Origin of the sequence: Paenibacillus solani (assembly GCF_001277345.1) — a bacterium.
GTDB lineage: Bacteria > Bacillota > Bacilli > Paenibacillales > Paenibacillaceae > Paenibacillus_AQ > Paenibacillus_AQ solani.
The window spans coordinates 283,932-399,274 of record NZ_LIUT01000001.1 but is presented as its reverse complement, the minus strand read 5'-3'; the positions used below and the strand labels follow the sequence as shown (position 1 = coordinate 399,274).

Sequence of the window (115,343 nt, the reverse complement as noted above, 5' to 3'; positions counted from 1 at the left end):
AAGCTTTGCTTTCACCTAACGGAAACGAACGCGTGCTTGCTTTCTATTCCTATTATACCCTGTCCTGTTATACCCTGACCGCTGCCATTAACTTGATTTATTCACCTTGTACGCGCGGACGTGGGCCCGCCATTTTTTTCTCGGCTTTTGCCATGACCACCGTTTCCTGTGGTCTACGAAGCGATTGACGTGCATCTTTAAACGTGACGAATACCTTCTTCTCTTCATCCCATAAGCGGAAGCGAATGGATTTCAAACTTGTCTTTAACGTAATCGTTGTTGCCTTTTGCAGCGGAGGAGCGGCTTCATGCGCCTTCTCCAGATTATAATTAGGAACCTTCGGGCTAAGATGATGAACGTGGTGGAAGCCAATGTTGCCCGTGATCCATTGCAGGACCTTCGGAAGCTTATAATAAGAGCTGCCTTCTACGGCTGCATTGATATAGCTCCACTCTTCATCATGCTCGTAATACGTTTCTTCGAATTGATGTTGAACGTAGAACAACCAAATGCCCAGCATCCCCGATACCATGAATATAGGAGCTTGAACGAGCAGGAATGCCTGCCATCCAATCGCCCAGCACAGCAATGCATACAGCGCAACAATCGAAATATTCGTTATATAGTTACTGATCTTCTCCTTGCGTCTCGCACCTTTACGGTTAAAACGGTAGGTTATCAGAAAAATAGCAATAGGACCCAGTCCAAACATCACAATCGGATTACGGTAAACCCGGTAGTATAGACGCTGCCAAAAAGAAGCCGCCCCATACTCTTCAACGGTCAATACCCACATATCGCCGATTCCCCGCTTATCGAGGTTGCTGCTCGTCGCGTGATGAATCGCGTGCGTGTTCTTCCATTGTTCGTAAGGACACAAAGTAATTACGCCAGTAATCGTGCCGAGAATTTTGTTCGCCTTGCGGCTTTTGAAGAAAGATCCGTGACAGCAGTCATGGAATATGATAAACGTCCGGACAACAAACCCCGATGCAATAACCGCTATGGGAATGGTAAGCCAGTACGATACGGACAGGCTTAAATAGGCTGCATACCATAGCAATATCAAGGGAACCAGTGTATTGAAAAGCTGACCTATACTCGCCTTTGTGTCAATTTCTTCATAAGGGGCAACGTTCTTTTTCAAGCTGGATAGTTTGTTATCGGGTTTAGCCATAGTTGTCTTCCTCCTCGAAATGGCGCAAGGACGTTATACATGTATCACGCACTTGTCTAACTTAATTATAGATAGAATGTCACGCGTGTCGTAGTCATAAACGTCATTTCGGGAGTATGACAAATATCATATATCGGTGCGGGAATCCGCCGGGAAGGCAAGTCCGATCTGGCGTCTGGCTTCCTCCATAATCTCAGCGGTAGTGAGCGTATTGGCGTATGTATTGACTGCGCTCTCCCGCTCGCCACAGCGGATTAAATCGATAAATTCCTGTGCTTCATAATACATCGATTCATGTGTCTGCAGCTGGGTTACATTCTCGATGGTTCCGTCACGATAGCGGATCTTCACATCATAGGGCTGATTGATCTTGTCAATGATCATTGTGCCGTTCTCGCCCTGGATTTCGGTCGGCGCATAGGAATCGCTAATCTTGGAATGCATAATAACCGCATCCATCTCGGGATAGGACAACAAGAGACTGCCTTCGCCATCCACACCGGAGGATAACATATAACCCGAAGCCTTCACAGCGTCCGGTTTACCGAAGAGGGTCACCATCGGATACAGGCAATAAATTCCCAGATCCATGAGTGAGCCATTGGAGTATTCAGGATTAAATGCATTGAGAACCGTTCCTTGCTTGAAAGAATCGTACCGGGAGGAATATTGGCAATAGCTAGCAAAATAGCGCCGGATCGGGCCGAGCTTGTACAGATTGTCCCTGACGGTCTTGAAATTCGGCATCAAGGTGGACTTCATAGCTTCCATCAGCAGAACATTGTTCTTCTTTGCAGCTTTGATCATGGCAGACACCTCGGCTGCATTGGAGGCCATTGGCTTCTCGCACAGGACATGCTTTCCATGATTCATGCATAGTATCGCCTGGTCTACATGATACGAATTGGGACTCGCGATATATACCGCGTCAATCTCATCATCCTGCAGCATTGCCGCAAGGTCCGTGTACACTTTCGGGTCTGCATACTTGGCCGCGAAGGCCTTACCCTTGTCCTCCGTTCGGGAATATACCGCAGCAAGAATAAACTCTTCCGTCTCCAGAGCGGCTTGAAGAAACCGCTCGGTAATCCAGTTTGTGCCGATAATGGCAAAACGGATATTCATCCCTAATCCCTTCCCTTCTCATTTTCGATTTATATGCCCACAATCATTGCGCCCATCCTTCAAAAGAAGAAATTTGTTCGCGGGCCGAATCCGGGATACGCGTGCTCTTGCCTGTTGCCGTATCGATCAATACGATCGTCCCGCGTCCGGCAGCCTTTAAGGCGCCGTCCACCACAATCGCATACTGGACGTCCATGGAGGAACGCCCGATCTCAGCCACCCGAACATGAAGTCTAAGCGGATCCTTGAGATACAATTGTGCAAGATACTGGCATTCCAGATCTGCAACGACCGACACCTGCTTATCGCTGAACAAATCCTCCGTTAATCCCAAATTCTCGAAATATTCAATGCGTCCCTGTTCAAAATACATAAAGTAGCTCACGTTATTGACATGGCCCAGCATGTCTGTTTCGCAATACCTGATCTTGATCGGAATTTCAAAGTGAAACTTGTCCAGCCAGGCCTTGGGGTCTGGTTGTATGAAGGTTGTTTTTTTCATGATGAGTCCCCTTTCTCTTTATAAGAGGAATTTATTGTGAGTTAATTTAATGATTAGCCTTATACAAGGATAATGAATCCAAGTTGAGTACGTCAACTAATTATCCAAATCATGGAATGCTATACAGGATAACCTCAATTATGTATGAAAAAAGACCATCCGCTCCAGCAGCATGCTCACTGGAGGGACAGTCCTTATAGAATTGTAGCTGAGTTCCTAATCTACTGCTAGACAGCCACCGTAAGTATACTTTAGTGTCTCTTCTTATAATAGGTCAGAGCAAGCGCCAGTGCCAGCACAGAACCCTTCACGATATCCATCGCATAATACGGCACCGACAGCATGATCAGACCATTTTGCAAAATACCGATCAACACCGCGCCGACGAAGGTTCCCAGTGCATTCGGCTTGCCGGCACCGAACACGGAGTATCCGATGAACGTCGCGGCCACTGCATCCATGAGGTAAGGCCCGCCGGCATTGACTTCGGCAGTCATCACCCGTGCCCCAAGAATAATTCCGCCGATGGCAGCAAACAGTGCGGAGACCAAATAGGCAATCAAACGATATCTGCTTACCGGAATGCCGGACAACGCCGCAGCTTCACGATTGCCTCCGATCATATACATATACCGACCGTGCTTCGTATAGGTCAAGAACAGATGGACCACGATGACCACCAGCACCATGATGACGATGATCCACGGCACTTGTCCGATCTTCTCGAACATGGCAGGAATTTTCCCTGTGGCAAAGTCCCCGCCGGGCATGATCATATTTTGGGAAACGGTGGCGCCGCGGGTATAGGTAAGTGCAACGCCCTGGAATATGAACATCGTGGCCAGAGTCATCAGCATATCGTCAATCTTGAAATTGATGACCAGAAAGGCATTAATCAATCCAACGGCCAGACAGAACAGGAGCGTGAGGCCAATGCCGATGCCGATATTTTGCCCATGCCAGACGAACATCGAAATGACCAGCGCATTCGCCAACGAGGCTGTGGAACCGACAGACAGATCAAAACCGCCAACAGCCAGCGATACGGTCAATCCAACCGCAATAATGGTCACAATTGAGATCGAACGGAGGATGTTAATGATGTTGCTTGTATTCAAAAAGTTGTCGGCGACACTCCCAAATACAGCTATAAGAACAAGAACCGTCATCAACGTGCCATATTTATACAGAAAATCAAAAGCGAAATTAGCCGCCGGCTTTTCCTTAACAGGTCTTGCTGTATTCATGTCAACCCGCCTCCTGTGCAATAAAGCAATATTTCCTCTTCGTTGGATGTCCGTGTCGTGAGCTCCTTCGCAATGCGGCCGTCATACATCACATACACCCGATCGGTGATGCCTACAATCTCAGACAGCTCGCTTGAGGCGTACAGCACGCATTTCCCCCGCTCGGCCAGCTCGGCCACCAACCGGAATATATCCCGCTTCGCACCAACGTCAACTCCCTTGGTCGGCTCATCGAATATGTATACATCCGCATCCACCAGCAGCCATTTGCCGATCGCTACTTTCTGCTGGTTCCCCCCGGACAAATTCTTCACTCTTGCTCTTTCATTCGGAGTCTTGACTCCAAGTGACTCGATGATCTCTCTAGCCGCCTGTTTCTCTTTGCCAAAGTTAAGCCAAGTTCCCCATTTGGAAAAACGGGACAGCACCGCGGCCGTTACGTTCACGGACACCGGTTCATCCACGAACACGCCTTGGCGACGGCGTTCCTCAGGGACCAATGCAATGCCGTGTGAAACGGCATCGTACGGCGAACGGATGCGCAGCTTCTTCCCTTTCAGCGTAATCTCGCCGGTCGAAGTTTCGGATGCTCCGAATATGGCCCGGCACAGCTCGGTTTTCCCGGCTCCGACAAGACCGGCCAGTCCAACGATCTCCCCTTGACGAATATGGAGGTTAACGTCATTGATTTTGCCTGGATCCTGCATGTTCTTCACTTCGAACCAAACGTCGCCGATGTCTCGCTTTGCGTGAGGGAACTGCTGCTCCATCTTGGAGCCCAGCATGTATTCCACTACCTTCGGCTGATCGATATTTGTGATGCGGTCACTTTTGACCAGCAATCCGTCCCGCATGATCGTAATGTCATCGCAGATGGCATACAGCTCCGGCAGACGATGTGATATAAAAATAATACCGACCCCATCCTGCTTCAGCTTAATCACCAGCTTGAACAGCTGCTCCGTTTCACTGTGGCTGAGCGGAGCGGTCGGTTCGTCCAGCACGAGAATTCGGCACTGTTTGGAGACGGCTCTGGCAATGAGCACCATCTGCTTCTCTGCCAGCGTCAGCTCCGATACCAGCTTCCTGCTCGGAACCTGGATGTTCATCCGTGCAAGAATCGATTCGGCTTCCTGATGAAGCTCCTTCCAGCGGATCAATTGCCGTTTACCCATATCATGAACGGTCCGGTCAAGCATGATGTTCTCTCCAACCGTCAGATTCGGAATAAGTGCCGTATCCACTTCTTGATAAACGATCTGAATGCCGAGGTCCTTCGCTTCCTTCGGTGAACGAATGTCCACTTTATCCCCATTCATCCAAATCTCGCCCTCGTAGTGGTTGTATGCCCCCGACAGAATCTTCATTAATGTTGATTTTCCTGCGCCATTCGCGCCGATCAGCGCATGGGCCGTTCCTGCCGTCGTACGAAAATCCACGTCGGTTAATGCCTTCACACCTGGAAAAGAGATCGATATACGCTTCATTTCAAGTAAGGGTGCCGCACATGACAAGTCGCTCACTGCGGCCGTTGTTGGCTCAATAACGCTTTGCAAGTGTATTCTTCCCTTCAAATAGGATGGGCGCTCTTATCGATGACTGATAAGAGCGCCTGTATGGATATTGCTGTTTATTTGCCGCCCGCTTCCTTCAGCGCCTTCATCCAGTCTTCTTCGAACTCGGTGCTAATTCCCCAGTTAGGGATAATATCAGCCAGATTGACCATATTGACCGCTTCGGCTGCTCCCTCTAGGCTGGAGCGCTCAATCAATACAGGCTCCAGATTATGTACCGCAGGTGTTTCCTCACCGGCAATCTTCTTGGCCAACAAACGGACATTGATCGCGCCAATCATCTTCGGATCAACCGCAGCCGTAGCCACCCATGGACTGTCTTGCTTCTGAATCAGTTCAAGATCAGCATTGGATACATCAATGCCGTAAATTTTGATCTCCGTGCGTCCCGCTTCCTCCAAGGCTCTTGCCGCGCCGATGGCGAATGCATCCCAGGTTGCGAAGATTGCATCGATTTCGCCTTTTGGATATTTTGTCAGAATAGCGGAGACCGCATTTTGCGTATCCAGCGAGGTCTGATCGCTTGCCACGCCAAAACGCTCCACTTCCTTAATGCCAGGGTTATTCTTCAGAGTTTCCTGATATACGGTATTGCGGCGAACCATCGGTGGGAATCCGTCAACCCAGAGATATATAATGTTGGCGTCTGGTCCCTGCTCTTCTACCAGCTTATCGAGCGCGAGCTTCGCAAGCTGCTCGTCATCCTGCGATGTCTGGGTTACCCCTGCAATGTCACCAATTTCCGGCAAAGAGTCGAAGGTGACAACGGGAATACCTTTATCCGTAATATTCTTCACGTCTTGAACCGATGCAGGGTCGTCTCCGTGAGATATGATGAATCCATCGTAATCACTGTTAATGGCTTGTGCAATCGCATCATGAAATTTGGCTGAATCGCCGTTTGCCGAGAAGGTATCTACCTTAAACCCCAGCGCCTCGCCTTCTTGTTTCGCCCCAGCCAGGAATTGGGCCGTATGATCATCCCCGCCGATCTTTCGAACGACCATCAGCTTTACCGGATCTTTCTCTGCAATGCCTGCTGGCAGGTTCTCAACCTTGTCCGCCAGTTTTCCGGATGCTTTACCACCGCTGCCCGACTCAGTGCAGCCAGTCAAGACGATCATAAATGCAAGCACCAGCGTCGTTAATTTCCTTACATGTTTAAAGCCTCTCATGTCTCTCTCCCCCTGTTATCCGTAAAAAATGAATATTAATACAAGTAATCCTATAGGATTTAACGGAGGACGTCAACCATTATTTTCTTGCTTTACTGTGCTGCATTAAACAAGCAAAAAAAATAAAAGTTATTTCTAACTCTCATCAGCCCTTCATCTATTCCAGTTTTAGACTTAATCTCTTTCATTTATATATGTATCGGTAGCTGCGAGCCCATGTTTCATACCCACATTCAATTCCTATACAAAAAGAGCTGCGGGCAGCATCAAAACCATGCCCGAGCTCTTTCTATTCCATTACATTATATAAGCTATTAGCCACATCATGCCCAGCGATGATTGACCTCCAATGTACTAGCCCAGAGAGACTCCCATCGTTTCAAGCCAGGCCTTGGCAATCAGACCATGTCCAGCTGGTGACGGATGCACACCATCGGGCGCCCAGAACGCAGCTTCACGGCGCACCGACGCGGCCGCAAACAATCCATCAAGCGGCACCAGCAGCGCTCCGTATTCAACCGCCAATTCGCGGGCCGCCGTGATTTTTGGATCGAGATCCTCGCGCCACGCTCTGCGATCCTCCGGGTGCGGCAGCACGAACGGTTCAACCATAATCAGCTTGGCATCCAGCGCCTCTTTGGTCCGTTCAATCAATTTCCGGTACCCGTCTTTAAAAGCCTGGGTGCTTGTCGGGTCCCCGCTATCATATCGGCGCCATGTATCGTTGATTCCAATATAGATGGATAGCCAGTCCGGTTTCAGATCCAGGCAATCCTCCTGCCATCTCTCATTCAAATCTACGACCCGGTTACCGCTAATCCCTTTGTTCAAAAAGGTCACGTTCAATTCTGGGTATTGCATACCGAACAACGAGTCGATCAGGAGCGGATAACCATTCCCCAAGCTGCCGGAATAGTTCCGGTCACGACCGCAATCCGTAATGCTGTCCCCTTGAAATAATACGACATCCCCTTGCTGCAAAAGATTCATTCCATTCCCTCCTCATCTGTATGCTGCTAATGTACGTACAATTGGAAATTCGTAAGCTCATTCTCGTGAGAACGCTTCCTAACATTAGATATTTGCCATGGGGTGCTCAATTCCTCTTAAAAAACATGCCAAACGTCAAAAAAGATCATGTATGGCTTGTCCGCTCTACTTCGAACAAAAAAAACCTGTCCCATGACGGGACAGGTTTATGATTGATCGATTAGGCTCCGGTTGGCATGGCTACCCAGTGGCCTTCCGATATTTCCACAAGCTCCGAATGCTCGAGATTATATTTGTCCTCTCCGGTGCGCTCTTCCAGCAACACCCGTTTTTTCTTGGCTTCAATCTTCGGGTCGGGCACGGGGATTGCAGCGAGCAGGGACTTCGTATACTCATGCTGCGGATTGGAATAGAGCTCCTCGCTTTCCGCGAGTTCGACGATTTTGCCCATATACATTACGGCAACGCGGTCACTGATATGCTTGACCATCGACAAGTCATGCGCAATAAACAGATAGGTCAGGCCCAGACGATGCTGCAGCTCCTCCAGCAGCTTCACGATCTGCGATTGGATCGACACATCAAGCGCAGACAGCGGCTCATCGCACACGATAAATTTCGGTTCCACTGCAAGCGCACGGGCTATCCCGATCCGTTGGCGTTGTCCGCCCGAGAACTCATGCGGATAGCGGGTAGCAAAAGCAGGATCCAATCCCACCATATCCAGCAGCTCCTCGACCCGTTTCTTCCGCTCTTGCTTACTGCCTGTAAGTTTATGAACGTCCAGGGCCTCCCCGATAATGTCCACAACCTTCAATCTCGGATTTAGTGAAGCATACGGATCCTGGAAGATCATCTGCATATGTCGCCGCATCGTCTTCATCTCTGAAGGCGTAAGGCGATTGACGGACATTCCCTGATACAGCACTTCCCCACCTGTCGGCTGATGAAGGCGGAGGATCGCTCGCCCCGTCGTTGACTTTCCGCTGCCGGACTCCCCAACGACTCCGAGGGTCTCCCCAGCCTGAATGTGAAAGCTGATATCATTCACCGCTTTGAGCACATTACCTTTGCCCATATCAAAATACTGCTTCAAGGATTTCACTTCTAATAGTGGTCCTTGGTAATCCGTGCTTGGCACGATGATCGGAGCAGGCTTCGCCTTCTTCTTCTCGTCCAAACGCGGCAATGCGTTTAACAACTTCAAGGTATAGGGATGCTGGGGATTTTCGAAAATTTCCTCTGTCGTCCCCGTTTCCACAATAACGCCGTCCTTCATCACCGCCACGCGGTCGCACATGCCCGCTACGACGCCAAGATCATGAGTAATTAATATAATGGAAGAGCCGAAGCGCTCCTGCATATTTTTCATCAAGTTAAGAATCTGGGCCTGAATGGTAACATCAAGCGCCGTTGTAGGTTCGTCCGCAATCAGCAGCGCAGGTCTGCACGCCAACGCGATAGCAATCATAACACGCTGCCTCATGCCGCCTGAGAACTCATGCGGGTATTGATTATAACGCGCTTCACTGTTCGGAATACCAACCAGCTTCAGCATCTCTAATGCCTGTTTCTTCGCTTCCTGCTTGGATAGCTTCTGGTGTTTAGCCAGTCCTTCTGCTATTTGCTCTCCGATCCGAATGGTCGGGTTAAGAGAAGTCATAGGATCCTGAAAAATCATCCCGATATCGCGTCCCCGAATACTCTCCATCTCTTTCTCTGATTTCTCAGCCAGATTCTGGCCAAGGAACAGGATCTCCCCATCCTTCATATAAGAAGGCGGAGACGGCAGCAGCCGCATGATCGAGCGTGCGGTGACGCTTTTGCCACTCCCGGATTCCCCAACGATTCCCAGGGTCTCCCCCTTCCTGACTTCAAAGCTGACCCCGCGAACTGCATGAAACTCCGAATCTCGGGATTGAAAAGCTACACTCAAATTTTTAACCTGCAATATCGGTTCCAATTCTGCTCACCTGCCATTATGCGTATATGTCATTAGTGTAATAGCTATTACTCTCATAATCTATTGACTTTTAAAATATCCTAAAATAAAATATACTATATCACTCGGAATAATGCAATTTGACACAAGGAGGAAAGGCATCTTATGGGGGGGACAGAAGCAGCAAGACCAAACAGACTCATAAATTCGATAAGCAGCACATACCGCAAGATTCTGCTCAATCCTTCTTATAAATACTTACTATTAATATTGGGGGCACCCGTGAATCTGGTGGTCTTCCTATTTTATTTGGTTCACAGACAGAAGGATGATTACACGGCGGCTGAGAACCGCATACGCAGCGAGATGCTTGCTGCCGGGTATCTGGAAGCACTTCGTTCCGAGCTCTTGGCGCAGCAGAAACGCAAGCATGACTTTTTCAAACAGAGGATCAATGAAGGCCAGCTTCGGCAAGAAGTCGACAAGATTGCAGAAGCAAAGTTCCAGGAAGTCCTTAAAGAACGGACCGCCAGGGAACTGAAGCTGAACAATCAGAAACGGTTGACGATGGCCGATACATTCGAATCTCTTATTGAGAATCCATTGTTTTTTATTATATCACTTATCCCGGGCCTGCTTATGTACATCCTTATTTTTTTGTACAGCAATCCCTATCTAAAATATATTTTAGAGCGGCTCGTTATGACGATCTTCGTTATCTTCGGTGTCGCGGTGCTTGTCTTTACGATTCTGCACTTATCGCCGTTCAATCCCGCAGCCAACATACTCGGTGAGACGGCAACGCCGGAGCAAATCGCTGCTTTTAACAAAATGCACGGGCTTGATCATGGCTATCTAACGCAGCTATGGAACAATATCAAGGGAATCGCCTATTTCGATCTCGGCAAATCGTTCTCGGGTAATGAGGAGATTACCTCAAGCATCGCAAGAAAGTTCCCGATTACGCTGACGCTCACGGTCATCTCCCTGATCATCGCAATTGCAATCGCATTGCCGATCGGAATTATTTCGGCTACGAGACCGAATTCGTTCTTTGACTATACCTTTATGTTTGTTGCGCTGCTGGGACTGTCCATTCCAAGCTTTTGGCAGGGTTTGATCTTTATTCTGAACTTCTCCATTAAACTGCATTGGCTGCCTGCTACCTTTAATCCGGACAACTGGTTGTCCATGATTATGCCGGTGATCGTGCTCGGGACAGGGCTTACGGCTTCGGTAGCCAGAATGACGCGTTCCTCAACGCTGGAAGTTATTCATGAAGATTATATGATCACTGCCAGAGCCAAGGGACTCAGCAAGGGTACCATTCTGATGAAGCATGCGGTCCGCAATGCCATCATCCCGATTATTACCGTTATCGGTCTTCAATTCGGCGGGATGCTAGGCGGTTCTGCCGTTACGGAGAAGGTATTCAACATTAGCGGGATCGGAAGTTATATCGTAGACAAACAATTCATTCCGGACATCCCGGCCATTATGGGCGGCGTCGTTTATACAGCCATTACTATATCGCTCGTGAATGTCATCATCGATATCTTGTACGCGTTCTTCGATCCAAGGATCAGGTCCAAGATGAAACAATACTAAAGCAGGTGTGCTCATGATCAAGAAGCTTCTTTCCAAACAAGAAACCAAGCACCAGCTGAAATCCTCACACGAGTACAGTCAAGCCAGCTTCACATGGGTTATCTCTTTGACCTTAACGGTGATCCTGCTTCTGAACAGCTTTGATTTCACTGGGGGAACCATAAAACCATGGGTGTTCACCGTCTTTGCGGTCTACGCCGTCTTTACTGTCATTCAGATTATCCTTACGCTGCTCATCCGCCGGGATCTTCTCAGCCAGGGAGAAATCCGGCGATCAACGAGGATGCTGGGCTGTATCCAGCTGCTCAGCATCGTTACAGGAAATCTGTTTACCGTTGCTTTCGGATTCAATCTCATCAAGAAACAAAAACCGCCTGAATATTCGATTGCCGTTTATATGCTGTTGACTCAGCTGTTTGTAATCGCCGTATCGGCGCTGAACTTGTTCAAGCCTTACGTCTCAAATACATTCCTGCCAGCGATGGCTGTGCTCCTGATAATCGCAGTCATTCACCTGGTCGCCCTCATTCTCGTTGCCAGATATGTAAAAGCGGACTACGCACATCCGGGATTGACCTGGCTTGCCTTTCCGCTCATTCTGACTGCGATTACGGGTAATATATTTGCCCTGGTCCTTGGCATCAACCTGCTTGCGAAGATACGCAAGAACGGCAATCCGGCGATGACCCGCTGGGGCGACGTGTGGGTGAAGCTTACTGCTAACTCTACAGCCATGTCCGGATTGTTCTTTGTCATCTTTCTATTCTGTCTATCGGTGAGCAGTCTGTTCACCTTCGACTACAGCATGGCTATTGATAATAACTACAGCGCCATTCTGCAGCGGCCAAGCCTTGCATACCCATTCGGTACGGACAACTTCGGACGGGATTTGTTCTCGCGAATCGTATTCGGAGCCCGGATCTCACTCATTGTCGGATTTGCCTCTACGGCGATCCCCGTTGTCATCGGGGGCGTGCTTGGTGCCATTTCCGGATACTATGGCCGTCATACCGATAACATCATCATGCGTTTGCTTGATGTATTGTACGCTATTCCGGGCATCTTGCTCGCCATTGCGATCATTGCTGCTTTTGGCGCCAATACGGTCAACCTCATCCTGGCACTCAGCGTAGGCGCTATACCTACTTACGCCAGAACGATGAGGGCGAATGTGCTCCTGGTCTCTACCTTTGAATATATCGATGCAGCCAGAGCATTTGGTTCCAGCAATTTTTCAATTATATTCAAGCATATTGTCCCGAACTCACTCGCACCCATGATCGTCAAATCAACGTTAACCATCGGTGCAGCTGTCATCTCAACGAGCAGCTTGAGTTATTTGGGTCTTGGCGTTGAGCCGCATATTCCCGAATGGGGGAATATCCTCAAGATTGGAAGCACATACCTAGAGACGCATTCCTATCTTGCCATTTATCCGGGACTAGCCATTATCGCGCTTGTTCTATCCTTTAACTTCCTAGGGGACGGCCTGCGAGATGCGCTTGATCCTAAACTGGATTAAAACTCCAGTGCAACACTGACTTTGGTTTCAAAACATTTTATATACATCTCAGGAGGGTATCACCAATGAAAAAAAGTTCTTTGCTGTTCCTGTTCCTCTCGCTAGTCATTGTACTGGCTGGATGCAACGTAAAGACCAAAGATGATGCGCAGCAAAATCAGCAAGAACCATCGGATACAGCCACTGATACGTCCGGTGTGACGATTGAACTGCTTGGCATGAGCGCAAACGAATCGGATGTCAACATCATTCGCGACCAGCTCACAAAGAACGGCTTCAACGTGAAGCTGAACCTGCAGCCGGACTACGGCAGCTACAAGGCCCAGCAGGATGCGGGCAATTACGATGTCGCACTGTCCAGCTGGACAACCGTTACAGGTAATCCTGACTATGCGGTACGTTCCCTCTTCAAAACCGGCGGCGACTACAGCATCATGTCGGATGAAGAAGTGGATAAACTGATCGACCAGGCAGCTACACAAACGCCTGAAGACGCAGTTAACACCTATAAACAGCTCGAACAACGTCTCGTTGCAGACAAAGCTTACATCGCACCATTGTACATCTCTCTGAAGAGCCAAGCGTTCAACAAGGATGTACTGGACGAGAATTCAGTCCGTCTCTCGAAATCCCGTTCCCTGCCTTGGGAAGATGTTGATTTCAAAGACCAGTCCAAGCGTGCATCGCAGCCGCTGATTCTGTCCCAGTCCATCTCCGAATTGACTTCTCTTGACCCGATCAAGGGGAATGACGGTTCCATTAATATCATTAACACGAACATGAACGTACGCCTGATCAACCTGACCGATGACGATAAGATCACATCCGAAGGATCACTGTCTTACAACCATGCTATTGGCGAAGGCAACTCGGAGTACTATTTCATTCTTAGAGATGATATCGACTTTGCTAAAATCACAAACAAAAAAGCAGAAGATTCCGGCGAGCGCGTAGGCGCGGACGATGTCATCTTCTCCCTGAACAGAGCCAAAGACAAGAACTCGGTACCGGATCATCGTACCTATACGCTTCACGAGCACATTAACACCGTTGAAGCCGTAACGGACCTGAGCCCACTGGAAAACACCAAAGTTTCCGGTGGCAGTGAAAGCGTCAAGGAAGCGCTGGAAGCTGGCCTTGATACCAAGATCACTTCCCTCGTGGACGATAAGAATCAAGCAAGCACGAAAGACGGCAAATACCAAGTCATTAAGTTGACAACAACTGAACCGTTCCCGCAAGTATTGAACTACCTGGCTCACCAATCGGCCGGTATCGTATCGAAGAAACAAGTGGAATCTATTAATACGTATGATGTAGAGAAATTCGATGTGAACAAAGACATCCCTTACGGTGACCAAAACACGGTAACCGAAGGTGATAAATACAACAACACACTGTATGCCAGCGGTCCGTACATCCTGTCTTCCAAGAATGACTATGAAGCGACCTTCTACAAAAACCCTGGCTACATGAAGGGCACCAAGCACGAACCAAAGATTGAGGAGGTGAAAGTCCGCTTTATCAAAGATGCGGACAGCACGCTCTCCGCTCTGCGCAGCGGTGAAATTCACCTGTACTACGGCGTGCCTGAAACGAAGTACGATGTGGTTAAAGGCGACAGCAAGCTGAAGCTGCAAACCATCGAGAGCAATGCCGTCTCCTACTTGCTGTTCAACACGAAGAATCGTGATGTGGCAACAAGCGATGATTTAAGAAAAGCCGTCCTCTACTCCATCAATCAGGATGAGATTTTGGCTTACTACAACAACAACAAAATCAAAGCCTACTCCACCCTCAGCCCGATTGTTAAAACCGGCAACGAGCTGACCGCCGATCCGGCGAAGGTGAAGGAATTCTTGGGAGCTTATAAAGCGAGCAAGTAATAATCGAAGACGACATTAGCGAAAAAGCTGATGTCGTCTTTTTTGATGCGAGGTTTATAAGGGCCTCTTACTTCTTGCTCCCATAGCATCGCTATGTCCGCCTGTAGTTTTTTTGCATCGCTCCGCATGCGGATGATTCTTCCGATCTCTGTTGCCCCCAGATTTCCATGAATGAATAGGCATCGTAGAAATCCGGGGGCAAAGGAGAACGCTGCCGCTTCTCCAGAATCATTCCGCCTTCTCCGCTGGAGCACTATCTTTAGGTAGACATTCATTGTTGGCATTTCTTCGATGCACTTCAAGTAACCCTAAAAAAACGAACGTTTAAAAAGACGAACGATTGGCGGCGGCGCAGCTATTCTCGCTCTTTTTTGGAGGGGGAGTGAGAGGGGAAGTCGTTCTCTACTAGGTATATAAGAGTTATTGACCAAAGATTAAAACATTAATTACTGGCGCTTGATACTGTCTACAGCTCGAGCAATCCTTCGTGGAACTAGTGATAACCACCCTGTATGCCCGGGAATGCGTTTATCCCGAATCTCTTCTATACCACAACCTCCGCCATGTAAACAAGCCGCTCCTTCACCAGAAATGGTAAAGGAGCGGCTCTTTTTCAGGGGATTTATTATGTTCTTTAAATCGTCAGTACCATCGCCGGGTCGATGCAGTCCGCCATGGAACGAACTTCGACTTTACCTGGCTTGTCAGATACGAATGCCTGCTCTCCGTTATCTCGGCGGCTGAAGGAAACCGTCATGGGAATGCTTGGAATCAGATCGAAGAAATTGTCGCTGTAGAAGCCCTCCTTCTCAGCGGATAGCCAGACATGGCGGGCAACCACATTGCTCTCCAGTACAAACGTTGTTCCTTGGCTCCCCTCGACCTCTTTCACACTGATGGTCGGGTTGTGCAAACGAAGATGCTTGTCGTTTACGAAATAGAATGTTTTGCTGTCGGCCACATCTCCATCCTGGAGCAATTGAGCCAGAAGCACGACCTGGGATGGATCATGTCCGTCAAGCAGCTCATCGGCCAAGGCACGGAATACTATGAGTGACGCTTGCTCTTCCGCATGGATTGACTGCTCGGATACATGGAGCTCTTTGCCGCTAAAATCGAATAGCTGAATCTTCAGCGTGCCCTGAATTGCCTCCGAAATATCGGATACAAGGTGAACCCGAATCACTTGATCCTTAGATTCGATCGATAGGCTGACATCCCGGAAGCTGCGCTTGGCCACATACTGCAGAGCTTTCCATCTGCCGAGGTAATCCATACCCGCCCATGAAGCGACCGGCCAGCAGTCATTCATCTGCCAATACAGTGTGCCCATACAGTACGGTTTGTTGCGACGATGGGCTTCAATCGCCATCTTCATCGCTTCAGCCTGCTGAATTTGGCTCATATGCAGGAAAGCTTCGAAATCTTTTGGCTCATTATAGTATTGATCCATGTAAGTCTTGATCAAGCGGTTACCAGCACCGTTCTTCTGATGCGCCAGCATGACTTTCGACTCCAGTTCCATATCGCTGTCTTCCGCATACGTGCGCACCGTTTTCGGTTCCGGAAAGGACTGGAACCCGTATTCGCTCATGAACCGGCCGACATACATATTGTAGTTATCAAACGGCTCCGTGTTATGCCACACGCCCCAGTAATGAATATCTCCGCTCGTTGTAGACGGATTGGCATGCTGTTCCTTGTCATGACTGAGCGATACGAGCGGAGAGGATGGCCAATATTCCGCTCCCGGCGCATAACCAGTTACGGCCTCAGGAAGAATCTCATGGAATACCGCTTCGTAGTCGCTCCAAATTTTCTCACGAAGTTCCTCAGTATAGTCCTGCTTCCAGCCCCAGCCGCCATTCTCTTCATAGTGCGACCATGCGCTATCAATCTCATTGTTGCCGCACCAGAGTACAATGCTCGGATGATTACGCAGCCTCACCAGATTCTCCTCGGCTTCCAAACGGACATTCTCCAAAAATGCTTCATCGCCCGGATACATGCTGCAAGCGAACATGAAATCCTGCCATACCATAATTCCGTATTCATCACACAGTTCGTAAAATACGTCCTGTTCATAAATACCGCCACCCCATATGCGCAGCATGTTCATGTTGGACTCCGCAGCGGACGCGATTTCATGGCGATAACGTTCGGCCGTGACTTCCGTTATGAAGCTGTCGTTAGGAATATGATTTGCTCCCTTGGCAAATACAGGCGTGCCGTTGAGTTCAAAATAAAAGGAAGTGCCTCGCTCATCCTTCTCCCGCACTAGCTTGACGGTGCGCACGCCTGTCCTAACCTTTTTCTCCGCAATCAACCGCTCTGCCTTCACAAGTTCCGCCTGGAAATCATACAGATTAGCCTCGCCAAGCCCGCGGCTCCACCACAGCTTCGGCTTAGCAATCGCAAGTTCCAGTTCAACCGTATGACACCCCTCTGAAAGATTTACTTCCTTTTCCCATACCTGACCGTCTGCCTTCACACGCAGCATCCCTTGCCAAGCCTGCACCGCTTCTATAGTAGCTGCAGCCGTAACCCTTGCCATTTCAGTCGTAACCTCGTCCTGACGGATGAACAAATCATCTAGACGGACTTCCGACCAGGCTTCAATGCGGACTTCCCGCCAGATGCCACTGGTCACAAACCGCGGCCCCCAATCCCAGCCGTAATGATAAGGTGCTTTACGTGCAAAAATACTTACTTTCTGATCACCTAGACCTCCAAGCTCAGACTGATCATTCGAAGCTGGCAGCGGATACCCGAGCTTCTCAAGCTTCGGTAGATCCTCCTGTATAGGGGATCGGAAGCGAATGTTCATCACGTTACCGGTAGCCTTAAGATGCGATTTCACGTCGATCCGCCATGTACGAAACATATTACCCGCGGAAAGCACCTTCGTTCCGTTCACGAAAACATCCGCATAGGTGTCCAAGCCATCAAACACGAGATCAATGCGGGATTGAGCACTCAGATTCGGGTCCAGATCAAACGTCGTCTCATATTCCCAATCCTTCTTGTCGATCCACTGCAGATCATGCTCGTTCGTCCCGTAGAAGGGATCGGGGATCTTGCCGTTCTTCAGCAGGTCAGTATGAACGCAGCCCGGCACCTGAGCCGGAAGCCACTCGGTTTCGTCACACGCTTTGAATTTCCATTGGTTTAAAATCATAATGTTATTATTCATGATGGTCTCTCCATCTCCTTTTCGTTATTAATGTTTTAATAAAAATAACACCCGGGTATATAATCGTCAATATCAATTATCATAATAATAACAATTTAAATAACAAATGTATTATAAACAAAATATCTAGATTGGGTTCCTTATCTGCGATAAGTAGCTATATATCAAGTAAATTAATAAGTTCATATCTTTATATCTCCACTCAAATTCAACTCCTGTGTTATTTTGTTATGAAAAACCCCGATGTCATAAACGACATCGGGGTCCACACAAAACAGGATATAGAGCTTATTATTGATCTGTATTGCGCATTACGTTAGTGAATTCCCTAACAAGAACATCAGCCTGGATTAGCAGTCTCTCATAGTTCGTATCGGGATTCAATATACGCCAAAGTAATTGATCTACGGCACGCATCCCGAGCAATTCCTTATCTACATTTACGGTTGCCATAATCGGCAGGTGATCATAAGTGTTATCAAATCCGGTCACTTGTACCTGGCCGGGTACATCAATGCCTTGTTCCTTGAGTGCGTCCATAACGAGTACTGCTGTCATATCATTCGCGCATACAAACACTTCCGGCAACTCTATGCCGGCCAGCGCTTTCGACAGCGTTTCGGATATATTCTCAACCTCGGGACTAATCAGAGAAGGTTCCTGCTGATGCTCTATTCTATATTCCGCCAATGCGAATGAGAAGCCGATCCAGCGCTCATAGAAGCTTTGGGCATCTTCTATATTACCTATAAATTGGAATTTATTATAACCTCTACTGATGAGCTTGGTCATAATTTGCTTCATGCTGTGCATATTGTCAGTGAATACGGTGTCCGATTGGAATGCAGGGTCCATATGGTCCACCATCACTACAGGGATGTTGAGTTTCTTGATTTCCATTAAATTTTGCGTGGATACTGAGCCTACCGTCACGATCCCGAGGATTCCTTGCGGGTTAAGAAGACTGAACATATGGTCATTAGAAGGCTCCGTCAATGTCAGAATATCAAGCCCCTTTTGATTGAGCCGTACAGATATTCCGTCAAACACCGGTCCCCAATACAGCGATTCGCGATTTTGATAACGAACATTCGGAAACAGGACAAGGACGGCTCCCGCCCATTTTCTGTTCTCCGGCTCCTGGAGCTGCTGACTTCTTCCCGTTGATGGATTGGGCTGATCTTTGAAATATCCCAGCTGCCCAGCAGCCTTCAGAATCATTTCCCTCGTCTGCGGGCTGACACCCGACTTCCCTGATAAAGCGCGAGACACCGCAAATTTAGACAGGCCTGTGAAATCGGCAATTTCTTGAATTGTCACTTTCGTTTTCATTATTATCAACCTACTTAAGTAAGAATTTGTGTTTCTATTTGGCTGTTATTTGTGTTATCTTTTGTTAGGTTATAGACATAATAGTATTTGAAAAGACAGCCGAAGTCAAAGAATTCTCCTGTATTTTCCTATTTTCATTTTTACAAAAATAAAAGCCGTCCGTGTTGGCCTCTTCAGACCTTTCCCGGACAGCTCTCTATCTTAAGTGCACATATTATATAATATTACGGTTTCTCTACAAGCAGCGCTTCCCACTGCAAGCCCTCTCCAGTGATTTCGATCCGCAGGTCAGATATGCTCTGAAGCGTCTCCTCCCGGCGTGTCTCGAGGGCAAGTACGGTATCTTTATATAGCTGATCTATTGATTTCTGTGCCTCTTTCTCCATACTCGCTATTTCGGACTTTCTGTCCGCATTGCTCTCGGACAGTTCTGCCGTGTATGCCTTAAACAGTTTACTGTACTGATTCTTGGCTGTCGCCTTACTGATTTTGCCCCGCGCATATTTCCACATTGGGCTGTTTAGATAAGAGGAACTGGACGCATTCTTGAGTTTCCACATCGAACTGTTTAGATAAGACTCACTGACCGTATTTTTCATTCTCCACGCTGGGCTGTTCAGATAATGAGGGTCAATCGCCTTCTTGTATCTCCACATCCAGCTGTTCAAGTAGTGTTCATCTACTTGCTTGCTGAGCCTCCAAAGCGTGCTATTTAGATAGTGACGGTCTGCAGCGTTCTTGTACTTCCACATTGGACTGTTTAAATAATGAGGATTGATATACCGTTCATATTGTGTCAGCTTATTATTCAAATCGCGGTTTCCTTCGTATCTCAACTTCAGCTGGGACAGATCGGCCTGCAGCGTCTCATTCCACTGTTTTTGATCATCCAGCACTTTTTTCTCCAGCTGGTTCAGGGACGCTTGACTTGCATCATAAAACTGCTTGTACTTCTTATCTACTTGCTTCTGATAAGCGTTATACGCATTTACCGTCTTTTTATTATAGGATTTATACTCGCTCCATATTTGATTAATCCATTGCTGATCGGCTGCATGAACTGCTGAAAGCGGCATTAATACTGAAACGGCCAGCAACAAACTGCAAATGATCAAACATGACTTTCGAAACAATCTCATCGAATACCTCGCTCCTCTTCTCAAGATAGTAGAAAACCGTCTATCGACGCTCTCTCTCCGTAGACTAACTACATATACGATGTGTTAGCTAAGCGGGATAAGAATGACATCCCTCAGCTGCTTATGCTTCTTATCTCATGGTCAAGGGATATTTTACCTAAAGATATGACATCTTCCAATAGGAATTCTGGACCCCTAACTTTGTTACTACATTCTCCATGGCTCATGATCGCTTTCTAATGAGATGGAAAGAGCATCTTATCCCCATGACTATTCCAAAAACCCGGGTATATTTAAGGATACTCCTTACCTTAACTTCTACATGCAGGCACACCCTTAGTCCTGTAGTCCCTAAGTATCGACAAAGTTAGTTAGCTAGTTACAACAGCTCATCTTTTGTCAGATCTGCTTCTAGAGGCTTGACCACCTGAAAATCACACTTATACAATGTATTTTGTAGTATTTTACAAATTGTAGATGGAGGATGAAGATGTTGAAGTTCAGGACACTTTGTGTGCCTATACTCCTGGCTGTCTCTTTGTTCGTGGGAGCTGGCAGCGCTTTCGCAGGGGTTACTTTTCGGGATATGGAAAACCACTGGGCAAAAACGACCATTGAATGGGGCGTCGACAAGGGGATTGTCAATGGCTATGCCAACGGAATGTTTATGCCCAATCAGAATGTGACCGAGGCTGAATTCATTCGCATGCTGGTTGTCGGCATCACGGGCAAGGACCTGCAGGAGAACTATTTGACCGAACTTTGGTCGGATAAATATTATAATTTTCTGCATTTCAAGAACTACCCTGTACACGGATTCGCTGACAAATCCAAGCGCAGCCAATACATAACACGGGCCCATGTGGCCGAGCTGATATCCAGCGCCGATGGCGTGAATTACGACGGAAATCAGGCTATTCAGTACGTCTTGGGTAAAAAGTATGCACAAGGCCGCATCAAGGGCGAGAATACGATTGAAGGCTATGTGGGCAGCGGCACCATTACGCGAGCCGAAGTGCTTCAGCTGATCAAAAATCTGACCGACCGCGGAATGTCTAACCTGTATGATCGCCCTACTGCTCTGAGTGCGGACGCCATGCTTCCGAAGCTGCCAACGCCATGGGATATATACCGGGACGAGATGTACCTCGTGATTCGTCAGAAGGTATTCTCGAAATACAGTGGTTACCGCATCTATGACGACGGATTGAATAAAATCATCATGACCAGCACGAAGCAAACCAGTGAAACGGATTATGCCGTATCCGTCCAATTCGAGCCGCAGATTATGCAGTTCAGCGGGATTGCGCTATCCAACGCTGCCGATAAAACACAGCGTAGCATGCTGACCGAGCTCCTTCATCTGTATGGCTTCCCGGTCGATTCCTCTTTCCTAGCGAAGGTAGACTCTGCCGAGAAGAGCAAGAAGGTGATCGATCCGCTTGTGGCAAGCCCTGCCGGGCATGTCCAAATCTACTATAAGTGGTGGGATGAGTCCCGGGCTTAGATTAGGAACTCCATTTAGCTCTAACCCAAAAAATGCCCTGACCGCAAATGGTCAGGACATTTTTTTTATTAAGCCAGCAAGAGTGGCATCTGCTTTCTACGCTTCAACTTCGGTCGAGATATTCCAGTTTACTCCGTATTTATCCTCTAGAATTCCGTAGGCAGGACTCCAGAACGTTTCCTGCAGCGGCATAACCACCTTGCCGCCTTCGCTCAAAGCTTCATATATCTGCTTGGCATGCTTGGCATCATCCGTCATGATACAGATCTGGACCTGATTGCTGGATTGGACCGGTTGACCGGGAAAGGTATCCGATAACATCAACACCGTCTCACCGACCTTAAGATTTGCATGAGATACACGGTCCCTCGCGCTCTCCGGCAGCGGAAAATCCGAGTTCGCGGGCATTTCGCCAAAGGTTTGAACCATGACGACTTGGGCATTCAAAGCTTTTTCATAGAATTGGATCGCTTCCTTAGCGTCTCCATCCATGATCAAATACGGATTCATTCGAAGTGTCATGCGTTAGGCAACCACCTTTTTTTCATATTTACACGGTACTCCTATTATCCCCTAACAGGTTTAATTTAGCAAAATATAACGGTGTTTTTCGGCAAAAAGACCATACGTTATCCCTCATTCCGTCCATACAAAAGCATGAAGTCCGCCGTGACCTCCGTCTCTTCACCAAGTATTTGTCCAATAGCTTCAGGTGAAGCGTCCCAGGATAACGGCGTCATGCGAATTAGCTGTTTCATCTGGTCGGCATCCAGGACGACACAATACTGTACCCGCTCAGCATCCACTTGCTCAAAGTGACGGCTGAACAGTTCAATTGTGCTGTCATTAGAGTAAACTTCCTTGCCTGTCCCTGTATACAACAAGGTTCTAAGCTCCTGTAAATACAAGCTATTCGGGATTATCTTCACCAAGGCTCCGCCTCTCGCAAGCACCCGTCTAAACTCCGCATAATTGGAAGGCGACAGAATATTCAAAATGTAATCAAACTGCCTGTCAGCAAACGGACTTTGGGATAAATCGGCCACGCACCATATCAAATCCGAGGATGTCTTGGAGGCCATAACAATGCCTTCTTTAGCAATATCCATGCCCACACCAACAATATCAGGCATACTGGAGTGCTCGGCAAGCTTTCGTTTAATGGCGGATAGATGGGAGCCCTCCCCGCAGCCTGCATCAAGCAGCCTTATAGGTTTCTTTGCTTCCCTCGAATTTAGTTCCCGAATCAGGCGATTTGTTACCGCTTTTACCAAGGGGTCAAAGAAACCGCTGCCGCTGATCGCTTTGCGGGCCTCAAACAGTGCCTTGTCATATCTGGTTCTGGATGAATGGTTCAGCAGATTTACATACCCCTGCCTGGATAAATCATAGCAATGCCCATTCTCGCATTCCAGGCTGGCCGCTTGTTTTACCTTCATGGGACCGCCGCAAATCGGACATCTAAAGATCTTCTCATGTATCGATAGCAGTTGTGCTTTTTTTAACATTCTTTCATTATTGGACACAGCAAAATCACCCTTTCATTCGATCGTACGAAATGAAAAAGGCACAGAAAAATAAACTCTGGCCGCAGTTATCAAAAAAAGGGCCGAGCCTACTTGGATCTGTACCTCACATTATCGTAAGCGAATGAAATGGATCACGGAAGAACACGCTCCTGTTATCAATTCAGGCACAAAAGTGGCCCTGCCCAATTTTAACACGCGGGTACGTAATGTACATCCTTGAGCTAGAAAGTCCGATTCAGAAAATATATCAGAATCAGCTCCGTCCTGGGTGGAACTTTGAAATAAAAATTCCTGAGGACAAGTCCACCGCTCGATCAAAAAGAAAAATATTAAAATCTAAATGACATATATATATTGCAAAAAGACGTAAATACTATTACAATGCATGTATCCAGAAAATCTCAGTAACGTATCTCTAACCAAAAGAAAGGAATGATGAGCTTGAATTGGTTTAAGAAAAACTCGGTGGTTGAGGATGAGCGTATCGTCAATCTGAAGAACAAGCTATACAAAGAGGTTTACGTCTTGATCATGGTCATTTGCAGCATTTCCGTCATCATTAAATCTTTTATGCAGCCCGAAGCGGAATCGGTCTGGCTGGAAATGCTGATCATTGTGGGAGGAAGCTTATATTTCGGAATCCGCAGTGTTGGATTGGGCATTTACTCGGATGAAGTGGAGGTTCATGACCAGCGAAGCAAAATTTCGTTCAGCAAACGTACGGCGATCTGGGGGCTTATTATCGGGGTTATCCTCGCACTCTATTTCGGAATTCGCAGCGCGGTTTTGTATGGTAACGGCAACAGTGCGACCGAGATCAAGTATTTCTTGAGCGTATTCATTTTTTCGTTGATTATCTACATCCCGCTCTTTGTGGGCGTCAATATAGTAACTCACTATGGTGCAAACAAAATGAGCCAGAAAATGTCGAAAGACGACGATTTGGATGCTTAGAAAGGGATAACAAGGTGACTTCCGCATGAAAAATATCAAATTGAAAATGGCCCGGGTCGAGAAGGATTTATCGCAAGAAGAACTGGCCCAAATTGTCGGTGTCTCCAGACAGACCATCGGTCTGATCGAGCTGGGGAAATATAACCCTTCCCTCAGTCTGTGCGTTGCCATATGCAAAGCACTATCCCGTACTCTCAATGATCTGTTCTGGGAGGAGGACTAAGGCTAGTGCAGCAGTACTGTTCTCTAACCCACGCACTGTAATTATTTTTTATGTTAGGGGGGTGATGCCGCGTTCCAGGCAAGGAAGCTTAATGATGATCTTTTTGCAAGTACGTTCTTTCCATTAGAAATAAACAAATTATATTAAAAGGAGTGATCCAGTATGATGCTGCGTAACACCAAGAGAGCATTCACGATATTTCTGCTCACCGCCTCCCTTGTGGGAGTCTCCCTATTCCCTGCCGGAAATATATACGCTTCCACCCCTGATACCATACAAGGACAGGTTACCGAGGTAACCATGGCCCGAACCTCTGATGAAAAGATTGCCGAATGGGAGAACTGGGCTAAAGACCATGTATACCGATTGGATACGATTCAGCCTGCCAACACGGCCAATGGCACAAACCAATATAAGGATCTGGCTATGCTAAAGCCGCTCTTGCATGACAAACGCATCGTGTTTTTGGGGGAAAGCTCCCACGGTGTTGCGGAGTTCAATCTGGCGAAAACCCGGTTGATCCAGTTCCTGCATCAAGAAATGGGGTACAATGTGCTGGCCTTCGAGAGCGGACTTGGAAACAGCTCGTTGTCTTACAGCCTCTCCGGGCAGCGAAGCGCGGAACAAACGATGAAGGATTCTATCTTTGGTGTCTGGTGGTCCAAGGAGATTTTACCGTTGTTCGACTACATTAAAAAGGCACGAACCAGTGAGAGCCCGCTCATACTAACCGGTTTTGACATGCAGCTACAGTACCCGCTGTTTGACGGACAATGGCTGAAGGATGAGGATGTGGCCAAGCGCCTTGCGGAAGCTGAACAAAAATTGTCCGATTACTCTCTCGGTACGGATCTTGCCGCTTACCGTAAAGAGAAGAATCAGCTGATTCAAGTATATAATGACGCCATTAAATCCTTGAAAACAAAGGCAAACGAGACTCATTTGAAGCAGTTATATCCGGATAATCCTAAGCTGTCTATGCTGCTGGAACGAAGCCTGAACGACCGGATTCGGGTAGCCAAAGAGTATGTAGAGCTCTCCATCGAATCGACTCTTGGTATGGAGAGCGGGGATTATGCACCTTTCCTCGAATCGATGGAATGGCGGGATCAGGCGATGCATGATAATCTCATGTGGCTGGCTACCGAGGTCTATCCAACGGAGAAATTTATCGTCTGGGGACACAACGACCACATCCGCAAAGCTCAAACTGAAGTCATGGGTACACCTTATCCAATTTCCTTAATGGGAGAGAAACTCTCGGAGGAAATGAAGAAATACAGCTACGTACTCGGCTTGTATCCCGCCAGTGGGCAAACCGCCGATAATCTGGGTAATGTGCATGATGTTTTACCTGCAGAGCCAGGGTCCATAGAATCGATCCTGTCGGCAGCGGGCTCGCCATATACCTTCGTTGACCTGCGGTACCAAAAACGTGAGGCGGGTAATTCATGGATGTTCGAGCCGCGTTATGCCTACAGCTGGGGCATGATTCCCGAGAGCTTAATCGCTCGTGATCAATACGATGGTATTCTGCTTATTGATGACGTAAACCCGCCGCAATATATGAGATCTTCCTCTGCGTCATCCAAGGCTTCTGTGCCTGCCGAAGAATAAGATGCTATCATTCTATTTTTCCATCTAAGAAATTTTCATAGGTCAAGATGATAAGCATCCCCAGAAGGTCTGCTTCTAGAGCACATAAGCTGTGAACTCTAGGATAAGGACTTGTATGGGGATGCTTGTTTTTTCTTACGCTCTGTTGATTTATGCGTTATTTGATCGAAATGTTTCCCGAAGAGGTTTTGAGCTTAACCTCATGCCGGCCATCACCTGAGCGCCCTTCCGTCTTCCGGTTGCTCTGCCTTCTATCCTCCAGCGGAACAGCAATAGACCGGCGTCCGCTTCCTGATTGCAGCATCCAAGTTGCATGAGGCGTTTCTTCATCGAGCTGGATGTTAACGTTTCCGCTTGTCGCTGATACCTCGACGTCATTATTCAAACGAATGAACGCTAGGGATATACTCCCGCTTTTGCCCTTCACCTGGAAGCTGTGATTTTGCAATTCGGTTCCTGTTACACTGCCGGAAGACCCTTCAATCACGACCTTCCCTTCATAATTCGCAGGAATTTTCACGCTAAGCTGGGGCATCTTACCGATATTCAACATCCGAGTGATATCGTTATCTAAATGAATTTTTACCCGATCGCCCTTCTTATCAACAACAGCCCCTGCGGACTTGCTGTTTCTGAGCAGCGATACTTCCAAAGCGTCTACGTCCGCTGTCTCGACGAACAAAGTCGTACTGCCATGGTCGATCTCCAGCACTTCTACCTCCTCAAGCGTTACGCGCTGGAGATCCCCATCTTCGTCCGTGGAATTGCATGCACTAAGCAAGAACAGGGTAAGGGTCCATAGTATTGCAGCAGCGGTATATCGTTTCATAACTTTCTTTCACCCCTTTCAGCATTTCAGCTATTGTACAGGATGACGCTGCGTCACTTTCAAGCTAATATCTATGGTAAAAATAAAAAGAAGGATGGCGGTCGCCATCCTTTAATCATCGAATCGTATTTTTTTAATGAACAATTATATTATTATGATCAACTTGGATTACTTGCGTATTGGAGATCGGCACAAGATTTAATCTGGAATTGTAGTGAGCTATTAAATCATTAGCAGCGTCTGTAAAAGGTTCGTTGTTATAATGCGGAACAGGATAAAAATCGATAAAGTTTAAACCCTCATACGATTTCAATGTTGTTGCTTTACCTATATCATCCATGAATTTTACATACTCTATATTGGGAGATGTTATGATAGATCCTGCTGATTCTCCAATATATAATTTCCCCGAGTTAACTTGATCTGTTATGATCTTGTCTGCCCCTGATTTTCACAGTTCTTGTAATAAGTAGAATGTATTTCCACCAGATACGTAAATAAGATCGTTTCGTTCGAGCTTTTCTTTGATCTCCTCCAGTGGTGCTATTGAAATATCAAGCTTTTCAACGACGACTCCCAACTTTTCAAATGCTTCTATAGCTGTACGTATATAGTGGGTGATTTCCTCGGATTTACTCGCAGTGGGAATAAACGTTACCGTCTTCCCTTTCAGGTCCTCGCCAGCGAATTCTCTAAAGAGATCAACAACATCTTTAAATGAAGACGTCAAAAACATATTCAGCATCTTTAGTTCTCCTTATATTTATTACTCGGGAAATATTGGTGTTCCCCTTAATATAAATCAAACATATTCACTTCATAGCCCTGGACTTTCAGATAATTGAATAATTGTGCACGATGATGCTGGGCATGTGTGACAATTTCGATCAGCCACTTGGCTTGCGTTGAACCGTGCTCCAGGTAGAAGGGCTTTGTCTTTTTGTGCAAAAACTCTTCATCTGTAAGATCGCTCATGTAAGATTTAAGATCCGCAAGCCCCGTTGTCATCCAAGCGGTCAATTTGTCCTTGTCCACGCTGTCTGCGGCAATGCTCGCCTCCAGCTCGCGGATCTCTGCTTCGCTCTTCTCTTGCAAAATCAGCAGGTCCGTTGCAGGCACCAAAACCAGATGGTGCACCAGCTCCTGAAGCGACCTCATATTGTGGGCTGGTCTATAATCCCAATGCTCTGCCGAAATTTTGCCGATCAGATTCGAGCTGGTCCTAACGATAAGCTCCAGCTCCTCGAACAACAGCTGCTTCATTTCCTTCAATTGACTCACATTCCATCACTCCATTTTTATTTTATTAGGGGTATCTAGGTTCTACGTTCAGTATAGCCTATAATAGTGACAACTATTGTCATAGTCATCAAACGATTCGGAGCTGATTCTATGTCCAAATCCAAACGTCTCATCGAGCTGATGATGACCGTTAACCGAATGCGGAAATTCACTGTAAGAGAACTGGCCGATCAGTTCGGCGTATCCCCTCGCACGATTCTAAGGGACCTGCAAGAGCTAAGCGAGCTGGGGGTTCCGCTCTATTCCGAAGTAGGACCACATGGCGGATATCAGGTTCTGAAGGAACGAATTCTCCCGCCAATCGCTTTTAGCGAGGAAGAAGCGGTCGCGATGTTTTTTGCCAGCCATGCCCTGCGTCACTATCTATTTCTTCCCTTTGAAGCCGAGTCTTCTACAGCCCTGCAAAAATTTTATTATTACATGCCAGGTGATGTCCGTGACCGGATTGATCAGATGAAGAACCGGGTGGATTTTCATACGCACACCAGACAGCAAAAAGCCGAATTTCTTGAGATTCTGCTGGATGCCGCTGTTGAGCAGCGAGTCGTTACGATGGAATACGAAACCATAGAAGGCTGCGCGGAACGGAGTATCCAACCTGTCGGTGTCTATGCAAGCAACGGCTTCTGGTATTGTGCCGCTTATTGTTTTCTGCGCGATGGCTTTCGCCTGTTCCGTTGTGACCGCATGCAGTCTGCGGCCTACGATATAACCGGAATCGAACCACGGGATCACCGCCATATCCATCTGGGCAACTGGAGAGAATACGGCGAAGAGTTATCGGCCTCTATTCGAATGGTCGTTGATCTGAGCCGGGAAGGCGTTCAGCGCTGTGAATCGGAGTTATGGCCGGTGCCCCATATTGATATGCAGCCCGATGGAAGCGGACGGCTTGATCAGAGCGTCCCCGCTGGCGAAATGATGTATTTTGCTAAATTTTTTATCGGCTTAGGGAACGATGCCACTGTGAAGGAACCCCGTGAGATGGTGGATCGTATGAAGGAAATTCTGACGGAGATGGTAGCAAAATACGATTAGGGATGGATTACCCCGCCAAAAGCTTCTGAAAATACTATTTGAGCGCTTTTACTCCCTTGGTTGCATCTTATTCCAGAATTAACAGCGTGGAAGAATATCACACACCCTCTTCTTTTTTTACTGCCATATGTAATTTAATGAACAGACTTCACGCGATAATAATAGACGCTAACTACCGACATATTGTCAATCGACATATGACGTTTTATTTTCAAAGAATCTATTTATACAAGAAGCCTGTATAGTCTGGAGTTTGACGAAAAGATCATACTTTTGTTACAATCTCACCAACACATAGGAAAAGGATGAGGACGATGGTTCGTCGTTTGATAAGGTTTAAGAATGTCGCTACTGTATTAAGCTTCTAAGTAAAAACATATATTCTACTTAGAAGCGAGGAAATAGAAAATGAAACAGAATAGGTTCGAACACTGGTCAGAAATTAAGTATCTAAAGGATATTGTCACTAATCCAATGATTACAGTAGGAGAATACTCTTACTATTCCGGTTATTACGATGATCATGATTTTGAAGATGGTTGTGTTAGATACATGTGGGGGGATGAAAAATCCAGACAGTTATTTAACCCCATCGAAGATTATGGTTGGCATATAGATAAATTGATTATTGGAAATTACGTATGCATTGCAAGTGGTGTTATTATTCTAATGGGTGGAAATCACAATCATCATTCTGATTGGATAACCGTGTACCCGTTTGTAGATCAGATTGAAACTTCCTACGCACCAAAAGGTGATACCATCATCGAAAGTGATGCCTGGATTGGAATGAATGCCATGATTATGCCAGGTGTGACGATAGGTGAAGGCGCCATTGTGGCAGCTGGTTCGGTTGTTGCCAAAGATGTCGCACCGTATACGATCGTAGGCGGTAACCCTGCAAAAGTAATAAAGAAACGCTTTACGGACGCAGAAATTGAAAAGTTAATGGAAATGCGATGGTTCGATTGGGAACGTGAGAAAATTGAACAAGCCAGTCATATTTTATCAAGTTCTTCTATAAATCGATTATATGAATTTTATCAAAAAGAAATATTGCCGCACGTTTAGATTCAGATTTCTTAAAATAAAAACTAATGTAAATACCCCTTCTTGAATTCAAGAGGGGTATTTTTATATCTCGATCTGTTGATCTACTAATCTTCATCCATAAGATATTCAAGATATCGATGGATGATGATTGATATTTCTAGCATCTAACGATCCATCCGATATACAGAACATCCACCTTTGACGGTCTCCAAAATGCGTAGCTCCCCCTTGCGCTTCTCGACCAGCACGAAGTCGGCCTGTGCGCCTCTCTTCAGCCCATATCGGTCCGCTTGCCCCATCGCCTGCGCTGGAAATGTCGAAGCCATCTCCCAGGCATCAGCGAAGGAACATAGTTCCGATTCCGCTAATCGACATACCGCATCGACAAGCATCATGGCTGAACCGGCCAGCAGTTCAGGCTTCCGGGCCAGGTGCAATCTACCCGCCGGCGTTAGGACGACATTCCCGCCGATATGAGTCTCGTACTCCCCAGGCGGCATTCCGCTTAAGTATACGGCATCACTGACGAGCAGCGCCTTGGACAACTTGGCGCGAAGGATCACCTTGATAACCGAATCCGGCAAATGATTCCCGTCCGCGATCATCCCTGCCCACAGCCCATCTTGCGCAAGCTGCTCCCATATATAATTCGGATGGCGCGGAAGCATCAGATGTGCGCCATTGCCAAGATGCGTGGACATCGTGGCTCCAGCGTTCACCGCTTCCCGAATCTGCTCGGGGGTGGCAGCGGTATGCCCGATCGATACAACGATTCCCGCCTCTGCACACGCTTGAATGAATCCCGCTGCTTCCGGCCACTCCGGCGACAAGGTTACGATCCGGATCCGGTTTTCCGATGCTGCCTGCCATCTCATGAACAGCTCCCAATCCGGTGCCTTGATGTACCGCGAATCATGCGCCCCCTTCGGCCCTTCCTCCGGAGAAATAAAAGGGCCTTCCAGATGAATCCCGCCTATGGTTGAACCGACCAACTCATCCTCCCGGCAAGCCGCGTCAATAACACGCAATAATTGTTCTATCTCTTCATCGCCGTTCGTAATGACAGTGGGATAATACAGGGTTATGCCTTTTTCCCATAAACGCCTTGTTGCCTGGATTACCGTATCGACAGTAAGGGGCAGCGAATTGAAATCATGGCCGTAGCCGCCATTAATCTGAAGATCGATTAATCCTGGAGCGATCCATGTCTCACCATCGCCATGTCCAGGAACTACTCGCTCTATTCGACCGTCAGGATTCCATGCGAGCTGAGTCCACTCACCTGTAACATAATGCCGGCCTGCACGAACCCTTTCGTTGCTATTCATTCCTGATCTCCCCGTAAGATTCCCGATCCACGTACAGCGTGCAATCCGGATGCCGTCTAAGAATACTTGCAGGGCAGGCCTCGCTTATATCACCATACAACGTTTTCTGCACGGCTGACCGCTTGCTTGCGCCCGGAACGATACAGAATAGATGGGCACCCGACATTAGGGCCGGAATCGTGAGGGTTAGCGCATATTCCGGAACCTCCTCCAGACTCGCAAAGCAGCCGTCATTCACCTGCTGATGGCGGCAGTCCTCATCCAACTTGACCTGCTTCACCCATAGCGGATCGGTAAAATTGGCAACAGGCGGATCATTAAAGGCGATATGTCCATTCTCGCCAATGCCGAGGACAACCATATCAATCGGCGCAGCGGTGATTAAGCGGCTGTATCGATCACATTCTGCCTCAGGATCATTCATGCCATCGATCAGATGCAACTCGCCAGGGGATACCTGATCGAACAACCGCTGGGATAAAAAGTTCCCGAACCGCTGCGGCGCCGACGAGGGCAGGCCGATGTATTCATCCATATGAAAAGCCGTTACCCGGCTCCAGTCCAATCCTTTCATTTGAACCAGTGCCGTCAGGCATTCATTCTGCGACGGGGCGGCTGCAAACACGATGCGAATGCGCTCCTTCGTAGCCAGAAGACGCTGCATCGCTGCGCAAATATCGTCAGCTGCCGCCTTTCCCATCGCTTCACGCCCAGCATGGACGCGAATCTTCAGTTTATCCTGAACCTCTTCAAGAACAGGCTTCAAGCTGTAGCCGGACATGATAGGCTCACCTCCATATTCTAGGATACTGCTGTTCCGGTTTGCAGTTCGATTTCTTGGCGCTGCCTCGAAGCCTCATAAGTGCCGAGAATAATCTCCAGGGAATGTCTGCCTTCCTCCCCGGTGATCACAGGTCTGCGGCCTTCACGCACGGCAAGCGCCATATCCCGGATCTGCAGACGGTGACCGTCCGGGATCACTTTAAACGGTTCGAATTCTGGCAGCTTTAATTGCACGCCATCGATTTCAAGGGATACGATGGTATCTTCTTCAATAATGAGCACGCCTTTATCCCCGTGGATGACCAGGCGCTGCCCTTTGCCGTCGCAGGCTGTAGTCGTGATCTCAAGAACGCCGAGCGCCCCGTTTACGAATTCAAGCGCAGCGATTACCGTGTCTTCAACTTCGATGTTGCGCAGTACGGCTTTGGCCTTCGCCGACAGGGAGGCGACGGGTCCAACAAGCCATTGCAGCATATCCACGGTGTGAATTCCCTGGTTCATCATTGCGCCGCCGCCATCCATCTCCCAGGTTCCACGCCAGCCGGCGCTGTCATAATAGGATTGATCCCGGTACAGCATGACATACGCCGAGCATAAGCTAAGTTGTCCCAGTCGGCCTTCCTGAATGACCTGCCGGGCAAACTTGGCCTGCGGGGACATGCGCCGAGGAAAGACGGTGGCAAGCAGCACCCCGTTCTCGGCACAGACCGCAATCATACGCTCGACATCTTCAAGCCGGATCGCCATCGGTTTCTCCACCAGTACATGCTTGCCCGCCCGGGCCACCATGGCTGTCTGCTCTCCATGCATGCCGCTTGGTGTGCAGATGCAGACCACTTCCACATCCTCGCGTGCCAACAGCTCCTCCATCGTGCTGCAAATGTCGCCTCCGTACGTTTCAGTCAGCTTGGCCGCCGCTTCGCGTTTCGGATCGAATACAGCGACAAGCTCAGCCTCCTCCGTATTCATGATACCTTGCGCATGAATGTTTGCAATAATTCCGCAGCCGATGATTCCGAACCGGACCGGCAGCTGTTTCTCCGTCATGTTCTCCACGCCTCCCCTATGCATTGTTTGCTGTACGATCTTATCCATCTTTTTACTCCCGCGATAGAATCTGTGCTCCTTCATCGGCCTTTACCGTGGCCTCCGAAGCTTTATAAATATCGTCAAACGAAATCATGCTGTCTTTTCCCTCGATTCGATTCAGAAAATCCTGGGTGAGCGACAATGGAGGGGAGGCCAATGGCATTGAACGAAGTTCCTCTTCATTGATAACAAGCAGAACCTCATCGCTTGATAGTAAGGGATCGCCTTCCAGCCGTATTTCCGCAATACCAAGCGTCCCCGTAATGAATATCCGGCCATCTCCCCAAGTCCAGCTTCCTGCAGGTGTATGCCAGTCCGCATAGAGCTGAGCCGTTATTCCCCCGTTCATGATGACCTGCACACCGGCAGCATCATAGAAGGTCGGGTATTCAGGCAAAATATGCTTTCCCATATAACTGGATACCGACTTCACTTCCCGCCTTGTCAGCCATCTCAACAAATCAAAATCATGAACGAGCAGGTCATTCAGAATCCCCCCGGATTGCACTCTATCAAAATGCCAGGCCGGGCGGGTATCCGGATTCAGCCGATGCGGCTTGCGCATCGCAATATGAACAATGTCGCCCAAATCTCCGGATTCGATCAACTGATGAACCGTATGAAGCGAAGGACGAAAACGTTCAGTCAGCATCATGCCTACCTCGATTTTTCCCCGCTCCATAACTCCTCGCAGCCGGAGCAGCCCGGCCCGATCCGTTATCGCAGGCTTGTCGATCATGATGGGCTTGCCGTGCAGCTCGCACAGCTCGATGACATCCATCTTCTCGCTGTTAATCGCCGCACACCCAATAACAGCCAACTGTTCATCGTTCAGCAAGGATTCTCGATCCCCGATCAGTTCCAAACCATAACGGTCGGCGAGTGAAAGAGCTAACCGCTTATTATCTGGTTCGTATACTCCTGCACATTCGTAACCCAGTGCCTGCATCTCCTCAATGAATATGCCGATGTGAGCATGCTGGCAGCCGATGATTCCAAATTTCCGTCCCTGCCCGATTCCGATCATTCTAATACCTCCACATTCTGCAGCCATTCCTTGATAACCAGCAGATCGTATGCGAGGCGTTCTTTCGGTGGATAGGGAGCAGCGCACTCCAGCGTCAGCCAGCCCTGATACTGCTGCTGCCGAAGTCCTCTAAGCAGCCCGCTATGGTCCACCTCTCCTTCACCAAGGCGGCATTGCAGAAAGAACTCTTCCCCGTGACGGGTCAAATTCTTGAATGTTCCGGGCGCCCCCACCTGCCCGATTCGCTGTTCATCCTTGATATGCACATGAAACAGCCGACTTCCGAGCTGCCGAACAGACTCATCCCCATAGTCTGTGTCCGTGATATACATATTGCCTGCATCATGAATCACGCCGACATGATCCTCACCAATTAAATCCAGCAAACGAAGGGCGCTGTCCGTCGTTTCCACCAGACTCTGGTTATGAATCTCCAGTACAATTCGCTTTCCCGCAGCCCGGGCTTCCTCCGCACATTTTCGAATCCAGTGGGCAGCCTTGGTATAGTGATAGTCCTCTGCCAGGAAGGCGTTCGGCCCTCCCTGAAAGATGCGCAGCATCTCTGCGTCCAGCATGACTGCCCGCTCCAGCAACTCCATAAATTGATCGTAGGCAACGGCGCAATCATCGTCTCCGCTTGTCGAGAAATGTCCCATATATCCTGCCAGTGCCGGAATCGCCAGACCGTGCTCATCCGCAAGCGTCTTCATCTCACGCACGCGTGCAAGTGAGGTCTCTGGACTTAAATGCGGTTCTCGACACGCGATCTCAATGCCATTAAATCCGAGCTCGGCGCAAATCCCCATCGCTTCGTGGATGCTGTAATCCATCAAAGATCCACTGAATGCGGCTAACTTCATCTTGTTTTACATCCTTTCCTTGGATCACAGCATGTCTCGCTTCGCTGATAAATCTCCATTACTTGATTCCGGCCATACTGTGGTTCTGCACAAAATACTTCTCTGCGAACAGGAACACCAGCAGAATCGGAACAAGACTGACCAGTGCTGCCGCAATCATCAGCTGTTCATTGCCGGTCCACTGTCCGGATAAGGAGAGAATACCGATCGGCAGCGTATACTTCTCATTCGAGGTCAAATAGATGACAGGCGTCAGAATCTCATTCCACTTGCCCATGAACGTAAAGATCGCCAGTGTCGCCAGCGTTGGCCTGGCCATCGGAATGAAGATCCGCAAATAGATCTGGAACGGATTGCAGCCCTCCATTTTGGCCGCTTCCTCATATTCCTTGGGAATATTCATGAAAGCCTGCCTCATGAGAAATATCCCGAACGGCTGAGCCAGCCATTCAATGATCCACAGCGGCGTGAGGGTATCCAGCATGTTCAGCTTATTAAAAATGATAAAGTGCGGAATAATGATCACGACGGCCGGGATCATCATCGTACCCAGCACCATCACAAATAGCGTACTTTTCAACGGAAAACGCAGTCTGGCGAATGCATAGCCAACCATCGAGCAAGAGATCAGGGCGCCGATGACTGACAAGACAGCTACGAAAATACTGTTTAGCGTATACCCGCCGATATTCCCCAGTTTGAATACTTCAGCATAATTGGCCCACTGAAATACCTCGGGAATCCAGCGGGGCGGAACCGTTGTATATTCCTTATATGTTTTCAAAGAATTCATGAATGCCGACAAGAACGGCACAATCATAATGAGCGAGCTGATCCCAATCAGCACATATCCGATGCTTTTGCCCAGCAGCTTTCTTCTCATGTCAGATTCCTCCTTTCGTCCGGCGCTTCATAAGCTGCAGTTCCTTCTTGACCACTGAATCAGTCATAGTGCACCCATTTCTTCTGCGCCCTAAGCTGTACCAGCGTCAACAAGAACAGAATCATGAACAGCACCCAAGCGATAGCGGAAGCATAACCCATTCTCATAAACGTGAACCCTTCACGGTATAAATACAGCATCATGACCAGACTGGAGTTATTCGGGCCACCCGCCGAACTGATATCCCCTCTACCGGTGAGCACGTAAATTTGTTCAAATGCCTGGAAGGTGGAGATCGTACTCATGATGACCACCAGGAAAGTCGTCGGCGAAATCAACGGAACCGTAATATTGCGGAATTTACGTATAGCTCCTGCTCCGTCAATCTCCGCAGCTTCATACAAATCCCCGGGAACGCTCTGAAGTCCCGCCAGATAAATGACCATGATATAACCGATCCCTTTCCATACCGCGATGAAGACGAGCAGCGGGATGGCCAGCTTCGGATCCTGCAGCCAGCCTTGCCCTGCGAACCCCAGCTTCGCAAGCAGTGTATTCGCCAGACCGAAGCGGGGATTGAATACGGCGTCAGCGACATACAAGATGACGGTCCATGAGGAGATCACCGGAATAAAATGAGCCATCCGAAACCATTTAAGCCCTTTCAAACGCTGGTTTAACGCAACAGCCAGCACGAGAGCGAGGAAGGTCTGGAGGGGTACGAACAGCACTGCAAAATACAAGGTATTCCATAGGGAACGCATGAACAGTGAATCACCGGCCATACGCCTAAAATTATCCAATCCGCTCCACTGAGGCGGATTCAGCATATCGTAATCGGAAAAGCTGAAATACAGCGATGCAGCGAGGGGTCCCGCCACAAAAATAATAAAGTGAAGGAGATAAGGGGAGGCCATAAGCAGCCCCCATCTCCCCTCATGATCCCATTTCCGTTTTCGGGCGGGCCGTTTATGCGGCATCGGATCGGCTTTGAGTGCTGCATTGTCGTTTATCATATCGCCCATTTCACTCCCGCCTTTCTTCCACCCTTGTTTTATTTTTTATAAAAATCATTGAGGACCGATTGAACAGCTGCATCCGCATCGTTTAGCGCCTGATCAATGGTTGCATCGCCCAGGAACGCACGCTCTGCATTCTCGTTGAATTTGCCTACCCACTCTTCCCATACCGCATTATTATCGAGCGTCTGTGCAAACTCCAGACTATCCAGGAATGCCTGGCGGTTCGCCGGCTTCTCACCTGCTTTGAGGAACACTTCAGATTGTGCTACCGATTTCTTCACAGGAACTGCCTCACCAAGCTCAGTCCACTGTTTCTGTACGTCATCTTCCGTAGCCCAGTATTTAATCCATTCCCAAGCGGCTTTTGCTTTCTCATCATTCGACTTCTGATTAATCACCCACGAGTTAGCAATAACCGGGGAGACGCGTTTGCCATCAGGTCCCTTCGGCAGCATCGTCACATCATAATTCAGGCCTGCTTCATTCGCTGCCTGCACCCGAGCATAGATCCCAATCCGCATGGCAGCCGAGCCGCTTGGGAACACTGCCGTATTGCTCTGGAAGCTCTTCAGGTCAACCGGGTCCGTGATGATGCCCCGCTGCATACCATCGACCATCCATTCAAATGCCTGCTTGTTCTCGGGCGAATTGACGATCGAATTTTCCGCCTTCTCGTCAAGAACGCCGCCCCCATAAGATTTCATGACAGAGAACCAGCCTTCGGTGATGCTAAAGAACGTGAGCCCAAACTGATTTACACTGGCAGCGTCAAACCCGCTGTCCTCTGCAGTTTTTCCACTTGCGTCCACTGTCAGCTTCGCAGCGGATGCTTTCAGGTCTTCCCAAGTCCATTCATCCGAAGGGTAGTCTACGCCTGCTTTATCAAACATGTCCTTGTTGTAGAACAGAACGCCGACCTGGATCCCTTGAGGTACGCCCCAATAACGCCCGTCTGCGTCCTTATTGAAATCAAGTCCGTAATACTCATCCGCCTTCAGGTCACTTTCAATCCAATCGGTCAGATCCTTGGCTGCGCCGCGCTGGGCATATTTCATCACGTACACGCCATCAGAGAGCCATACGTCCGGTGCCTGGCCGGCTGCAATCTGCGTATCCAGCTTCTGATAGAACTGGCCATACGGCGCGCTTTGGGTCTTCACTTTGATATTCGGATGCAACTTCTCAAACTGCTCAATCAGCTCCTTCATCTTCGTATCGGAGCTGTCACTGGAATAATATCCAAGCAGAATCTCTACTTTCTTACCGTCCCCGCCGCCCGCACCCGGGGAAGCGGTTCCATCTTTTCCCTCACTGGCATTGCCGCAGCCGCTGGCCACAATGGATATGAATAATAATGCCGCTAACCAACCGTGAAAGCCTTTTCTTTTTTTCACGAAGTCTCGCCCCCTGATTCAATTTAAATGGATTAATGCGATTGTAGTTGATAATGCCAAAAGCGCCCATGTGCTTTCTTGACTCACTTGTGATTTCTTGCTGCAGCATCATGGTTTTTTATTTACAACTTGTGTTTTTTTGCTACAATGTCCTTACATTCCCTACTTCAATGCCAGGAAGGCGGAAGCATGATGAATATCCAAGGCATTCCTTCAGGTCATCTGACCATTAACCAACGTTTATTCGTTCTGATCATCCTGTTCATTGGCTTTCCTTTCTTTCTGCTGGGCAGCTTCTGGTACCTGTCATCTACCAAAGCGATTGAACAATTTGCTGCAGGCGCAAACAAGCGTATCATTGAGCAAACCAATGTTTCGTTAGACTCCTATCTATCCAATCTTGAAAATTCAACGTATCCCTTTATCCATAACCCGCAGATCCAGCAGTTTCTCTCCGCCACTCAGCTTACTCCCTATGCTTACTTTCAGTTATCCAAAAAAGTGGAGGATGATTTGTTTGCTCAGATGATCTATGGCAGATCCGATATCATTGGCATCTCGCTTGTCGCCGAGAATAACAGACAGATCACCGATTACGAAAGCGCTTCCTCACTGCTGGATATGCGAGAAATCCGTAAGCGCAACCGATCCTTCCAGGAGCAGCTGGATCAATATAGTGACTTTCAGATCGTCGGCCTCAGCCGGGTTGGCAGCACACCGTCCCTAACTGTAGCGCGGAAACTATACGATAATTCCACCTTCCTCTACAAAGGCTTATTGATTATCGATCTCAATCTGAAGCAAATCGGGGCCATCTGCACTAACGATTCGCTGGGTGGCTTTGATGTCTGGATCATGAGCAAGGACGGGCAGGTCATCTACCATCCGAATCCGAAACAAATTGGATCTGCTGTCGAGCACGAGCTATTAACGCGTATTCAAAAAGACGACAGCTCCTTCTTCCGGCATCAAGACACAGCGTCCAACACCGAAAAAATGGTTCTGCATGAAAGGTCGCAAATTACCGGCTGGACGGTTGTTGCCGATCTGCCGCTGAACAATCTTATCGGCGGGCTGATCACGCTGCGTAATTACTCGCTAGCCGCCGCTGCCGTGCTGATCATCATTGCTTTGTCCCTTGTGGGTGGTTTCTCTTTTTCCTTGACCAGGCAGCTGTCCATGCTGCAGAAGCTAATGGCCCGTGTCGAGCGAGGCGACTTTGTTCTTCCTATCAAATTAAGCAGATTCCGTAATCCCGAGATGACTGCTGTATTCCACAGCTTTTACAGTATGACGGGAGAACTGAAGCGATTGATCCGCGAAGTCCATGATTCCCAGCTGAAGGAACGCGATCTTATGATCAAGCAGAAGGAATCAGAGCTCCGCTCCATGCAGTCTCATATCAATCCGCATTTTTTGTACAATTCACTGGAGATTATTAATTCTTATGCCATCGCAGATGATCATATGGAGATCAGTCGGATGACCAGGGCGCTTGCTCATATGTTTCGATACAACATCGGTCATGCCGGATCTGTCGTGCCGCTCCGGGAAGAGATGACGCATATCCGGTATTATCTTGATCTACAAAGTGCCCGTTTCCGCAGGCTTCAGATCGACATGGATGTGAATGAGCAAGATTGGGATCGCGTAATGGCCGTCAGACTCACGCTGCAGCCGATCGTAGAGAATGTATTCATACATGGATACCGAGGTAAGAAGCCGCGCTATGTCCGGATTGGAGCTAGCGCGGAGGCAGACTATTATGCCATCGTGATTCAGGATAAAGGGGTCGGCATGAACGCAGATACAGTGCGGCATATCAGAGAAATCCTGCAATCTCACGCACATTCGGAGAATGGGATACAGCGGTGCGACGGGAAAGAAACCTCGGGCGGCATCGGTCTCCTGAATGTACACCAGAGACTTCAGCTGACCTTCGGAGCCGAGTATGGCCTATATCTCATGGAATCCATTCCAGGAGAAGGCACCCAATTTGAAATCAGACTGCCGTATAAAACGAGCGAGGAGGAACGCAATGTATCGGTTAATGATGATTGATGATGAATATGCCATTCATTTTAGCCTGCGCAAGCTTGTCGAAAGATCGGGTCTTCAGGTCGAGGTCACGGGAGAAGCCGAAGACGGGGTTGAAGCTCTTCAACTGCTGGAGGGCAGCCGGCCAGACATTATCGTGACCGATATCTGCATGCCCGAAATGGATGGGCTGGAATTTATCAGACGTGTTAGGGAATCTCATTCGCAAATGCATTTCATTATCCTCTCGGGTCATGATAACTTCGAGTTCGCTCGTCAAGCGATCCGCTATGGCGTTTCGGATTTTCTGCTGAAGCCCATCGACCCTGATCAGTTTCATATGACACTGGAGCAAGCGTGCAGGGATCTGGATAACCGGAGGGCGAAATTCTCCAGGCAAACGGAATGGACGCTTGTCCAGCAGCACCATAAAGCCAGACTCGCTGAGCTGTTATGGTCTGCGAATGAACCGGAGGCCTTGGAGCAAACCCGCGAGATCATGACTCTTTTCGAAACGAGGGGGCCAGCAGAAGTCAGCGTATCACGATACGCCCGGATGCTGATCCAGGATCTGCTCGCTGCGCTTGAAGAACGTGGGTTGCCCCTTGCGGTAAAGATCGGCGAGGATGAGTGGCTTCTGAAAGATGATCCGGCAGACTGCGGCCGACAAGTAGAGGATAAAATCAAGGAATTGCTTACATTGATTAAGGGTTCCCGCAATTTAGGATCACATCATAATATCCAGAAAGCCAAACGGTACATTGAAGAGAATTATGATATGGAGGATTTGTCGCTGCAGGAGGTGGCCGATTCGGTCGGGATGTCCGTGACGTATTTAAGCCGTACCTTTAAGAATGAAACGAATATGAATTTCGTGAAATATCTGGTGCAGGTCCGTATGGAAAAAGCGAAGGAATTGCTTGCGGAGTCAGAGCTTTCGGCTCAGGAAACGGCCTACCGCGTCGGCTTCTCGGACTATGTCCATTTCAGCAAAACATTCAAAAAATACCATGGCCTGACCCCTTCGGCGTACCGAAAGCAGTGCAAGGCCATGAATGGAGGATGAGACAAGCAGGTGTTTAATTAGCTTGTTCTCCCGTTCTTCCACTCCTTCGCTCTGGCAAGAAGCTGCTCAATGAACGCATTCTTCTCATTGGAGTATCGGAGCAGGGTCCGGGCTCCTTGCGAAACGATCCGCCGCTTAATCTCGCTGTAACGCTCGGCTTCCACGGCATGGGCCCGGAGGTAATCCCGGATCATGATGTTATAGTTCCAGATGTCGCCACGGTACGGCACGATATGAACGTTATAAGCCAGTCTTCCTCTTTTGCGGAGGTAAATGCGGCCGGTGATCCCGGATTCGCCCAAGTTCTCGTAACCCATAGCGGCCAGTTTGGGAAGGATTTCATCCGTATGCCGGGCGTTCTCCACGCCAACCAGTATATCGACGATAGGTTTGGCCGTCATCCCCGGTACGGACGTGCTTCCGAAATGTTCAATCGCAGCCGTATAAGGACCGATCTCCCTGATCAAGAGCCGATGTTCGTCGTTAAACTGATCCGCCCACTGCTTGTCATAGGACTCCAAGTGAATGGCTTCGTCAATGGTCATGAAGGATCCTCCTTCGAATTTAGTACGTGCATGCCGGTGAAGCTCCTCGAGCAAAAAGTAGCGGGCTCTCGTAAGAGGGCATAGGGTACAGCTTCAGGCCGTGCTCACGTGCACACTTATGACTCCATCATGCCCTTTATGGTATCAATCGGCAAGAGCCAACGTGCTATGGGTTATGGTCCAGTATGCCTTAATATCGACTTCCCACAACAGCAGGTACCAGGACTTGTTCCGCATACCTGGCTGCCTCGGACTGAAGTGCTTCAACACTGACCCGCTCGACGTTATATGTTACAAATGCAGGAAGATAGGTTACTTTGCACCGGTTAAACGTGGCTTGAATCGGCCGCAGCAGCTCACTGGCGGTAAACCAGTTCTCAGCTCCTGCCTGATATCCGAATTCTAAACCCGCTGCCGTCGTCGCCAACATAAACTCTTTGCCCTTCAGACTGTTCCCTTCGGGACCGAATGCCCACCCGAAGGTCAGCACATCATCGAACCATTTCTTCAGCAGAGGCGGACAGCTGTACCAGTAAAATGGGAACTGGAACACCACACGATCATATTGAAGAAGAAGCTGCTGCTCCCGTTCAATATCAATAATCCAGTCCGGATATTCCTTGTAAAGATTCCGAATATCTACATTTCCATTGGCATGCAGTCGGCTGTGCTGCAGCAGTGCTCGATTGGCACGTGAATTCTCCAAATTCGGATGAGCCACAATTATCATAATTTTCATAGTCAGGTCTCCTATCTGGTTCGGTTTGTTTGACACCCCCATTATGGTTCGGTTCGGAATCTTTGAAAAGTACGCTCTTTTTATGTACTTAGTCCGATTTATGGTACGTACTCATCCCATGCATAGTACGGTAAAACGTACTAAGTACGGCACAGAATAGTACTAGGTTAAAACCGGCTACTGTGCTACAGTAACAACCATGAAGCATCCAATGATCAACAAGCATACTTCCCGGGAGATGAGAATATGAGAACGACAGATCAAGGACAGCCCAACACGGAGGGCATTCTGACAACGCTGCAATTAATTGGCGGCAAGTGGAAACCGCTGATTCTGTATTCTGCTTCAGGACGGAACCAAACGGTTCGGGGAACTGCGGCGTCTGCTTCCAGGCGTGACCCAAGGCATGCTGACGAATCAGCTGCGGGAACTGGAACAGGATGGGCTGGTCAAGCGCAAGGTGTATCAGGAGATTCCGCCCAAAGTGGAATATTCCATCTCTGATCATGGAAAGACCTTGGACAGCGTTCTGGCCGATATGTGTACCTGGGGATTTCGTCACATGGAATATGTCGACAATCTCAATAAAATGCCTGATCATAATCATAAAATAAACGAAGGCGAATATACCCGCCAACCCTCTTGACGCCAAGCAATCAAGACCTTTCCCTGCTAAATCCGTAACCCACGCGCCCACTACCGAATAGGCTAATGTATCTAATGCTGGAATGGAGCGATCGTACGCATGGCGCAATATGTACCGCCGGTAAATGTCCATACCCTCACACATACCGCACCTGGTCTTGTCATTCATTATCCGCAAGTATACGGCCTCATGAATTCGGGGGCGGAGGCCGCCATCAATAAGGCCATTATTGTTCAAATTCAGGAAATGCAGCGTGAACAGCAGCAGGTTCAGACCGGCACTAACCCGCAAACGACGAGCACTTTTGAGATTAAAACGAATGAGCGGGGCATTCTCAGCCTCGTGCTGACCAACTACACCTACTCCGTGCCTATGGCACACGGGTTTACGGTGACGAAGGGCCTCACTTTCTCAACCACTACCGGAAAATCCTACTCCTTATCAGACCTGTTCCTTCCAGGGTCCAGCTATCAAGCCGTCTTGGCTGCTGAAGTGAATCGGCAGATAAAAGAGCGCAATATTCCTGTGCTGGAGAACAATCCAGTTACGGTTTCACCGAATCAGGATTTCTATCTGGCGGATAAGTCATTGGTCATCTTCTATCCCCTGTATGCCATCACACCATACTATGTCGGCTTTCCGATGTTCCCCATCTCGGTGTATGACCTCCTTGGCATGGCACCCGAAAACGGATTGTTATCGGTTCTGGCCACAGACGTGGTGTAACCACCTTAGCGTGATCAGGTTATAGGCAGAAAAAAAACAAACCCGATTCCCTGGTTTCATGCACCAGAGTTTCGGGTTTGTTTGTTATCACCGCATCATTGCAGCGGCAATCGTTACACCATAATTTTGCAAATATCGTTCGTGAATTCTACCGGATCGGCAATCGGCAAGCCTTCGATCAGCAATGCCTGATTGTACAGCAGATTCGTATAAAGCTTCAGCTTATCCTGATCCGCTTGCTGTGCTTTCAGGGATTTAAACACTTCATGATTGGTGTTGATCTCCAGCACCTTATCCGCTTGAACATCCTGTCCGTTCGGCATGGCCTTCAGGATTTTCTCCATCTCGATCGAGACTTCGCCCTCTGTGGACAAGCATACCGGATGAGATTTCAATCGCTTGGAGGCCTTTACGGATTTCACCTTACCTGCCAAGAGGCTGCCCATAGCCTCAAAGAGCTCCTTGTTGTCGCTTTCTTCCGCGTCGTTCTCCTGCTGATCCCCCTCCGAATCAAGGCCAAGATCGCCGCTGGATACCGACTTGAACTCTTTCTCCTTGTATTTCATAAGCATTTTGATCGCAAACTCATCAACATCATCGGTGAAGTACAGGATTTCATAGCCTTTATCCAGCACCATTTCCGTTTGCGGTAGCTTCTCGATGCGGTCGATGGAATCGCCGGATGCATAATAGATAAACTTCTGATCCTCTGGCATTCTGGATACGTACTCATCCAGGGAGACCAGCTTCTTCTCTTTGGAGGACGTGAACAGCAGCAGATCCTGAAGATCTTCCTTGTTCATGCCGTAATCGTTATAGACGCCGAATTTAAGGCCTCTGCCAAAGGATGCGAAGAATTTCTCATAGTTCTCCCGCTCGTCCTTCATCATGCTCTGAAGTGCACTCTTCACTTTGTTCTTGATGTTCTTCGCAATCAGCGTCAACTGCCGATCATGCTGCAGCATCTCGCGGGAGATGTTTAGCGACAGATCCTCGGAATCGACCATCCCTTTCACAAAGCTAAAATAGTCTGGCAGCAGATCGCCGCATTTGTCCATAATCAGGACACCGTTGGAGTAGAGCTCAAGTCCCTTCTCGTATTCCTTGGTGTAATAATCAAACGGTGTATTCTCAGGAATGAACAAAATCGCATTGTAAACGACGGCACCGTCCGCTTTGATATGAACATGCTTCAGCGGTTTATCAAAGCCGTATCGCTTCTCGTTATAGAAGTTCTGATAATCTTCTTCCGTGAGCTCGCTCTTGTTCTTGCGCCAGATTGGCACCATGCTGTTGATGGTTTGTTCTTCCTGCACTTCTTCGAACTCGTTCTCGGCGTCTTCTTTTGGACGCTGCGTCTTCACATCCATCTTGATCGGATAACGGATGAAGTCCGAGTACTTCTTGATGATCGCTCTTAAGCGATACTCTTCCAAATACTCGTCATACTGATCGTCTTCCGTGTTCTCTTTGATCTTCAGCACGATCTCGGTTCCAACGGAATCCTTCTCGGCTGGCGTAATGGTATATCCGTCTGCACCTTCGGATTCCCATTTGTATGCCTCATCGCTGCCCAAAGCACGGCTCGTCACAGTTACGACATCGGCAACCATGAAGGCAGAGTAGAAGCCCACGCCGAATTGACCGATGATATTGTGGCCATCCTTCGCTTCATTCTCGCTCTTGAATGCAAGGGAACCGCTCTTCGCGATGACGCCGAGGTTGTTCTCAATGTCTTCCTTGGTCATCCCGATCCCCGTGTCGGTAATGGTAAGCGTACGGGTAGCTTTATCTGCGGTAATCTTAACGTAGTAATCCTCTTTGTTAAAAGTCAGGTTGTCGTCGGTCAGCGCTTTATAGTAAATCTTGTCGATCGCGTCGCTGGCATTTGAAATCAGCTCACGCAGAAAAATTTCACGCTGAGTATAAATAGAGTTGATCATCATCTCGAGCAGCCGTTTGGATTCGGCTTTAAATTGTTGTTTCGCCATGAAAAAGTCTCCTTTCCAATCTGAACGAGGTTTTTCTTTTTTAGCACTCTATTGATCAGAGTGCTAACACTTCCTCTATTTAAACATGTTCCAATTTTTAATGTCAATATGTTTGCAGACTTTCGCACGAACAAATCCGGGATAAGTTTCAATCGTGAAGCGGGCAGCTTGAGATGTGTGGAGAAAGTTTGCCGAAATCAGCAAAAAGGCTGTCTAAAAGATGTATTTCCCTTTTAGACAGCCTAATATATTCAGGATTCCATGCTGCTGTTTAATCGCTTGGACAAGACGGGCCGAATCCACCAGAAATAATACAAACCGCAGATGAGGAGCGCTCCGGCCGTGACCAGAAAAGGCAGCCGGTAATCCTGCCGGGCGAGGATCCATCCGGCGACCAAGGTGGCCCCTGAGGAGCCCAGGCTCCGGAACACCGACCGCATGCCGGCATACAGATTTCGTTCCTCTTCGTTGAAGGCCGACATCAGCAGACTGTCCAGCAGATTGGACAGCATCGTTACGCCTCCACCCCTTAATAGAAACAGCACAATAAACAGCCATACAGGAAGGATGAGGGACAGAATAGCGAACAGGAGGATATTGACCATAAATACCGCAATAATGGCCGTGTTATAACCAAACCGCTCCATGACGTACGGCGTCATCAATGAGCATATAAAGAGCAGGATCGCGCCAATGGCCAGTATCAGGGAGACCTGATCATCCATCAAGTTCAAGCGGAACTTCACGATAACGTTCAGGAATGAACCGGTCATGGCAATGCACCCTCCAAGGAGCGCCATGAATAAGGCGAACAACCATAAGGTCCCGGAAGATAGTGGTTTCACTAACCTGGAGATTCCCTTGGCTGATGAAGCCGTTGCGGCCGGCTTCATCGTGACTCTACGCTCAGGGGGCAGCCAGTATGCCCGAATGATCCCATGAAGCACAAGCACCAGCCCGGTCAGCAGCAGAGAGACCTCATAGCCCCTGCTGCCTTCAAACCCCTTCGAGATATACCCGGCCGCCAGCGTTCCCAGACCCGAGAAAGCCGTAAAAACAGCAAACATCAAGGAGAATGCACGCGCTTCTTCCTTACGGGACCTGCAATAATGGAAGAGCAGCTGGATCTCCGTCGTTTCCACCAGCGTCAAACCGGCAGACACCAGAATCTGAGCGGCATAGAACCAGAGCAATTGATCGCTGAGAGCAAACAGCACATTCCCTGCAGCGATGAAGAAAATGCCGGTGACCAGCAATTTCTTTCTTCCAGTCCGGTTAGCGAGCATGGACACTGGAATGGCCAGCACGCCCATGACCAGAATACCCATCGATACCAATGCGCCAATCTCGTCTTCCCTTAGCCCCCGGAAGAGCAGGTGCAGGTTCAGGACGAGTGAGTATAGTCCGATACCGAGGCCGTAGAAGGCCTCGCTTATCAGGAAGCGGCGCACGCCCGTAGACAGCTGCAGCAGGTCTTTGATGTAAAGAGACATGTTATTCCCCTTCTCCAGAAAATCCGATGACGATCTGAATTGAAATCAGTCGGTTACTTGTATAATTCCGCTTCCGAGCGCATCCTCCGGCTTAGTCCAGCCGGGTCGGTATCCTCGCTAGTGTACGCCTTCAGGAGGATGCGGAACGAAAATGGCTCCGGTTTGATCGAATGCTCAGGCGACTGTGCCGGACCGCAGCTGTTGCTGCCAAGTCCATTCTGCCTGTAATCCAGATTCAATGTCGTGAAGCTGCGTGGAACCAGGTCACTTGCATGCGCAGCGGATTCCACATCTTGATCGGTGTACCGGCTCGCACTGAAGTTCAAGACGGGTTCGCCTACAGCAAGGAGTCCCAATCCCGCACCATCCGTGAGCGAAATCCACTGGACATCCGATCGGTTTCCGTTCTCCTGAGGGTAAATATAAGGCGTGAACAAGCCGTCCACAGTGCTGCGGTATTCTCCGAAGCGTCCCGCTTCCAGACTGTCCGGATAGCTCTCTCCAGGTCCTCTGCCATACCAGCGAACATGCTCCATGTCCCCCGCTACTTGCATTTGAAGCCCGATTTTTGGCAGCATGGCAGGCGGCGTACCAATCGGCTCTCCCTTCACGTCCATCACAATCAGACCGCTGGAAGTGATGGTATAGGTTGTTTCGCAGCGGAAGCCCCAATCATACACTGGCGGCGCAATTCGGGAGATTCGTCGCACCTCTACGCTGTCCTGGTCCAGTCGCTTCCATTCAAAATGATCGATCCGCTCGGAGAGCCGATCCAGATGCGCTTTACGCCAATCCGGCAGCACATACATATCGTTATCGATCGGCGGACGCCAGAAATTTAGTAGCGGTCCGCTAAACGCGATCCTTTTGCCTTGCAGGGACAAGCTTTGGAAGCCCGGTTGACGGGAGCTTAATGACAACTGAAAGCAGCCGTTGCTCACATAAAGGCCATGCTTCTCCTCGCTAATCTGCAGAGGTCCCCGCCGCAAAGCAGAGGTCAGTTTGAATTCAGGCTTCGACGCTTCCCGCAGCTGAAATTGGGACCACGCCACTTCATGCCCCCGCTCCGCCCAGCGGCAGTCCGCAGCCAGCGAGAGGGATACCTCAAGCCACAGCTCGGCATAAGGATTTACGCCGATAGCAGACTGTTTCACAATTTCTGCGAGGCTTAGTTCAGCACTTGTGCCTGCCTCGATACGGGGAAGCTCCAGTACCCCGCTATGAACAAGCTGTCCATCAGCCAGCACACGGTAACTGGCCTCCAAATGATCCAGCGTTATAAAATCATAGCGGTTCATGATGTGCAGCACACCGGGCTTTGGCATCATCATCCGTACAGGTTCAATGACCTTTTTGTATTCCAGCAGGCCAGGTGAAGGCGTCCGGTCCGGACGGACCAAGCCGTCGATGACAAAATTGCTGTTGTTTGGCACATCGCCGTAATCGCCGCCGTATGCATAATCCATCTTGCCGTCCGCCGTCTTTCTGCTCAGTCCGTGGTCGATCCACTCCCACACAAAACCGCCCGCAAGCCGGCGATGCGCCTCGAATGTATCAAAGTATGGGCGCAGCCCGCCGGGCCCGTTGCCCATTGCATGCGCAAATTCGCACAGAATATGCGGCTTTGGATGATCATTCATTTTGCCGAAGCCCTCCATCTTCTCAACGGAGGAATACATGGTGCTCACCACATCACACACCTCGGCCTCGCGGTCCTCTTCGTAATGAATCAGCCTGGTAGCGTCATGCTCTCGGCACCACTCCGCCATCGCGCGGAAATTGCAGCCGAAGCCGGATTCATTGCCGAGGGACCAGAACAGTACGGACGGGTGGTTCTTATCCCGCTCCACCATTCTGCGTACGCGGTCCACATAAGCTTCCTTCCAGTCCGGATCATCGCTTAAGCGAGAGATGTTGCCGAGCGGCTCAAAACCGTGGGTCTCCAGATCCGTCTCTTCCATTACGTACAGTCCGTACACGTCGCAGAGATCATAAAACCGTGGATCATTCGGGTAATGAGCGGTCCGGACGGCATTGATGTTGTGCTGCTTCATCAAACGGATGTCCTCCAGCATTGTGGACAGGGTGACGGTTCGGCCCGTATCCGGATGATGATCGTGCCGGTTAACTCCCTTAAGCAGAATCGCCTTGCCATTGACCAGAAGCTCTCCGTCCTTCACTTCGATCGAGCGAAATCCGACACGCTGCGCCACGTTCTCCAGCGTTTCCCCCTGAGCATCCCGTAAGGTGATCAGCAAGTGGTACAGTGACGGTGATTCGGCACTCCATAAATCCGGGCCAGCCACATCCATTTCAAATTCCTCTACGTTAGAGTGCGTCACGTCCTGTTGAATTGAGCCTACCACCTCACCGGTTCCATCCAGCAGCTGCAGCCGTATCGATCCGGATTCTGTACCTGCTAGCTCCAACTGCACGTTTAGCTTGGCATTCAGGTACTCCTGATCCAGCTTGGTTGTTACGCGGAAGTCGTCGATACGAAGCCCAGATGGCTCAGCGACCAGATATACATCCCGGAAAATGCCGCTCATCCACCACATGTCCTGATCTTCCAGATAACTTCCATCCGACCATTGATATACCCGGACGGACATCTTGTTTACACCGGTCTTCACATAAGGCGTCAGATCGAACTCGGAGGTCAGCCTGCTTCCTTGGCTGTAGCCGATAAACGCCCCGTTCAGCCACACGTGAAACGCGCTGTCCACGCCGTCAAATTTAATGCTGATCTTGCTGCCGTCCCAATGCTCCGGTAGTTCGAATTCACGGACATAGCTGCCGGTCGGATTCGCATTCGGCACATGCGGCGGATCTACAGGAAACGGATAGTACAAATCCGTGTAATGAGGATGTCCGTAGCCTTTCAGCTGCCAGTGTCCCGGAACCGGGATGTCATCCCAGGCCGATACATCGTAATCCTCTTCAAAAAATGCTTCTGGAGCGCTCTCCGGCTCCTCGGCATAGTGGAATTTCCAAACTCCGTTCAGCGATTGGTACCAGGCTGAGCTGCCTCTATCATAACTAAGCGCTCCGTCTGCATCCGCAAACGGAATGAAATAGGCCCGGCTCTTCGCCCGGTTTCGCTCCAGCACGCTCAAGTCATCCCAGTCGCGGTCGATACGAGGGTCTTTCATAGATCTCTCCATCCTTTCCAAGCGGTCTTTAGTTTCTAGAGATAGTTCAAAAAGTCATCTTTCCATGACTTTTTGAACACGCACCTCGATGTTCTGATATTGCATCATGCTGCAGTTCAATCGTAGTTGGCTCTTATCTGCGGCGTCATTTAACCCTTGATTCCCGTCGTAGCTATGCCGCCAACGATATAACGCTGCGCGAAGAAAAATACGGCAAGCGGAGGAATCGAAATTAGGCAAGTGATCGCCATAATGGATTGCATATCAACGCCGTGCATGCCCTTGAATTGGGATAACCCCAGCGTCAGCGTATATTTCGTCTGATCGTTCAGGAAGATGAGCGGGCCCAGATAATCGTTCCAGCAGCTCATCATATGGAATACGGCCACCAGGATAAGCGATGGTCCCATCAGCGGCACGATGATTCGCAATAGAACCGTCATTCTTCCCGCCCCGTCAATCGTTGCCGCCTCATCCAGCTCCTTCGGCAAGGTCATGATGAACTGGCGCAGCAGGAATATGAAATATGCAGAGCCGAACCAGGAAGGAACAATGAGCGGTTTAAGCGTATTGATCCAGCCTAGGTAATTAAACTCCATATACTGCGGAATCATCGTCACTTCCCAAGGAATCATCATGGTGGCCAGTACGATCAGAAACAGCCCATCCCGTCCCTTGAATTGAAACCGGGCGAATCCGTAAGCCACCAGTGTGCAGGATACAAGCTGTCCGAGCGTGGACAGCAGCGTTACGATCAGCGTATTTTTCATAAACAGATTAAACGGCTGAATGCTCCAGGCTTCCGCGAAATTGCTGAAGCGCCAAACGGACGGAAACCATTTCGGAGGAAACAGATACAGCTCTTGCTGCGACTTGAGCGCTGTCGTTACCGCCCAGAAGAGCGGGGCAATGAACAGCAGCGAGCACAAAATGAGCAGTGTGTATGTGGTCACCTTTTTCATATGGAACTTCCCTCCCGACTAGCTTGAGGCCCTCGCTTGGCACGCTTCGGCTTCGCTTTCTCCTTCTTCGTCTTCATCTCGCCCTCATAGAACACCCAGGCTTCCGAAGACTTGAATACGAGGAACGTCAGCGTCAGCACGATCAGGAACATGAACCAGGCATTGGCTGCGGAGTACCCCATTTTGAAATACTTGAATGCATTCTCGTACATATACATGGCGTAGAAATACGTCGACTTCAGCGGCCCTCCGCCCGTAAGCAGAAGCGCCAGCGTCAGCTGCTGGAATGCGGCAATGATGGATGTAATCAGGTTAAACAGCAGCGTCGGCGTGATCATCGGGATGGTCACATTGAAGAACTGTCGAATCTTGCCCGCTCCGTCCATCGAAGCCGACTCATACAGATCCTTCGGAATTCCCTTGAGGCCTGCCAGAAAAATAAGCATCATCGAGCCTTGTCCCCACAGGCTTGCGATGACCATGGCGACCAAGGACCACTTCGTATCGTTCAGCCAGTCCGGGCCTTCAATACCGACAAGCGACAAGAAGTAATTCAATATTCCGTAATCTCCGCTGTACACCCACGACCAGATCATGGCGAGTGCTACACCGGAAATGACCGATGGCAGGTAAAAGGCGGTACGGAAGAACGCGCTCCCTTTTACATTCTGATTCAGCAGCATGGCGAGTCCCAAAGCGACGATGATGTTCAGCGGCACGAACAGAGCCGCAAATTTCAATGTAACGAACAGCGATTTCCAGAACAACGGATCGTTCGAGAACATCTCGACATAGTTGTCGATGCCGACAAAGGTCACTTGGCCTACGATCGGCCAATCAAAGAATGAAATGATGAGAGAAAACAGCAGCGGGCCAAGCGTGAAGACCAGGAATCCGAATATCCAAGGAAAAATGAAGAGGTAGGGCACTGCCCCACCCCATCGTTTGATTCCAAGTCGCTTCGGGGCCGCTGTCTGCTGTTGTGAGTAGGTCATATCGGTATGGGCCATTTACGCGAACCTTCCTTCTTCGTTTATTTCAAATAGCGTTCGCTATCCTTCACAGCCTGGTTCAGAACCTCCCCAGCATCGCTGCCAAACATGATGGATTCCACGGCTGCCGACAATTGGCGATTCACTTCATTCCATTTCGGATTCAGCAGGAAGGCCGGCGTATTGTCTGAACGCTCCAGCATCGTGTAATACGGCTTGTAAAGCGGGTCCTGATCCTTCTTCAGCTCATTTACCACGCTAACGCGGACCGGAAGGTCGGCGACGCGCATTTTGATCGCTTCATCCGATACATAATACTTGATGAATTCCCATGCCAAATCCTTATTCTTGGAATCCTTCGCTATGGACAGCGCGGATTCAGCCAGTACTCCCTTCAGAGGTTTGCCCGGAAAAGCCGGCATTTCCACCGTACCTACATCAATACCAGCGTCTCTGAAGGACTCCAGCGGCCAGATACCGCTCTCCCACATGGCAATTTTGCCTGCTTTGAAAATATCCTCTCCGCTCTGCTGGCCTTTGCCGCCGGTCAGGACGGCTGAGCCGTTCTTGAGCATATCTCCCAGCATCTGAATGGCTTCCGCTGTTTCTTTGCTGTTCATATAGCCTTCAATTGTTGTGCCGTCCTCTGAAATAAAGGAACCGCCGTTGCTCCATACGAACCCTTGAAGATCATACGTATCATTCTCGGCTCGAACGCCGAAGCCGTACTGCTTCTTGGATTTATCCGTCAGCTTCTGGGCCATCTCCTGGAATTCGCCCCATGTCCATCCATCACTCGGGTAGGCGAGCCCTGCATCGTCGAACATCTTCTTGTTGTAATACACGACCCGGGTCGTAAAGCCCGCCGGGATTCCGTACAGCTTGTTGTCCATTTTGCCGTAGTTAAACAATCCTTGATAAAAATCGTCGATATTCAAATCCTTGTCCTTGGACGCATAGTCGTCCAGCGGCTCCAGGGATTGGTGATACGTCGGAAAGTCCCACATGTACATCACGTCCGGCGGATTGGCTGCGCCAAAACCGGCGGCCAGCTTCTGATCAAATCCGTCGGCATAAGCCTCCACCTGCACCTTCGTTCCCGGATGCGATTCCTCGAACTTCTTGGCGATCTCCTGCTCGATCTTCAGCGCATCTCCCGTATCCCAGGTAGCGAAGCGAAGCGTTGTCGCCGCACCCGATGCATTGCCGTCCGGCTCCTTCGATGCTCCGGTCCCGCCGCTGCCGCCGCATGCGGCCAGCAAGGATGCCATTAACGTCATAACCGAAACCAACGCGATCCATGACATTTTCTTTTTCATATTGTCAGCTCCCCTAAAGTATTGAGTTGAGATAAATTGAACCGCTTTCATCATAACTCGGATGAAAGCGGTTCAAAACGTGCGCTGATTCGCAGATGACCGTATTTTTGTTCGAACTTGCGCCTTGGGGTGTTCATTTGTTCACCATGACTCCCCTTTTTGTTCGGCACGGTATTGGCTTGGCGTCTGACCCGTGCACCGTTTAAACCATTTACTGAAATATTTGCTGTCGCCAAGCCCTGTTCTTTCGGCGATCTCCTGCATCGTTAAGGAGGTTTCGCGCAGCAGGCCATAGGCGAGTCGAAGCTTGCGCTTGTATTGGAATGCGATGAAGCTGTCACCAACCGTTTTCTTGAACAGAATTGAAAAATGACTGCGGCTCAGCCCCACCTTCTGGGCCAGCTCCGCTGCCGACCACTCGTCCGCGGGATGTTCATGCAGGAGATGGACCGCGTGCAGAATCGGCTCAGGCCACTGCTCCCCGCTAAGACCGTACACCCGTTCCAGCTCGGCTTCCTTATGCAAGGATTGAAAAGCTGCCTGCACATCCTCCGAATCGTGAAGACATTCCCGCGAATTCCATACGAGCTTCCCGCACCGGCTCTTGATCTCCACCAGCAAGCTGTCAGCCGCTCCCTTAAACTCTTCCGGTACGGCCCAATAGCAGCTGTCCGCGCCGTAGTGAATCAGCTTGCTGCAGCGCAAACCCGGCTCGTCGGAGCCCTGCTCCTGAAGCAGCCCCTCCCAATTGCTGCTGCAGCCCGCCGTCTTGATCAGATAGAGGGAGATGGGCCTGCCCTCCCCCTGCCCCACACGGCTGCAGAGCTGCCGGAGTTCTCCCGGGAATCGATCGCTATGACCGTTCAGCCAAGCAAACAGGTGAGCGGAAACCTGCTCTGCAAGCTCGTACCCGTAGGACGGCGTATCGGACAGCTCACGCTGGAATTTTCCCAGCATCGCTTCGAGTTCTTCGTCCTCGAAGGCGGTTTTCAGCAGATATCCCGAGGCGCCAAGCCGCATCCCCTCTTGGGCATACTCGAAATCCCGGTGGCAGCTGAGCAGAATGATTCGGGTTTCCGGCGCGACCTCCTTCACCTTGCGCGACAGCTCGATTCCATCCATCTCCGGCATGACGATATCCGTAATGACGACCTGCGGGCGAAACTCCAGAAACGCCTCCCAAGCCGCCTGACCGTTGGGGCTGTCCGCCACAACCTCCATCCCGAATCGGTCCCACGGCACCGTGGAGCGGAGTCCCTTACGCACAATGCTCTCATCGTCGGCAATCATCACCTTAATGTACCCTGCTTTCATCATCGAAAGACTCCTCCTTTTTCGGCCAGCGTATGGTGATCGTTGTTCCTTCTCCCTTAATCGAATGTACCTTCAGTCCGTATAGCGGACCAAAATGCAGCTTAAATTTCTGATCGGCGTTCCGCACGCCAAGCCCGCCGCGTCCCTTCCGCTTCATCTCCGGCGAGAATAACTGAGCGAGCTTCTCCTCCTTGATGCCGGCCCCGTTATCGCGAAGCGTAAGCACCAGCTCGTCATGATCCTCCTCGACCTTGACATGTATCTCTCCCTGACCATCAGTGAAGGCATGGAAAAAAATGTTTTCAAACAGCGGCTGAAGCGTCATCCGCGGAATCAAATAAGGCAGAAGCGCCTCATCGCAATCCAGCTCATAACGGAACACCTCGCCGTACCTGATCTCCTGGATTTTCAAAAAGTGACCGATCATGCGCAGCTCCCTATTCAGCGTGACCAGCTCCTGCGAAATATCCAAATTCCCCTCCAGCACCATCGTCAGATGATACAGCATCTGACGGATGTCCTCCGCGCCTTCCAGCCTGGCTTTCCACTGGATGGAGTTGAGTGTATTGAACAGCAGATGGGGGTTGATCTGATAATGGAATGCGCGCAGCTCCGCCTCTTTTTTCAGCCGCTCGCTCTGCTCCACTTCGCCAATCAGTGTCTGCACGCCTGTAACCATCCGGTTAAAACTCATGTCGAGACTGCCCAGTTCATCCCTGCCCTCGATTGGCGTACGGGTATCCAGCTTGCCAAAGCTCACCTTCTGCATCGAGTCCTTCAAGGTCCGAATTCGTGAGGTGAACCGGGAGGAGAACAGATAAGCAATGCCAAAAGCGAGCAAGCAGGAGACAATGGCAACAACCATCGTGTTCGCCCGGATAACGCCCGAGGATTGATAGAAAGCCTTGGCGGGAACTCTGGCTTCCATGGTCCATTGGTTGACGCCAAGCGTCCGGGACCAGGTCACATCGTTGTCATGGGGCGTATACGGAGCATCCGTCTCATACACGACCGTGCCGTCCGGCGATGTAATGAGCAGGTGGGCGTGCGTGTCGGCCTCGAACTTGGCATAACTGCGCAGCAGTTCCTCGGCACTCTCCTCAATGAGGATGATGCTGCCGTCCTGAGCCTTGTCCGGGTGGTGGATCGGTACGGCGAGCCCGATGACCGGCACGTTATCGCTATCACTGCTCTTGATGGAATGATCCTGTTTGTAAAAACCGAGCCAATAAGTCCCGGCATAGGCCTTCGGCTTTGTGCTCCACATCGGGATATTGCCGAGTTTATTCACATCCAGATTGTTCTCCCCATAGTAATAGCCGGAGGTCGTAATGATATAAATTCCCGCTGTCAGCTGCGTCCGAAGAGACTTCAATAACGATTCGAAGTCGTTCTTCTCCATAATGTCGCCGTATGTGGATGGCGTCCCGGCTCCGATCCCCGAATGGCTCGGGTCCAGTAAATAGGAATAAATCGTTTCCGCCGTCTGCTTCATCCGCCCTAATGCCGAACTGGTCTGCTGCTCCAGCTGCGCTACGGCATTATCGCCGTATTTGCCGAACTGGGAGTTAATCACTTTGGCGGATTGATAATAGGAAAGTCCGCCAAGCGAGAACAGCGGAATCAGGGTGACGATTAAAAAACAAATAAGCAGCTTCGTTCGTATACTGTGATAGGTGCCGGTGAACAGCCGGCCCACTCGATCTTTGATCCCCTGAAGATTCATGGTTACTCTCCCCGTTGTCGTATCGTATCGTGAACCTTTCCGTCCAACTCGTTGGTCATGCGGCAGGACTGCTAATCCGCCCGTGATACCGCTTTCATTATAAACCCGAACAAAGGGCTTGTAATTAGGCGGCAACTGGAAACGGAGAGGAAACGGAAAAAGCACCTCCCCCGCAAGGCAAAAGCCCGGGAAGAAGTATTTGTCCGTCATCGTTATAGAGGTTGTTCAAAAAAGTCCGCTTTTGATCACGAAGCGAATCAGGAAGCAGCTCGGCATCGAATCTTGAATTCAGCCGGGCCTTCCGGTGCTCCCGTACCCAAAACGTACGCTCCGCTCCTGACGTCCCTAGCTTCATCCAACCTTCTCGGTGCTGAAAATCGACCTTTTTGAACACGCACTTATTGGGTGTATTCATGTCCAAGAATCAAAAATACGCTGGAGGTCCAGGTGAACGCTCGATCGCGAAGCCCCGCTCCGGTCAGGGCATCAAAATTCTCGGCCATGCCGCTGAGACTAACCATCCGGCAGTACCGCTGCGCAATCTCCGTCGCCAGCTCCATATCGCCTGCTGCCGCCACCCCTTCGACCAGCAGCATCGTGGAAGGAGCCCAGATCGGCCCGCGCCAATATCCGTCCGCCTTATAATAGCGGCTGCTTACGCTCTCGGTAGCCCAGCCGTTGCTTGTCAGGAATCGGCTTTCATCCCGAAGTCCTTCCAGTAGAGCCTTGCGAATAAACTCGGGAAGGCGTCTTCCCAGCAGGATGGGAACGAACAGCAGCAAGCTGTCTCCCTCGGATATTTCATGCGTTCCCGAACGGCAGGCCGTGAACCGGCCATCCCTCCAGAAGTGCCTGATCATGCGGTCCAGCGTATCGTCCGCTCTCCGTCTCCATTGACTCGACTCCTCGGACAGGCCGAGCAAGCCCGCGATTTCGGCCAGCGTCTCCATCTGAATAATGAGATAGGCGGCAAGATCAGGACTCTCGACGGGAATGCCGTTATTGAACGCCGTGCTGTTGTCCCAGCCTGAATCGTTGCCGTGGTTATACTGGGGAATGCCGTCGCCGTCATGGTCCCGGTGCGTGAACCACCACTCCGTCCATTTCGATAATGGGCCATAGACCTCGCGCAACTGGGTCTCCTTTATGAAATCGGTCCGACGCATCATCCAGGCCAGTGTCCAGCCATGAATCGGCGGCTTGTTGCAATTCCAAAGCTCGTATTTATCGTTCACGAAGTCCGGGATCAGGCCGCTCTCATCCTGCCGGTCAAAAAAGATCATGAACTGATCCCAAGCCAGCTCCGGCTGATGCCGCACAAGGGCCATCGCGTTAAAGCAGTTGTCCCAGCTCCAGATATTGGTCATCCAATTCTTGGACATATACATGGCTGGGCGGGTCAGACAGCCTTCGGCCGGAACCACGCAGGACCAGGTGATATAGGCCGCGAGCTCCCTTGCTTCCTGCCACCGCTCAGAGACGATAAGGGTGTTGTTCAGCCATGCGGCATAATCTTCCCGGACGCTATGAACCGCCTCATCGAAGGACTCCCATTCCTTGCGTGGGGTCATGACGGTCATGAACTCCTCTACCGCAAATTCCGCCATATTGGTTAATGCGTCCACGGAGAAATCGGCGGTCACCCGCGAGCTCTTGATCTCGTTCCATTCGACCTCCATGCCCATCTGGCCTGCAAGCCGGGTCAGCATGAAGCGGCAGCCATGCGTGAAGCTGTTCACCTCCCAGCTGTCCGGATGGGTCTCATAGGCGTAATCATACGCTGCTGGAAAAAAGGTAAGCCGGATGCCGCAGCCTTCCGAACGGAATCGGACGGTCCGGGAGTCCGATAAACAAATGTCCGCATGGCCCTCCGAATCGGAGGCCGTTAGCCTGATTTGGTCTGGTGATGCCATAGGTTCAAACGGAACCGGCTCGCTCTGCCGGTTTAGCAGCTCTATCAGAAACGCCTCGCCAAACTTGTCATCTCCTCCGCGGACGGTTCGCAGGTAAAGTCCTGGTCTGCGGTCCTTTGCCGCGGGCAGGAGGGAAATTGCCAAGAAAGACTCTCTTCGGCTGAAAGGTACGATATTCAGATCAAAATTCATAAGACATCTCCTTCGCTGAGGTATCGCTTTCATTGTAAAACTTCTCATGGGAAGAGAGGACTGCCGGATGTCTTTCCAAAAGAGGGATATTGTTTGCCGCAGGCTCGCTTGAGCGGGAGAGGTGTCATTTTGTTCGATCAGAGGGGGAATAAATGTTATGGAAAACAACAGCGACGTGAAGACCCTATAAAAAACCGCCGATGATCGCGGCATCGGCGGTAGGCGTGATGAGTGTGTAGCGTATGATCGGAACAATTACGACTGCTTCTAAGGCCGTTATGGCCGCTGGCCGTGCTGCCGCCAATACTGTCTTTTTCCCTCATCCCGCACCGTAATTCCCAGCTTCGATAGTTCCCTGCGCAGATCGGCTGCATCCTCTTTTTCCTCGTTCTCCATCGCCTTCTCCCGTGCCAGGAAGAGAGCGTTCAGGCTGGGCGTCAGTTCCGGCGAATCGGCAACCCATCGTACATAATGATCGGCGAACGGATCGCGTTCTCTCCAGGAGTAACCGTGCCGCTTGAAGGCTTCGGCCACGGCATCCCGCTTGGCTTCGGGTTTCTCCCGATAGAGTTCCTGCCCCTCAGTGCCCAGCAGGACCAGCTGCTTGCCATCCAGAAAGACCGCAGAAACCTCGTCTCTCGTAAACGTTTGTTCGGCATCATGCATGCGGAGTCTGATCTCTTGATCCGACAGGCGAACGGCAAGGCTTTCTTTAATGGCAATGTGGGAGAGTACCATGCCCGCAAGCAAGCCCAGAATAGCGGTTACGATGACGACCCAAGGTCCCTGTATGGATGCGATTAACTCCAGCGGTCCTTGAAAAGGCACCCAGGCGAGGCCCGTTGCCCATTCCGCGATTGCAGGTATAAACCAGCCGACCACCGCGCCTAATAACGGCGGTACCGCCCAAATCAGGATCCGGTCAGAAGCCGATAATCCAAGGTCACTGTATTCCATCCCGTGATTCAAGTATATCCGCTCCTTTCCTGAGGGTACTGTTCACCGCTTCCCTCCATATCGCTTGGTAATCCAATCGAATATCCATCATGATATAACTCGTGATATTATCAATGACCAGTGCCAGAACATACGCCTTGGAATCTGCATTCTGCCGCTCAATAATCCCGAAGTCTGCTCCTAACCGCATCAGTTCCCGAAAGCCGTCCAGGAACGATTGCTGCATGGCTGCCACCCGCTGGCCGTAATTGGCACTCCGGTTTGCGGTCAGCATGAACTCATTCAATAGGCGCATGACCGGCACAAAAGCCTCTTCCTCCTCCGGAAACATGCGCAATCCCCCTTGGTACAGCTTCTCTGCGAAGTTATGCTCGTTCATTTCGGTCAGGGAGAAATAATGATCGAAATGATAATCGCTGAACATATAATCAAAGACGCGCTCCACCAGTTCATCCTTGGATGCAAAATGGTAGTAGATCGACGGTTTCGTAATACCCACCTCGCCGGCAATCATCGCAAGGCTGGTCTTCTCTATGCCATGGGAGGCAAACAATCCGATGGCGGCCTCAACGATTTGCTGCGAGGTTAAATCTTTCTTTTTCACGATGTCATCCGCTCCTTTTTTACCTACCGATAGGTAGAATTTTAAACTGGATGATGACAGGTGTCAATATTTTTTAACTATCGGTAGGCATAAAACTAAAAATCGCCGATGCTTACCGCATCGACGATTCGTATAGATTTGTTTGGTGCCTTAACCGGCTCAACCGATTAGAGCATTCTTCTTCCCATCATGATGATGGTTTCAAGCAGCGACTTCCACTTTCCATCGACTGTACGTGCAGTCGTTGCGGTGTTGGCCGCTTGATTGCGTTTAGAGCGCAATTTCGTTGCCATCCTGCATCGTTCCAATTCCTGACGGAGATCGCGAACATGCTGTTTGGCAATATCTTCATTATTGATATTCATGGTTTCATTCCTCATTTCTTTTTATAACGACAACATTCCGACATTACCAATACCTGCAAGCGCCTCTTCCGTCCCCTTCACTATGATACTTCCATTGTTTACCCGAAGGTAAGGGTACAAAATGCCTTTAATTCTTTTTTCCCCTACAACGACTTCGCCGAAAAGATCCAGGGAGGACAGCGAAGCCTTAATGCCTTCCTCTGTCACGTCATCGTCAAAGGTCAGCGTCCCGTCAACGATAAAGCTAGCCGGCTGCCCCAAAGCCAGCAGCTGATCCCTCGACCAGGTCTCCTCACCGTTGATGAAAACAAACAACCGCTCATAACTTACGATCTCCGTGTTCAGGTTGGGACAGCGCTCCCAGACCAGATCCTCGATCTCCTCGCTGCAAATGATGAACGAAGTCGACTGTATCTCTGACAAGGCCTGGCTGAAGGCATCCCGGGTGACGTCCGCCTCGAGAATGAGCGGCTTATTCGTGTAGAGTTTATGGTCTTTAAAGCGCCGAGCGGTTCTCGCGTTTAGCCTTAACGGTTTGGTTACATATTCGAAGCCTGCCGGGATCACCTCGACCAAGCCGTTTATCGTTTTCAATTTTTCGTAAAAATAGGAAGATTGATGTTCATGAATAACCGCCTTGCCGTTAACGCGGAGACTTTCAATTCGGGCCGCGAACTGCTCCATATCCAGCTCCTTATCCAGCTGAACTATGCCGTTCAACACCAGCTCCATGGGCTCGTTGCTGGAGGCCAGGTACGCATTATTCAATTGAACCTTCCCGGACTCGAACCTGGGCTCGTATTGATATGCGTGTATTTCCGCACTGGCTCCTCCCGCTTTGATCAACGCAGCGGTAACAGCTCCGGCCAGATGCCGTGGAGCATAGACCTGGCCGTTGACCACCAGGTGCAGCGTACCGTTCTGGAATACTTCAAGAGATACTTCTTTATCGATAATGACCGTGCCATTAACGAACACGCGGTCCGGCTGCTCCAGAAGCTGAAAATATTCCTCGTCCAATCGTAACGTGCCGCTGTAATAACGGTGCCCCTCCGGAATTTCAAGCGTCTTGCCGATATTGCCTGCATTTTTCAACAGCGTGAGCAAGTGTGCCGTCTCTGCCCGGTAGATTACAAGTCCCACGTTTCCGATCCGCTCGATGCTTGTTACGCTTTCTTCCGTGGCCTCTGTTAGATCCAGTACCCCTACGTTCCCAATCATTCTGCTCATGTCATATCTTCCTCCCATAGTTTTCTCAATTTTCTAATGGCGGTTTGTAATTTGTACCGAACCGTTGCTGCCGGCATGCCCAGCTGCTCGCCGATTTCCTGGCTGGACATCCCGAGCCAGAAGCGCTTAAACACGATATCGCTCTGCGATTGCGGCAAACGGGCGAGCCATTCCGTCATTTCAATATTGCGGCTTGAAATAGGGAGCTCGGCGACGTCCAGATCATCCTCCCACGATACGAGCCGCTTCTCCCGGCGGCTAATATCGATCATGCGATTTTTGACGACTCTGAAGAACCAGGCCTTTTGCTTGTGAAGGGGCAGTGCGGCCAGGTTCGGCTCCTTGATGGCCTTCATAAAGGCATCCTGGACCAGATCATCCGCTTCATAAGCATGCTTGGCGATGGATCTGGCATAACGCTGGACATCGTCCTTCAGGTTTTCATAGAGATCACATACTTCCATTAGCCAACCTCTCACTCTTCGTTTTGTCTTTCCTGTTAATATAACGTTTGAGCAAAAGAAACTGATGGATATTTCCAATAATTTTTTCTAGCCCAATAAAATACACACCAACTGTGTACGCGGTTGGTGTGTTTACGTGCATTAATCCCACATGGAGAAAAGCACCAGGAGAACTGTCACTGCGATTTTTTATTGATTGACCAATTACTAATCTCCAAAAATGTATTCATATATCATGATATCGCTGCTGTACCACTCTTTGTGACTTCTGCTGCTCATCCCCGTTTATTCATCAAACTCCTCATCGTTGCCGCAATCGCCTGCTCATGAGGTGTCCAATGAATTGGACCGATCAGGCGCTCGTATTTCTCGCCGCTCAGCACCAGAGGCTCCTTGGTCAAATACAACATCTCAACCACCTCTTTCATCACCGGATTGAATAACCCGATCAGGGAGAGTCCAACTCGTCCGAGCGGCATGACCGCCTTACGCTTTCCGGCAGCCTGCTGCGCAATCCGCACCAGCTCATGACCTGAAATCACGCCCGGTCCCGGGATATGCCAGTTTTGTCCAGGTCCGTAGGACTCCTCTCTCTGAGCAATCTTTACGATCATTCGGGCGGCATCCGGCAGATAGACATACTCGCGGGGAACGTTCATATTGCCGATGAAAGCCGTTGGCTTCCCGGCAGCAATGGCTTCCATTGTGACGGATAAATAGGACGCCTGCGCGGAAGGACCGTAGTAGTCGGGCAGCCTTACGATAAGAGGCCTTGCCTTATGCCATCTAGGCGAGAACATCAATTGCTCGTAGGCCAGCCGGACTTTGCCTTTACGGGTATGAGGCTTTTTGGGGTGCTCCTCCGTCGCTCTTTCCATTAAGCGTCTGCCATACGGATAAATACCATCTACCACCACAACCTTGGCTCCCAGCTTCTCCGCAGCCGTCATGACCGATTCGCCCAGCGGCAGCAGCCTGGATTCCATCTCGTGGTAAGGAATGTTTGCACTGTGAAAAATAACGTCGGCCCCTTTCGCGGCTCTTCGAATATCCTCCGGCTGAAAGGCATCGCCGGTCTCCAGCGTAAGCAGAGTAGAACGGTCCAACTGCTCAGCCAGCTCATTCAGCTTCTTCGAGGAACGGCCGAAGGCTACTGTTTGAACTCCTCGTTTCACTAACTCCGCCGTCAGCGGAGCACCCACGCCACCTGTTGCACCCAGAACAATTGCCTTTTTCATTTTATATCTCTCCTTTTCGTTATTGATTGATCAATCACAATTGATGAAAAATAAAATGCCCTTCTCCACCGCGCACAGCCTTATGCAGTACGCGGTGCGGCACTTTGACGTGCGCCTTATCTTACGGGCATCATATTCGGCATATCCATCGCCATGGCTACATTGCACAGCATCCCGCGGGCCAGAAAATCGGAGGTTTTCTTGTCAGCATCCCCGAATCCCGCTTTTACGAAAGCATTCTGAACCAGGTCCTTCACCTCATTCATTCCCTGCTGCATCGCTTCGCGGATGGACACTTCCTGGATCGTCTGCGCCTGCATCTGCAGCAGAATCTCACTGCGATGGGATTGCACGATCTCTTCGTACGCCCGAATCAGACCCGTCTCCAGTTCCTCCGGAGCAGCAGACTCGATCACCGCTTGAAATGCCTGCACGATGCGTTTCCAGGAGACGGTCAGCGATTCGACGAGCAGCGACTCCTTGGTAAAGAACCGATAGACATAAGGCTGGGATATCGCAGCCCGTTCGGCGACTTGAGCCGTGGTGGCTCGATAATATCCAATCTCCGCAAACACTTCGATGGCTGCCGCCACGATATCGTTCCGCCGATTTGCTGAGGTTGACGCTCTAGCCATTCTACCACCTCCTTTCAAGCATTTTATATTATTATTGATTGACCAATTACTAATTGAGCTCAGTATATACGCTCCGCTTTCTTTTTGCAACTGCTTTAATCCAAAAAAATCAATTCAGTAGTGATGAAGACCTTGCCGAATTTATATATAATGCCACCCTGCATCATATTAATCAGGAAAGAAGGGTTTTACCTAACGCAGTTCATCCGTCATTCTCCTAACGTTGCTCCCAATCGGGAAGGAATCCGATCTCCTATATCGAATTGTTTACAAGAACCTGCCTATTATCCTTATTTTAGAAAGGTGATCTTTCAATAATCGATCAAGGAGGATTCCTCATGAGTGATGAGAGTCAACAGCAATTCGAACGATGGCATAGACACCGGGCAGTCTTGCTTCCACTGCTGCAGGACGTACAAAACGAGCATCTGGATTATAAACCGTGGGAAAACGCCTATACTTTGGGTGCGTTAGCCGTTCATATTGCGGCATCCTCGGATATGTTCCTGCGCTCCATTCTAAAAGGCTCGTTCTCTCCGCCTTCAATTTCCACCCAGTACGAAACCATCGATGACATTAGAAATATCGTGCAGGCTTCAACCGAATCATCCATGGCACTCTTTGCCGAGTTATCCGACAGTCAGTTAGAGCAGCCGCTGGACTTTAATGGATTTGTTGCCCCGGGACGAGTGTGGCTGAACAATATGGTCGACCATGAAATTCATCATAAAGGACAACTATTCACGTACGTGCGGAGTTTAGGAATCGAGAGGGTTCCCTTCTTCATCATGCAGCCGTCGAAGCAGTAACGGCGGAGACGACTGGACTGGATTTCCTCCGTTACAAGTACAAGTTACCAAAAGGGTATTCCATTTTAATCAAAAAAAAGCCGGGTATCCTGCAGCTTACGCTCAGCATATCCGGCTTTTCTCTATCTTACTTGTTAACCCTGCTTTGCCAGCTTCACCACAGCCTGCAAGGCTGTTTGAATCTCGCGTTCCACAGCGTCGGCAACCACATTCGTATTCGGATCGTACTCGGCCGCCAGATCGGCGTCGGCAAAGCCGTCCATCGCCACAATCGCGCCAGCGCGAACGCCGCGGATCGCCGCAACAACGTAGAGTGCCGCAATTTCCATCTCTACGCCGAGTGCTCCTGCCGCTTTATATTTTTGGTGCGGAACTTCCTCGACTCCGTTAAAGAACACATCCAGTGTGACGGTTATGCCCTTGCGTACAACGCCTTCACCGATCGCAAGCGCAGATTCGTATAGCGCCTCCGCCACCTGGCTGTCCGCAACCGCTGGAAAACCGTCCGGTACCAGCTGCTTCGTCAGTCCGTCCGTACGGATGGCCGCAGTGCTGACTACGAGACTTCCTGCAGGGGTATCTGCACGATAGGAGCCAGCGGTTCCAACACGAATCAAAGTCTTCGCTCCCGCGCGGATCAGTTCCTCAAAACATACTGCAGCTCCCGGGCATCCGACACCGTGGCTGGTTACAGCCAGTTCCACGCCTTCATATGTCCCGACGAAGGTACGGTACTCGCGGCTGAATGCCAGCTCACGCGCATCATCGAGCTTGCGGGAAATGATCTCCGCACGCTTGGGGTCGCCGCAAACGATCACAAATTCAGGTATATCTTCTGAGTTTACTTGCAAAATAGGCATCAACATATTAATCAAACTCCTTACGTGTCCATTCGTCTTCAGGTATATCCAGTGCCTCGCCGCTAAACCGCTCTTCCTTGAACGGGTCCGCTTCGTTATGGAAGCCGTTTCGCTCCCAGAAGCCCGGGCGGTCTTCCTTCATAAATTCAATCCCGCGCAGCCACTTGGCGCTCTTCCAGAAATAGCGATGCGGCACAACCGTACGCAGCGGCCATCCATGCTTGTCCGTGAGCGGCTCGCCGTTAAAGCGATAGGCCAGCAGCACATCATCCTTCAGCAGATCTTCAATCGGTACATTCGTATCGTAATCGGGGTCGGCATGAAACATGACGTATTTAGCATCCGGCTTGATCCCAAGTCCCGCTATGAAATCACGGAACAGAATGCCCTCCCATACGGTATCAAACTTGGACCAGCGTGTAACGCAGTGAATATCGGTATTCACGGTTACCGTTGGCATCGCCATAAGATCTTCATAGGTAAACGTCCGTTCCTCTTCCACTTCGCCGAATATCTTGAGAGTCCATTCTGACATGTCGTAATGGGGAACATCCCCTTCATGCAAAATCGGGAATTTCTCGGTCAGCGTCTGTCCCGGAGGCAGCTTGGCCTGCTGCTCTTCGGTCAGGTTGCCTACCGCCACCGGCTTCATTTTCTTCAAACGTTCTGCTTTTTTATGCACCAAGTTCATCTCCTCTATGCTTGATCGCTTTCGCATCCGCCTATCGACGGGAGGACTTCAATCACAGGTTGTCGAGACGCCATTCGCGCCTATCTGGAGCTGGATCCCTGCTTCAACGCATCCTTCTGGAAGCTCTTATCCTTAAAGAAGAACATCGCCAGAATCGTAACGACATAAGGCAGCATCTGCGTAAAATGCGTAGGCAGCGCCAGCCCCTGGAAGCGGATGCTTAGTGCATCCATAAAGCCGAACAGCAGGCTTGCAGCCGTTACCCCAAGCGGACCCGATTGGCCTAACATCGTCGCTACCAGCGCGATAAAGCCGCGGCCAGCCGTCATGCCTTCCGTAAACATCGTCACCTGTCCAAGGGACAGCTGTGCACCGGCAAGCGCACATAACACACCGCTCGCCAGCACGGCTCCATACTGATACCGTCTTACCCGGATGCCCATGCTTTGGGCAGCAAGCGGATTCTCGCCGACAGCCAGAAAGCGGAAGCCGTTCTTCGTGCGATAGAAATAATACCACATAAGTCCCGCAATCAGAAACGATAGATAGACAAGTGGTGTCAGACCGGTCAGAATCGGACCGAGCACCGGAATATCCTTGATAAACGGAATATTCCATTTTGGCAGCCCGACCATCGTGTTGTCATAAAAAGCACCTTTTACATCAAAGAGCGCCCGTAAACTAAATGTGGTCAAGCCAGCGGCCAACGCATTCATCGCAATACCAACCACAATGACGTTAGCCTGCAGATTGATGCTGAGATAAGCAAATATAAAAGAAAATATCGAAACGATCGCAATCGCGAACAAAATCGCATAAAAGACGTTGCCAAAAAAATGGTTCCCCACCACGGCAGAGAAAGCGCCGAGCAGCATAAAGCCTTCCAAACCGACGTTGAACAGTCCGACGCGCGAACACAAGGCACCGCCGAGGGCCGCAAGCAAGATTGGAGTGAGCACGCGGAGGGCCGAGTTGATTAAGGCAAGATCAAACAGCTGTTCCATCGGATTTGTCCCCCTTTCTGCGCTTCAGGAAGCTGTAAGTGAATCGGGCGGAGATAAACAGAATCAGCACGGCTTGGATAATGGCTCCCACCTCAAGCGGCACTTCCGTATTCCGTTCCACACCCATGCCGCCTGTCTGCAGTGCGGCCAAAAAGATCGAGGCAATCAGCGTACCGATCGGATGCGATCCTGCCAGCAATGCAGCCATAATACCCGTCCAGGCATAGTCAGCCGTAGATAATGCACCATCGATATAACGATACTGGGAACCCAGAATTTCAACGGCTCCGCCAAGTCCGGCCAAGCCACCGCTGAAGAACATCGCACCAAGCATCATCGGTCCGCGCTTAACCCCGCCGAACAGGGCAAACAACGGATTACCGCCAAGCATCCGCACTTCATAGCCGATCACAGAACGCTTCAACAGCACGAATATAATGAGCGCGGCCAGCACCGCCAGCACAAAGCCTGCATGCAGCGGCATGCCAGACATCAGCTTCGGCAGCCAGACGCTGTTATCAAGCATTTCGGATTGCGCCATCGCGGCCGAACCCGAGCGGTCCTTCAGCGGATAGGCGACCAGATAGCCCGCAAATAATACGGCTACATAGTTCAGCAGCAGCGTAGAGATCAGCAGGTTCACCCCAAACCTGGAATCAAAATATCCGGCCATTACCGACCATAATCCGCCCGCGATCACACCGGCAAGAATAGCCGCAATACACACCAGCCAGCCTGGACCCGGCATATACAATCCGACCAATGCGGCGGACAGAGCGCCAAACACCATCTGCCCTTCGGCCCCAAGGTTAAAGAAACCCGCACGGAAGGCAAACGCCGCGCCCAGACCAATCAGGATGATCGGGGTCGCGCGGGACAGCGTATTCGTAAAGAAATACATCCCCCCGAAAGCGCCCTTCCACATCTCCGCATAAGTCTGCAGAATATCGCCGCCGGCAATCATGATCGCAATGGCTCCGGCAAGGAGTCCCACAATGATTGCGGCAATCGGCTGAAGCAGCGGAAGCGTTAATTTTGTCCATTTATTCATTACAAGGTTCCCCCCGCCATCAGCATTCCCAATTTCTCTTCTGTCGCTTCCTTCGCCGACAGCTCGCCCGCGATCCGGCCTTCAAACATAACCAGAACGCGGTCAGAGAGCTTCAATATTTCTGTTAATTCCGATGATACCAGCAAAATCCCCGTACCTGCTTCACGCCGTTTGAGCAGTTCACCATGAATCGTTTCCATAGCTCCGATATCGACACCGCGCGTCGGTTCGGCAGCGATGAGAAACGGGGTCCCCTGCTCCAGCTCCCGAGCGACGATCAGCTTCTGCAGATTGCCGCCGGATAAATACTGCGTACTAGTCTCCAAAGAGCCCGTCTTGATCGAGAACTTCTGAACCCATCCGGAGACGAGGGATCGGATTTCTTTCAAGTTAAGAAAACCACCCTTTTGCAAACGGCGCTGGTGTCCCATAAGCCCGGTATCCATCACAGTTGCCGTTCGATTCGCCCCCCACACATAGCGATCCTCCGGGATATGGGCTAACCCGTGCTCCCGTATTTCTCTTGTCGACTTGCCGGTTACGTCCTTGCCCGACACGGCAATTCGCCCGCTGTCCGGCTGAGCCAGACCGGAGATGACTTGAAGCAGCTCAGATTGTCCATTACCGGAGATACCAGCAATCCCGACAACCTCACCTGCCCGTACTTCCAGGTTTACTTCGTCCAGAACCGGCTTCCCTTTTGTGCCGCGGATCGAAACATTTGCTACCTCCAGCACCTTCTCACCCGGAGTGATCGGCTTACGGTCCAGTTCCATCAGCTCACGACCGACCATGAGACGGGAAAGCTGATGGGCATCCGTGTTCCCTTTCTCCACTACGCCCGTGACGGCACCGTCACGGAGCACCGTGATGCGATCCGCCACATCCATAACCTCGTTCAATTTATGACTGATCAAAATAAAGCTTTTTCCCTGTTTGGTGAGCTGCTTGATGGCATCCAGAAGCTCCTGCACCTCCAGCGGCGTCAATACACCCGTAGGCTCATCCAATATAATGATTTCAGCACCCTGGTACAGCACCTTCAAAATTTCAACCCGCTGCTGCACGCCGGGAGCACTGCTGCTTACAACGGCGCGTGGATCCACCTTCATTCCGTATTGATCACAGAGCCCTTCTACAATCTTTACAGCTTGCTTGCGATCAAACTTTGCACCTGAGCCAGGCTCATTGCCGATCACGATATTCTCAGCGATCGTAAACGTAGGAAACAGCATAAAGTGCTGGTGCACCATGCCGACGCCGCCTTGAATTGCGTCAAGCGGGCTTGCAAACGAAACTTCCTTGCCATTAAGCCGAATCGTACCCGAGGTTGGCTGCTCCATCCCGTACAATATCCGCATCAGCGTCGTTTTGCCTGCGCCATTCTCCCCGACGATCGCATGAACCTCACCCGCACGCAGCGAAAAATCAATGCCGCGGTTTGCGCTAAACTCGCCATACTTTTTTGTAATATTGTCCATCTGGAGTAGCATTGAGTCATGCCTTCCTTTCGCTTCTGAATGAAAGACCGACTGCTCATGCGCAGCCGGTCCAGGTGAGAACTAATTTTGTTCCAATGCGTTGGTTACTTTAATTTTTCCAGCGATAATATCGTCGGAAATCACCTTGAGCTGATCCACGATGTCTTGTCCAATGAATGGGTTAAGCGGTGTTTTGCTCTCATGAGTTACGTAAGTAAGACCTACCGCGCCTTCCTTCAAGCCGTACTCACGAGTATCGAATGTGAATTTTCCTTCTACAAAATCCTTGATCGTTTCATATACAACAGCGTCTGTTCCTTTCAATTGCGCAAGCACCACATGCTCAGGATCCGTCCCTGTGTTATCCGTATCTTGTCCGGAAGTGTAGAAGCCCTTCTCTTTCGCCGCTTCGAATACGCCCAGGTCGCCAACAGCAGACATGCCTGCTACGAAGTCCGCACCTTTAGAATTCTGCAGGAGCGCGAGCTCCTTCGCTTTGGCCGGATCGTCAAATGCTCCTACGAAGTTTACGAAAATCTCAACATTAGGATTGACCGATTTCGCGCCTTCTTCAAAGCCGGTCATGTATTTGTGCATAATTGGAATGTCGTTTGCCACAACGTTACCGACCTTGTTCGTCTTGGTTGCCAATCCCGCTGCAGCTCCAAGAAGATAAGCCGCCTCATGCTCACGGAATCCAACACTGCGTACATTCGGCAGATCTACGACTGTATCGATAATAGCAAAAGGAACATCCGGATTTTCCGGTGCCACCTTCTTCAATGCATCTTCCATTTGGAAAGTGGATGTAATAATCAGATCATATTTCTCGGCTACGGCCGTGCGCAGGTTCTGCTCAATCGTGGCCGGGTCTGTCGATTCAATCGTTTTTACTTCGATGTCGAAGTCAGCAGCAGCTTTCTTCAGACCTTCGTCCATCAAGGCAAAGAATGGGTTGACGCCGATCTTCTCAGGCATGACTAGTGCGATACGTTTCTTATCTTTAGATCCTTCTGAACCGCCATTAGCAGAGCCGCTATCAGCAGCCTTATCATTGTTGCCGCAACCTGCAAGCAATCCAACGGATAGTACGAGTGTTAATAGAATTGACCATGTCTTTTTCATTTCCTGACCTAATCCCCCTAGATGTGCACTTTTTATACTATTATCCTATGGCATAGACAGGCAGTTGTCAAAGTAAAAATTTTAGCGTTTTATGTAGTTTAATGTCTATTATAGCAAAAAAATGGGTGAAAACTGCACGTATCACAGAACATTCCCCTGTCAGAATGACGATATTGTTCGGAAATTACCAACATTTAATCACACGACTCCGGCATGAATCCGAGATGAAAACGCATTATTTTCAAGTTCCTGGCATCGTGCAAACCTGGCTTCTCTCTATTTAATATAAAAAGGATGCCGTTAGGCATCCTCCTAATGTATGTTTTCTATTACATAAAGCAACATACGAATTCGTTAAATTCCTTCAACGTCGGCCTGCTTCCACCGCCAGTTCAATTGATCAGCTCTGACCCCTTCAATAACCGCTGCAGCATGACCGCAGCTTCGCCACGGGATAGCTTCTGGAGCGGCTTAAGCCCTGCGCCGGATCCCAGGACAATTCCATGTTTCAAAAGGACGGCCGCAGCCGGTTTGGCCCAATCGGACAGTTCTTCAAGGTCCTGGTGAGGGGAGAGGACGGCTGCCGCTTCCACCTCATTCACTGCATTCGTTATTCCCGCCAGCTTCATCACTCTCGCCATCACCGCCATGGCTTCTTGACGCGTGATGCCTTGGGCTGGCCTGAAACTGCCGTCCTCATAGCCCTGAAGAAGCTCATACTGAACGGCTTGCGTTATGACGCCGTTATACCAATCGTCGGCGCCGACGTCCTGAAAAGCAGGTGCTCCGACCTGCACCCCATCCAAGCCGAGCGCCCTCACAATCATGGCGGCAAACTCTGCACGGCTCACTTGTGCATTTGGCGCGAAATGTATCGCCGCGAGCTGATCCACGTTGGTGTCTGTCCAAGACTCGTCAAGTCCGGTTCCGTTCAGGATCATTCGCGAAGCAAGATCACTCACCGCATCCTTGGACCAGTGGAATGATACATCAGCAACACGCACTTGATGAGAGATGAAAGCAACCGTACCTGCTGCGAAGCGGTGCAGAATCGCCTCGCTGCTTCCATCCTCCTTCAGCTCGAAACGCGTCGGGATCGGGTGAAAGTTGCCGTTTCGATCCAGCAAGACAGCCGTTGTCATCTGGTCCGACATTCCCTGCGGCCAAATGATTCGCTGCTTCATATATTGCGGGAATGGATCTAACTGTAGTGCCGTTTCCTGAGCTTTAGCCGTAATTTCAAACACGATAGGCAAACCGACAAGCGTAGTGCCGGATTGCAGCGCGGCCTTCTTAACGGCCTCTACCTTGGCAGCGTCGCTGCCAGCCATCGACAGGGTTACCGAAATTTGATCCGCAGTCGGCAAATCCGTGTTTCCTGGCGCGTGCCAGCGCGATGATGCCATCAAAGCCGCAGGAACATGGAAATGACCAAGCGCTGACCGGATTTCAATGGCACCCTGCTTGGCTTTCAGCAGATCAAGAGCAGCTCCGCTTGTTTCCAAGGAGACCTGATCCGCGGGCCGTGCCAGCGAGATGACGATTACCGGATTGTAGTCCACTGTCTTTAAACGGGCTTCCAGCTTAGCCGTATCCAATTTCATCGATACGACGGTATGTCCATTGGCCTCATGGAACAAACCTGTAACCATCCCTTTCTGTGATTCATCGTTTATCGTAACTTTGAAGTCCACTCTATTCGAAGGTGTGGCATTGCCCGATGGGCCTGGTATAACCGCTCCTTGGCCGGTATCTCCTGGCGTCGAAGCTCCTGGGGATGAACCTTCTGGCGACGAACCTTCCGGTTCTTCAGGCGTTCCGCCACCGCCTCCGGATGAAGCCCTACTCACCATCGTTCTGTAATTCAGATGCTGGCCGTCAGGGGTCGTCACCACGACCTCGATGACCTGGCTGCCTTCGGCGACAGGGAGGGATGGGCTCTCCTGACCGGAGACGAGATCTATCGGTCCCCATACCAAATCCCCGGCTTCCCCGTACACGCTGGCTGTTACCGTCGCCCTTGCATCATACACCTGCGCCGTCACCGTGAGACCATCCGTATCGCTCGCGATCTGCGCATTGTACTCATAGTGATCTCTGGCGAATTCAGGGCTCAGTGGGACCTCCCCGCTCGACGAAGAAAGCGCCAATGCTTGCAAAGTAGCATCATACACCGGAGCCTCATTCTCTCTGACCGTAAAGCTCCAGGTGTCAGCTCCCTGAATGCCGGCATAGCTGGCACCCGAATGGTTACTGGTAAAAGCCCCCTGCTCGATCTCAACGTAATAGACCGTCCCTGCATCAAATTCGTTCAGCGGATCTATGCTCACCGTGTTCCCGATAATCGTGACGCTCCCTGCATCGGCAGCATCGATGGTTTCGACGATGCGATGATCCGAAGCCAGTCTAATCGTAATCGATTTACCGGATACCGCTGTCACTTCTTCATTAAAGACAACCTGCAAGATTGCATCTCTTTCAACGCCTACAGACAGATGTGACGGCGTGTACGAAACAGTTATAAGCTCGTCTGGTGTCTGGATCTCCTTCCACTGAGCATACAACGTGACGTCCTGCGTACCGAATATAAGCTTACCGCCGGCAGGATAATCGATTCCGCTTCCGTCAGCCTCTGAGTTCCAGCCTGCGAAGACAAACCCATCCTTGCCGAGCCCCCGCGTATTGCCTGCCACGACCGTTTCGTCACCTCTGGCAAACAGATCGCTGCTTACCGGAACATTCCCTGTGGTATGTCCATTGCCGTCATAGGTTAACGAGTAGATTTGCGGCCATTTGGTTGTCACCTTCAGCATGCGGTATGCGCTTTTCCTGCCAACGGCATCTTTGGCTATGACGTTAAAATAATAATCTGTACCCTCCGTAAGTCCGTTTACCACAAGTCCGGTTTGATCCTCCTCGTAGCTTCCGCTCGGCTTTCCATTCCTCTCCATTTGACTGACATCCCCGATATTCGGGCTGCCGGATACATACAACAGATATTGCAGCTCTTGCTGCTCCGTCATATTGTCCGAGGCTTTCGGCCATTCCAATGCAACGGAGTCAGACGTGATGCTGTACGGATTCAAACTCCCGCTGCCCGTATCCGGAGACGTGGTATCCAGCACGGCTTTTGTCAGGGTAGGTATTTCCCTCGTATTGTTGTACGTCCCGTCTCCGATCTGACCTCCGGAATTCAAGCCCCATCCCCAGACGGTTCCATCCTTCTTCATGACCACGCTATGAAAGCCGCCGGCGGAAATTTCACGAACTTGCTCGATCCCTGGCACAGGGACCGGACTGAGGCTTGAGGCATTCGAGCCCAGGCCAAGCTGCTTCTGACTGTTATCCCCCCAGCTCCATACGTTTCCTGCTTGGTCCACTGCAAGGCTGTGATAACCACCTGCCGCAACGGCAACGATATGCTGCAAGTTTCGAACCTGCACCGGTCTCGTCCGGTGCGTTCTCGTACCGTCTCCAAGCATGCCGTACGTGTTAACTCCCCAAGCCCATACGGTGCCGTCTTGTTTAACGGCCAAACTATGGGAACCCCCGGCTGTGATCGCCATGACGTCACTCAGTCCGGCAACCTGCACCGGAACGTATCGATCCGTCGTCGTCCCATCGCCAAGCTCCCCGTTTCCGTTCACACCCCAGGCCCACACGGTACCATCCGATTTCAAGGCAAGACTATAATATCCTCCTGCCGCAATCGCCGTCACATCACTTAGACCCGTCACCAGAACCGGCGTGTTTTGTTGTATCGTCGATCCATTACCCAGCTCGCCGCTGTCGTTTTTCCCCCAAGTCCATACGGTGCCGTTCTCTGAAAGCGCCATGCCGTGATAGCCCAATCCGCCCGATATCGCCTTGATCCCGCTCAGACCCGTAACTTGCGCGGGAGCGTTCACATTCGTTATCGTTCCAATTCCTAGCTGTCCGTTCTCGTTAGCCCCCCAGGTCCATACTGTTCCGTCCTGTCGGAGCGCCATCGTACTGCGGACGCCAGAGTGGATGTCGATGACATGGTTCAGATTCTTCGCCTTGACCGGAGTCGTTCGGGTATACCAGGTGCCGTCACCCAGCTGTCCCCTGTCTCCGTACCCCCATGAGTAAACTTCACCGCTGCTTACGAGCGAAGCTGTATGATAGTACCCGGCAACAAGCTTCGGTGCAACGGACGCGGCCGCAAAAGCTTCGCGATTTCCCATTATCCCATCCAGCTGCAGCAGCAGCAAAGCCATACACAGCAGAATTTTTCCTGTACGCCTTAACATATTCTCCTCCTTCCTTACATCAACGTTATGAAAGCTGCGGCCCGATTGGGACCGCGGCACCAAGGATGCTATCAAATTTATGGGAGGAAAACGATTGACAAACGTTAACTTTTCATCTTTTTTTTCATATAATCTAGTTATCTCGACTTAATTTCCGTGAAAATAATGTTTCGTATATTGCGAGGGTATCCTATGAAACTACTAAACGACTCACCCATTCTGAAAATGAAAATAAGCCTTCCCGGCCTGAAGGAGCATCTGATTCGCCGGGATCGGCTGTTGCAGGATATGGCATCTGGCCATAGGGGACAGCTGACAGCCCTCATTGCGCCTGCCGGATACGGCAAATCGACGCTGCTCACCCAATGGGTTCATGAAGTCGGCGAACGATGCGCCTGGGTTTCGCTGGATGAACGGGATAACGATCCTGTCCGCTTTTGGAGATACGTTGCGGCCTCGCTGGCCTCGATTCTTCCGAAGCAGCAAGGAACTCGTCTCATGAACCTTACGCAGCTGCTGCCAAGCGCCTCGATTGAAACCTTTCTGGATACGATAATCGGTGAATTATGCGAGGATAGCGAGCCCCTTAATCTCATTCTTGAGGACTTGCACAGTATTCACTTTACGGCGATCCATGAAGGAATTTCCTACTTGATCGACTACCTCCCCGAACATATTCATCTATTCATCTCATCACGGACCGAGCTTCCATTCCCCACGATCAAGGGCGTTGTTAACCATGAGGTCCATCTTATCGGCATGAAGCAGCTTGAATTTACCTACGATGAGACGGAGCGTTTTTTTCGCCATGCATCAAACGGCGGCCATCCCAGCGTGACTTCGATGCAGCTCGATACGTTACGGAATCAAACGGAAGGCTGGATTACCGGGCTCCAGCTTGCCGTGCTTACCATGTCAACCGGCAGTGGGCTGGAAGCATTCATGGATGATATGAAGGGAAATCCGCTTCTTGTTTCCAAATATCTGTTTCAGGAAGTCGTAAGCAAGCTATCTCCAGGCGTATTCTCCTTTTTGCTCCAGACCGCCGTCCTTTCCGAACTGCATCCGCAGGTTTGTGATGCCGTTACGGATTTCAGTGACAGCCGTCCGATGCTGGAGGAGCTTAAGAAGCTGAATCTGTTTCTTGTTCCGCTGGATGAACATCATGCCTTTTTTCGTTACCATCATTTATTTTCGCAGTTTATGATCGATCTGCTTCAGCGTGAGTTTGACGGGGAATATACCAAGCGCCATCGGCTCGCCGGGCAGTATTATGCCTCCATCGGCTCCATGGATGATGCGATCGACCACATGTTGGCAGCGCAGGACTTCGAGCATGCCGTGAACTTGCTGGAGTTACATATACAGTCCGTGCTCGAACTTGGGGAGATTGCTACTTTGCTGAAATGGTTTGACCGCATCCCCTCCAGCTTTCCGATGACGCCCGAAATGTCGTTGATGCATGCCTTTATCTTGGTATTGACAGGAGATCTGGAGCGATCCGAGCGCATGCTGTCCCTTATTGAAGAAGCCTGCGCTTCGCTTGGATCATCGGACCGGAGGGAGCAGCTTATGAGCAGCATCTTGTTTGTGCGGTCCAATCTTGTTTTTCTGAACGGGGACTTCGGCAAATGGTTCGCTTTCAGCGAAGGCATCCTCGACAATCTGATGCCTGACAATCCGATATACTACCAGTTCGATTACAATCGGCGGGAGCCTTACGTCAGGCGTACCTCGCTCGGCATGAAGGGAGCTCTCTCCGCCGATACGGAAAGAATCGCGCATCTGTTTACCGGTGTGATGGAATCTCACGGGTGGGAGCATTCCCTCATGAACTTATACGTAAAACAATCCTTATGCGAGGGGTATTATGAATGGAACCGGCTGGCAGAATGCCGGCAGCTGCTGGTGCAGATTCGAAACGCGCCGCCCACTAAAGAAACGATGGGGCTGTTCGTGCCGCTGCATATTACCGAAGCCAGGTTGTACGCTGCAGAGGGCAAATTCCATCTTACCCATTATGCTTTAGATGAAGCGTGCTCCGCTACGCACTCCAGGAAATCGAGCCTTTGGCTCGCCCCATTAAAGGCCGTAAGGAGCTTGATCTATATCCGGGAGGGGCGCATAGCCGAAGCAAGGAAGGAAATGGCCGAGCTCCCGGTTTCCCTCAAGGACAAGCCTGCCTATAGCCGGGAAACCGAATACCTGGCGTTAGTTCGCATGTTAGGCAGACAGCGCAGGGAAACCGAGGCGCTGCGACTTCTGGAGCTGTTGAAACCTCAGGCCGAGCGCGAACAGCAGCGATCCAGCATCATCGAAATCACAAACCTGCAAGCGCTGCTGGAACATCAGCGCGGCCAACGGCAGCAGTCGCTTCATCTTCTTGGCGAAGCCTTGCGTGTGGGGGCGCAGAACGGTTATGTCCGTACCTTCCTGGACGAAGGAGAGGAGATGTGCCAGCTGCTGCAGCTGTATTCGAGAAGCCTCGAACAGGAAGACGGCTTGAGTCCGGAGCGGCTGCAGACGCTTGAATATGCACGCAAACTCGTGGAGCATTTCCCGGGTTGTTCCGAAGCGAATATTTCTTCCGCCGAGACATCCCCGCAAGCTCTTCCTGAACAGCTGAACCGGAACGAGATGAATCTGCTGCGACTGATCCGGCAAGGTGCTGCCAATAAACAGATGGCCGCTGCACTCGGCTTGTCCGAAGGAACGATCCGGGTGTATTTGTCCAGACTGTACGGCAAGCTCGGCGTGACAACACGCACACAGGCTCTGGTTAAAGCCCAGTTATTGAACCTGCTGGAGGATTAAGCGCATACCCCTACATAAGAACCCCGGGACACGCGTTCCCGAGGTTCTTTTTTTACGCTATGAATTTCCTTATCCTATGATAACCATTGCTTTCTTCATGAATTGAAGGCTCGTATCCATTTATATCGGTTAACCTTCACGATCGCCACAAAGCACTTCAGAATCTGATCGGACTTCAAACATATGAATATGACAAGCGGCGACAGATTGAACACAAACGCACACAGTGCCGAGGAGGGCAGTACAATAAGCCACATAAATATCAAATCATTATATAATACAAACCGAGTATCTCCACCGCTGCGCACGATACCTGTCAAGGCTGGCATCTGATAGGCTGTGCCGACAACCGTAATCGACAATACTGTCATGAAATGCAGTGCAAGTGTCTTCGCTTCATCGGATATGGAGTAGAAGCCCAGGACGAGATCTTTAATGAGAAAGAGCACAGCTCCTGTCAGCAGACCGAGAAGGATATACAGAATCTGCAGCGTCTTGGCATAGGATACGATTTTGTCCATTGATCCTTCACCGATCGTCTTCCCGATCAACACGGCTGTTGCACTGGCAGATGCGTATACAATGACCGTCACCAGCTGAAAAATCGTTGTAGCAATGCTGTTGGCAGCGATCGCCGCCTCCCCCATATGTCCTAAGATAGCGGTCTGGGCAGCCATGGCAAGCCCCCAGATCGTATTGGATAACAGTATGGGTGAGCCCACTCGGATATATTGCTTGAAGAGCTGCCGATCGAATTGCAGAAAGTTCTGCAATTTCAGCTGGATTTTGCGATCAAATCGCTTCACATACACGATAACAACCAGGCATTCAATAATTCTTGCCGTCAGTGTGGCGATCGCCGATCCGCTTATGCCCAGCTCTGGGAAACCCCAATGGCCATAGATGAGCACATAATTCAGACAGATATTGATGACCAAAGTGGATAGAGATACTACAAAGGCGATTTTTACCGTCTCCACGCTTCGCAGCGAAGCCAGCAGTGAGCTGGTCACAGCGAAGAAAATATAAGAGAAACAAATGATTCTTAAATATTCCACACCAGCCGCGATGACGCTTTGTTCCTTCGTGAACAAGGACAGCACTTCATCCGGGAAAAAGAACACGATGATCCATAGCACGATGCTGAGAAGGATGGCCATGCGCATGCCGATGCTTGCAGCTTTTTGAATCGTACCCAAATCCTTCGCTCCCCAGAACCTGGAGGACATAATAACCAAACCTTCACACACACCCATCACCAGCATATGCAGCAGAAATTGAATCTGGTTCGCGAGCGCAACGCCGGATAACGCCGATTCGCTGTATCCTCCCAGCATGACGTTATCTGATAAATTTACGCCGACCGATATCAGGTTCTGCATACCGATTATTATCGTCAGCCAGAAAAAGCTTTTGTAGAATCCTTTCTCGCGAACAAATAAACTCATGTCAGCTAACCCTTCTTCGTCTATAAAATGTTATTTCTCTAATATATATGAATTCCCAAAAATGAACAGAACAAATTAAGGAGAAACATCCTTTTCATAGATTAAGAGACTCATAGAATCCAAAACATACTAACATTATAATGTTTTTTGTTTAAAAAACTAGTCATCAAGTTGGGGTAGCTATGAATATCTCTACTACTCGTTCGACAGCATTCTTTCTTTTTCTCCAGCAAACCCCCTGTCCATAGTCACGTTTCCACTGGTCAAATAAAATACGACCCTCGCTCAAACGATGCCTCTACGCAGATTTGTGGGTTTTCTTGACTATGTACAAAACGACATACCCTATATATGATGACTGTGTAATCCAATTCCATTGATATAGGGGAGAATGCGTATGACCGTGTGGAAATATCCGTTATCCGGCAAGATGATTCAGCGAAGCATGATTGCAGCCCTGAGCGCTGCCCTCCTGGTGACCCCGCTCCACGCCTTTGCAGCCGATGCAGAGCCCCAATCCGCTGCTGCGCCCGTCGAAGCACCCAGCAATGTAACTATCACTCTGGAAACAAAGCCAATTCTTGACGCTCAAGTGGATTCTCTGGCAGTCGGGGAGTATCGACTGATCAACCGCAAGCAAATCGAGCAGAACTGGGAAGGACTTGATCCGGATTATACATCGGAAAAAGCGATCGAATCGGTTCAATCGCTATTGTCAGAGGAAGATTTCGAGGCGTTATTCCCTTACCGGCTTGGATCGAAGGAATGGTTTAAGGTCGCTAGCGGTAAAGAATACTTTAAAGCGAATCAGACGGACTATTTCTCATACGACAATCTCATAAACGCTGTAGCTGAAGTTTCCAATCTGAAGATCAAGATTGTTACTCGGGCCGGAAATCCTGCCGCCCAGGAGGTATATCGATTAGACAAGGATGCCCGAGTAGAAACCCTTGTGGTGCGGTCCGCGGACTTCTATTCGGCTGAAAATATGAACAAACCAATTGAAAGCGTCATCATTGATGGAGGAACCTTCCTGAAGGAAGGATTCAAGAAGGACCGTAAGCGTGAACTGGCTGCCTTCCTCGCCAATCTGTCGCACGAGACAGGCGGAGGTTGGGCTACCGCTCCGGGAGGCCCGCTGCGCTGGGGATTATTCTGGAATGAGAATATTGCTGGCCGGACAGGGGTTAACATGGACGCCTTCGTGGATCCTGCAAGTGCCGAGCTGTATCCCGGTTCACCGGACAAACGCTACTATGGACGGGGACCGATCATGCTCAGCTGGAACTTTAATTACGGACTCTTCAGCTCCATCATCTATGGAGACAAAAGCGTGCTGCTGAACAATCCTGAGATTGTAGCCGCTGACGGCAAGATCGGTTTCATGACCGCTATCCTGTTCTGGATGACGCCGCAGGATCCGAAACCATCCGCTCATGATGTCATGGTCGGCAGATGGAAGCCTACCCCGATCGAGAAGTTCAGAGGTCTGGGTGATCCCGGCTTTGGTACGACGATCATGGTCTTAAACGGACTGGAGGCGAATCTTGGAGAAACTGAAGGCAGCTCTGTACAGAGACGTGCCGGACATTACCGTGATATTACAAGTCGCATGGGTGTTGATATTACCGGTGAGAAGGTAGATACATTAGGAATGAGACCATTCTAAAGCTCACTTACTTACAAAAATCGCCCTTTGGCAAATGGATGCTCTGCTGGCTCCACTCTGCTAAAGGGCGATTTTTCTTGTTCATATGACTTCATACCAGTCGCTGGGAGATGGCAGTACGCTGAGCTTTGGGCAAGCTCTTTAGCACTAGCTCATAAGAATGATCAATCATGTCATGCAGGTCCGCATCAGATAAGGAGCCATCGACGGTTACAGTATTCCAATGCTTCTTGTTGAGATGATAGCCGGGCTGTACGGCTTCATGCTGCTGACGCAAATTCTCCGCGATCACCGGATCGCATTTCAAGGAGATATGGCTGACCTTATCCCCTTCCGTTGTGGTAATCAAGGCAAACATCTTGCCGCCTACCTTCATGACGATTGGAAGCGGCCCGAACGGATAGTCCTCGGCTGCAGCTTTTTTCGAAAGACAGTAAGTTATGAGCGGGCTTCTCACCAGGAAATTCTCTCCTTCAAGATCATATCTCTTTGATTATAGTAGATGAGGTTATCCCATACAAATCCCTTCTTATTTTGTTCATGCTCCGTTCATATATCTCCTGTATATTGGTGCTGACTCAAGATGCAAGGGGGATTATCCATGCTCAATTATAGCAAGTGGCTGATGCGGATTGCCGCAATCTATACACTTATCGGCGCTTTAATTGGCGCTGACATGGCAGGAAGAAGCAATTACAGCATGGTTGCAGGTCATGCCCATATTTTGGTGGTCGGTTGGTTGACCTTGTTTGCCTATGGCATGTTCTACTACGTGTTTCGGGAGAAGCTCAGTATGAAAAAGACGGCTGCTCTGCACTTTTGGACAAGCATTCTCGGGGGCGGTGTCATGCCGCTGGGCATGCTGATGTATTATCAAATGCAGAATACGGCTACCCTGCTGGCTTTCATCCTTCCGGCGTCCATCCTGCTTATTGCTGCAGCTTTATTTATCGTTATCCTGTTTTTCGATAAAAAATTGTTTTCAACCGTATAGCTTGGCTCAAGGCCATCGTGGAGGCTTGCTCAACTCTTGCCGCATATGCTGAACAAAAAAGAGAGGTGAGCCTCTTCGCTATGAGTTATAACAGCAGTTCCATCAAGAGCAAATGGACGAAAACAAAATGGCTGAACGAAGATTCCTCTATCAAGCGATATGTGCCGTATACGCTGCCCTTCAACAAGGTAAACCTGAATATCATGATGGCTAATTATAATACAGTGATCTTCAAACCTACAGACGGCACCGGGGGCAAGAACATTATTCGGATCCGAAAAATAAACGGCGGCTACCAAAAGCAGCTAAATAGCACAGTAACGACATATGCCAGCATATCTTCATTGTATCGTGGCCTGAGCAGATATGCCGGAAGCAGACCCTATCTGCTGCAAAAGGGAATTCACCTCGCGAAATGCAATGGCAAGCCATTCGACATCCGGGTGATGGTTCAAAAGACTAGACAGGGCATTTGGGTCAGCACCGCTCTATTCACCAAAATTGGTAACCCCAACAAAGTCGCCACTAATTATAACCAAGGGGGAACCATTGGAACGTTCCACAAGACGATGAGGGGTGCCCGTTTCGCCCCAGCTTTCAACCTGCAGCTGGAGTCGGAGCTTAAAGGAATTGGCGTAGCGGTAGGCAAAAATTTTGACCGCCACTACAAAGGCTTTAAAGAGCTTGGCCTGGATGTGGGTGTCGATTCCAGGGGGTGGCCCTGGATTCTGGAGGTAAATACGCGCCCGCAAATCTATCCGCTCAAGACGTTAAAAGATCACAGCTTATACTATAAAGTATTGTCTTATGGGCGGCAGTATGGCCGTACGAAATAATGGTTTAGACAAAACAAAACTGCCGGGCTTTTATGCCCGGCAGTTTTGTCGCTGCTCAATATAAGTTAATAAAGATTACGCTAGTTTGCACAGGAAACATCGGGTTAGGCCTTGATAGCCACCACTTCAATCTCTACCAGTCCATCCTTCGGTAAACGAGCTACCTCCACGGCACTGCGGGCGGGATAGGGTTCTGCAAAGAAGGAAGCATACACTTCGTTGACTGCTTGGAAATCATTCATGTCTTTTAAAAACACCGTGGTTTTCACAATATGCTCCATACCGAAGCCGGCTGCTTCAAGAATCGCCTTCACATTAAGCAGGGAGTGCTTCGCCTGTTCCTCCACCGCCTTGGCGAATTGTCCAGACGCATCCATCCCTAACTGGCCGGAAGTAAATAGAAGATTTCCGTACTGCACGGCTTGTGAATAAGGGCCGATAGCTCCCGGAGCTTGGTTCGTAGCAATAGTTGTTCTCTCTTGTTGTGTCATGGTGTTCTCTCCTCTGTAGCGTGTATTTTCACGCATTTATATTAATGATGTGTTACCAGTTTCATAATTGAAGCCTACATTCTTTACACCGTTTGTGCCATTTCCTCTTCCATCTGAGACTTATTCTGGTCTCGAGATTGTGGATTGTCATATTCCTTCAACATCTCTTGCTGCTGCTCAGGCGTAAGCTTCGCGATTCCGAAGCCGGTAAATCCCCAAATTGTGGCAAAGATGATGCCTGTCCAGCATAACACCGCCCAAGGCAAATAGGATAAAGTCGCTACGCCCAGCGTCCCGGCCATATAGGCACCGGCTGCAGTCCATGGCAGAATCGGTTCGATAATGGTCGCAGAATCCTCCACTGTCCGCCCCAAGTTCTTCGGATGCAGGCCGCGCCGGATGTATGCCTCACGAAGCATCTCACCAGGCATCAGGATCGACACCTGCCCATTGCTGGTAACCCCGATCATGGTCAAGCCCGTTGCGATCGTGGCCAGGATCAACGATCCAGTCGAACGTACACGCTTCAGAATCTTGTCGACAATCAGTTCGAGCGATCTGGTCAGTGAGATTGTACCGGCAAATGTGATCGCACTGAAACAGATAAGCAATGTTCCCATCATGGAATTCATGCCGCCCCGGTTAATAAGGCGAGGAATATCGGCACTGACAGTATTCGGATCAAAGCCGCTGACATGTACCATCGCGATATCGAATCCGCTCACAACCGAAGTTACCACGTCATGCAAAGTGAAGCCATGGAATATCATGCCGTTCGCCATCGCTACGATCGAGGACAACAGCATAACGGGAATCGTTGGTTTCTTAGTGATCGATCCATAGAGTACGATGATTACAGGCAAGATCAGAAGCAAGTTCCAATCGTATATGCTTCCCAGCGTGCTCATGATCTCGGTGACCTTCTCAGGTACGCCCCCGCCGGATACATGGGTATTCAATCCCGTGACGACATAGACGATCCCCGCTACAAAGAAGGACGGAAGCGTCGTGTACAGCAAATGACCGATATGCTCATACAGATTAACGCCAGTGGACAATGCAGCAATATTGGTTGTATCGGAGAGCGGCGAGAGCTTATCCCCGAAGTACGCACCTGCTACAACAGCACCCGCAACCGCCGCAAGATTTGCATCCATGCCTGCGCCGACCCCCATGAAGGCAACCCCGATGGTTCCTGCGGAACCCCAAGAAGTACCTGTACATATGGATACCACAGACGTGACCAGAAAAGCGGTAATCAACAAGAATTGCGGATTAATGATTTTTAGGCCGTAGTAGATCATCATCGGGATGGTCCCCCCGACCATCCATGCACCAATCATAAATCCGACCACAATCAGGATAAGAATGGCTGGCATGGTTTTCGCAATCTTTTGCGAGATGGATTCCAGTATATCATTGTAGCTGTAGCCCAGCTTGATTGCGATCAAACCAGCGACAATGGCTGAGACTATGATCAGCGGTTCGGGCGGCAGTTCAAATAATACGTAACCAAGGCACAGCAAGATTACCATCGTAAAAATCGGAAGCAGTGCCAGAAACATCGTTGGCTGCTTGATTACTCGTTCCTCTTTCGGCTTAGCCATTATGGATTCCCCCTGATATAAATAAACTTAGAGTTATGTTTCCTTTAAGGTTGTATCGGATAAGCAGCGGCAAGCCGTTCCAGGCCTTCCTGCAAAACGCTGCGTGGAGCAGCCACATTGACCCTGATGTAGCCTTCTCCTCCAGGACCGAAAGATGAGCCGAAGCTGACGCTTACGCGCGCTTTATTCTGAATCCACTCCACCAAATCTTCTTCCTTGCTGCTTACGGCCATACAATTGACCCACAGCAAATAGGTCCCTTCCGGTTCAATCACTTGTAACTCAGGCATATGATCTGTGATGAAAGTTCGGGCAAACGCTATATTATCCTTGATATAAGCACGAAGTTCTGTCAGCCATTCATCGCACGAGGTATACGCGACTTCCAAAGCTGGTATTGAGAAAAAGGTAGGATTATGAATCCCTGCCTGCTGCAAACCAAGTTTAAACTGGTCCCGAAGCGTTTCATTAGGAATGATAATGTTAGCGATTTCGAGACTCGCCAGATTGAACGTTTTACCTGGTGATGTGCAGATGATGGAACGGTTCGCAATCTCCTCCGACAGCTTGGCGATGATGGTATGCTCGTGCCCCTCATGAATGAAGTCGGCATGAATATCATCGGACACGATCAGGGCATCATACCGGATGCAGAGGTTCGCCATTCGTTCGAGCTCATCTCTTGTCCATACGCGTCCAACCGGGTTGTGCGGGGAAATCAGCAATACAATCTGAACCCCTTCCTGCATCTGCCGCTCCATATCTTCGAAATCGATCTCGTACCGCCCGTCCACAAGCTTAAGCGGACTTTCAACCAATACCCGGTCGTTTATCGTAACCGCTTTCGCAACAGGCTGATAAACAGGCGTATGAACTAATATCTTGTCTCCAGGTGCTGTGAATTTCTGTATAATGACCGAAACGGCTTGTACAATACGCGGACAAAATACGATCCAATCCTGCTCAACCTGCCAGCCATACGCTTTATCAAGCCAGCTTCGGACCGCTTCATAGTAAGGCGGAAACGGGTCGGTATATCCGTAAATCCCGTGACGGGCAACTTCTGCAATCTTTTCCACCACCATTGGCGGAGCCGGCAGATCCATATCGGCTACCGAGAGAGCGATCATATCGCTTCCCATGCTCAGTGCCATCCCGTCCCATTTCGCACTATTTGTTCCGTAACGGCTGATCACCTTGTCGAAATTGTATGTCATGTTGTCACCTTCCCCATTATCAAGATGTATCCGTTTTCTAATTCAGGAATGAATCCGCTTTATTTAAGTTTCTGCAAATATCGATACACAGTTGGTTCCGAGATGGATAAAGCTGCTGCAACCTCGGATACTCCGCCTTTGAGCAAAAAGACACCCTGTTCATTCAATTCCTTCACAACCTCGATCTTCTCGCTTGAAGATAAACGGTCCACCGGGATGCTGATTCTTCCCAATACGGTCTGGATCATATGCTGGAGCAAATCGTCGACATTCCCCTGCAGGTATTCGGTTGACGGCTTCTCTTCTTTCGGCGCACCCAGTGCAGCCGGCGGTGTAAGCGAACCACCCTGCAAAATACTGTTGATCCAGTCGGCCGCCACTTCCATATGTGTAATATCAATGTTCAGGCACATCAGACCGACCAGCTCGCCGCTATCGTTCTTAATAAAATATGTCGCCGATCTGAATGTCTGCCCCCGTCCACCAGATGCCTTGTAATTAGCGATGAACTGCTCCTCGCGGTACGCCTCTGCCTTCAGAATTTTTAATACAAGGTCAGTGGAAGCGTCTCCAACCCTGCGCCCACTAATATGTCCATTCTCAATAAATATGATAGAACGTTCAGGATCACTGATATCATGAACAACGACCTCACATTGTGGTCCAATGATCGCTGCGATAAAAGAAGCAATCGGGAAATAGCTTTCCAGCAGCTTCTGGCTCTGCTTCATGGAGATCCTCTCCCCTTTCTGATTAGCTGTCATTTTTATGAATTGCAACCACTTACAATATAATAATTAATTATCATGATAATATTATATTATAAATATAAATCGCTTACAAGAACTTTGTCAAAAAAAGTCGACAACAACTCAAAAAGCCTGTATCCAGCGAATACATTCGCATCGATACAGGCTTTTTGCTGGCTTATTATAGCAATTGCCTATTGATTTACACCTTTAAACTTCATTGCCCGCATGCAGCTGCAGATCCTGCCACACCTTCTTATTGCTGTATTGTTTATCGGTGCTGATATCTTGTCCGAACCACGCTGGCGGCACAAAGCTGTCTGCAGCTTCCATAGATGAAAACTCGACTTCCAGCACAAGCATATCGATCTGCGCATAATCATCGATTTCAATGATCGTGTCGCCCAACCGGGCGGTTACCCGCCTTTTGGTCAGTGGAATCGCTGCATGGGCTTTTACCACTTGATCATAAAGTCCCTCGGAAATCGCAAACTCCACTTCCTCCCGGGCAATCCCCCACCCTTTCTTGAATGTATGAGTATATTCCACTTGGCCTGAGCTTGGATCCGTGATTTTACGCACCCTTAGCTCCTGATCTCCATCCAGGGCCAAATACGTCTGCTCGATGAGCACTTCCTTCTCCACCTTAATAATGCCTTCCTGAATCAGGGCATCGGGATAAGCATCTAGTAGGTATTTGCGTTCGATCTCCATGGCCATACTGTAATAACATCCTCCTCGTAATTTCCGCTATGGATTTCATTATAAGGACCATTCATCCTAGCGACAAATCAAAAAAACGGCAGAAGGATATCCCTTGCGGTCCCTTCTACCGTATCATTCTCATGGAATTACTTGATCAATTTCTTATAAGCCTTAATGATCTGTGTGTGCATACCTTCGTGATACATACTGAACGAAAGAAACTCTCCCACCGTTTGGAATGTCAGCGGCCCAATGGTCAGCGGATGAGCGGAAGATTGATCAAGGCGATTCGCAAAAGTCTCCCGAATCCGGGCTGTTTGCCCACGCAGGAGTTCCAGCAGTTCAGACAGCGCAGGCGGCTGTGTTGTCCAATCGGCAGGCTTGGTTCCTGTTGCAAACCATTCCATGAATCCTTCTGGAAGATGGGGCTGTTCACCTGCCGTTGCAAAAGCGAATTGCTCATGCACCGTATAGATGTGTCCAAGATTCCAGCGGATGCTGTTCGTGAATCCTTCCGGAATAATATCCGCCTCCTGCTCCGTTACATGCTCTACGCTCTGAATGGTTGCACCTCTAGCAAAATCCAGTTGGTTAAAAATAGCTTCACTCATCAAAATCAATCCCCTTCCTAATCGTATGTTACTATCCTATCGTAGTATAGTCCTTATAGCAAGGAAGCTGTAAGCAAACACCCGCTAAGGCTAAAGAAATAGTAAAGCCTGGAGCTAAGAATGAAAGGTTCACTCAAAGTCCAGGCTTTATGTATTCAATAGTATTATGCTGCTCTTGCAATTATGTGGTTATTCTCAAGCACAACTCTTGCTTCCTCTGAAGCAGGGCGATAACCCTTCTCCAGCATTTCCTTAATGTAGATCTTGTTGTATACAAAGGAGAAAATAATTCCGCTAATCCAAGCCCCGATCCCCAGCGTAAATGGACCGACAACGGCAGAGATTATAAACATGATGAAAGCCCACTTCAGATCCCCGCGAAACAAGGCTGGAAAGAAGGCAAAGAACAAAGTTGTCCAGCTGAAGCCCACCTTAACTTGCTTGGTGACACCCGCATCATTCTTTAAATAAATCTTCATGATTCACACTCCAACGATTAGTGAAAAAAGAAGTCGTGCTCCAATCTTTGAAGTAGTTCTTATGTAGTAACACCATGATTAATCCGAATCTTTTTTCCTATGACTATATTACCATCAATTGTTATGGAAGTTAATCTATATTTTAGATATTGTCGAAAAATAATGTAGAATCTTACATTCCTTTCATTTAAAACATGGATTCTTCATTTGAATCGGCTCCGAGATCATGTCTATACTATAGTAAATCTGCACATAAAGGAGTCGATCAAGATGAACTACCGCCGTCTTGGTAACAGCGGACTCAAAGTCTCCCAGCTGGGGCTGGGCACGAATGCTTTTGGCAAAAGAGCCGATCAAGCCACATCCGCCCGCATCCTGGACCATGCACTGGATCATGGCATCAATTTCATTGATACGGCCAACATATACACAGGCTCGGAATCGGAGCGCATCATTGGAGAAGCGCTGGCCGCCAAACGTCATCAGGTCGTCTTGGCTACAAAAGCCGGGCTTGTACAGGGACAGGGCCCCAATGAGCGTGGTTCCTCCCGTTATCATCTGCAGCAGGAGCTGGAGAACAGCCTCAAACGACTAAAAACTGATTATGTAGACCTGTATCAAATCCATACATTTGATCCAGATACTCCACTAGAGGAAACCTTGCGCACGCTGGACGATATGGTATCGTCAGGCAAGGTCCGGTATATTGGTGCCTCCAACTATGCTGCTTGGGAAATTATGAAGGCGCTTGGGATCAGCGAGCTGAGAGGGTATGCCCACTATGTCTCCACACAGACGAGTTATTCCCTGGCTGATCGTACGCCGGAGCTTGAGCTTGTCCCTCTCTGTCTTGACCAAGGTGTTGGCGTCATCCCGTATTTCCCGCTGGCCGGCGGTATTCTCACCGGGAAATACAGTGAGGGAAACCGTACGCCTTCCGGCTCGCGTGCGGATACAGACCCGAACTTTAATCGCTTCCTGGAAGATCATAATCTGAGGCTTGGACAGCAAGTCAGTCAGTTGGCAGCAGAACACGGTCATTCTCCAAGTGCTCTATCCCTAGCCTGGCTGATGAATCGCCCTGCTGTCTCAACCGTTATTGTCGGCGCCACAAAGACCGAACAGCTGGATGATAACCTGAAGAGCTTAGACATTGTCCTTGATGAGACATTGGGTTCCCACCTGGATGAAATCAGCGGCGATTTTGTGCATGCGAAACCTTTCGCAACTTATCGACTGGGATAATCAGTGTCGCTACTGAACATAAGGCGTGAGACCATCTCGTTCACTGCAGCCTCCGCCCAGCAGTATGACATATCCCCTTGACCATGACTTGGAGGTCGTTTAAAGAGGCATACGAAATATGCGGTAAAAGTACAGAGAGCCTCCTTCTCCAAAAAACACGCAAAAAAGATGGCCTCCGAGCAAAGTCGGAGGCCATCTTCATGCTATTCGTTAATGAAACATGTCCGCAATCCTTGTTGCTAGAGCCCGGCTGTTCACAGCCGATCATGTTTCATTATTTATTGTTTTGATTACCACGAGATTCTCCGCCTTTACGGCCAATCTCTTCGTAGAATTCCTTATCATGAGACTTCGATGTTGACTCGCCGCCCTTGCGGCCGATTTCTTGGTAAAACTCCTTGTCGTGATTCTTGGCTGTCGTTTCGCCGCCTTTACGTCCTGCTTCTTCTCTGCTCATTTTGTGATCGTTGTTGTTAGCCATTGTTCATCACTCCTAAGTTGTTTTTTTTATTTATAGATTGCTATGCCTTGTATTTAACCGATCTGAGCAGATCTAAACATGACCTTTTTGGGCCTTCATTCTCTACATAAAACTCTGTACCAGGCCTGTAATAAACGCCAACACTACTCGTTTTTAATATACACCGGAAAGGATAAAAGCCGCGCCCCGCGCAGCTTCATCACCCTGTTTACGCTAGATTTGTATACGCTTCCGCAGCCGCTTGCAGATAATAGGCCAGCCCCGTCTGCTGCTCCTCCAGCATCCGAAGATGAAAATCATCATTTAGAAAAAACTTCGTTTGACCCGCAAAATCCGCCGCTGTAAAGGTGTGGCCCTGCTCATTCATAAACTGTAGATGCTCGCGGATTGTATCCCGAATACGCTCATCATCATGCCTGATTCCCGTCTTCAAAGCATTAGCCATACCCGCCATGAAAGCTGCCGCTTCCAGTGCCTGTTCGTTCATGCTTGGAACATCGACAGACTCATTCTCCAGCATATCCACATCATACTGCTCCTTCAGATGGTGATTATGCTCCGTTAAGGCTTCCTTCCACTCTTCTTCACTATCAAAACCTCTGAACATTTCTTTAGGTTCCATGCTAATGCCCTCCTCCGTACTAGTTAAGGATTGTCTTAAGGTTTGCAGAATCGTGCCCAGTCGATCTACTCGATCCATCAGCAGCTTCTCCTGTTTAAGCAGCATCTTCGACCGCTCAGGGGTTTCCTCCATCAGCATCTTGATTTGCTCCAACTGAAAATCGAGTTCCCTGTAAAACAGAATGTGCTGCAATCTCTTCAGCTCATTCGAACCGTACAAGCGATACCCCGCTTCGCTGATCTCGGCAGGCAGAAGCAAACCGATTTTATGATAATGATGCAGCGTCTTGATGGTCACCCCGGACAGCTCCGAAACCTCTTTCACCGTGTACAGCATATCGTTATTCCCTCCTTCGAATTCCAGTCTAGAGCCTCCTCTTGGAGGAGAGTCAACCCTGTTCATTTAACTGAATGATATGAAATGTTTTGAATCACTTTTTCGAGAAAATATGATTTTTATTCATTATTTTGCTAGAATAACCCAATATGCGATCTGAAGAAGAGAAAGGATGTTATCAGGAAAGATGAAAAAGAAATGGTTTAAATACACCATGCTCTTATTATCCCTTGGAGTTTTGGGTATTGTTTCGTACTACACTTACGCTATCATACAATTCTCAAACCAAATTTCGACCGCTTCGCATCCTGTGCAACCCAAGGAAACAACGGACGACGCGCAGGAGGAAGTCATTGTAGTTCCAAAGTGGGAGGGTAAGGAGCGTGTGAATATTCTCCTGATCGGGGGAGATTCCAGGGGAGACGATGCTGGCAGATCAGACACAATGCTGGTCGCGTCCATTGATCCTGTCACGAAAAAAGCTCATTTGTTCTCGATTCTGCGGGATACCTTTGTGGACATCCCCGGCCATGGCAAAGGACGGCTAAATTCGGCTTTTGCTTACGGAGGGATCGAGCTGACCAGACAGACTATCGGCGACTTGCTGGATTTGCCGATTCATAAATATATATATACTGATTTTGTCGGTTTCATCGCGCTTGTCGATTCTATCGGCGGAGTCGACATTGAGGTAGAGAAGGACATGTATTACACAAGCAAAGCTGATAAACATATGTACGACATCGATCTGAAGCAGGGACTTCAGCATCTGGACGGGGACATGGCACTCCAGTATGTCCGCTTTCGGCATGATGCGAAATCCGACTTTGCCCGTACGGAACGTCAGCGGATTCTCATGACAGAGGTTGCCAAGAAGATGCAAACCACAGGCTCTTTAATCAAGCTGCCCGTCATCCTGGAATCCATTTCGCCTTACATTGAAACTGATCTAAGCCCCAAAGAAATGCTGAAGCTGGCGGCGCTAGGATTCGATGTCAATTTGGATAAAATTGATCAACAGCAGCTTCCCCCGTTCTCCCTGCTGACGAATGAGACCGTTGGGCGAGCGCAGGTGCTCGGTGTAGACAAATCGAAACTGCAGCAGTACGTGAAACAGTTACTGGAGACGGAGAACGCTCCGTAATTCAGATAACAACTGCAAGAGGGCGCAAGCCCTCTTTTTACATAGGCATGCCTTATACTGTCCTTGGTCGCTCATGCAATAAATCCGAGGGGGCGCTGCCCGTGATTCGCTTGTAGACCCTGTAGAAATACGAGATATCCTGATAACCGAGAAACGTCGCGATCTCTTGTATCGTCAGCTGCGATTCCGTTAACAAATAGGCTGCTCGTTTCATTCTCTGGGCGTGTACGTATTGGCTGATGGTCTGCCCCGTTACACTTTTGAATAGTGCTGCTGCATAATTGGGTGTGATGCCAACAGCATCGCCCAGCTCCTCTTTTGTTATTTTCTCCCGGTAATGCCGATCGATATAGGACTTCATTCTCTCCACATGCAAATGCTTATCCGGTGCTATCCTGCCTCTGTCCAGCTCACGACTGATATATATCAAAACCTCCGTCAGCAATGCTTCAATCATCTTCACATAATAAGACGGTCGTTCTTGCCACTGCTGCTGCATGATCTTCAGCCGTTCCTGAATCAACTCATAACAGCCGGGTTTATGCTTCACCACTTCCTCTCTGTCTATCACGGATAAACCCGCCTCTGCCTCTTCGCTCCACTCGATAACAACTTGCGTGTGCGTTAAGGTGGGAATGCTTTTTCCATAATAGGAAACCCCGGCTGGTATCAGCAGTAATTCCCCCTTCTCCATAATTTGTTTATCTCCATTCACCCAATATACACATTTGCCGTACGTCACCAGACTTAAGCGCCATGCTTTCTTCTCAGCGCCTGCGGTTTCATACCAATCAACGCCACTGATTTGTTGTACCCCTGTTAGCGTGGCCATAAAATCACCTCATAAACGTACTATAATCCATCTATTGTACTATAGTTCATACCATGAATCGACAAGACAGGCTACAATGTGATCATTAGGATAGTCTGAATGAACCAGAATGCTGCACAATACGAATGAGTGTGAATCCGAGGAGGTACGACGATGCTTAAAACAAAAATCATCTGTACAATGGGGCCAGCGTGTGATTCTATCGAGCTGTTGAAGAACATGATTCTGGAAGGAATGACGGTTGCCCGCTTGAATATGGCACACGGCGAGCTGGAGGATCATGTTACCCGTATCCGGAATATTCGCCAGGCTGCGTCCGAATTGAACACCTATGTGCCCATCATGATGGACATTAAAGGGCCCGAGGTACGGATCGGCAAGCTAAAAGAGGACTCCTGCCTTCTGCTGCCGGATCAGGAGCTGATCTTGACTACAGAGGAGATCTTAGGCGATGCACAGCGCATATCGGTCAATTATGCCGAGCTCAACCAAGTCGTGAAGCCGGGAGACCGCATTTTAATCGACGATGGCCTCGTAGACCTGAATGTTCTCCGTATCGACGGAAACGATATATATTGCAAAATTATAAGCGGCGGCGTGCTCAAACCACGCAAGGGCGTCAACCTGCCGGGAATTAAAACGACGCTGCCTGGGGTCACCGAGCGCGACCTGATGCATATTGGCTTCGGTCTGGAGAATGACGTTGAGATGATTGCCGCTTCTTTTGTGCGTCATGGCGATCATATTCGCGAGATTCGGAGCATCTTGAAGGAACGCGGTGCTGAGCATGTACAAATCATCTCTAAGATAGAGAATGAAGAAGGCATGCACAACATCGATGACATCATTGAAGCATCCGATGGCATCATGGTTGCCCGGGGAGACCTCGGTGTTGAAGTGCCAATCGAGGAAGTACCGATGATGCAAAAAGAAATGATCGATAAGTGTAATCTGGCTGGTAAACCGGTTATCGTTGCAACACATATGCTTGAATCGATGCAGGTTAACCCCCGCCCAACCCGCTCTGAGGTGAGTGACGTAGCGAATGCTGTTATCCAGGGCGCAGACGTGGTTATGCTGTCCGGCGAATCGGCTGCTGGTAAGTATCCGGTGGAATCCGTTCGTACGATGGCCGCAGTTGCCCGCCGTGCTGAGACGATGATCGATTACAAGGATCAGTTCAATATCAAATCCAAACAGCAAGTAGCGGATATTACCGAAGTCATCAGCCAAGGGGCCGTAAGCTCCTCCCTCGTACTAAACGCCAAAGCCATCATTACGTCAACGGAGAGCGGTTTTACCGCACGAATGATTTCGAAATACAGACCGGAGGCTCCGATCATCGCGGTCACGCAGCATCCGGAAGTGCTGGCTAAAATCTGTTTACTGTCCGGAGTTATACCGGTTAAGGGTGATAAAGTCACAACGACGGATGAAATGTTCGAGTCCGCGACCCGTAATGCCATCAAAACAGGTTACATCGAGAAAGGCGACATGATTGTATTGTCCGCTGGTGTGCCGATCGGTCAGTCTGGTAACACCAATCTGATTAAGGTTATGCAAGTGTAATTGGTAGATATACGTTTTTGAAAAATGACCTCCGCACATAGTTCTTGTTCCATTCCGTCTCTCTGGGCATATAACTAACTCAGAGGAGCTCAGTCGCATGTTTGACAGGAGCTGACCCGCCGGATGAACCGAACATGTATCGGAGGTCATGTTTATATGGATATACCTTATCATTTCCTGGAGGGCCAAGCGCGGCAAGCCGCTCTCCTTCCGTTCAAACATAACGTCAGAACGCCCGCAAGCCCATACCAAATGTTGTTCCATTGGAACCGTCTGGATTGGAACTTCCCGCATCCTGCCATGAAGCAGCGGTTCGAGGAGCGTGAGGCCTGGAAGCACTGCATGCCCGCAGGCGTCAAAGTGGATCGGCAGGGCCGCTTCTATGTGTCAGTTCCGCGCTGGACTGAGGGTGTTCCGGCTACAATGAATACCATCGTCATAGTGAATGGTAAACCAGTACTGGATGCTTTTCCAAACTGGGAGTGGAACAGGCCGGGGGATGTGCGAGCACTCCAATCCGTCCTCGGTTATGAGATTGATGAACATAACCGGATGTGGATTCTGGATCAAGGAAAAATCGCTTATAACCCATCTCCCGAAGAGTCGCAAAAGCTAATCATTTGGGATTTGGACACCAACCGCCTGATCGATTCCATTATCATACCGGACGATATCGCCCCGCCCCGAACGTCGTTTCTAAACGACATCGTGGTGGATAACCGAAACGGCTATGCCTATATCACCGATTCAGGTTCAGGCTGGCCGGACCATACGCTGTATGGCGGAATCATTGTGTACCATATGCGCACAAGAACATTCCGGCGTGTCCTGGACAGCCATTACAGTACGCAGGACGTGCCCCGCTTCCGGTTTGAGATTGACATCGAACCGGTTTACCGCGACAAACCGATTCGTGTCGGAGCAGATGGTATTGCTCTCTCCCCAGATCGCGAAACGCTTTTCTACTGCCAGGTTACGGGACGCAATCTGTACGCCATCCATACGAGGCTGCTGCGGAATTTCAATATCCCCGATTCTGTCATCCGGGATTCCGTGCAGGTCCTGGGCAGCAAAGGAACAACAACTGATGGCATGCATGCCGACAATAAAGGCCATGTATTCTATACCATGCTCGAAGGCAAGGGCATCGGCTGCTACGATCCCTGCACACGCACATTCAACAAACTGCTGTCCGACGATCGGATGCTATGGGTAGACGGGGTGGCTTTTGATCAACGCGGCTCTATTATCTTCAACAACAATCGCCTGCACCGCATGTTCGAGGAGCCGCAAAATATCGATTGGGACGATCCTTACAATCTGATCATATGGCGAGCCTATATCGGACCGGATGTGAAGTCGTATTTATATGGATAATGGTGATATTAACAAAAGGGTTAAGCAGAAGGGGCGCATATGCCCACTGCCTAACCCTTTTTTAGTTTGATAGTCGCTAAGTCTCAATCTCTCCCGCTACCGCTTTCCTTCTCCAATGCCGCCCGAAGCACCTGCTCAACCTTGGTCAGATGGGCAGCGATTCCGGCGCCTGCTAATTCTTTATCCTGCTGCTCAATGGCTGCAAATATCGCTTGGTGCTCCTTTAATAACCGGGAAGCAGTGGATTGTTCCTTATAGAACCATAACTCCCGGCTTTTCTGTATGGATGCATTTAAACGGTCGGACAGTGACTCCATCATCTGAATGAGGAGCGAGTTGCCCGATGCAGCCGCTATAGCCATATGAAAAGCGACATCTGCACGTTCGCCTTCCGCGGTATCGTTTACATTCAGCCCATGCTCCATGAGCGAGAGGGCATCTCGCATACGTTCCAGATCCTGCTCCGTTCGGCGTTCAGCCGCCAGGGATGCTGCACCCGATTCCAACACCTTGCGGACTTCAAGCAGTTCAACCAGAGATTCTGCTCCCTGAAACAGCAAGTCTGCTCCGCTTCGGGGCTCACTTGGAAGCACGGACTTCACGTAGGTACCGCCTCCTTGGCGTACATCAACCCATCCCATGGCCTTAAGGGCACTTACCGCCTCGCGGATCGTGGATCTTCCTACGCCGTATGCAGCAGCTAATTCGACAACGGAAGGCAGTTTCTGGCCTGGCTCCAGATGTCCTTCCCGGATTTGCTGAAGAAGATGCTCCCCCACGATTTCGTGCCCTTTCTGGTGCTCCACTTTGATCGTTCGCATGGTCCACTTGCCTCCTGCTTCTATTTTTGTACTATTCATTACTATAATCATGTCATATAATAAAACAAAAGTCATCAGATGACCTGATCAATTAGGAGGGATTTCGAATATGTTAGAACCGGCTCTCATCGCACAGCTTCGTGACATCGTAGGGGATACCCACTTTCGGGATGATCCAGAAGCACTTATCGCCCATTCCTATGACGGAACCCCTATGCTGCAAGCTAAGCCGGATGCTGTAGTCTACCCGGCTAACACCGAGCAGGTTTCCGCGATTATGAAGGCGTTATCCACGTACAAAGTGCCGCTGATATCCAGAGGGTCCGGCTCCAATTTATGCGGCGGTACCGTTCCGGTTGAAGGCGGGGTCGTCATGGTGATGCACCGGATGAATCAGATACTGGAGCTGGATATGGAAAATTTGACGGCTAGAGTCCAACCCGGTCTGATCACCGCTGATTTTATAAATCACATTGAGGCCTTGGGCCTCTTCTATCCCCCAGATCCGAGCAGCATGCGCATCTCCACAATCGGCGGCAATATCGCCGAATGCTCGGGCGGGCTGCGAGGTCTGAAATACGGCACAACCAAGGACTATGTACTCGGCCTGGAAGCCGTGCTGGCCAGCGGCGAGATCATTCGCACCGGCGGCAAGCTGATGAAAGACGTGGCCGGATATGATCTAACCAAGCTGCTGGTTGGGTCCGAAGGCACGCTGGCGGTCATCACCGAGGCAACCTTGAAGCTGATTCCCCCGCCGCAGAGCAAAATGACGATGCTCGCCATGTTTCGAGATCTATATGGAGCTGCACGTACCGTATCTGCAATCATCGAAGCGAAGATCATTCCGGCGACGCTTGAATTCATGGATAATCCGACGATTCGTGTCGTCGATGATTTTGCCAAACTCGGGCTTCCTCTGGACATGGAGGCCATCCTGCTGATCGAGCAGGACGGCGATCCGGAAACCGTGGAAAGGGATATCGAGTTAATTCGGCAAATCTGCATGCGCGAACAAGCAGATAGCGTACAAGTAGCAGCTACTCGCGAAGAAGCGGAGCGGCTGCTGACGGCAAGAAGAAGCGCCTTTACTGCGCTGGCCCGGCTTCGACCGACAACCATACTAGAAGATGCCACCGTTCCCCGCTCCAAAATTGCCGATATGGTGCTTCGCATCAACGAAATTGCGACCAAATACAATGTTACGATTGCTACCTTCGGCCATGCCGGAGACGGCAATCTGCATCCTACAGCAACAACCGATGCACGGGACCCGGAAGAAATCCACAGGGTGGAGCAAGCCTTCGAAGACATTTTTGCGGCAGCCCTGGAACTGGGCGGTACCATCACCGGCGAGCACGGGGTGGGCATCGTAAAGGCACCGTACCTTGAGTGGAAAGTCGGAGCCTCCGGCATTTCTCTCATGAAAGGAATCAAGGATGTATTCGATCCAGACCATATATTAAATCCGGGCAAGGTGTTTGCGAAGGAAACGCGGAAAAGGGTGGTGTTACAGCATGGCTAGCAAGGTGAATACAGGTAAGAAACCCCAGATCAATCACACAAATCCCTTGGCACACGCCTTACTGGAGAAGCTCGATTATGATCAACTAACCAACTGCATGCGCTGTGGCTTTTGCCTCCCGGCCTGCCCTACGTTCAGGGAAACCGGCGTAGAGCCGGAGTCTCCTCGCGGACGCATCGCCTTGATGAAGGCTGTGGCCGACGGGCTCATGGAGCCGGATGACATGTTCCGCGACCAGATGAATCATTGCCTCGGCTGCAGAGCCTGCGAGCCGGTATGTCCGGCAGATGTCAAATACGGTCAGTTGATCGAGCAGGCGAGAGACGCGCTTGAGGATCATCCGGTGCATTCGCTCCCTGTGAAGGGGATGCGCAAGCTCTTCTTCAAGGGTGTCTTCCCTCATCGCAGCCGTCTGAAGTCACTGGGCAGAACGATGAAATTTTATCAACAATCAGGGCTGCGGCGGGTGGCTAGAGGATCAGGGATGATGAAGCTTTTCCCCAAGCATCTGCAGGATATGGAGCGGATTTTACCCGATGCTACCGCTCAAGGCGTAATCGAACAGCTGGGAACCGTCTACCCTGCGAAGGGGACTCCGATTGCGCGTGTCGCTCTATTCAGGGGCTGCATCATGGATGTCATGTTCGCTGGCACGAACGTCAATACCGTCAAGCTGCTGGCTGAAGCGGGCTTCGAGGTTGTCATTCCTCCAGAGCAGGTCTGCTGCGGTGCTCTGCATGCCCATAGCGGGGAACTGGATCTCGCCAGAGATCTTGCGAGAATTAATGTGAGGGTATTCAAGGAGATGAACGTGGATTATATCGTATCCAATGCAGGCGGCTGCGGCGCCCTCTTGGTGGAATATGACCACCTGCTTCATGAGGATGAAGCTTGGAAGGAACAGTCCGCCTGGTTTGCAAGCCGTGTCGTGGATATCAGCAAGCTGCTGGTGGAACACGGCAGAATACCTGCCTTCAGAGATGGCGCGTCTTCATCATCCGAACCTGTTGTTGTGACCTACCAGGATTCATGCCATCTACGAAATGTCATGCGCAGCGGGACAGAACCCAGACAGCTCATAAGCCAGGTAGCCAATGTTACCTTCCAGGAGATGAAGGAAGCGGACCGCTGCTGCGGCTCGGCAGGTATATACAATGTGACCCAGCCGGAGATGGCCAGTCAGATTCTGGAACACAAGATGGAAAACGTGAACGCAACTGGAGCCAGGTACCTTCTGACCAGCAATCCGGGATGCCTGATGCAGATGAAGCTGGGCGTAGAAAAGCACGGCTGCGGCGAAGCCATGGAAGTGCAGCATTTGGTTGATTTTCTGTATGAACGATTGAATCATTCATGAGGTTGATTGGGTTAGGTTGTATAATAGTAGAAAGAACTTATCTACCGTTGTAAAAAAGAACCGGTCTCCCTGTACAGGGGGTCGGTTCTTTGCAGTTAAGCAGCTCAAACAACCTCCACTAAAACATTCTCAATGTATACCATATTTTGGATCAAAAATATAACAATAGCAACATTTTGGTGAAATATCACATTTATCAAAAATGCCATTCATAGAGCGGCAGTGTTGTATGCTTCATTTGAAGCCAAGACTAGCCTATCTGCCTACCTTTACAGGGAGATTAATTTAATAGATAATAGGTAAACGGTCATGTTACCTTATATCAATTAGGGTTGACACACTTTAGTGGAGGGAACATATTCGTGGCAAAGCTTACGTTCAAGACATCTTTTAGGTCCAAGGTCCGAATGTTCGGAAACCAATTCAAGTCGAAATTACTCCTCAAATATACTTTTTCCTACATCCTAATATTCCTCATTCCTTTAACCGTCGTCACAATGTTCATTTATGAAAACGCAGTCACGAGCCTGCGATCTGAAATCGAACAGTCCAATGTCAATCAGCTTAATCAAGTAAAAATGACAATTGATGACCGCATGAGCGAACTACAGGAAATCGCAAATAAAATAGCCTACGACCAACATCTCACGCCTTATATGGTTCGTAATCCGTACTATAGTCTTGAGGCGATCAATACTTTGGCCAGTTACAAGGCAAACAGCAGCATAATTGAGGATTTATTTTTATATTATCACGATGATAATATCATTTATTCTTACCGTGGATTAAGTGATCTGGACGTCGTATTCGGCGACATGTATCACTACGAGAATTGGAACAAAGAAGCTATATTCCGTGATCTGAATGAATCTACTCAGCCGATCATGCGCCCAGCTGAAAATGTAACCGTTAACTCTCGGAAGGAACCTCTGCTTACGTTTCTCGTTCCTATTAAACCTAATGACCCTTTTCCAACCGGGACTGTGGTGTATTTGATGAGTGAAGCCAAGCTGATGGGTGTCATGGACTCGATTCTTAGTGATTTCTCAGGCAGCAGCTACATTTTCAATCAAGATGGCGAGGTCCTTACCTCCAACAATCGTGGAGTAAGCTCGAACAAAGAAGTGCTTAGCACCTTATCCTCGCTCGAGCCGGGTATACATAGCATGGATCTGGATGGAGAGCAGCACTCTGTTGTTTCCGTCAAATCAACCTGGAATAACTGGACCTATGTAATCACGATGCCTAGCTATCAATTTTTCAGTAGAGTAGCCCATATCCAGACCCTTATTTTTATGGTGTTTTGTATTGCGGTATTAACAGGCATTGTCGCAGCTATGTTCTTAGCCAAACGACAATATCACCCGATCAGGGACTTAATTGAATTTACCAAGTTGAAAAGCACAGACATCGATACTTCCAAAACGCGTAACGAGTGGGATTGGATCAAACAGACCATTCATAATTACAGCACGACAATTGATACTCAGGAGCCTTTTGTCCGAAACCAATGTCTCTTACTCTTGTTCAGGCATGGTAAGCCTGATGACCCGGAAATTGAGCACATGATCGCGAATGCTGGACTTGAGTACCCTCATGGGCCAGGACAATACTTCTCCGTTAAATTAGCTTGGGATGAACCGCTGGAGGGTGACGAGTCCAGGAAAGTTCGCCATCACATGCAAGAGTTGCTTGGTGAGCTTGAACTCCCGGAGTTAAATACGTATGTCTACGGAGTGGAGTTCTCATCTACCGACCAGTTCGCGCTTATGGTCTCGATGCCGGCAGTGGATGACGCTTATATTCAGACGCAAATGGAGCAGATCATTGATACCATTCAAATGATGGTTACTGACAATTTTCAGATCATTCCATACATCGGCGTAGGAACCGTGTATCGTGATCTTGCCGGAATCAACCAGTCCTTCATAGAGGCAGCAACCGCAATGGAAAACCGTATGGTGGGATCCAGCGGTCGTGTCACCTACTTTGAGCATTTATCCGAGATCACCTTGTCAACGGCAGAAACATTCTGGATTCCAAAGAAATCCATCCTGAAGCTGGAACAGAGCCTAAAGCAAGGCAATGAATCCGTAGCGGATCAAATGATCTCGAGTATCATAGATACGATTAAAGATGAATCGCTACCGATATCCTTGCTTCGGTGTATAAGCTTTGATCTTCTGAACTCCCTGATCCGTACAGCGGCCGAGCTTGGAGTAAACGAAGTGTTTACGAACATCACAAGCTACTCCAACTTTGAAACCCTTGGAGAACTGGAGAGCAAATTGACCTCCATGACAGCACTTATCTGTCAGCAGGTGCAGCTTAACACGGAGACCGAACAGCCTTCATTAATAGATAACATTGTGGCCTATGTGGATCTCAAATATGCTGACTATACACTCAGCCTGGAGCATGTCGCCCTTAAATATTCCGTCTCTCTTTCGTATCTTAGCCGCAGCTTCAAAGAGAAAATGGGCTGTAATTTCTCTCAATACATTTGGCATAGACGAATGGAGGAAGTAATTCGGCTGCTTGTTAATACCGATGCTCCTCTTAAAGAAATCATTGAAAGTGTGGGGTATTTGGATGCCCCGAACTTTATCCGGAAGTTCAAGAAAGAAACAGGTTATACGCCTGGGCAATATCGCAAGCTGAAAGCCGCTGAGATCTCAGCTTCGCAAGAGAACGAATAAAAGCTTGAATCCTCGTCGCCTCGTGCGCGGGGATTCAAGCTTTTTTGGTTGCTTCGCTTTTATTATACTTGCGGTTCGTTCAGTATATATTCTACCAGCTCATCCAACGGAACGGTTGCAAGAGCAATCGCCGTATCCGTAACCCCGTAGTAGATGTATAGTAATCCATCCTTCACAACATTTCCTGTAGGGAATACGACATTCGGAATTTGATAACCGAATTTCTCATAATAGGTTTCTGGTTCCATGATGAAGTTTCTCGTCCTTGCGATAATCTTCTCTGGGTTCTCCAGATCTAATAACATGGCTCCAACCCGGTATACAATATCCTCGTCTACCCCATGGTATAACACCAGCCAACCCTTATCCGTTCTGATCGGCGGCGTTGATCCCCCAATCTTTCTCGATTCCCATGATAGATTCTCGGCCTTAGCCAATAGCTTCGGCTCCTCCCAATGGATCAAATCCTCTGAGTAAGTAATCCACATGGCAGCCTTCTCCGTACCATAGGCTTCCCCTATGTACTCCTCCGGACGACGCAGCAGCACAAATTTACCATTGATCTTCTCAGGGAACAAAATATTGTCCCGGTCATTGATATCAAGTGGAGTTGTATCGGCTACAAACTCCCAATCAATCAGGTTCGTGGATTTAAGGATAGAAGAACGAGTTAACCAATGACCCTCTTCTTCCCCCCACCCGTCTGGATACGTAGGGATCGAACGTTCCGGCACACCTGCTCCTGTAGGGTAATAGCTCATCGCACAAGGGCGCAATGCGTAGTTCATATAAAAGATGTCGTCTATTTTCACAATCCGCGGGTCCTGCACACTCCCGTATGGAAAGCCCAGCATATCCGGAGTCACAATGGGCTCATCCTTGACATGGGTAAAGTTGACCCCATCTTCACTCTCCAGCAAGCCCAGAAAATTCTTACATGGAGTAAGCGAGCCAGCGGTTCTTTCGATCATGTAAAATTTATCGTTATCTATAATGACAGCTGGATTAAATACCGTTACTTTACGCCACTCATAGCCTCCAGGGACTACGATCGGGTTATTGGGATGCCTTGTAATTTTCATGATGTGCCTCCTGATATTTTTTTCAAGAATACGCTAAGAACAAACTCAAATCTCAAAATCGTTAGCCCTTCACGGACCCAATCATAACGCCTTGTACAAAATAACGCTGCAAGAATGGGTACACGGCGATGATGGGCAGTGTCGAAACGATAATAACGGCATATTTGACTAGCGATGCAATTTCAGCCTTATCATTCATAGCTTTAGCAATATCTCCACTCACACCCGAGCCTGTTGTCTCTGTTGTCATTTCTTGAAGAACCAAGATTTGTCTCAGAACCATTTGCAGAGGATATTTCACTTCATCATTGAGATAAATTAAAGCCGGGAAATAACTGTTCCAGTGACTCACTCCATAGAATAAAGCCATAACGGCTATGATAGGCGAGGATAATGGTAACACAATACGCAGGAACAGCTTAATATTCGTACACCCGTCGATATAAGCAGCCTCTTGGAGCTCTTTTGGAATACTGGATTGAAAGAACGTTCTAGCGACGATAATGTTATACACGGATGCGGCCACAGGCAGGATGAGGGCTCCCATCGTGTTAATCAGCCCTAAATCTTTGACCACTAAATAAGTCGGAATGAGTCCGCCGTTAAAGAACATCGTCACCAGGAACATCCCCATAAAGAACTTACGTCCAACAAAATCCGATCGGCTAAGGGCATAAGCCGCCGGCAAGGTAATCACTAAGTTGAGCATCGTACCCAAAAAAGTATAGAGGATCGTATTCCCATAACCCGTCCAAATTTTTGGATTCTCAAATACCAGCTTATAACCATTCAATGTGAATCCCTTGGGGAACAACCACATTTTACCGGAGCTCACATAGGCGGGATCACTTATAGATGCACTAATAATATAGACGATCGGATAAAGAACGATAACAAAGGCTATTATCAAATAAATATAGTTTGCGATAAGAAATAGCTTATCCGTCTTGGATTCTTTAATTGCCTTCACAACCATATCGCGGTCCTCCTTCCTTTCCTCTTACCATAAACTTGTATCACTTGTGCGTTTGGCAATTCTATTCACCGTAATGAGCATAAGGGCATTAATAACCGAGTTGAACAAGCCAACAGCTGTGGAGAAGCTGTATTGTGCACTCACTAGACCCGTACGGTATACAAATGTTGAAATCACATCTGCCGAATCCATATTCAGTGGATTTTGCAACAAGAGAACCTTCTCGTAGCCTACTCCCAGAATATTGCCTACATTCAGTATCAATAGAATCGTAATGGTCGGGATGATCGTGGGCAGATTGATATACAGGACACGTTTAAATCGGCTCGCTCCGTCCATAATAGCTGCTTCATGCAGCTGAGGGTCCACACCTGATAGCGCTGCGAGATAAATAATCGTTCCCCATCCCGTACTTTGCCATACACCGGATAATACATACACGGTCTTGAACCAACGAGGATCCGTCAAAAAGGCTGGAGCCTCCATGCCCACGAGTTCAATCATTTTGACAATCATCCCTGTAGAAGGCGATAAGAATGTGATAATCATTCCTGACATAACAACGATGGAAATAAAATGTGGGGCATAGGTAATCGTTTGTACTGTCTTTTTGAAGGCACCGTTCCTCACTTCATTAAAAGCAAGTGCCAATAGAATAGGAAGCGGGAAGCCTATAGCAAGTTCGTAAAAACTGAGACTTAGCGTATTCCATAGTAAATCCCAGAAATAATAGGAATTAAAAAAACGCTCGAAATGTTCAAATCCTACCCATTCACTTCCCATGATCCCTTTCGTCGGAATGAAATTTTTGAACGCAATTTGAATTCCGTACATCGGCCCGTAATGAAATATAAGGAAGTATAAAAATGCCGGAGCAATAAATAGATACAACTCCCAATTTTTTGTGATTCTACCGGTCAGCGAATCGCCACGCAGTTTTCTTCTGTTCATCACAGTGGCTTTTCCATGGTCCTTCATATTCCTATATCCTCTCCTTTCTCTGTGTGCCTATCTTTCTAGCTGCTAACGCTTACAATCAAAATTGTAGTGAATAGGGCCTGCCACCGTAAATATGTAGAATCTGCATTGTCAGTCGGAAAGGCATCAACACCTTGTTATAAAAGGGCTTACATTATTTTGAGATGTAAATTCAGGCTGATGTCCTGAATGGTTGATGTGTAGTTTTTATCCCCCTGTTCCGGCGTGCAAATGATACATATTGAGATTTATATCAAGATGTGTGAACCTTCATACGAATGTCTTTGATCATAGGAGGTTTTTTATATGACCCGTACAACGGCTCACCTGATCTCCCATACGCATTGGGATCGGGAATGGTACATGCCCTACGAGCATCATCACTATCTGTTGGTAGAATTAATGAATAACCTGCTTGAAACCCTGGAACAAGATGACCGCTACCGGTACTTCCACCTGGATGGACAAACGATTATTATTGAAGACTATTTGCAAGTGCATCCTGAAAAAAGAGAGCAGCTTGAAAAGTACATTACCGAAGGACGCATTATCATCGGCCCTTGGTATGTACTTCAAGACGAATTTCTGACCAGTTCCGAAGCCAATGTCCGCAACCTGCTTATTGGACATCAGGACGCAGCTAAATATGGCGTGATCTCTAAACTGGGATATTTCCCGGATTCCTTCGGTAACATGGGTCAGGCACCTCAGCTGCTGCAGCAGGCTGATATTGATACCGCTGTGTTTGGACGCGGGGTAAAACCTACTGGGTTTGACAATGTGGTCATCGATCCGATCAGCTCCAGTTATGAGTCTCCTTATTCCGAGATGTTCTGGACTTCCCCCGATGGGTCAAAAGTGGTCGGGGTGCTGTTCGCTAACTGGTACAGTAACGGAAACGAGGTCCCTGTAGACCCCGAAGAGGCTAAAATCTTCTGGGACAAACGTCTGGCCGATGCCGGGAAATACGCCTCAACTTCAGAATTGCTGTTTATGAATGGCTGCGACCATCAACCTGTTCAACAAGATCTGGGGGATGCCATAGACACAGCTAAAGCATTGTTTCCTGAGGTTGATTTCGTTCATTCAAGCTTCGAAAACTATATGGAAGCCTTGAAGCAGCAGCTTCCCGCCGATTTGGTGACTGTAGAAGGCGAGCTGCGAAGCCAGCATACGGACGGCTGGGGGACATTGGTCAATACGGCTTCCGCACGCATATACCTGAAGCAGCTCAATCAGGTTGGTCAAACCTTGCTAGAAAAGGGAGCGGAGCCGATTGCTGCTCTTGCTCATCTTGTCAGTGGCAAGGCCTATCCGCATCAATTGCTAACCTATGCTTGGAAGACGCTGATGCAGAACCACCCTCATGACAGCATTTGCGGCTGCAGTGTAGATGAAGTCCACCGTGAAATGGTTGATCGTTTCGATAAGAGCAGACATATCACGGAAGCGATTATTGAGGAGAGCCTGCAGGCCGTTGCAGGACAAATCGACACTTCCGATGTGGAAGCCTGGGGAAAAGATAGCCTTCCTGTGACCATCTTCAACATGACCGGGTGGGATCGCAGTGGTACGGTGAGCGTAGAACTCATCGCCGCCAAATCCTACTTCAAGGAAGGTCCTAATCCTACGGCGATTGCTGAGCGTCTTGCAGAGCTCCCCATTCATTTGGAAGAAGGTTCTCTATTAGATGACAATGGCCGCATCATTGCTGCTAAGGCCGAGGATTTAGGTGTACAGTTCGGATATGAGCTTCCTAAAGATCAGTTCCGCAGACCTTATATGGCCCGTAAAATACGCCTGACCTTTGAAGCAGGACAAGTTCCGGCACTTGGTTTCAAAACTTTCGCCTGGGATCCGTCACCATCCAAGGCCGCAGAAGCTCCTCAAAGCTCCCTTGTTGCTCTGGACCAGGGCATGGCCAATGAGTTTATATCCGTACACATTCATGAGGACGGTTCCTATGATGTAACGGACAAACGCAGCCAGCAAACCTTTGAGGGACTAGGTCGGTATGAGGATTGCGGAGATATCGGTAATGAATATGTATTCAGGCAGCCGGATGGCGATATAGCGATCACCACCAAGGGTGTTCCTGCACGAATTACGCTTATCGAAAATGAGCCCTACCGAATTAGTTATGAAATTGTACATGAGTGGGAAATACCTGCTGCAGCCGATGCGTTATTCGAAGAGGAAAAGCGCAAAATGGTACCCTTCCGTAAACGTCAAGCCGCTCGTTCGAAAGAAACACTGCCGTTTAGAATTGTCACCATACTTAGCCTAGAGCAGTCCGGTAAAGGGGTTCAGGTATCTGCCTCATTTAACAATCAGGCCAAAGACCACAGGCTGCGTGTCCTATTTCCTACAGGATTGGAAGCAAAGACACACCATGCGGATTCGGTGTTCGAGGCAGCGGAGCGCGATATTATTCCGGCACCTGAGTGGATTAATCCGAGCAATGCTCAGCATCAGCATGCTTTTGTCAGTGTATCTGACGGCAAGTCGGGTTTTACCGTTGCCAATAAGGGTCTTAACGAGTATGAGGTGCTGCGCGACAGGCTTAATACGATAGCTGTTACCTTACTGCGCAGCGTATCTGAGCTTGGAGACTGGGGGGTGTTCCCTACACCGGAAGCACAATGTCTCGGCGATCACACAGTAGAGTTTGCCATATATCCGCATGCAGGAACCGTAGTTGAATCCATGACCTTTGCAGAGGCTTATCAGTATCAGTCTCCATGGTTCCACATCCAAACGCAGCCTAAGCAAGGAACCCTGCCTTCTACGTACCAAGTGGCAAAATGGAAGGGTCCTTCACTGGCTTTGTCAGCATTTAAACTCTCACTAGAGCATGAGGATGTGATCATTCGGTGGTACAATCTGGCACATCAATCCGAGGAACTCACACTGGAGCCTTCCTTCCCGGTGGAGAACATCTATTTAAGCGATATATTAGAACGCAGACACGGTCTTAAACAACTTGCTGAAGGTAAACTGCAATCCTCCGCCGGCAAAGCCCAAATCATCACGTATGCACTGCAACCATTAAATAAATGAATTGAATCATGAGGAGGATCACTTGATATGAATCTACCAGCTTCCATTTCAGAATTTCTGAGCCAATCCGATGAGCGACTCGCTCATCGTCCCAAGCTCCAAAAGTTGTTCAGAAACTGTTTCCCTAATACGCTCGAGACAACAACCAAACTGCTTGACGATGGCACGACCTTTGTATTCACCGGGGATATCCCGGCGATGTGGCTGCGCGATTCGGTCGAACAAGTACGGCATTACATTCCCTATGCCAAGGAAGATAAAGATTTGCAGCGTATTCTTGCCGGCCTAATTGCCCGTCAGATGTTCTACATCAACATCGACCCCTATACGAATGCTTTTAACGAAACGGCGAACGACAAGCATTACAGAGCCACGGACGATTGTAATATGAATCCTTGGATGTGGGAACGCAAATACGAAATAGATTCTCTTTGCTTCCCAGTCCAGCTTCTCTATTCCTACTGGAAAGAGACGGGACAACATGATGTCTTCACAGATTCTTGCTACCAAGCGTTAACTTCTATCGTTAATGTGCTGATTACGGAGCAGCATCATGAACAGAAATCGCCTTATCACTTTATCCGACAAACGGTTCAAGAAACCGAGACTTTGCAGAATAACGGGCGTGGTCTGCCTGTCAATTACACAGGGATGTCTTGGTCTGCCTTCCGTCCAAGCGATGACGCCAATCTATTCGGTTACAATATCCCTGGCAATATGTTTGCGGTTGTGATTCTCGGACATATCATCGAAATTGCTAAAGAAATCTACAATGATACTAGACTGGCTGAGCGTGCGGAGAAGCTTCGCAAGGAAATTGATTTCGGCATCCGTACCTATGGTATTGTTGACCACCCGAAATACGGCAAAATATATGCCTATGAAACGGATGGATACGGCAATTACTGCCTCATGGATGATGCAGGCACTCCAGGGCTGCTCACGATCCCTTATATCGGCTATGCCGGAGTAGATGACCCCATCTATCAAAATACACGCCGGTTTGCTCTTAGCTTTGATAACCCGTTCTACTTCGAAGGCAAGTTTGCCAAAGGTATCGGTAGTCCGCATACACCTGGAGGTTATGTGTGGCATATGGCACTATCCATGCAGGCGCTTACTTCCAACAATGATGAAGAGATCAAGGAACTGATTCAAACCTTGATCGACACGGATGCGGATACGGGTTATATGCATGAAGGCTTCCATCCTGACGATCCTTCAGACTTCTCACGGGAATGGTTTGCTTGGTCTAACAGTCTCTTTGCTACACTGATTTGCAAAGCTATGGATAAAGGGCTCGTATAGTCGAGCAGTTACTCATAAAATCATAAGCACGCTAACAACAGCAAGCCTCCGATGTATGGAGGCTTGCTGTTTGGCATTGTCAGATCCTACTCTTATTAGAGTACGCAAAAGAAGGGGCGTCCGCTAACCATTTACACGGCTGCGGACACCCCTTCTGTTCTAACAGATTAGCTGTTTTTCCAACGATCATATGCCGTTTGATATACTTCGGCCAAACGTTCTCCGCCCATTTTCTTAACGGTATCTACATATTTGTCCCAATTATCCAACGATTCCTGGCCTGTAACAAACTTGGCTTCCATTTGTGATACATAAGTACTCAAATCCGAGCGTAATGTCGTCACTTCTGTGGATTCCTCAGCAGTCAGGAACAGAGCCGGGAAAGGAACCTTCGCTCCACGATCAAGCAGCTTGGTTTGTGACTCCTTAGCAACCCATTCGTCAAACTCATTTTTTGAGGGCTCATCAGGCACTACCATTGGTGTTGCTACTCCATAGTTAGGGGTTAGCTTCGAACGATATTCTTCTCTGTCTTCTCCATCTGGAACAGGCAAATATTCAATTTTTGTTTTGCTATCATCGGTATACTTCCACAGTACTCCTTCAGGTCCTTTATTAAACAACATGGACCCTTCATCAGTATACATATAATCAACCCAGCGGATCGATGCTTCTGGTGACGGATTACTGTTGGAGATTGCAAACGCGCCTGTAGCAAAACCTTTATTTCTAGCGATAGACGGGGTATCAACCATATCACTCTTCACAGGACTAAACATTACATCCTCCGTGCTAGGTTCTCCCCCCAGAGCCATATAGGCATTCCACTCAGAGAACAGCAGCACTTGATTGTTCTTAATTTTCGCTTTCTTCTGATCATCGGTTTGTGAGAAGGATTCATGATCCAGAAGGTTCTCATCCCATAGTCTGTTCATGTAAGCTAGATAAGCCTTGTAGGGCTCTTCCATTGGTGTATAGTGTACTTTTTCCTGATCATCAACATAGATTTCCTCTTCATTTGCCCCAAAAGCTCCAAGGATCCAAGTACGAATATCTCTTAATTTATTTGTACCGTTAGATGAGGAAAGAGGAATTTCATCCTTAATACCGTTACCGTTAGGATCCTCGTCTCTGACACGTTTTAATAGCGTATACAATTCTTCTGTCGTTTCAGGAATTTCCTTCACATCAAGTGCTTTCAACAGCTTACTGTTATACCACATTGGATTTCTATACCACGGTTGGAACAACTCAATCCGAGGCAGAGAATAAATATGTCCATCCGGCGCGGTAATGGATTTACGAATATCCGGATGATCCTCTAGTACTTTTTTGATGTTAGGTGCATACTCATTAATCAAATCTTCAAGAGGAAGAAGGATACCTTGTCCTCCATAGTTCAATTCTTCAGCTTGAGTCAATTTAGCCCCGAAGAAAATATCAGGATAATCCCCACTTGCAAACACTAGGTTCTTCTTGGTGTCAAAGCTATCTCGCGGTGCATTTAAGTATTCGATCTTAATCCCTGTTAGCTTCTCCATCTCCTGCATAACAGGCATGTCCTTCCAATTTTGAATCCCCATATCGGGAGCCATGATAGAAAGAGTTAAAGGTTCATTAACAATGGGATATCCCTCTTTATTGATGGCAGCTGTATTCGTATTCTTCTCTGTTCCCCCGTCACCTTTGTTAGCAGCTGAACCGCAGCCACTGAGCAACGTAAGCGCCATTATTGCAGCTAATAATATCGCTATGCCCTTCTTTTGTTTTGTACGCACACCCATTTCCTCCTCTTGATGTTTCTCTATTATTGTAGGTTGATTTTATAATATACGAAGAGAATGGTACCTTCGAATATTACTTTTCCAACCGCGCTATTGCTAGCGCTTACAACAAAATTGTAGACAACATGAGGGCATAGCGTAAATATGTAAGTTTTGCATTGTCACAACAACGGCAGTAACCCTTTATCCATAAGGGCTTTGCCCGTTATCATGCGCTTATGAAGCGTACTTTTATTCTCGACAATATGTAATTTATGAAATCGCTTAATCCTGCAAAAAATACACATTTACATGACAATGGAGCAGTTGCCTCTTTTAGACCCTAGTTAATCGGCATGGGTGAAATACATACTGCATATGTTTTGTTTCACTCAACGTGGGTACTTGAGCCTAATCAAAGTCGTCGCCATAATAGAACGGAATGCCTCAATAGCTTGCTCTAAAAACCGATCTTTTTTCTTCTCGGTCCCTTCTTTTCCGTGCCTCAAATTGGATCTAGTTGGCATTGCTAACAAGGACACAAATTGATTGATGAGACACTGAAAGCCTCTCAGATTAATCGTTTTCTGAGCATGGATAGTTTCCCTTATGACAACGCAGACGCTGAAGCAACATCTTACAGATATGATAAATGAATGTATTTATCAGATCCCTTCCAAAGCCCATATCACCTGAGTTTGGTTTATGTGAATACAGAAATATAGCCTTTAACAAAGTTATCTGAATTTGTGTTGATAGTTCACGTATCCGTAAAAGGTGCGACGAGCATTCCCGGTTACGTGTGCAGCCACCGCTGGATTTCAATCCACACACCCGTAAAGGGTGCGACTATATTGCATGTGAGATCAGTTATACTCCACCAAAATTTCAATCCACGCACCCATAAAGGGTGCAACACGTCGGCCTCGCTGCGGGCTTCGGCATCTCCTGTATTTCAATCCACGCACCCGTAAAGGGTGCGACGATATCAAACCACAGCGCCCGGTTGCCGTTCGCGTAATTTCAATCCACGCATCCATAAAGGGTGCGACCTGGGCGATTTTATCTTTGGAAGCTCCGATCTTATCATTTCAATCCACGCACCCATAAAGGGTGCGACTAAAAACGTTCTGAGAACAGACCACTTCAAACATATTTCAATCCACGCACCTATAAAGGGTGCGACAGCGCTGCTTTCCCTATCATTTGTTTTCGAAATATTTTCAATCCACGCACCCATAAAGGGTGCGACGCTTTCTTGATTGTGATGCCTGCTGCGGCTTTACATTTCAATCCACGCACCCATAAAGGGTGCGACGTTGAGTTTATCGCTGGCGTCTTTACGGGAGACTGATTTCAATCCACGCACCCATAAAGGGTGCGACCATTATATATCATTTATCGACTACCATATATTACTTAATATTTCAATCCACGCACCCATAAAGGGTGCGACCGTTAAAGTCTTTTTGCCACGCGTTGACATCGAGATTTCAATCCACGCACCCATAAAGGGTGCGACTGCAGAGCAGTCACCAGTACTGCGGGACCTGGGAATTTCAATCCACGCACCCATAAAGGGTGCGACTCCGTTCACACGTCCGAGGATAATTGTGATGACATTTCAATCCACGCACCCATAAAGGGTGCGACGCGAAACCTACTCTGCTATCGCCATTCCATAATATTTCAATCCACGCACCCATAAAGGGTGCGACGGATATCTTCATGGATCAAGGCGTATGGCTGGAATTTCAATCCACGCACCCATAAAGGGTGCGACTATTGTGGCGTTGCTATCATCATCGTTAATTCAAATTTCAATCCACGCACCCATAAAGGGTGCGACGGTTAACGGCTCTCGGATCTGGCATGGCGATGAGATTTCAATCCACGCACCCATAAAGGGTGCGACGGGAAAAGCCATCTAGCAGCTTCGATACATCATATTTCAATCCACGCACCCATAAAGGGTGCGACGGGTGATGGAGTTGTTTCCAGATACACCATTTAAAATTTCAATCCACGCACCCATAAAGGGTGCGACTCCGCTCATAGGAACTAACCGATAAGCGAGTTCCATTTCACGCACCCATA

The 115,343-nt window shown here is 49.2% G+C and carries 92 protein-coding genes, 3 pseudogenes and 1 CRISPR repeat array; of the genes and pseudogenes, 27 read left to right on the top strand and 68 right to left on the bottom strand.

Going from position 1 to position 115,343, the window contains the following annotated elements; genetic code table 11:
• Nucleotides 1-97: 97 nt before the first annotated feature.
• The 8 genes from desA to AM231_RS01720 form a co-directional block, all read right to left on the bottom strand.
• The gene (desA, locus tag AM231_RS01755; protein WP_054401043.1) at nucleotides 98-1,177 is read right to left on the bottom strand and encodes a Delta(5) desaturase DesA; all 1,080 of its coding nucleotides are present in this window, start codon (nucleotides 1,175-1,177) and stop codon (nucleotides 98-100) included.
• A gap of 126 nt (nucleotides 1,178-1,303) precedes the next feature.
• Entirely contained in the window at nucleotides 1,304-2,302 is a 999-nt protein-coding gene (locus AM231_RS01750; RefSeq protein WP_054401042.1) for a Gfo/Idh/MocA family protein, read from the bottom strand.
• 43 nt (nucleotides 2,303-2,345) lie between these two features.
• Nucleotides 2,346-2,804, bottom strand: a complete 459-nt coding sequence (locus tag AM231_RS01745) for an acyl-CoA thioesterase (RefSeq protein WP_054401041.1) — start codon at nucleotides 2,802-2,804, stop codon at nucleotides 2,346-2,348.
• A gap of 251 nt (nucleotides 2,805-3,055) precedes the next feature.
• Nucleotides 3,056-4,051 carry an ABC transporter permease gene (locus tag AM231_RS01740; RefSeq protein WP_054401040.1) on the bottom strand — a complete coding sequence of 332 codons (996 nt, stop codon included), beginning with the start codon at nucleotides 4,049-4,051 and terminating at the stop codon, nucleotides 3,056-3,058.
• Entirely contained in the window at nucleotides 4,048-5,538 is a 1,491-nt protein-coding gene (locus AM231_RS01735; RefSeq protein WP_054403511.1) for a sugar ABC transporter ATP-binding protein, read from the bottom strand. The genes AM231_RS01740 and AM231_RS01735 overlap by 4 nt, the downstream gene beginning before the upstream one ends.
• Before the next feature lie 143 nt (nucleotides 5,539-5,681).
• Complete coding sequence (locus AM231_RS01730; protein WP_054401039.1) at nucleotides 5,682-6,800, bottom strand: sugar ABC transporter substrate-binding protein; 1,119 nt, start codon at nucleotides 6,798-6,800, stop codon at nucleotides 5,682-5,684.
• Between the two features lie 354 nt (nucleotides 6,801-7,154).
• Nucleotides 7,155-7,790 (bottom strand): SGNH/GDSL hydrolase family protein, encoded by a 636-nt coding sequence (locus tag AM231_RS01725; protein WP_054401038.1) that lies wholly within the window; start codon nucleotides 7,788-7,790, stop codon nucleotides 7,155-7,157.
• Nucleotides 7,791-8,010: 220 nt separating this feature from the next.
• Nucleotides 8,011-9,753 carry an ABC transporter ATP-binding protein gene (locus tag AM231_RS01720; protein ID WP_054401037.1) on the bottom strand — a complete coding sequence of 581 codons (1,743 nt, stop codon included), beginning with the start codon at nucleotides 9,751-9,753 and terminating at the stop codon, nucleotides 8,011-8,013.
• 144 nt (nucleotides 9,754-9,897) lie between these two features.
• Here AM231_RS01720 and AM231_RS01715 point away from each other — a divergent pair, with 144 nt between their 5' ends.
• From AM231_RS01715 to AM231_RS01705, 3 genes are all read left to right on the top strand, one after another.
• Complete coding sequence (locus AM231_RS01715) at nucleotides 9,898-11,340, top strand: ABC transporter permease (RefSeq protein WP_053489600.1); 1,443 nt, start codon at nucleotides 9,898-9,900, stop codon at nucleotides 11,338-11,340.
• Between the two features lie 13 nt (nucleotides 11,341-11,353).
• Nucleotides 11,354-12,862, top strand: a complete 1,509-nt coding sequence (locus tag AM231_RS01710) for an ABC transporter permease (protein ID WP_054401036.1) — start codon at nucleotides 11,354-11,356, stop codon at nucleotides 12,860-12,862.
• A gap of 65 nt (nucleotides 12,863-12,927) precedes the next feature.
• Nucleotides 12,928-14,748, top strand: a complete 1,821-nt coding sequence (locus tag AM231_RS01705; protein ID WP_054401035.1) for an ABC transporter substrate-binding protein — start codon at nucleotides 12,928-12,930, stop codon at nucleotides 14,746-14,748.
• Here the strand turns inward: AM231_RS01705 and AM231_RS01700 are convergent.
• From AM231_RS01700 to AM231_RS01685, 4 genes are all read right to left on the bottom strand, one after another.
• Nucleotides 14,730-15,023 carry a hypothetical protein gene (locus AM231_RS01700; protein WP_054401034.1) on the bottom strand — a complete coding sequence of 98 codons (294 nt, stop codon included), beginning with the start codon at nucleotides 15,021-15,023 and terminating at the stop codon, nucleotides 14,730-14,732. The genes AM231_RS01705 and AM231_RS01700 overlap by 19 nt on opposite strands.
• Nucleotides 15,024-15,382: 359 nt before the next feature.
• Nucleotides 15,383-17,941: a beta-mannosidase gene (locus tag AM231_RS01695; RefSeq protein ID WP_054401033.1), complete on the bottom strand. Its 2,559-nt coding sequence runs from the start codon at nucleotides 17,939-17,941 to the stop codon at nucleotides 15,383-15,385.
• A gap of 291 nt (nucleotides 17,942-18,232) precedes the next feature.
• Nucleotides 18,233-19,273 (bottom strand): LacI family DNA-binding transcriptional regulator, encoded by a 1,041-nt coding sequence (locus AM231_RS01690; protein ID WP_054401032.1) that lies wholly within the window; start codon nucleotides 19,271-19,273, stop codon nucleotides 18,233-18,235.
• A gap of 224 nt (nucleotides 19,274-19,497) precedes the next feature.
• On the bottom strand, nucleotides 19,498-20,412 hold the full coding sequence (locus AM231_RS01685) for a hypothetical protein (RefSeq protein ID WP_054401031.1): 915 nt from the start codon (nucleotides 20,410-20,412) through the stop codon (nucleotides 19,498-19,500).
• Nucleotides 20,413-20,902: 490 nt separating this feature from the next.
• Here AM231_RS01685 and AM231_RS01680 point away from each other — a divergent pair, with 490 nt between their 5' ends.
• A complete protein-coding gene (locus tag AM231_RS01680) occupies nucleotides 20,903-21,919 on the top strand; it encodes an S-layer homology domain-containing protein (protein WP_054401030.1) in 1,017 nt (338 codons plus the stop codon).
• A gap of 96 nt (nucleotides 21,920-22,015) precedes the next feature.
• Here the strand turns inward: AM231_RS01680 and AM231_RS01675 are convergent, their stop codons facing one another.
• Nucleotides 22,016-22,441, bottom strand: coding sequence for a VOC family protein (locus AM231_RS01675; RefSeq protein WP_054401029.1), 426 nt, complete (start codon nucleotides 22,439-22,441; stop codon nucleotides 22,016-22,018).
• A 107-nt stretch (nucleotides 22,442-22,548) separates the two neighbouring features.
• A complete protein-coding gene (locus tag AM231_RS01670; protein ID WP_341271599.1) occupies nucleotides 22,549-23,427 on the bottom strand; it encodes a putative RNA methyltransferase in 879 nt (292 codons plus the stop codon).
• A 456-nt stretch (nucleotides 23,428-23,883) separates the two neighbouring features.
• Between AM231_RS01670 and AM231_RS01665 the strand changes: the two genes are divergently transcribed.
• From AM231_RS01665 to AM231_RS01655, 3 genes are all read left to right on the top strand, one after another.
• On the top strand, nucleotides 23,884-24,402 hold the full coding sequence (locus AM231_RS01665; protein WP_054401027.1) for a DUF6773 family protein: 519 nt from the start codon (nucleotides 23,884-23,886) through the stop codon (nucleotides 24,400-24,402).
• Nucleotides 24,403-24,427: 25 nt separating this feature from the next.
• Nucleotides 24,428-24,625 carry a helix-turn-helix transcriptional regulator gene (locus AM231_RS01660; RefSeq protein WP_009594955.1) on the top strand — a complete coding sequence of 66 codons (198 nt, stop codon included), beginning with the start codon at nucleotides 24,428-24,430 and terminating at the stop codon, nucleotides 24,623-24,625.
• Nucleotides 24,626-24,790: 165 nt separating this feature from the next.
• Nucleotides 24,791-26,242: an erythromycin esterase family protein gene (locus tag AM231_RS01655; protein WP_423212914.1), complete on the top strand. Its 1,452-nt coding sequence runs from the start codon at nucleotides 24,791-24,793 to the stop codon at nucleotides 26,240-26,242.
• Nucleotides 26,243-26,399: 157 nt separating this feature from the next.
• On the opposite strand, the gene AM231_RS01650 is transcribed toward AM231_RS01655, so the two are convergent.
• The 3 genes and pseudogenes from AM231_RS01650 to AM231_RS01640 all read right to left on the bottom strand — a co-directional run bounded on the left by AM231_RS01650 (nucleotide 26,400) and on the right by AM231_RS01640 (nucleotide 28,352).
• Nucleotides 26,400-27,071: a DUF4097 family beta strand repeat-containing protein gene (locus AM231_RS01650; RefSeq protein WP_054401025.1), complete on the bottom strand. Its 672-nt coding sequence runs from the start codon at nucleotides 27,069-27,071 to the stop codon at nucleotides 26,400-26,402.
• A gap of 133 nt (nucleotides 27,072-27,204) precedes the next feature.
• A pseudogene (locus AM231_RS01645) lies at nucleotides 27,205-27,816 on the bottom strand (Type 1 glutamine amidotransferase-like domain-containing protein).
• A gap of 47 nt (nucleotides 27,817-27,863) precedes the next feature.
• The gene (locus AM231_RS01640) at nucleotides 27,864-28,352 is read right to left on the bottom strand and encodes a DinB family protein (RefSeq protein ID WP_054401024.1); all 489 of its coding nucleotides are present in this window, start codon (nucleotides 28,350-28,352) and stop codon (nucleotides 27,864-27,866) included.
• A gap of 111 nt (nucleotides 28,353-28,463) precedes the next feature.
• Here AM231_RS01640 and AM231_RS01635 point away from each other — a divergent pair, with 111 nt between their 5' ends.
• Nucleotides 28,464-29,411, top strand: coding sequence for a helix-turn-helix transcriptional regulator (locus tag AM231_RS01635; protein WP_054401023.1), 948 nt, complete (start codon nucleotides 28,464-28,466; stop codon nucleotides 29,409-29,411).
• A gap of 408 nt (nucleotides 29,412-29,819) precedes the next feature.
• Complete coding sequence (locus AM231_RS01630; RefSeq protein ID WP_054401022.1) at nucleotides 29,820-30,482, top strand: CatB-related O-acetyltransferase; 663 nt, start codon at nucleotides 29,820-29,822, stop codon at nucleotides 30,480-30,482.
• A gap of 146 nt (nucleotides 30,483-30,628) precedes the next feature.
• Here AM231_RS01630 and AM231_RS01625 read toward each other — a convergent pair whose 3' ends face one another.
• From AM231_RS01625 to AM231_RS01590, 8 genes are read right to left on the bottom strand one after another with little or no spacing between them, the layout of a single operon-like run.
• The gene (locus AM231_RS01625) at nucleotides 30,629-31,792 is read right to left on the bottom strand and encodes an N-acetylglucosamine-6-phosphate deacetylase (protein WP_054401021.1); all 1,164 of its coding nucleotides are present in this window, start codon (nucleotides 31,790-31,792) and stop codon (nucleotides 30,629-30,631) included.
• Nucleotides 31,785-32,573 carry a glucosamine-6-phosphate deaminase gene (locus AM231_RS01620; protein WP_054401020.1) on the bottom strand — a complete coding sequence of 263 codons (789 nt, stop codon included), beginning with the start codon at nucleotides 32,571-32,573 and terminating at the stop codon, nucleotides 31,785-31,787. The genes AM231_RS01625 and AM231_RS01620 overlap by 8 nt, the downstream gene beginning before the upstream one ends.
• A 20-nt stretch (nucleotides 32,574-32,593) precedes the next feature.
• Complete coding sequence (locus tag AM231_RS01615) at nucleotides 32,594-33,622, bottom strand: Gfo/Idh/MocA family protein (RefSeq protein WP_054403510.1); 1,029 nt, start codon at nucleotides 33,620-33,622, stop codon at nucleotides 32,594-32,596.
• A gap of 52 nt (nucleotides 33,623-33,674) precedes the next feature.
• Nucleotides 33,675-34,691: a Gfo/Idh/MocA family protein gene (locus tag AM231_RS01610; protein WP_054401019.1), complete on the bottom strand. Its 1,017-nt coding sequence runs from the start codon at nucleotides 34,689-34,691 to the stop codon at nucleotides 33,675-33,677.
• Complete coding sequence (locus AM231_RS01605; protein WP_054401018.1) at nucleotides 34,688-35,551, bottom strand: sugar phosphate isomerase/epimerase family protein; 864 nt, start codon at nucleotides 35,549-35,551, stop codon at nucleotides 34,688-34,690. Before AM231_RS01605 ends, AM231_RS01610 begins: the two co-directional genes overlap by 4 nt.
• A 58-nt stretch (nucleotides 35,552-35,609) precedes the next feature.
• Nucleotides 35,610-36,434: a carbohydrate ABC transporter permease gene (locus tag AM231_RS01600; RefSeq protein ID WP_053489629.1), complete on the bottom strand. Its 825-nt coding sequence runs from the start codon at nucleotides 36,432-36,434 to the stop codon at nucleotides 35,610-35,612.
• Nucleotides 36,435-36,493: 59 nt separating this feature from the next.
• Nucleotides 36,494-37,459, bottom strand: a complete 966-nt coding sequence (locus tag AM231_RS01595) for a carbohydrate ABC transporter permease (RefSeq protein WP_054401017.1) — start codon at nucleotides 37,457-37,459, stop codon at nucleotides 36,494-36,496.
• A gap of 29 nt (nucleotides 37,460-37,488) precedes the next feature.
• Nucleotides 37,489-38,850 (bottom strand): ABC transporter substrate-binding protein, encoded by a 1,362-nt coding sequence (locus AM231_RS01590; protein WP_054401016.1) that lies wholly within the window; start codon nucleotides 38,848-38,850, stop codon nucleotides 37,489-37,491.
• A gap of 189 nt (nucleotides 38,851-39,039) precedes the next feature.
• Here AM231_RS01590 and AM231_RS01585 point away from each other — a divergent pair, with 189 nt between their 5' ends.
• Together AM231_RS01585 and AM231_RS01580 are read left to right on the top strand one after the other, a co-directional pair.
• Entirely contained in the window at nucleotides 39,040-40,911 is a 1,872-nt protein-coding gene (locus tag AM231_RS01585) for a sensor histidine kinase (protein WP_242615043.1), read from the top strand.
• The gene (locus tag AM231_RS01580) at nucleotides 40,889-41,953 is read left to right on the top strand and encodes a response regulator transcription factor (protein WP_054401015.1); all 1,065 of its coding nucleotides are present in this window, start codon (nucleotides 40,889-40,891) and stop codon (nucleotides 41,951-41,953) included. The genes AM231_RS01585 and AM231_RS01580 overlap by 23 nt, the downstream gene beginning before the upstream one ends.
• Nucleotides 41,954-41,970: 17 nt before the next feature.
• On the opposite strand, the gene AM231_RS01575 is transcribed toward AM231_RS01580, so the two are convergent.
• A complete protein-coding gene (locus tag AM231_RS01575) occupies nucleotides 41,971-42,498 on the bottom strand; it encodes a GrpB family protein (protein WP_054401014.1) in 528 nt (175 codons plus the stop codon).
• Nucleotides 42,499-42,688: 190 nt separating this feature from the next.
• Nucleotides 42,689-43,237 carry an NAD(P)H-dependent oxidoreductase gene (locus tag AM231_RS01570; RefSeq protein ID WP_054401013.1) on the bottom strand — a complete coding sequence of 183 codons (549 nt, stop codon included), beginning with the start codon at nucleotides 43,235-43,237 and terminating at the stop codon, nucleotides 42,689-42,691.
• Nucleotides 43,238-43,483: 246 nt separating this feature from the next.
• On the opposite strand from AM231_RS01570, the pseudogene AM231_RS01565 reads away from it, so the two are divergent.
• Both AM231_RS01565 and AM231_RS01560 read left to right on the top strand, forming a co-directional pair.
• A pseudogene (locus AM231_RS01565) lies at nucleotides 43,484-43,883 on the top strand (winged helix-turn-helix transcriptional regulator).
• A 99-nt stretch (nucleotides 43,884-43,982) separates the two neighbouring features.
• Nucleotides 43,983-44,609, top strand: coding sequence for a DUF3298 and DUF4163 domain-containing protein (locus tag AM231_RS01560; protein ID WP_054401012.1), 627 nt, complete (start codon nucleotides 43,983-43,985; stop codon nucleotides 44,607-44,609).
• A gap of 113 nt (nucleotides 44,610-44,722) precedes the next feature.
• Here the strand turns inward: AM231_RS01560 and htpG are convergent, their stop codons facing one another.
• The 17 genes from htpG to AM231_RS01475 all read right to left on the bottom strand — a co-directional run bounded on the left by htpG (nucleotide 44,723) and on the right by AM231_RS01475 (nucleotide 65,156).
• On the bottom strand, nucleotides 44,723-46,600 hold the full coding sequence (htpG, locus tag AM231_RS01555) for a molecular chaperone HtpG (protein WP_054401011.1): 1,878 nt from the start codon (nucleotides 46,598-46,600) through the stop codon (nucleotides 44,723-44,725).
• 251 nt (nucleotides 46,601-46,851) lie between these two features.
• Complete coding sequence (locus AM231_RS01550) at nucleotides 46,852-48,093, bottom strand: MFS transporter (protein WP_054401010.1); 1,242 nt, start codon at nucleotides 48,091-48,093, stop codon at nucleotides 46,852-46,854.
• A gap of 53 nt (nucleotides 48,094-48,146) precedes the next feature.
• Complete coding sequence (locus AM231_RS01545) at nucleotides 48,147-51,245, bottom strand: glycoside hydrolase family 2 TIM barrel-domain containing protein (protein ID WP_054401009.1); 3,099 nt, start codon at nucleotides 51,243-51,245, stop codon at nucleotides 48,147-48,149.
• Between the two features lie 149 nt (nucleotides 51,246-51,394).
• Nucleotides 51,395-52,207, bottom strand: coding sequence for a carbohydrate ABC transporter permease (locus tag AM231_RS01540; protein ID WP_054401008.1), 813 nt, complete (start codon nucleotides 52,205-52,207; stop codon nucleotides 51,395-51,397).
• The gene (locus AM231_RS01535; RefSeq protein ID WP_423212913.1) at nucleotides 52,204-53,202 is read right to left on the bottom strand and encodes a carbohydrate ABC transporter permease; all 999 of its coding nucleotides are present in this window, start codon (nucleotides 53,200-53,202) and stop codon (nucleotides 52,204-52,206) included. The genes AM231_RS01540 and AM231_RS01535 overlap by 4 nt, the downstream gene beginning before the upstream one ends.
• 38 nt (nucleotides 53,203-53,240) lie before the next feature.
• Nucleotides 53,241-54,518: an ABC transporter substrate-binding protein gene (locus AM231_RS01530; protein WP_054401006.1), complete on the bottom strand. Its 1,278-nt coding sequence runs from the start codon at nucleotides 54,516-54,518 to the stop codon at nucleotides 53,241-53,243.
• Between the two features lie 141 nt (nucleotides 54,519-54,659).
• On the bottom strand, nucleotides 54,660-55,835 hold the full coding sequence (locus tag AM231_RS01525; protein ID WP_054401005.1) for a response regulator: 1,176 nt from the start codon (nucleotides 55,833-55,835) through the stop codon (nucleotides 54,660-54,662).
• Nucleotides 55,813-57,693 carry a cache domain-containing sensor histidine kinase gene (locus AM231_RS01520; RefSeq protein WP_242615042.1) on the bottom strand — a complete coding sequence of 627 codons (1,881 nt, stop codon included), beginning with the start codon at nucleotides 57,691-57,693 and terminating at the stop codon, nucleotides 55,813-55,815. Before AM231_RS01520 ends, AM231_RS01525 begins: the two co-directional genes overlap by 23 nt.
• The gene (locus AM231_RS01515) at nucleotides 57,683-57,913 is read right to left on the bottom strand and encodes a hypothetical protein (protein ID WP_054401003.1); all 231 of its coding nucleotides are present in this window, start codon (nucleotides 57,911-57,913) and stop codon (nucleotides 57,683-57,685) included. The genes AM231_RS01520 and AM231_RS01515 overlap by 11 nt, the downstream gene beginning before the upstream one ends.
• Before the next feature lie 43 nt (nucleotides 57,914-57,956).
• The gene (locus AM231_RS01510; protein ID WP_054401002.1) at nucleotides 57,957-59,663 is read right to left on the bottom strand and encodes an amylo-alpha-1,6-glucosidase; all 1,707 of its coding nucleotides are present in this window, start codon (nucleotides 59,661-59,663) and stop codon (nucleotides 57,957-57,959) included.
• A 276-nt stretch (nucleotides 59,664-59,939) separates the two neighbouring features.
• Nucleotides 59,940-60,632: a YqeB family protein gene (locus AM231_RS01505; RefSeq protein ID WP_053489646.1), complete on the bottom strand. Its 693-nt coding sequence runs from the start codon at nucleotides 60,630-60,632 to the stop codon at nucleotides 59,940-59,942.
• Complete coding sequence (locus AM231_RS01500; RefSeq protein ID WP_054401001.1) at nucleotides 60,607-61,224, bottom strand: TetR/AcrR family transcriptional regulator; 618 nt, start codon at nucleotides 61,222-61,224, stop codon at nucleotides 60,607-60,609. Before AM231_RS01500 ends, AM231_RS01505 begins: the two co-directional genes overlap by 26 nt.
• A gap of 167 nt (nucleotides 61,225-61,391) precedes the next feature.
• Entirely contained in the window at nucleotides 61,392-61,589 is a 198-nt protein-coding gene (locus AM231_RS01495; RefSeq protein WP_054401000.1) for a hypothetical protein, read from the bottom strand.
• Nucleotides 61,590-61,610: 21 nt separating this feature from the next.
• Nucleotides 61,611-62,819: a hypothetical protein gene (locus AM231_RS01490; protein WP_054400999.1), complete on the bottom strand. Its 1,209-nt coding sequence runs from the start codon at nucleotides 62,817-62,819 to the stop codon at nucleotides 61,611-61,613.
• On the bottom strand, nucleotides 62,816-63,283 hold the full coding sequence (locus tag AM231_RS01485; RefSeq protein ID WP_054400998.1) for an RNA polymerase sigma factor: 468 nt from the start codon (nucleotides 63,281-63,283) through the stop codon (nucleotides 62,816-62,818). Before AM231_RS01485 ends, AM231_RS01490 begins: the two co-directional genes overlap by 4 nt.
• A gap of 275 nt (nucleotides 63,284-63,558) precedes the next feature.
• On the bottom strand, nucleotides 63,559-64,521 hold the full coding sequence (locus AM231_RS01480) for an SDR family NAD(P)-dependent oxidoreductase (protein ID WP_054400997.1): 963 nt from the start codon (nucleotides 64,519-64,521) through the stop codon (nucleotides 63,559-63,561).
• A 116-nt stretch (nucleotides 64,522-64,637) separates the two neighbouring features.
• Entirely contained in the window at nucleotides 64,638-65,156 is a 519-nt protein-coding gene (locus tag AM231_RS01475; protein WP_054400996.1) for a TetR/AcrR family transcriptional regulator, read from the bottom strand.
• Between the two features lie 338 nt (nucleotides 65,157-65,494).
• Here AM231_RS01475 and AM231_RS01470 point away from each other — a divergent pair, with 338 nt between their 5' ends.
• On the top strand, nucleotides 65,495-65,965 hold the full coding sequence (locus AM231_RS01470) for a DinB family protein (protein ID WP_054400995.1): 471 nt from the start codon (nucleotides 65,495-65,497) through the stop codon (nucleotides 65,963-65,965).
• 134 nt (nucleotides 65,966-66,099) lie between these two features.
• Here the strand turns inward: AM231_RS01470 and AM231_RS01465 are convergent, their stop codons facing one another.
• The 7 genes from AM231_RS01465 to AM231_RS01435 all read right to left on the bottom strand — a co-directional run bounded on the left by AM231_RS01465 (nucleotide 66,100) and on the right by AM231_RS01435 (nucleotide 76,451).
• Nucleotides 66,100-66,831, bottom strand: a complete 732-nt coding sequence (locus tag AM231_RS01465) for a nucleoside phosphorylase (protein WP_054400994.1) — start codon at nucleotides 66,829-66,831, stop codon at nucleotides 66,100-66,102.
• A gap of 1 nt (nucleotide 66,832) precedes the next feature.
• The gene (locus AM231_RS01460; protein WP_054400993.1) at nucleotides 66,833-67,507 is read right to left on the bottom strand and encodes a sulfite oxidase-like oxidoreductase; all 675 of its coding nucleotides are present in this window, start codon (nucleotides 67,505-67,507) and stop codon (nucleotides 66,833-66,835) included.
• Nucleotides 67,508-67,596: 89 nt separating this feature from the next.
• The gene (locus tag AM231_RS01455) at nucleotides 67,597-68,520 is read right to left on the bottom strand and encodes an ABC transporter permease (RefSeq protein ID WP_054400992.1); all 924 of its coding nucleotides are present in this window, start codon (nucleotides 68,518-68,520) and stop codon (nucleotides 67,597-67,599) included.
• Entirely contained in the window at nucleotides 68,504-69,571 is a 1,068-nt protein-coding gene (locus AM231_RS01450) for an ABC transporter permease (protein ID WP_054400991.1), read from the bottom strand. The genes AM231_RS01455 and AM231_RS01450 overlap by 17 nt, the downstream gene beginning before the upstream one ends.
• A complete protein-coding gene (locus AM231_RS01445; protein WP_054400990.1) occupies nucleotides 69,571-71,064 on the bottom strand; it encodes an ABC transporter ATP-binding protein in 1,494 nt (497 codons plus the stop codon). Before AM231_RS01445 ends, AM231_RS01450 begins: the two co-directional genes overlap by 1 nt.
• Nucleotides 71,065-71,133: 69 nt before the next feature.
• Entirely contained in the window at nucleotides 71,134-72,177 is a 1,044-nt protein-coding gene (locus AM231_RS01440) for a BMP family protein (RefSeq protein ID WP_054400989.1), read from the bottom strand.
• A gap of 392 nt (nucleotides 72,178-72,569) precedes the next feature.
• Complete coding sequence (locus tag AM231_RS01435; protein WP_054400988.1) at nucleotides 72,570-76,451, bottom strand: RCC1 domain-containing protein; 3,882 nt, start codon at nucleotides 76,449-76,451, stop codon at nucleotides 72,570-72,572.
• Nucleotides 76,452-76,643: 192 nt separating this feature from the next.
• Here AM231_RS01435 and AM231_RS01430 point away from each other — a divergent pair, with 192 nt between their 5' ends.
• Nucleotides 76,644-79,265: a winged helix-turn-helix domain-containing protein gene (locus AM231_RS01430; protein ID WP_054400987.1), complete on the top strand. Its 2,622-nt coding sequence runs from the start codon at nucleotides 76,644-76,646 to the stop codon at nucleotides 79,263-79,265.
• 95 nt (nucleotides 79,266-79,360) lie between these two features.
• Here AM231_RS01430 and AM231_RS01425 read toward each other — a convergent pair whose 3' ends face one another.
• Entirely contained in the window at nucleotides 79,361-80,713 is a 1,353-nt protein-coding gene (locus AM231_RS01425; RefSeq protein ID WP_054400986.1) for an MATE family efflux transporter, read from the bottom strand.
• Between the two features lie 397 nt (nucleotides 80,714-81,110).
• Between AM231_RS01425 and AM231_RS01420 the strand changes: the two genes are divergently transcribed.
• Complete coding sequence (locus tag AM231_RS01420) at nucleotides 81,111-82,382, top strand: chitinase (protein ID WP_054400985.1); 1,272 nt, start codon at nucleotides 81,111-81,113, stop codon at nucleotides 82,380-82,382.
• A gap of 91 nt (nucleotides 82,383-82,473) precedes the next feature.
• Here the strand turns inward: AM231_RS01420 and AM231_RS01415 are convergent, their stop codons facing one another.
• On the bottom strand, nucleotides 82,474-82,839 hold the full coding sequence (locus AM231_RS01415; protein ID WP_054400984.1) for an MmcQ/YjbR family DNA-binding protein: 366 nt from the start codon (nucleotides 82,837-82,839) through the stop codon (nucleotides 82,474-82,476).
• A gap of 144 nt (nucleotides 82,840-82,983) precedes the next feature.
• Here AM231_RS01415 and AM231_RS01410 point away from each other — a divergent pair, with 144 nt between their 5' ends.
• Both AM231_RS01410 and AM231_RS01405 read left to right on the top strand, forming a co-directional pair.
• The gene (locus tag AM231_RS01410; protein ID WP_054400983.1) at nucleotides 82,984-83,376 is read left to right on the top strand and encodes a hypothetical protein; all 393 of its coding nucleotides are present in this window, start codon (nucleotides 82,984-82,986) and stop codon (nucleotides 83,374-83,376) included.
• A gap of 80 nt (nucleotides 83,377-83,456) precedes the next feature.
• Nucleotides 83,457-84,212 (top strand): YheC/YheD family protein, encoded by a 756-nt coding sequence (locus tag AM231_RS01405; protein ID WP_054400982.1) that lies wholly within the window; start codon nucleotides 83,457-83,459, stop codon nucleotides 84,210-84,212.
• A gap of 104 nt (nucleotides 84,213-84,316) precedes the next feature.
• Here the strand turns inward: AM231_RS01405 and AM231_RS01400 are convergent, their stop codons facing one another.
• The 7 genes from AM231_RS01400 to AM231_RS01370 form a co-directional block, all read right to left on the bottom strand.
• Nucleotides 84,317-84,703, bottom strand: coding sequence for a RidA family protein (locus AM231_RS01400; protein ID WP_054400981.1), 387 nt, complete (start codon nucleotides 84,701-84,703; stop codon nucleotides 84,317-84,319).
• Between the two features lie 83 nt (nucleotides 84,704-84,786).
• Nucleotides 84,787-86,310 carry a Na+/H+ antiporter NhaC gene (gene nhaC / locus AM231_RS01395; protein WP_054400980.1) on the bottom strand — a complete coding sequence of 508 codons (1,524 nt, stop codon included), beginning with the start codon at nucleotides 86,308-86,310 and terminating at the stop codon, nucleotides 84,787-84,789.
• A 44-nt stretch (nucleotides 86,311-86,354) separates the two neighbouring features.
• Complete coding sequence (locus AM231_RS01390) at nucleotides 86,355-87,527, bottom strand: MalY/PatB family protein (RefSeq protein ID WP_054400979.1); 1,173 nt, start codon at nucleotides 87,525-87,527, stop codon at nucleotides 86,355-86,357.
• A gap of 59 nt (nucleotides 87,528-87,586) precedes the next feature.
• Nucleotides 87,587-88,258 carry a helix-turn-helix transcriptional regulator gene (locus AM231_RS01385; protein WP_054400978.1) on the bottom strand — a complete coding sequence of 224 codons (672 nt, stop codon included), beginning with the start codon at nucleotides 88,256-88,258 and terminating at the stop codon, nucleotides 87,587-87,589.
• Between the two features lie 228 nt (nucleotides 88,259-88,486).
• Nucleotides 88,487-88,996 carry a CYTH domain-containing protein gene (locus tag AM231_RS01380; protein WP_054400977.1) on the bottom strand — a complete coding sequence of 170 codons (510 nt, stop codon included), beginning with the start codon at nucleotides 88,994-88,996 and terminating at the stop codon, nucleotides 88,487-88,489.
• Nucleotides 88,997-89,127: 131 nt separating this feature from the next.
• A complete protein-coding gene (locus tag AM231_RS01375; protein WP_054400976.1) occupies nucleotides 89,128-89,592 on the bottom strand; it encodes a DinB family protein in 465 nt (154 codons plus the stop codon).
• A gap of 164 nt (nucleotides 89,593-89,756) precedes the next feature.
• A complete protein-coding gene (locus AM231_RS01370) occupies nucleotides 89,757-90,071 on the bottom strand; it encodes a hypothetical protein (RefSeq protein WP_053489671.1) in 315 nt (104 codons plus the stop codon).
• 270 nt (nucleotides 90,072-90,341) lie between these two features.
• Here AM231_RS01370 and AM231_RS01365 point away from each other — a divergent pair, with 270 nt between their 5' ends.
• Nucleotides 90,342-91,316: an aldo/keto reductase gene (locus tag AM231_RS01365; protein WP_054400975.1), complete on the top strand. Its 975-nt coding sequence runs from the start codon at nucleotides 90,342-90,344 to the stop codon at nucleotides 91,314-91,316.
• A gap of 277 nt (nucleotides 91,317-91,593) precedes the next feature.
• On the opposite strand, the pseudogene AM231_RS01360 reads toward AM231_RS01365, so the two are convergent.
• Nucleotides 91,594-91,797, bottom strand: a pseudogene (locus tag AM231_RS01360) (KGG domain-containing protein); the annotation flags it as partial.
• 208 nt (nucleotides 91,798-92,005) lie between these two features.
• Nucleotides 92,006-92,755, bottom strand: coding sequence for a MerR family transcriptional regulator (locus tag AM231_RS01355; protein WP_054400973.1), 750 nt, complete (start codon nucleotides 92,753-92,755; stop codon nucleotides 92,006-92,008).
• A gap of 187 nt (nucleotides 92,756-92,942) precedes the next feature.
• Between AM231_RS01355 and AM231_RS01350 the strand changes: the two genes are divergently transcribed.
• Nucleotides 92,943-93,899 carry an LCP family protein gene (locus AM231_RS01350; protein WP_054403508.1) on the top strand — a complete coding sequence of 319 codons (957 nt, stop codon included), beginning with the start codon at nucleotides 92,943-92,945 and terminating at the stop codon, nucleotides 93,897-93,899.
• Between the two features lie 52 nt (nucleotides 93,900-93,951).
• Here the strand turns inward: AM231_RS01350 and AM231_RS01345 are convergent, their stop codons facing one another.
• Complete coding sequence (locus AM231_RS01345) at nucleotides 93,952-94,731, bottom strand: helix-turn-helix transcriptional regulator (protein WP_054400972.1); 780 nt, start codon at nucleotides 94,729-94,731, stop codon at nucleotides 93,952-93,954.
• Nucleotides 94,732-94,884: 153 nt separating this feature from the next.
• Here AM231_RS01345 and pyk point away from each other — a divergent pair, with 153 nt between their 5' ends.
• Together pyk and AM231_RS01335 are read left to right on the top strand one after the other, a co-directional pair.
• Nucleotides 94,885-96,300, top strand: a complete 1,416-nt coding sequence (pyk, locus tag AM231_RS01340) for a pyruvate kinase (protein WP_054400971.1) — start codon at nucleotides 94,885-94,887, stop codon at nucleotides 96,298-96,300.
• Between the two features lie 156 nt (nucleotides 96,301-96,456).
• Nucleotides 96,457-97,677: an L-dopachrome tautomerase-related protein gene (locus tag AM231_RS01335; protein WP_054403507.1), complete on the top strand. Its 1,221-nt coding sequence runs from the start codon at nucleotides 96,457-96,459 to the stop codon at nucleotides 97,675-97,677.
• Nucleotides 97,678-97,760: 83 nt separating this feature from the next.
• Here the strand turns inward: AM231_RS01335 and AM231_RS01330 are convergent, their stop codons facing one another.
• Nucleotides 97,761-98,498, bottom strand: a complete 738-nt coding sequence (locus AM231_RS01330) for a FadR/GntR family transcriptional regulator (protein ID WP_054400970.1) — start codon at nucleotides 98,496-98,498, stop codon at nucleotides 97,761-97,763.
• Between the two features lie 109 nt (nucleotides 98,499-98,607).
• Here AM231_RS01330 and AM231_RS01325 point away from each other — a divergent pair, with 109 nt between their 5' ends.
• The 3 genes from AM231_RS01325 (at nucleotide 98,608) to AM231_RS01315 (ending at nucleotide 104,079) form a co-directional block, all read left to right on the top strand.
• The gene (locus tag AM231_RS01325) at nucleotides 98,608-100,023 is read left to right on the top strand and encodes an FAD-linked oxidase C-terminal domain-containing protein (protein ID WP_054400969.1); all 1,416 of its coding nucleotides are present in this window, start codon (nucleotides 98,608-98,610) and stop codon (nucleotides 100,021-100,023) included.
• Nucleotides 100,016-101,380: a (Fe-S)-binding protein gene (locus AM231_RS01320; RefSeq protein ID WP_054400968.1), complete on the top strand. Its 1,365-nt coding sequence runs from the start codon at nucleotides 100,016-100,018 to the stop codon at nucleotides 101,378-101,380. The genes AM231_RS01325 and AM231_RS01320 overlap by 8 nt, the downstream gene beginning before the upstream one ends.
• Nucleotides 101,381-101,976: 596 nt before the next feature.
• A complete protein-coding gene (locus AM231_RS01315) occupies nucleotides 101,977-104,079 on the top strand; it encodes a helix-turn-helix domain-containing protein (RefSeq protein ID WP_341271597.1) in 2,103 nt (700 codons plus the stop codon).
• Between the two features lie 62 nt (nucleotides 104,080-104,141).
• On the opposite strand, the gene AM231_RS01310 is transcribed toward AM231_RS01315, so the two are convergent.
• The 3 genes from AM231_RS01310 to AM231_RS01300 all read right to left on the bottom strand — a co-directional run bounded on the left by AM231_RS01310 (nucleotide 104,142) and on the right by AM231_RS01300 (nucleotide 107,088).
• Nucleotides 104,142-105,161 carry a glycoside hydrolase family 130 protein gene (locus tag AM231_RS01310; RefSeq protein ID WP_054400967.1) on the bottom strand — a complete coding sequence of 340 codons (1,020 nt, stop codon included), beginning with the start codon at nucleotides 105,159-105,161 and terminating at the stop codon, nucleotides 104,142-104,144.
• Nucleotides 105,162-105,222: 61 nt separating this feature from the next.
• Nucleotides 105,223-106,137, bottom strand: coding sequence for a carbohydrate ABC transporter permease (locus AM231_RS01305; protein WP_053489684.1), 915 nt, complete (start codon nucleotides 106,135-106,137; stop codon nucleotides 105,223-105,225).
• Nucleotides 106,138-106,161: 24 nt separating this feature from the next.
• Nucleotides 106,162-107,088, bottom strand: a complete 927-nt coding sequence (locus AM231_RS01300) for an ABC transporter permease (RefSeq protein WP_242615041.1) — start codon at nucleotides 107,086-107,088, stop codon at nucleotides 106,162-106,164.
• 333 nt (nucleotides 107,089-107,421) lie between these two features.
• Here AM231_RS01300 and AM231_RS01295 point away from each other — a divergent pair, with 333 nt between their 5' ends.
• Complete coding sequence (locus tag AM231_RS01295; protein WP_054400965.1) at nucleotides 107,422-110,175, top strand: alpha-mannosidase; 2,754 nt, start codon at nucleotides 107,422-107,424, stop codon at nucleotides 110,173-110,175.
• Between the two features lie 27 nt (nucleotides 110,176-110,202).
• Entirely contained in the window at nucleotides 110,203-111,483 is a 1,281-nt protein-coding gene (locus AM231_RS01290; RefSeq protein WP_054400964.1) for a glycoside hydrolase family 125 protein, read from the top strand.
• A 167-nt stretch (nucleotides 111,484-111,650) separates the two neighbouring features.
• On the opposite strand, the gene AM231_RS01285 is transcribed toward AM231_RS01290, so the two are convergent.
• Nucleotides 111,651-113,267, bottom strand: a complete 1,617-nt coding sequence (locus AM231_RS01285) for an extracellular solute-binding protein (RefSeq protein ID WP_054400963.1) — start codon at nucleotides 113,265-113,267, stop codon at nucleotides 111,651-111,653.
• 797 nt (nucleotides 113,268-114,064) lie between these two features.
• Nucleotides 114,065-115,293: a CRISPR direct-repeat array (repeat unit 32 nt; unit sequence ATTTCAATCCACGCACCCATAAAGGGTGCGAC).
• Between the last annotated feature and the right edge of the window lie 50 nt (nucleotides 115,294-115,343).

Coding starts and splice junctions, on each gene's coding strand:
- AM231_RS01300 (WP_242615041.1), bottom strand. CDS start 107,088: ATGAACAGAAGAAAACTGCGTGGCGATTCGCTGACCGGTAGAATCACA.
- AM231_RS01605 (WP_054401018.1), bottom strand. CDS start 35,551: ATGAAGTTAGCCGCATTCAGTGGATCTTTGATGGATTACAGCATCCAC.
- AM231_RS01600 (WP_053489629.1), bottom strand. CDS start 36,434: ATGAGAAGAAAGCTGCTGGGCAAAAGCATCGGATATGTGCTGATTGGG.
- AM231_RS01325 (WP_054400969.1), top strand. CDS start 98,608: ATGTTAGAACCGGCTCTCATCGCACAGCTTCGTGACATCGTAGGGGAT.
- AM231_RS01680 (WP_054401030.1), top strand. CDS start 20,903: ATGTTGAAGTTCAGGACACTTTGTGTGCCTATACTCCTGGCTGTCTCT.
- AM231_RS01660 (WP_009594955.1), top strand. CDS start 24,428: ATGAAAAATATCAAATTGAAAATGGCCCGGGTCGAGAAGGATTTATCG.
- AM231_RS01405 (WP_054400982.1), top strand. CDS start 83,457: ATGAGTTATAACAGCAGTTCCATCAAGAGCAAATGGACGAAAACAAAA.
- AM231_RS01745 (WP_054401041.1), bottom strand. CDS start 2,804: ATGAAAAAAACAACCTTCATACAACCAGACCCCAAGGCCTGGCTGGAC.
- AM231_RS01515 (WP_054401003.1), bottom strand. CDS start 57,913: ATGAAGCTAGGGACGTCAGGAGCGGAGCGTACGTTTTGGGTACGGGAG.
- htpG (WP_054401011.1), bottom strand. CDS start 46,600: ATGGCGAAACAACAATTTAAAGCCGAATCCAAACGGCTGCTCGAGATG.
- AM231_RS01490 (WP_054400999.1), bottom strand. CDS start 62,819: ATGAGCAGAATGATTGGGAACGTAGGGGTACTGGATCTAACAGAGGCC.
- AM231_RS01670 (WP_341271599.1), bottom strand. CDS start 23,427: ATGTTAAAAAAAGCACAACTGCTATCGATACATGAGAAGATCTTTAGA.
- AM231_RS01585 (WP_242615043.1), top strand. CDS start 39,040: ATGATGAATATCCAAGGCATTCCTTCAGGTCATCTGACCATTAACCAA.
- AM231_RS01400 (WP_054400981.1), bottom strand. CDS start 84,703: ATGACACAACAAGAGAGAACAACTATTGCTACGAACCAAGCTCCGGGA.
- pyk (WP_054400971.1), top strand. CDS start 94,885: ATGCTTAAAACAAAAATCATCTGTACAATGGGGCCAGCGTGTGATTCT.
- AM231_RS01570 (WP_054401013.1), bottom strand. CDS start 43,237: ATGAAAATTATGATAATTGTGGCTCATCCGAATTTGGAGAATTCACGT.
- AM231_RS01705 (WP_054401035.1), top strand. CDS start 12,928: ATGAAAAAAAGTTCTTTGCTGTTCCTGTTCCTCTCGCTAGTCATTGTA.
- AM231_RS01425 (WP_054400986.1), bottom strand. CDS start 80,713: ATGAGTTTATTTGTTCGCGAGAAAGGATTCTACAAAAGCTTTTTCTGG.
- AM231_RS01385 (WP_054400978.1), bottom strand. CDS start 88,258: ATGAAGCAGAGCCAGAAGCTGCTGGAAAGCTATTTCCCGATTGCTTCT.
- nhaC (WP_054400980.1), bottom strand. CDS start 86,310: ATGGCTAAGCCGAAAGAGGAACGAGTAATCAAGCAGCCAACGATGTTT.
- AM231_RS01535 (WP_423212913.1), bottom strand. CDS start 53,202: ATGACCTACTCACAACAGCAGACAGCGGCCCCGAAGCGACTTGGAATC.
- AM231_RS01530 (WP_054401006.1), bottom strand. CDS start 54,518: ATGAAAAAGAAAATGTCATGGATCGCGTTGGTTTCGGTTATGACGTTA.
- AM231_RS01320 (WP_054400968.1), top strand. CDS start 100,016: ATGGCTAGCAAGGTGAATACAGGTAAGAAACCCCAGATCAATCACACA.
- AM231_RS01485 (WP_054400998.1), bottom strand. CDS start 63,283: ATGGAAGTATGTGATCTCTATGAAAACCTGAAGGACGATGTCCAGCGT.
- AM231_RS01525 (WP_054401005.1), bottom strand. CDS start 55,835: ATGATGAAAGCAGGGTACATTAAGGTGATGATTGCCGACGATGAGAGC.
- AM231_RS01665 (WP_054401027.1), top strand. CDS start 23,884: ATGAGCTTGAATTGGTTTAAGAAAAACTCGGTGGTTGAGGATGAGCGT.
- AM231_RS01285 (WP_054400963.1), bottom strand. CDS start 113,267: ATGGGTGTGCGTACAAAACAAAAGAAGGGCATAGCGATATTATTAGCT.
- AM231_RS01510 (WP_054401002.1), bottom strand. CDS start 59,663: ATGAATTTTGATCTGAATATCGTACCTTTCAGCCGAAGAGAGTCTTTC.
- AM231_RS01695 (WP_054401033.1), bottom strand. CDS start 17,941: ATGAATAATAACATTATGATTTTAAACCAATGGAAATTCAAAGCGTGT.
- AM231_RS01305 (WP_053489684.1), bottom strand. CDS start 106,137: ATGGTTGTGAAGGCAATTAAAGAATCCAAGACGGATAAGCTATTTCTT.
- AM231_RS01355 (WP_054400973.1), bottom strand. CDS start 92,755: ATGCTGTACACGGTGAAAGAGGTTTCGGAGCTGTCCGGGGTGACCATC.
- AM231_RS01390 (WP_054400979.1), bottom strand. CDS start 87,527: ATGACATACAATTTCGACAAGGTGATCAGCCGTTACGGAACAAATAGT.
- AM231_RS01540 (WP_054401008.1), bottom strand. CDS start 52,207: ATGAAAAAGGTGACCACATACACACTGCTCATTTTGTGCTCGCTGCTG.
- AM231_RS01450 (WP_054400991.1), bottom strand. CDS start 69,571: ATGAATAAATGGACAAAATTAACGCTTCCGCTGCTTCAGCCGATTGCC.
- AM231_RS01550 (WP_054401010.1), bottom strand. CDS start 48,093: ATGTCTCTTTACATCAAAGACCTGCTGCAGCTGTCTACGGGCGTGCGC.
- AM231_RS01465 (WP_054400994.1), bottom strand. CDS start 66,831: ATGTTGATGCCTATTTTGCAAGTAAACTCAGAAGATATACCTGAATTT.
- AM231_RS01430 (WP_054400987.1), top strand. CDS start 76,644: ATGAAACTACTAAACGACTCACCCATTCTGAAAATGAAAATAAGCCTT.
- desA (WP_054401043.1), bottom strand. CDS start 1,177: ATGGCTAAACCCGATAACAAACTATCCAGCTTGAAAAAGAACGTTGCC.
- AM231_RS01610 (WP_054401019.1), bottom strand. CDS start 34,691: ATGATCGGAATCGGGCAGGGACGGAAATTTGGAATCATCGGCTGCCAG.
- AM231_RS01410 (WP_054400983.1), top strand. CDS start 82,984: ATGCTCAATTATAGCAAGTGGCTGATGCGGATTGCCGCAATCTATACA.
- AM231_RS01715 (WP_053489600.1), top strand. CDS start 9,898: ATGGGGGGGACAGAAGCAGCAAGACCAAACAGACTCATAAATTCGATA.
- AM231_RS01560 (WP_054401012.1), top strand. CDS start 43,983: ATGGCGCAATATGTACCGCCGGTAAATGTCCATACCCTCACACATACC.
- AM231_RS01420 (WP_054400985.1), top strand. CDS start 81,111: ATGACCGTGTGGAAATATCCGTTATCCGGCAAGATGATTCAGCGAAGC.
- AM231_RS01675 (WP_054401029.1), bottom strand. CDS start 22,441: ATGACACTTCGAATGAATCCGTATTTGATCATGGATGGAGACGCTAAG.
- AM231_RS01740 (WP_054401040.1), bottom strand. CDS start 4,051: ATGAATACAGCAAGACCTGTTAAGGAAAAGCCGGCGGCTAATTTCGCT.
- AM231_RS01440 (WP_054400989.1), bottom strand. CDS start 72,177: ATGAAAAAGACATGGTCAATTCTATTAACACTCGTACTATCCGTTGGA.
- AM231_RS01445 (WP_054400990.1), bottom strand. CDS start 71,064: ATGCTACTCCAGATGGACAATATTACAAAAAAGTATGGCGAGTTTAGC.
- AM231_RS01750 (WP_054401042.1), bottom strand. CDS start 2,302: ATGAATATCCGTTTTGCCATTATCGGCACAAACTGGATTACCGAGCGG.
- AM231_RS01470 (WP_054400995.1), top strand. CDS start 65,495: ATGAGTGATGAGAGTCAACAGCAATTCGAACGATGGCATAGACACCGG.
- AM231_RS01375 (WP_054400976.1), bottom strand. CDS start 89,592: ATGAGTGAAGCTATTTTTAACCAACTGGATTTTGCTAGAGGTGCAACC.
- AM231_RS01575 (WP_054401014.1), bottom strand. CDS start 42,498: ATGACCATTGACGAAGCCATTCACTTGGAGTCCTATGACAAGCAGTGG.
- AM231_RS01615 (WP_054403510.1), bottom strand. CDS start 33,622: ATGACGGAGAAACAGCTGCCGGTCCGGTTCGGAATCATCGGCTGCGGA.
- AM231_RS01620 (WP_054401020.1), bottom strand. CDS start 32,573: ATGTCCGGCTACAGCTTGAAGCCTGTTCTTGAAGAGGTTCAGGATAAA.
- AM231_RS01295 (WP_054400965.1), top strand. CDS start 107,422: ATGACCCGTACAACGGCTCACCTGATCTCCCATACGCATTGGGATCGG.
- AM231_RS01330 (WP_054400970.1), bottom strand. CDS start 98,498: ATGCGAACGATCAAAGTGGAGCACCAGAAAGGGCACGAAATCGTGGGG.
- AM231_RS01315 (WP_341271597.1), top strand. CDS start 101,977: ATGAGCGAACTACAGGAAATCGCAAATAAAATAGCCTACGACCAACAT.
- AM231_RS01650 (WP_054401025.1), bottom strand. CDS start 27,071: ATGAAACGATATACCGCTGCTGCAATACTATGGACCCTTACCCTGTTC.
- AM231_RS01685 (WP_054401031.1), bottom strand. CDS start 20,412: ATGAGATTGTTTCGAAAGTCATGTTTGATCATTTGCAGTTTGTTGCTG.
- AM231_RS01700 (WP_054401034.1), bottom strand. CDS start 15,023: ATGAATGTCTACCTAAAGATAGTGCTCCAGCGGAGAAGGCGGAATGAT.
- AM231_RS01335 (WP_054403507.1), top strand. CDS start 96,457: ATGGATATACCTTATCATTTCCTGGAGGGCCAAGCGCGGCAAGCCGCT.
- AM231_RS01365 (WP_054400975.1), top strand. CDS start 90,342: ATGAACTACCGCCGTCTTGGTAACAGCGGACTCAAAGTCTCCCAGCTG.
- AM231_RS01345 (WP_054400972.1), bottom strand. CDS start 94,731: ATGGCCACGCTAACAGGGGTACAACAAATCAGTGGCGTTGATTGGTAT.
- AM231_RS01495 (WP_054401000.1), bottom strand. CDS start 61,589: ATGAATATCAATAATGAAGATATTGCCAAACAGCATGTTCGCGATCTC.
- AM231_RS01290 (WP_054400964.1), top strand. CDS start 110,203: ATGAATCTACCAGCTTCCATTTCAGAATTTCTGAGCCAATCCGATGAG.
- AM231_RS01480 (WP_054400997.1), bottom strand. CDS start 64,521: ATGAAAAAGGCAATTGTTCTGGGTGCAACAGGTGGCGTGGGTGCTCCG.
- AM231_RS01475 (WP_054400996.1), bottom strand. CDS start 65,156: ATGGCTAGAGCGTCAACCTCAGCAAATCGGCGGAACGATATCGTGGCG.
- AM231_RS01580 (WP_054401015.1), top strand. CDS start 40,889: ATGTATCGGTTAATGATGATTGATGATGAATATGCCATTCATTTTAGC.
- AM231_RS01730 (WP_054401039.1), bottom strand. CDS start 6,800: ATGAGAGGCTTTAAACATGTAAGGAAATTAACGACGCTGGTGCTTGCA.
- AM231_RS01595 (WP_054401017.1), bottom strand. CDS start 37,459: ATGGGCGATATGATAAACGACAATGCAGCACTCAAAGCCGATCCGATG.
- AM231_RS01710 (WP_054401036.1), top strand. CDS start 11,354: ATGATCAAGAAGCTTCTTTCCAAACAAGAAACCAAGCACCAGCTGAAA.
- AM231_RS01350 (WP_054403508.1), top strand. CDS start 92,943: ATGAAAAAGAAATGGTTTAAATACACCATGCTCTTATTATCCCTTGGA.
- AM231_RS01655 (WP_423212914.1), top strand. CDS start 24,791: ATGCTGCGTAACACCAAGAGAGCATTCACGATATTTCTGCTCACCGCC.
- AM231_RS01625 (WP_054401021.1), bottom strand. CDS start 31,792: ATGAATAGCAACGAAAGGGTTCGTGCAGGCCGGCATTATGTTACAGGT.
- AM231_RS01310 (WP_054400967.1), bottom strand. CDS start 105,161: ATGAAAATTACAAGGCATCCCAATAACCCGATCGTAGTCCCTGGAGGC.
- AM231_RS01455 (WP_054400992.1), bottom strand. CDS start 68,520: ATGGAACAGCTGTTTGATCTTGCCTTAATCAACTCGGCCCTCCGCGTG.
- AM231_RS01635 (WP_054401023.1), top strand. CDS start 28,464: ATGTCCAAATCCAAACGTCTCATCGAGCTGATGATGACCGTTAACCGA.
- AM231_RS01735 (WP_054403511.1), bottom strand. CDS start 5,538: ATGAAGCGTATATCGATCTCTTTTCCAGGTGTGAAGGCATTAACCGAC.
- AM231_RS01380 (WP_054400977.1), bottom strand. CDS start 88,996: ATGGCCATGGAGATCGAACGCAAATACCTACTAGATGCTTATCCCGAT.
- AM231_RS01435 (WP_054400988.1), bottom strand. CDS start 76,451: ATGTTAAGGCGTACAGGAAAAATTCTGCTGTGTATGGCTTTGCTGCTG.
- AM231_RS01690 (WP_054401032.1), bottom strand. CDS start 19,273: ATGAAAACGAAAGTGACAATTCAAGAAATTGCCGATTTCACAGGCCTG.
- AM231_RS01545 (WP_054401009.1), bottom strand. CDS start 51,245: ATGAAAGACCCTCGTATCGACCGCGACTGGGATGACTTGAGCGTGCTG.
- AM231_RS01630 (WP_054401022.1), top strand. CDS start 29,820: ATGAAACAGAATAGGTTCGAACACTGGTCAGAAATTAAGTATCTAAAG.
- AM231_RS01725 (WP_054401038.1), bottom strand. CDS start 7,790: ATGAATCTTTTGCAGCAAGGGGATGTCGTATTATTTCAAGGGGACAGC.
- AM231_RS01370 (WP_053489671.1), bottom strand. CDS start 90,071: ATGAAGATTTATTTAAAGAATGATGCGGGTGTCACCAAGCAAGTTAAG.